Source organism: Pseudomonas sp. FW300-N2F2 (assembly GCF_017351655.1).
GTDB classification, from domain to species: Bacteria; Pseudomonadota; Gammaproteobacteria; order Pseudomonadales; family Pseudomonadaceae; genus Aquipseudomonas; species Aquipseudomonas fluorescens_AA.
This window is the reverse complement of record NZ_JACNDQ010000003.1, coordinates 1-115,343: the sequence shown is the minus strand read 5'-3', so window position 1 is coordinate 115,343 and position 115,343 is coordinate 1. Positions and strand designations below refer to the sequence as shown.

Sequence of the window (115,343 nt, the reverse complement as noted above, 5' to 3'; positions counted from 1 at the left end):
GCCTGCACCGCGACTTTCAGGTTCGGGTTGGTGAACTCCACAGCTTCCTTGCGCTCCGGGGTCACGGTCATGTTGGCCAGGATCAGGTCGACCTTGTCACTTTGCAGGAACGGAATCCGGCTCGCCGGTTCGACCGCGACGAACTCGACCTTGTTTTCATCGCCGAGCAGGTCCTTGGCGAATCGACGACCGATGTCGGTATCGAAGCCGACATAACGCCCCGCCTCATCGACGAAGCCAAACGGTGGCTTGTCGGTGAAGACGCCGACAATCAATTTGTCCCGCGCCTTGATTTTGTCCAGGTAGCTGGTCGACGCGGCGCTTGGGCTGGCAGCGTTCGGCTTCGGCGGTTCTTCGGTTTTATTGCAGCCGGCCAGCAAAGCGGCGGCGAGCAACGGCAGTAGCAGCAGAGAAGATTTGGCAGTTTTCATGACAGTTCCAGTTCCTTTGTTTGAGTCGTTTTGGGTAGTGCGGCGACGTAGGAGAACTTCTCCAGGAACTGCTGCGCTCGTGCGGTTTGCGGGTTCGTAAAGAAAATCTCGGGAGGGTTTTGTTCAAGGATCCGCCCGGCGTCCATGAACACGATGCGGTCAGCCACGGCGCGGGCGAAGGCCATTTCGTGGGTGACGATCAACAGCGTCATGCCTTCGCGGGCCAGGCCCTGGATGACTTCCAGCACTTCCTTGACCATCTCCGGGTCGAGGGCGGCGGTGACCTCATCGAACAACATGACCTTGGGGTTCATGCACAGCGAACGCACGATGGCGATGCGTTGCTGCTGGCCGCCGGAGAGCTGACGTGGAAAGGCATCGCGCTTGTCCAGCAGCCCCACCCGCGCCAGCAAGGCTTCGGCCTGGCCGCGCGCTTCGCGGCGGTCGCGCTTTTGCACTTTGACCGGGCCGAGCAGCAGGTTATCGAGCACGCTCATGTGCGGGAACAGGTGATAGCTCTGGAACACCATGCCGATCTGCTGCCGCACTTCGCGCCAGTCGGTGCCCTTGTCCAGCAACTCGCGACCGGCGAATGCCAAACTGCCGCTGTGGGCCACTTCCAGACCGTTGAGACAACGCAGCAAGGTACTTTTGCCGCAACCACTGGGGCCAAGGATGACGATCACTTCGCCCGATTGCACTTGCAGATCGATGCCATCCAGCACCTGCTGTTCGCCGAAAAACTTGTTGAAACCCTTGAACTCGATCAATGCGCTCATGCTTGCGTCCAGCGCCGCTCCAGCACGCGGGAGGCGGCCGAAAGCGGGTAGCAGATAAAGAAGAAAAACAGGAACAGCGCACCGTAGATCAGCACGGACTCGTAGGTGCGCTCGATGATCTGCTGGCCGACCTTGATCACGTCCACCACGCCGATCAGCACGGCCAGGGAGCTGGTCTTGATGATGCGCGTATAGACGTTGATGGTCGGCGGTGTCATGCGTCTCAACGCTTGCGGCAACAGCACATGGCCGTAGAGTTGCGGACCGTTCAGGCCAATGGACAAGCCCGCCTCGCGCTGGCCGCGCGGCAACGAATGCAATGCACCGCGTACCACTTCACCCACTTCACTGGCGCCCCACAACGACAACACCAGGACCGCACACCAAAAGCTTGGAAGGCTCAGGCCGAAAAAGATCGGCAGGCCGAAGAACAGCAGGTACAACCAGACCAGCACCGGGATCGCCCGGAACAACTCCAGGTAGACCCGCAGAACGACATCCACGCCTTTCACACCCAACGTCCGCAACACCCCATAAAGCACGCCGCCCACGGTGCTGAGGGCGATGCTCAGGAAGGAAATCGACAAGGTTTGCGCGGCGCCCTTGCCCAGTTGCGGCAACGACACCCACAGCAACTCAAGACCCGAACTGGCCATGCTGGAGCCTCCTTTCCAGGCGGCTGAGCAGCAGCGACAGCGGCAAGAACAGCAGCACGCAAATCAGCGTCAGCACGGCGAGCATTTCATAGGTCTTGTAGTAGAGCGCGATGTAGCTTTTGGTGGTGTAGAGAATCTCCGGCACCGCCACGGCCGAGACCACGGTGGTCTCCTTGAGCAGGAAAATGAAGTTGGCGAACAGCGACGGCAGGCTGAGGATCCCGGCCTGCGGCAGGATCACGTAGCGCAGCAACTGCCCGTGGGACAGGCCGATGGAACGGCCGGATTCCAATTGCGCCTGGGGCACCGCGTCCACGCCCGCCCGCAGCACTTCCGTGAGATAGGCGCCACCCAGGAACGTCATGGTGATGATCGCTGCGGCAAACCCCGACACCTTGATGCCCAGCGCCGGCAAGGCGAAGTAGACAAAGAACAACTGAATAAGCAGCGGGGTGTTGCGGGCCAGCTCCACATACAGCCCCACCAGGCGTTGCAGGTAAGGTGTGCGCAACACCAGGATCGTTGCGTTCACGAGCGCCACCAGCAGCGAGGTGGCGATGGCGATAAGGCCGACTTGCAGCGTCACGCCCACGGCCTTGAGAAACGCCGGGAGGGTGCTGAGGATAAAAGCGTAATCGAAGTTCATTGAACATCCTGGACGTCGCTCGGTAAGCGACGGTCGTGCGGTCCATGGGCAGCGGATAGCTACTCGGCAGGCACTGACTTTAATGGCATAAGAACTGTAATTTAAATACCGTTAAAGCATATTGATATCACGCAAAAAACTATCCCCGGATTTGCCGCGAAGAACAAAGACGACTATTTTCCTTGCGCCGCAGGGAGGATCTTTTTCGCCATCCCCCCTCACCATTACAAGGAAGAAAACATGGCTGACGTAAACGTGCCGCAGCGACTGGAACCGCAGGACATATTGAAATTGTTGATGGCGTTGCGCAGGGCGTTGAAGAGCGGGGAGACCTGATCCATCCCCTGTGGAAGCGAGCTTGCTCGCGATAGCGGCCTGTCAGTCACATCAGTGTTTATTGATGAACCGCCATGGCGAGCAAGCCCCCACAATAAAAAACGCCGACGCTGTATCAGCCGTCGGCGTTTGAAACCATGAAAGGGTGTACCGCGCGAATCAGAACGCCGGCAGTACCGCACCGCTGTATTTCTTCTCAATGAACGCCTTCACTTCAGGGCTGGTCAAGGCCTTGGCCAGTTTCTGGATGGCCGGGCTGTCCTTGTTGTCCGGACGGGCCACCAGGAAGTTGACGTAAGGCGAATCCGAACCTTCGATCACCAAGGCATCCTTGGCCGGGTTAAGACCCGCTTCCAGGGCATAGTTGGTGTTGATCAGGTCCAGGTCGACCTGGTCCAGCACCCGCGGCAGCATGGCCGATTCCAGTTCCTTGAACTTGAAGTTGTGCGGGTTCTTGGCGATGTCTTTCGGCGTCGCCAAAGCGTTTTTCGGGTCTTTCAACTCGATCAGGCCAGCCTTCTGCAACAGGAGCAGCGCACGGCCGCTGTTGCTGCCTTCGTTGGGCAGCGCGATGGTCGCGCCGTTTGGCAGGTCAGCCAGCTTCTTGTACTTCTTCGAGTAGCCACCGAACGGTTCGACGTGAACACCGATCACGGTCACCAGGTTCGTGCCTTTGCCTTCGTTGAAGTTCTTCAAGTACGGCAGGGTCTGGAAGTAGTTGGCATCCAGGCGTTTCTGGTCAACTTGCACGTTGGGTTGGACGTAGTCGGTGAAGACCTTGATTTCCAGGTCCACGCCTTCCTTGGCCAGGGCTGGCTTGATCAGCTCGAGGATTTCAGCGTGGGGCACCGGCGTGGCGGCCACGACCAGTTTCTCTGCGGCCTGGGCCAGGCCCGACGTCAGGGCTGCCGCCAATGCGGTGAACAACAGAACCTTTTTCATGCAGTGTCCTTATCGAAAATCACAGTCGTCATGGACGACGGCTAAATGAGGGTGTGCCAGTGAAGTGCTATCGCTGGCGTGATGCGGACGATACCGATATTTTTTATTCCTTAACAATATCTTTTGTTCAAGTTCATATTCATTTTACTCATATAGCTAACACCGCTTTTGTGGCGAGGGAGCTTGCTCCCGCTCGGTTGCGCAGCAACCGCAAGATATTGGGGCCGCTACGCAGCCCAGCGGGAGCAAGCTCCCTCGCCACAAGAGCGGGTCAGCCACGCTTACAGCGCCGAGCCCAAGCGACTGAGCAGCGCCTTGAGTGCGGCACGCTCACCTTCCGATCCCCCTGCGATGACCTGCGCCACTTGCTGCTCGATCAGCTCCGGCACGCCAGGCTGGAGTGGCAAATTCAAATGCTCCGGCAAAATCTCCTCGCCCGTACTCACCAGCAATGCGAAGTGAATGACGTTTTCCAACTCGCGGGTGTTGCCCGGCCAACTGTGCTGTTCGAGGGCATGCTGCGCCGCTTCACTGATCAGCGGCACGGCCAGGCCGAGTCGCTGGCTGTAGATGCCCAGGAAGTATTCGGCCAGGGACAGAATATCGCCCACCCGTTCACGCAGGGCTGGCAGTTCCAGTCGGCCTTCGCCCAGGTAGTGATAGAGCCGTTCGTGGAATTTCCCGGCCGCCACCGCTTGCGCCAGGTCAATGCTGGTGGCCGCGACCAGGCGGACATCCACCGGACTGGGCTGGTGGGCGCCGACACGGGTGACTTCGTGGTTCTCCAGGGCCGCCAGCAACTTGATCTGGATCGGCAGCGGCAAATCGCCGATTTCATCCAGGTAAAGGGTGCCGCCGTTGGCCGAACCGAACCAACCGGCCCGGCTGCTGGCCGAGCCGCTGTAGCTGCCGGCGGCATACCCGAACAGTTCGGCGTCGGCGTAGGTCGGGCTGATAGCGCCGCAGTTGACCGACACAAACAATCCGCCGCGATCGCTTTCGCGATGGATATGCCGGGCCAGCAGTTCCTTGCCGCTACCGGTTTCGCCGCGTATCAGCACCGAGATCGCACGGGGCGCCAGTTGCTCCAACTCCTGGCGCAACTGCCGTGAACGGGGGTCGACGAACACCAGCGCCTTGGCGCGAATGCTCAGGGGGCTTTTTTCCGCATCGGGAAAGGTCAGCAAGGGCTGACCGAAGGTTTCATGCAAACTCATGGCAGGCTCCCGCCCCAGACCGCCGGGAGACGGGGGGCGCTAAAAATTCAGGCGCGACGCAGGGCGTGATGCTCCATGCGGTTTTGCAGACGATAGAGATAAGCGAAACCCTGCTCCCAACGCTGGTGGCCGGACTTCACGTTGATATGCCCCGCCCCGGACAGGATTCCGGCCTCGGCCCCCCAGTTGCGCGCCAACTCCAAGGCTCGCGGGGCGCTCACGGCGGCGTCGTTGTCGGAACTGACCACTTGGCTTGGGAACGGCAACAGGTCGCTGGGAATCGGCGCGAAGTTGCGCAGCGCCGGGACGCAGGCTGGCCGCTCGACATCCGCCGGCGCCACCAGCAACGCCCCACGCACCTGCCGCAAAAACTGCACCGGCGCGGTGGCGGCCCAATGGGCCACCGTGATGCAACCCAGGCTATGGGCAATCAGGATCACCGGGGTGCTGTCGGCGGCCACGGCCTCGGCCAGCGCCGCGACCCAGTCTTCACGCCGGGGCGTCACCCAGTCGGCCTGCTCGACCCTGGCACTGTTGGGCAGGCTGTTCTGCCAGTGGGTTTGCCAATGATTTTCCGGCGATCCTTGCCAGCCCGGCACAATCAGGTAGCGAATCGATTCGTTGCGCATGGGTGCTCTCCTGCGTGTCTGTTCCCGGACGAGTATAGGGAGGAGAGCTATATTATTTAAGGAATAAGAAGCTATTTGTTAATAATTAAAACGAATAACAGGTTAACCCCTGTGGGAGCGAGCTTGCTCGCGATAGCGAACGGTCAGTCGGCATTGATGTAACAGACATACCGCCATCGCGAGCAAGCTCGCTCCCACAGGCCTCTCAGGCAGGGCGCTCGCTACGCCCCTTGCGCATCAACACATCCAACTGGTCTATCACTTCCGCCCAGTCCGCATCCTCGAGGATTTCCTCGCGCAGCATTTGCCGCTGGCCCTCATTCCAGAAAAACGCATCGGCCAAGTGCAACCCGGGCTTGAGGGGTGAATGGGTGGCGATGAACTGATCAATGCCAATGGCGTCATCGGGCAAGCCCAGTTGCTTGAACAATGCGCGAAGGGTGTGGATCGGCGGTTCCATAGGGGGCTCCTGGACATGAATGGATGATGGGGTCGTTCCTAGGCAGTCTAGCCCCTCGCCGACCGCCAGACTGATCAAAATTCAATCAACCCCCGACTCGACTAGACTTTGAATAAACATCCCGACGACGACACGTTGTGGAGGATCCCGTGAACATTCACTGGTTGACGGTTGCGCTGCTGGCGATCAGCGGAGCCGCGTTCGGCGCCGATGGCCTCATGCCGCCAGGCACCGATCCCCTGGGCTTCTGGCTGATCGCCGTTGGCGTGGCCTTGCTGGTCTTCGAGGCAGCCTTGCCCAATTACGGCGTCGCGGGGCTGGGTGGCATTGTCTTGTGTGTGATTGGCGCAGTCATCCTGACCAACGCCGATGTACCGGTTCCGCTGATGCTCGGCCTGGGCCTGATCAGTGCCTTGCTGTTGCTCGCACTGCTGGTCCGTGCATTGAAAACGCGGCCGCGCCAGCCCATCAGCGGCGATGCCAGACTGCTGGGCAGCGTCACGGCGGTGACCGCGTTGCAGGCCGGCAACAATCATCATGGCTGGGTCCAGTTGGAAGGCGAACGCTGGCAGGTGGCAAGCGCGACGCCGCTGCGGCCTGGGCAAGCGGTGCGGGTCATCGCCCGCAAGGGTTTGCTGCTGGAAGTGGCCGCCGCTGACTCCGGAGGGGTATGAGATGGGCATGCAAATCGGTTTTGTGCTGCTGTTGCTGCTGGTGATCGCGCTGGCGGGAGCGACATTCCGGATCCTGCGCGAATACGAGCGCGCGGTGGTGTTCCAGCTAGGACGGTTCTGGCAGGTCAAGGGACCGGGGTTGATCCTGCTGATTCCGGTGGTACAGCAGATGATCCGCGTCGACCTGCGCACCATTGTCCTCGACGTACCGCCCCAGGACGTGATCACCCGGGACAACGTCTCGGTGAAAGTCAATGCGGTGCTGTATTTCCGTGTGCTCGACCCGCAGAAGGCGATCATCCAGGTCGAAAATTTCCTCATGGCCACCAGCCAACTGGCCCAGACCACGTTGCGCGCAGTCCTCGGCAAGCATGACCTGGACCAACTGTTGGCCGAGCGCGAGCAATTGAATGGTGACATCCAGCAAGTGCTCGACGCCCAGACCGACGCCTGGGGCATCAAGGTGGCGAACGTCGAGATCAAGCACGTGGACCTCAACGAATCCATGATCCGCGCCATCGCCCGCCAAGCCGAGGCGGAACGGGAACGCCGGGCCAAAGTGATCCACGCCGAAGGCGAGCTGCAAGCCTCGGAAAAACTCATGCAGGCCGCCGAAATGCTCGGGCGCCAGCCAGGCGCCATGCAACTGCGCTACATGCAGACGCTGGGCTCGATTGCCGGGGATAAAAGCTCCACCATCGTCTTCCCCTTGCCGATCGAATTGCTCAAGGGGATGGCGGAGTTGTCGCCCAACAAGCCGTGATGGGTTAGACAAGGCACAAGCGTGCCCCTGTGGCGAGGGAGCTTGCTCCCGCTCGGTTGCGCAGCAACCGCAAGATCTTGGGGCCGCTACGCAGCCCAGCGGGAGCAAGCTCCCTCGCCACAGGACACTCCTGAATTCAAGACCTTCTCAGACACTCGAGCGCTTCGTAAGGCCCCTGCGCCCAGTGCAGGACCCGCTCCCGCAACAGCGCCGAAGCCTCCCGGCGCTTGTCCTCGCTGTCGCCAACAAACGCCTGCGCCGGCTGCTTGGCATGCTGCCCCACCGTCGCGAACACGTGCCCGCATTGCTCATCATCGAGCCCGAAAAACGCCGCCAACCTGCCCGTCATCGCCTCGGGCAGTTCGGTGTAGTTGACCGCCATCCCAGCCAATGCCCGGCAGTGTTCCAGACCTGCTCCCAACAGCCGCCCCACCCGCCGCGAGATGAAATCTTCCTGGCTGCCGAACGGCAATCCATCGTCCAGGACCGTCGCCCCGATCATCCCCGGCACCATGTGCATGCCGGGACGCCGCAGGTGGGAGACCGAAATTTCCAAGGGGTCGCGGTACACGAACAGCCAGGGTGTGTCGGGAAAGCACTCACGCAGCAGTGGCAGTTCACCGATGTTCCAGGCGTCGAGCTTGACCACCAGGCGTTGCTCCACACCTCGGCGGCGCTGCCCGTAGGCCGACATCAAGCCCTTGAGTGCCACACACCGCTCGGCCGGTGGCAAATCACTGCGCAGCAGCGTATCCAGAGGTGGCGGTTCCGAGATAACGATATGGTCGTCCAACTGGGCGAGCATCTGGCTGATCAATGTCGAACCGCAACGGGAGGCATGGAAAATGAATGCGCTGGGCTCAAGTCCCGGGGTTTGTCGTTGCCACTGACCGAGTGCGCCCAAGGGCGTCCGGCGGCGGAACGCCTGGTTGAAGGGCAGGCGCAGGGCGTCTTCCACCGCATCGCCAAAGAACGGCTGCGACAGTCGCGCGTCGCCGAACCAGCACCAATCGACCCACCACTGCCCGGCCTCTTGCCAGAGGCGGATCGGCAACCAACCGTGCAGGTTCAGGTCTTCCACGGTTTTCTCCACTGCTGGCGACCGTTGCGCATGGCGGCCCGCAATTCTTCCCGGGTGAAATGAAGCCCTCGTTCAGCTCCCAGCGCCAGGCTGGACTCAATGAAAGCGTCGAGGTCGTGCAGGCTCTGCAAGGTACGGGCGAGTTCAGGATCGCTTTCCACGCGCTGCTGAAAACGGGCGAAGTCGCTTTGCCTGACACCAGCGGCGGGGGTGGTGGGCAGCCCATCGGCAATCTGCTGGGCCAGCCACGGCCCGGGGCGACAATCGAGCACCAGATGAACCCGCGAATGAGCACTTCGGTTAACCACCCTGTGAGGCCGCGCCAGGTCGAGAAACCAGCACTCGCCGGCCGTCAGCGGAATGATTTGTCCATCCAGGAAAAAGTCCACGTCAGGTGGGCTGAGCAACGGAACGTGCAGGCGCAGGTCGGCGTCCGGCCCGCCCAGATCATAGTCGCGATGCTCGTGGATGCACCCACCAGGCCCCAGCCGCAGTAGCCGGGCCGAGACGATCTCCAGGGGCCAGTCGCGCAACGCCTCATGCCAGCGACCGTCCGCCAGCCAAGGCGCACGCTGACTTGGCTGACCGCGCCCGGGCGACAGCTCGGTGACGGCATCCGCCGCCGAAATCAGCGCCACCCCGCTCCAGTCGCCGCTGTAATAGGCACTGTTGAAATGCCCTTGCCAGCGCGCGTCTTCAATGGCGGCCAGTGCCTGCAACAGCAACGGCAGGTTCACCGCCACCGGCAGCCGGGAAAACGCCGGGCGCGTCATGCCCAAGGCCCGTTACTGGGGCACGGCGGCCGTTGGCACGTTGATGTTCCCTTGGGCCCAGGCCGCTTCGCGGTTAGCCAGCGCCGTCGCGATCGATTGCACTGCGGTCGATTGCACTTCGTTCGGCATTGGATCGAGGCCGGCGCTGGCGAAGATCTGACCGTAGGCGTTGCGCAGGTCGGCATAGGCCAGGTCTCGGCGCAGATCAGCCTGCAGGGTGTTCAGTTCGCCCTGGATCAGGTCCAGCTCGCCAATGCCGGCAGCCTGGTGACGGCTGCGCAACTGGCCAACGATCTGCCCGTCGATGTCCGACAGTTGCTGGCTGGTCTTGAACTGGCGCAGGGCTTCGCGATAGTTGGCGTTGGCGACGTACAGCTGCGCCAGCACGGCAATCGACATCGCCTGGCGCCGCGCCGACGCGACTTCTTCACCGGCCTTGGCCACGTCGATGGCCGCCGGAGCGGAGATCACGTTGAACAGGTTCCAGGTGACTTTCACACCATAGTCAGCCCAGCCCTGCTCCACCAGGAACGAGTTGCTGTCGTAGTGTCCGCCAGCGGAAAACTCCAGCCCCGGCAGCAGGCGCAACATGGCCTTGCGGGTTTCGGCGGCGGTGATGCGGGTCTGGTAATCCTGCTCGCGCAGTTCCGGGCGGCTGGCCAGGGCTTCCTGTTCGAGACGGGCCAGGTCGACCTTGAGTTCCGGGATGGTGTATTCATCCTGGGTCGCCAGGGTCAGCTCGGTGCCCAAGGGCAAGTTGATCAGGGTCGCCAGCTCAGTCTTGGCCAGGGACAGTGCCCGGCGCTGCTCTTCAAGCTGACGGGTGGCCTGGATCAGCGAGCGCTGGTAACCCAAGGCCTGCACCGGGTCGCCGATGCGCTGTTCGCTCATGCTCTGGCTGTTGCCACGCGCCGCGTCCACCCGGACCATCAGGCTGTCGATCTGCTTGAGCAGGCGCTCGGCGGCCATGGCGCGCCAGTAGGCCGAACGCACGTCCTGGACGATGGTGTTGATCACCTTGCGCCGGCGCTCCTGCACAATCAGGCGCTGGTCCCCAGCCTGCTTGGCACTGATGTAGCTCACACCGAAATCGAGCACGTTCCAGACCATGGTCAGGTCCGCCACTTCACGGTCACGGTCCTGGGAGGTCGACGGTTCCAGGGACTGGGTACCGGTTTCCACGCTCTGGCTGCTGGAGGCATTGACGTTGTTGCGGCCCACATACCCGGCGTCCAGGGCCATGCGTGGCAGCATGTCGAAACTGGCCAGGTCCAACTGACGCTTGGCCAGGGCCTCCTCCATGATCTTCAAGCGACCTTCGAGGTTGTACTTCACCGCCCGGGCCATGGCCTGGTGCAGGGTCAGGGGGCCGCTCAGCGGTTCCTGGTCCTTGTACATGTTCTGCAGGTCGGTTCGAGCGCGCTCTTCGCTGACGCTGCGATCGATCGGCTCGCTGGTGACCGCACACCCGCTGACCACCAACGCCAGCAAACTCATACCGAATAACTTCTGACTTCTATTCATTCCCTGGATTGCCCCTGGCTGCCCCAATATTTTTTAGAATTCAGGCCTGCGCCTGGCTGATGCCGACCTGTCGTAACGCCGTTGCCAGGCTGTCGACCTGACGCTGTTCAGTGTCCTTGAGCTGTTGCAGCTGCTGGCCCAAGGTCGGTGCGCCGAACACTCCGCGCAGCCCTTGGGACACATCGCCGCCCTGCATCGACTGGCTGCCGAAGGCATCCATCGAGTCGCCCTCGGAAGCGGAGTCCTGGGTGAACAGGGTCGAAAGCGTGCTGCTGCCGAACACCCCGCCATCGCCTCCCCCAAAGCCCAGGAACCCCTGGCCAGAACCATCGCCAGCGGCATCGTTGCTGAACACCTGGGCGATATAGCTAGGCGCCAGTTGGCCCCGATTGATGAAAATATCCCCAATCGGCTTGAGGCCACCGCCAACGTCCCGCTGCTCGAACAGCGGCGGGAAGCCCAGCGGCGAACCGAGGTTGCCGGTCGGCGGGGTGAAGACGATCGGCTGCAACGGCACCTCGGACGGCGGGGTAACCGTGACCGGGTCGGACGTCAGGAACTCCGGCGGCGGCTTCACATCGTTGGGTACCACGGTGTTGATCGCATAGTTGTTGGACACCGCCACGCTGGCCCCGGTGTTGCCGGTCAGGTCGCTGACGTTGCTGGTGTCCAGGGCGATGAAATTGCTCGGGTCAGTGAGGTTCACCGTGGGCGTGAACGTCGCGGTCCAGGTCCTGCCGCCGTCGCTGCTGGTCAGGTTGGTCAGCTCGCCATTGGTGACGCTGAGGTCCGACAGATCGAAATTGCTCACCGCCTCGCTGAAGGTGATGGTGACCTGGGTCGTCTCGCCCACGGTCAGGTTCGGATCGGCCACCACGATGGTCGCTGTCGGCCGGGAGGCATCGAGTGCGTAGTTGCTGGAGATCGCAATGCCTGCCCCGACGTTGCCGGCGAGGTCCTGTACGTTGCCGGTGTCCAGCAGGATCAGGTTGGTGGCATCGCTGACGCCTGCAGTGGGCGTCAGGGTCGCCGTCCAGGTCAGGCCGCCGTCGCTGCTGGCGAGGTTGGACAGCACGCCATTGGCCACGCTCAGGTCCGACAAGTCGAAACCGGACACCGCCTCGGTGAAGGTGATGGTCACGGTGGTGCTCTGGCCGATACCCAGGGTGGTATCGCCCAGGGAGATGGTCGCGCCAGGACGGGTCGTGTCGATCGCGTAGTTATTGGAGTTCACCACGCCGACACCGCTGTTGCCTGAGGCGTTGACCACGCCGCTGGTGTCCAGGGTGATCAGGTTACTGGTGTCGGTAATGCTCGCGCTCGGGGTGAACGTCGCCGTCCAGGTTACGCCGCCATCGGAGGACGAGACGTTGCTCAACGTGCCGTTGCTCACGCTCAGGTCGGCATTGTCGAAGCCGCTGACCGCTTCCGAGAAGGTTATGGTGACCTGTGAGGTTTCCCCTATCCGCAGGGCACTGTCAGCCACCACGATCGTGGCAGTCGGTACCTGCGTCTCGACCGCATAATTGGCTGAGTCGGTGGTACCGGTCCCGGTGTTGCCGGCCGCATCGCTTACGCCGGTGTTATCCAGGCTGATCAGGTTGGTGGCGTCGGTCACGCCCAGGGTTGGCGTGAAGGTCGCGGTCCAGGTCAGGCCGCCATCGCTGCTGCTCACGGCGCTCAGGGTGCCGTTGGCCACGCTCAGGTCAGCGTTGCTGAAGCCGGTTACCGCCTCGCTGAAGGTGATGGTCACCTGGGCGGTTTCACCCGGTTTCAACACCGAATCGCTCAGTACGATGGTGGCGGTCGGACGCTGGCTGTCGACGCTGTAGTTGTTCGAATCGGTGGTGCCGCTGCCGACGTTGCCCGCCAGGTCGGCGATGCCGCCATTGGCGAGGGTGATGAGGTTGCTGGTGTCCGTGATGCCAGCGGCAGGCGTGAAGGTCGCGGTCCAGGTAATGCCGCCATCATTGCTGCTCAGCCCGCTGAGGGTCCCGTTGGCGACGGTCAGGTCGGCAGTGGTGAAGCCCGTCACGGCCTCGCTGAAGGTGATGGTCACCAGCGAAGTTTCACCCGCAGCGATGGCGGTGTCGGTGTCGGCAACGATGATAGTCGCCGTTGGGCGCACCGTGTCGATCGCGTAGTTGTTCGAATCGGTGGTGCCGACGCCAGCGTTGCCTGAGACGTTGACGACACCGGTATTGTCCAGGGTGATCAGGTTGCTGGTATCGGCAATGCTCGCACTCGGTGTGAACGTGGCCGTCCACGTGACGCCGCCGTCGGAGGACGACACGTTGCTCAGCGTGCCGTTGCTGACGGTCAGGTCGCTGTTGTCGAAACCGCTCACCGCTTCGTTGAAAGTGATGGTCACCTGGCTGGTTTCACCGATGCTCAGGGACGTATCGGCCACCAGGATGGTCGCCGTCGGCACCTGGGTATCGACGGTGTAGTTGGCGGAGTTGGTGGTGCCGGTACCGGCGTTGCCGGCCGCGTCGCTCACGCCGCTGTTGTTCAGGACGATCAGGTTGGTGGCGTCCCGCGTGCCGGTGGCCGGGGTGAAGATCGCCGTCCAGGTGATGCCGCCATCGCTGCTGCTCACGGCGCTCAGGGTGCCGTTGGCCACGCTCAGGTCTGAATTGTCGAAACCACTGACCGCCTCGCTGAAGGTGATGGTCACCAGTGAGGTTTCGCCGACGCTGAGGTTGCTATCGGCCATCACGATGGTCGCGGTCGGACGCAGGGTATCGACAGCGTAGTTGTTCGAATCCGCCGTGCCGGTGTTGATGTTGCCCGCCACATCGGCGATCGAACCACTGTTGAGGCTGATCAGGTTGGTACTGTCGCTGACTCCCGCACTCGGGGTGAAGGTCGCGGTGAAGGTAATGTTGTCGCTGGTACTCAGCCCGCTCAGGGATCCATTGGCCACGGTCAGGTCAGCCAGGGTGAAGCTCGTCACGGCCTCGCTGAAGATAATGGTCACCAGCGAGGTTTCGCCAATGGCGACGGTTGGATCGGCCACGACGATGGTCGCGGTGGGGCGCACGGTGTCGACCGCGTAGTTGTTCGAATCGGTGGTGCCGACGCCCGCGTTGCCCGCGCCGTTGATCAAGCCGGTATTGTCCAGGGTGATCACGTTGCTGGTATCGGAAATGCTCGCACTCGGCGTGAACGTGGCCGTCCAGGTCACGCCGCCGTCGGAGGACGAAACGTTGCTCAGGGTGCCGTTGCTGACCGTCAGGTCCGAGTTGTCGAAACCGTTCACCGCCTCATTGAAGGTGATGGTCACCAGGGAGGTTTCGCCGATGCTCAGGGACGTATCGGCCACCACGATGGTCGCCGTCGGCACCTGGGTATCGACGGTGTAGTTGGCGGAGTTGCTGGTGCCGGTACCAGCGTTGCCGGCCGCGTCGCTCACGCCGCTGTTGTTCAGGACGATCAGGTTGGTGGCGTCCCGCGTGCCGGTGGCCGGGGTGAAGATCGCCGTCCAGGTGATGCCGCCATCGGTGCTGCTCACGGCGCTCAGGGTGCCGTTGGCCACGCTCAGGTCTGAATTGTCGAAACCACTGACCGCCTCGCTGAAGGTGATGGTCACCAGTGAGGTTTCGCCGACGCTGAGGTTGCTATCGGCCATCACGATGGTCGCGGTCGGACGCAGGGTATCGACAACGTAGTTGTTCGAATCCGCCGTGCCAGTGTTGATGTTGCCCGCCACATCGGCGATCGAACCACTGTTGAGGCTGATCAGGTTGGTACTGTCGCTGACTCCCGCACTCGGGGTGAAAGTCGCGGTAAAGGTAATGTTGTCGCTGGTACTCAGCCCGCTCAGGGAACCATTGGCCACGGTCAGGTCAGCCAGGGTGAAGCTCGTCACGGCCTCGCTGAAGGTAATGGTCACCAGCGAGGTTTCGCCAATGGCGACGGTTGGATCGGCCACGACGATGGTCGCGGTGGGGCGCACGGTGTCGACCGCGTAGTTGTTGGAATCGGTGGTGCCGACGCCCGCGTTGCCCGCGCCGTTGATCAAGCCGGTATTGTCCAGGGTGATCACGTTGCTGGTATCGGAAATGCTCGCACTCGGCGTGAACGTGGCCGTCCAGGTGACGCCGCCGTCGGTGCTGATCATGGTGCTCAGGGTACCGTTGCTGACGGTCAGGTCCGCATTGTCGAACCCACTGACCGCCGAGTTGAAGGTCACGGTAACCACTGAAGTCTCGCCGATGCTCAAGCTGGTATCGGCAATCACGATAGTCGCCGTCGGTACGTTGGTGTCGACCTGGTAGTTGTTGGAGTTGGTCGTGCCGGTGCCGGTATTGCCCGCGGCATCGCTGACGCCGGTGTTGTTCAGGGTGATGACGTTGGAAGTGTCGCTGACCCCCAGGGCCGGGGTGAACGTGGCGGTCCAGGTGATGCCGCCATCGCTGCTGCTGACGGCGCTCAGGGTGCCATTGGCCACGCTCAGGTCCGAATTGTCGAAACCGCTGACCGCCTCGGAGAACGTAATGGTCACCAGCGAGGTTTCGCCGACGCTCAGCGCGTTGTCGGCCACCACGATGGTCGCGGTGGGGCGCAGCGTGTCGACGACGTAGTTGTTGGAGTCGGTGGTGCCGCTGCCAGCGTTGCCCGCCCCATCCACGACGCCCGTGTTGTTCAGCGTGATCAGGTTGGTGGCATCGCTGGTGCCGACGCTCGGGGTAAAGGTCGCGGTGTAGGTAATGTTGTCGCTGGTGCTCAGCCCGCTCAGGCTGCCGTTGGCGACCGTCAGGTCAGCCAGGGTGAAGCCGGTCACCGCCTCGTTGAAGGTGATGGTCACCACCGAGGTTTCGCCCAGGGCGACGGCGGTATCGGCGACGACGACCGTGGCGGTGGGGCGCGCGGTGTCGATGGCGTAGTTGTTGGAGTCGGTGGTACCGCTGCCGGCGTTGCCGGCGGCGTCTGCCACGCCGGTGTTATCCAGGGTGATCAGGTTGGTGGCGTCGCTGATGCTGGCGCTCGGGGTCAGTGTCGCGGTCCAGGTGATACCGCCGTCGCTGGTGCTCAGCCCGGTCAGGGTGCCGTTGGCGACCGTCAGGTCGGCGGTGGTTAAACCGGTCACTGCTTCGTTGAAGGTGATGGTCACCAGCGAGGTTTCGCCGATTCTCAAGGCGTTGTCAGCGACCACAATCGTCGCGGTCGGGCGAGCGGTATCGACGGCATAGTTGTTGGAACTGGTGGTGCCGGTGCCAGCGTTGCCGGCCACGTCCAGTACGCCGGTATTGGCCAGGACAATCAGGTTGGTGGCGTCCGTGGTGCTGGCGCTTGGGGTGAGCGTCGCGGTCCAGGTGATGCCACCGTCGCTGCTGCTTAGTCCGCTCAGAGAACCGTTGGCAACGGTCAGGTCGGCCAGGGTGAAACCCGTCACCGCCTCGCTGAAGGTAATCGTCACCAGGGAGGTTTCACCGATATTCAGGGCGTTGTCGGCCACTACGATCGTCGCGGTCGGGCGCAGGGTGTCGATGGCGTAGTTGTTCGAGTCGGTGGTGCCGGTACCGACGTTGCCGGACAGGTCGGCAACGCCGCTGTTGTTCAGCACCACCAGATTGGTGGTGTCGGTGATAGCGGCGTCGGGTGTCAGGGTTGCGGTCCAGGTGATACCACCGTCGCTGGTGCTCAGCCCGGTAACTACACCGTTGGCCACCGTCAGGTCTGCGACGGTGAAACCGCTCACCGCCTCGTTGAAGGTAATGGTCACCAAGGACGTTTCACCGGCGCTCAGCGCCGTGTCGGCGACCACGATAGTGGCCGTCGGGCGCAGGGTGTCGATAGCGTAGTTGTTGGAGTTGGTGGTGCCGACACCGGCATTGCCACTCAGGTCTGCGACACCGGTATTGTTCAGTACCACCAGATTGGTGGTGTCGGTGACAGCGGCGTCGGGTGTCAGGGTTGCTGTCCAGGTGATACCGCCGTCACTGCTGCTCAGGCCGCTGAGGGTGCCATTGGCCACCGTCAGGTCAGCCGTGGTCAACCCGCTGACCGCCTCGGAGAAGGTGATGGTCACCAGTGAGGTTTCACCGCTCCTGAGGGCCGTGTCAGATACCACGATGGACGCCGTCGGTGCCACGGTGTCGTTGACCACGTAATTGTTCGAATCGGTGGTGCCCACGCCGGCGTTACCGGCGAGGTCCGCCACACCGGTGTTGTTCAAGGTAATGATGTTGGTGGTATCGGCGATATTGCTTGCCGCCGTCAGCGTGCCGGTCCAGGTGATGCCGCCGTCGCCGCTGGTCAGCGTGCCGACGGTGCCGTTCTGCACGGTCAGGTCCGCCGCGGTCAGCCCCGTGACTGCCTCGGAGAAGGTAATGGTCACCTGCGACGTGCCGCCAGAATTCAGGTTGGTGTTGGCTACGACGACGGTCGCGGTGGGCGGCGTTTCGTCCGGCGTGTAGTTGGTATTGATGGTGCCGCCATCGCCATAGACGTTGGCCACCGAACTCGGCGAGACACCTGCCGTGCCGGCACTCGTTCCACCGGTACCGCTGCCGCCGACGTTGCCGGCCAGGGCCGCGAAGTTGGCCGCGGTAATCAGGATCGAACCCTTGTTCCAGATAGCACCGACACCCACGCCACCGGCGCCGCCCGCCTGGGTGTAGCCACCACCGGCACCGCCGCCACCGCCACCGCCGCCCGCCCCGATGTTGTTGGAGATGACCGAGTTACCGATGATCCGCAGGGTTGCGCCCGTGTCGTTGTAGATACCGCCAACCGCGCCACCGCCGGCACCACCGATGTCGTTATAGCCGTCGCCACCACCGCCGCCACCGATGGACAACCCACCGCTGCTGGCCGTGCCACCGGAGGAACCGGTGCTGTAGCCGGCATACACAGCGCCGCCGATACCGCCGGTCGCGGAGCCGCCACGGCCACCGATGTTGAAGAAGCCGCCCCCGGCACCACCCTGGTTGGCCGAGCCGTTGGAACCTGAGGAGTTGAGCGTATCGCCGCCACGCCCGCCGATCCCGCCACCGAGCGCGCCACCACCGCCGCCGCCGCCACCTGCGTATTCCGGCGTCACACCGCCGCCACCGCCACCGCCCGCCGCCACGTTAGCCGTGACCGTGACGTTACGCAGGGTCAAGGTACCCGCGTTGTTGATCCCGCCGCCCTTGGCCACCAGCGCATCGTCACCACCGTTACCGCCGTTGCCCGACACAACGCCGCGGGTAATCACCAAGCCATCGAGGGTGGCCGTGGTGCCGGCCGTCACGTTGATCACCTGGGTGCGGAACTGCCCGTCCAGGGTGACATCGGCGACGTTGTCGTTGTTGAGGTCACCGTCGATCGTGACGTTCTTGTTCACCACCAGCACCTGGGTCAAGGCGACGGTCATGCTGCTGTTGAAGGTGACGATATCGCCGTTCTGGGCGGAAGCCAGGGCGGCGCGCAGGGAGCCCACGCCGGAATTGGCATTGTTGGTGGCGGTCCAGGTGGCCAGGCCCCACTGGTATTCACTCATGGCATTGGCCGACAGCACGTTGGCGCTTTCGATGTTGCCGGTGGCGATTTCCAGGTCCCAGTCACCGCCCAGGCCCGTGCGGTCGTTCGACGCGGCCACGTCACGGCCGGTCAACTGTGCCAATGAATCCACCAGACTCAGGCCACGCTCGCCTTCGGCGGTGTAGCAGCCGTAGATCAGGATATCGCCACCGGCATTCATGTCCTGGCCGATCTGCGCCAGCACTTCGCTGCGGGCCTGGACGTTGTCCGCCGACAGGTAGCTGTTGCCCAGCCACAAATCACCGGCGTTACCGTGGGCGATGATCTGCACCGAGCTGATGCCCTGGTGGGTGTCCAGGTAATCGGCGATCTGTTGCAGGCCGTCCTTGGTGGCATCCAGTTGCACCACCTGGGTCCCGGGTGCCACGCCTTCGAGCAGGCTGGCGGAATCCTTGACCCGGGAATCGACAAACACCACGGATTTGCCCGGAATGGCAGCCTGGGTGGCATCGACCTGGCCTTGCGGCGCATGAGTGTCGGCCGGCTGGTCCGCCGTGGGCGTCTTGGCCGCCTCTGCATTGGGTTGCGCGTCTGCTTGCGCGGCATCGGCCACGGTGGCGGCCACCGCGCCGTCGAACAGCATTCGCGGCTCCAGGGACATGATCATTGGCGATGCCAGGGCCTGTGCGCCCTCGGTTACCCGCGATTTGCCTTTGCTCCACCACATGACGATCACCTGGACTCGAACTTCTTGAACGCAAATGAAAAAAACCGCTGTCAGCTGACAGCGGCGTCGGTTTTCATACGAATGACATTGGCGGCGCTTGCAGACCCATCGCGCCAGAACGACAACTCGGCATACTTTTCAAACAGATCCGGCGGCAACAGGGTGCGCCGGGCTTGCGGCGCAACCTTGGGCTTGACCTTGTGCAGGCCGGCAACGCCCAGGGCCTGGTCGAAGGCCGGTGCGTCGTAGGTCAAGTGATTGAAATCGTGTTCGAACCAGGGCTCGCCGATGAACTCGTACACCAGGCGCATGACCCGCTCGGGGGCCTGGCTCAGTAGATCGTAGTCAACGATCAGCAGCGACTCGGCGTTCTCGCCGTAATAGGCCTCTTTGAGCGCCGTCCAGGCAAGCCCCACCAGGCGATTGCGCTGGGCCAGGGTTTCGCAGCGGCTGTAGACGGTATTGCGCTCGTCATCGTCGTTGAACAGCTTGGTGTTCTCGAACGGATTGGCGCGATAAAGGCGCTCCAGGCTGTCGAGGATCCAGGCGACGTTGCGCACGCAAGCGATGGTCTTGGCCTGGGGGAACAGGTCCTGCAGGGCAGGCAGGCGGGCACACCATTGGCGATTGGTGTCGAAGATGACCGGTTTATCGGCTTTGTCGGCGTAGTAGGAATCGAAGAGGCCACGCAACAGGCGGCGGCGCAGGTCGGTGTCAATCACCGAACCGAACTCGCTGCCGGCGCTGCATTGCTGCAGGACGGTGCTGAACAGCGAACCGACGGGACTGGTCATGCCGGCATGAAAGCGCGGATTCTGCAGCAAAATGGCAGAAAGCAGGGTCGAGCCTGAGCGCGGTAAACCGGAAATAAAGTGAAACTGCGGCAATCCCTTCACCTGTTTTGTAGTCCTTTTGTACCGCCAAGCGTAGCCGATGAAATAATCTTCGCCTAGTAGTACTTTGATATCAGATTCGCCTAGGCTAAAAATAAAGATGGACGGTAGAAACTCTCGTGAACCTGAATCGATTAAGCCGTTTCGCGAGATTTTTCCGCCCGCTTCGCTCGGCAAAATCAAACATCCCGGTCTACGCTCAGCCGTGCGTGACCAGGCCAGGGAATAAAGGAGTCGGGCTGATCGCACTCTTGTCCTTTATGCGCCGGGCATTGCGAAACCCAATCACCTGAAGGATGAGGAATCTATGGAAGTATTCATCGGCACTATCCAGTCATTCGCCTTTAACTTTGCCCCCAGGGACTGGGCCCTGTGCAACGGGCAGACGCTTTCCCTTTCTCAGTACCAGACCTTGTTCGCCTTGATCGGCGTGACGTACGGAGGCAATGGCCAGACCACCTTCATGCTGCCCAACCTGCAAGGCCGCCTGCCCTTGGGCCAAGGCAACGGCCTGGGCCTGACCCCACGCGTCATCGGCGAGATCTCCGGCACCGAAAACGTCACCCCGACGCTGAACAACCTGCCCATCCACACCCACACCCTCTCGGGCGTCACCGCCTCGACCACCCTGCAACTGGCGAACCCGGCCAGCAATCCAGTGAACACTCCCACGGCCACCAACTCATTCATCGGCACCTCGGGCACCGGGCCAGGCTCGGCGGCGATCTACTCCGACCAGATCGGTGCCTCGCCAGTACCGCTGCAAGGTGTCAGCACAACCGTCAGCGGCACGATTTCCCCCGCAGGCAACGGAATGCCATTGGCCGTCATGAACCCCTTCCTGGCCATCAACTTCAGCATCGCCCTTCAAGGCTACTTTCCGTCCCGTAACTGATGAACCGCCGGAGGGCTGCGGTCCTCCGGCCTTTTGGAGTGTCGACATGCTGCAACAGGTTCATAGCCGCCATTTCCAACCGCTGCTGGGCCAGACTGGCAACCTGATCCTGCCCGATGGCAGCTGCCTGCCGGTGCGCTTCGAAACCCTTGAAGAAACACCTCGGGCGAAGATGCCGAGCACCGAGCGCATGCCCTTCAGCGTCGAGTTCAACAGCCTGGAGAGCACCGCGTTCGTGGACGGCCTCTGCGGGCTGGAGGTGCCGGAACTGGGCAAGATCGAGGGGGTGTTCGTGTCACGGATACCGCCCATGGGACGGGATCCGGCGCTGGGATATTTCTACATCGCGTTTAACTAAAGACTGATGATCCCTTGTGGGAGCGAGCTTGCTCGCGATGGCGGAGGGTCAGCTTGCATCCATGTTGGATTTACCGCCCTCATCGCGAGCAAGCTCGCTCCCACATTGAACAGGTGGCAAGTCAGGCACTGTTCAGTTGCCTTTCGGATACCAGACCAACCGCTCCGCCGCCGGGTTGCGCTCTTGCACTTCGAAGCCCAGCGCCAGGTAGTGCCGGCGCGCATGGGGGTTGCTGGCCCAGACCACGGTCGCCACCGGGCAACGGATCTGTTGCGCGGCTTTCTGCACCCCTTGCAACACCGCCCGGCCATACCCCTGCCCACGCGCCTGGGGGATGAACGCCAGGTACAGCACGCGAATTTCATTGGGGCCGAAATCCGTACTCAAGGCACCGATCGCGGTGCCGAGTTTTTCCACGACGTAATGCATGGCGTCGGGGAAGTTCTCGCCCAACCCTTGCTCCTGCACCTGGAACTGCTGGGCAATCACCTGCTGCACCTGTTCGGGGTCACCGTCGATCCATTGCAGGTCCGGCCGCGCCGCCTGGTACAGGCCCTGCAGGAACGGACCATCGCTGACCCGCGATGGACGCACCACCAATCCCTCTGCCGCCACTGAATCCATGCTCGCTCCCTAGGACTAGAACCCGCTTTCCCTTACACCCAACGCCGCCAACCGTCGCCAGGCCGCTCCCAACACCGACTCGCCCTTGCCCTGCAACACCGCCACGCCACGCAGCGGCTGCGCCGGAGCGGACGCGTCGTCCAGCGCACTCAGGCGCACACCGTATTGGGCCTGCACCGGCTCGGCCCGTTGCTGCGAATCGCGGCGCACCGCAATCGGCCCATGGTGGTCGGACGTCAACGCTTGTTGTTCGACCCAGGCCACGCCGTTGGTGTCGATTTCATTCAACTGCACGGCAATCGACGTGTGCATCGGATCGTCCGCGATGAACCGTCCAGTGGCGCCCGGCCCGACCCGCCAAAGCTCGGCTTCGGTGAGGTACCCGCGCAACCGCGAATCGGTCTGCACCACCCGCGCCAGCACCTGCGTCGGTGACAGCCAGCGCCCTACCGACAGTTGCGGCAACACGTCGCGCACCTGGCCGGCATGGGGCGCACGCAACAACAGCCGTTCACGCTGGGCCACCAGGCCCCGGTACTCGGCCACCGCTTCGGCCAGTTGCTGTTCGATGATGCCGGCATCGGCCGCGGTTTCGCTGCGCCCGGCCTGACGGCGCATCTGCAACTGCTGGATCTGGATTTCCCGGCGCACGATGGCCAGGCGCGAGGCCATGTCCGGCGATTCCAGTTCAATCAATACATCGCCCTGGGCCACGGTCTGGCCGTCGTGCACATTCACCTGCTTGACCCGTGCCGCCACGGGCGCATGCAAGGCACTGGCCCGCCCGGCCTCGAGCATGGCCGGCACTTCCACCGCACTGCGCCAGGGCAACAGCAACGCCAACAGCAACGCCAGCAACACCAGGCCGCTCAGGAGCATCCGCCCACCGCGGGCTTGCTCACGGCGACTCCACCATTGCCGCCACTCACTCACGATGGGCATAAAAATGAACCACACCAATTCCACCATCATCAGAAAAATGCCCAGCACCTTGAAGAACAGGTGATAGACCGCCAGGGCAATCCCGAAAAACAACAATGCCCGCCACAGCCAGGAGCCGTATCCCCAGACCAGCAAACGCCGGCGCATCTTCGGCGACCAGGGTTCCGGCGCCGCCGCGCCATAACCGAACAAGGCTTCGCGCAGGCGCCAGCGGCACAGGGCGAACGCCCGCCCCTGCAGGTTATCCACCGCCCAGAAATCACTGAGCAGGAAATACCCGTCAAAACGCATGAAAGGGTTCAAATTGATGATCAGCGTGGTGATCCAGGTGGCGCTGGCGAGCATGAACGCCGCGGTGCGTGCCGGCCCGTCAGGCAGCAGCGACCAGGCCAGCAGCGCGATGCACGCCAGCAGCAATTCGGCCAGGACTCCGCCGGCACCGATCAGCAACCGTGCGCGACGATCGTTGATCCGCCAGGCGTCGCTGACGTCGGTATAGAACATCGGCAACAGCACCATGAACGCCACGCCCATGCTTTGCACACGACAACCGGCGCGCTTGGCCATGAAGGCATGGCCGAACTCATGGCACAGCTTGGCGAAGAGCAACGCCGTCCCGAAGGCCAGCGCACCGCCCAGGCTGAACAGGTGCGGAAACGTCGCGATGAAGCGCTGCCAGTCCCGCGACACCAGGAAGATGCCGAGGCCCAGGGTCAGCGGCAGGCCATAGCGCAGTATCCCGGGGCCGAACCGCGCCAACCAGGGCCAGGCCCGGTTGAGAAAGGCGTCCGGGCGCCACAGCGGTATGCGAAAAAACAGGTATTGATGCAGCAGGATCTGCCACAGGCTCTGGCGTTGTGCGGCGGTCTTGAAGAGGTAACTGTCGCGCTGTTGTGGGTCCATCGCGCTGATCAGGTCATGGCCGCGCAGGAAACCCAGCAGTTGCTCCAGCGACTCGCCATTGAGCGGCAGGCCCGGCTCGCGGTTTGCGGCTTGCAGCACCTGTTCCGGATCGCCCAGGGACCAATGCCGCAACATGCGCATTGCCGCCGCGCCAAGCTTGAAATAGCGCCCGCGCACCGGATCGGCCAAGGTCCACTGCGGCGAACCGTCCGGGTCCGGCGCCGCCGCGGACAATTGCAGGTCCGGCCGCAGGCTCGGCAAGTCCATGCTACAGGCCTACGCTCTGGCGCAGGCCGGCCAATGGCCGCCGCAACAGGTACAACGCCAGCGGCGCGCGGTCGCCAAAGACCTTCGCCGTGCCCCGCAGGCCGATGCGAGGCGCCGTGGCATCGAAACGCGCGTCCAACCGATACGCCAGTTGCCCGGCGGCGGTAGGCTGCGCTTCATAGGCCGAGCGCTCGAGCCAGGCCAGGTGCCGCTGCAACGGGTCGCTGTCGAGAAACAACGCCACTTGCGCACCGGGCTCCAGGGCGATCGCGTCGCCCACCGCTAATTCAATACGCAGCTCGGCCTGGTTCGGGTCGGCGATTTCCATCAGTCGCTCGCCAGTCTGCACGGGCTTACCGAGCCAGCGCTCGGCGTCGGCGAACACCGCAATGCCGTCGCGCTCGGCGCGTACTTCGCTGCGCTTGAGCAATTCAAGCGCGTAGTTGCGCTCGGCGCGTTTCTGTTCGACGCGGGCGGCCAGCAAGTCAATCTTCGAACTGGATTCAGCGTCGGCAAACGAGCGCTGGGAATTGGCCTTGAGTTCGGCCTCAGCCACGCCCAACGCACGCTCGGCCACATCGGCCTGGGCCTTGAGGCTGGTGCTTTCGAAACGCAGCAACAGGTCGCCGTTCTTGACGGTCTGGTTGGGCTTGACCAGGAACTCGGCGATCACCCCATCCAACGGCGCCGCCACCACCTGCCCGCCCAGCGGCACCACTTCGGCCGGGGCCAACACGGACTGGCGCACCGGGATCAGCAAGCCCAACAGCAACACCGCCACCAGGGCGACCTGGCGCTTGCGCGTCCAACGCAGGCGCCACGGCTTGCGCGGTTGCAGCGCCAGCCACGCATGGCTGTAGGTGTCCCCCAGTTGCGACAGCAGCACTTGTTCGGGTGGGGTCCAGGGCAGGTCCCGGGCCAGCCACAAACCGCCGAATACCTGGCCCTGATGATCGACCAACGGCAGCCAGAACACTTGCCCGGCGGACAGGCTTTGCCAGTCCGCCCGGATGGATTCGCTCACCCCATCGGCGGCGATCACCCGAGCCTGATTCAACAGGCCCTGTTTGAATAGCTGCGCCACCGCCTGCTCGACAAATGCCACGAATGGCGCATTCGGCTCCACGGTACTGACGCCGGTCACCGCCTGGACCTTGCCGGCGATCAACAACGCGGCATGACGAAAGCCGAACAGGGCCTGGCCGTCATTGACCAGGCTGTAGCTCAATTGTGCCGGCGTTCGTGCGGCCCGGGTCTGGCGTTCAAGGTCAAGGAAGCGGGCAAACACCTGCTCGGCGCTGCCCGATACCGGCGCGTTCACTTGGGCTCCGCGAAACGCGCCGTGCCACTCATGCCGGACAGCAGGCCGCTGGCGTCCGGCACGCTCGCCACCAGCAACAGGGTCTGGCTACCCTCGTCGATGCGCGCGCCCAGGCGCTTGACCGTCGCTTGCAACGGCTTGCCGGTTTCATCGGGGACGAAGGTAAAGGGCTGGCCAGGCTTGAGCCGGTCCATCCAGCGTGAAGGCACCAACAGGTGGATCTCCAGGGTGCGGTTGTCGACCACATCGAGCAACGGCGCGCCGGCCGCCACACTTTCATAGCGCTGGACCTTGCGCGCCACCACTTGCCCGTCGAAGGGTGCAACGACGCTGCAACGCTTGACCTGAACCTGGTACACCTGGGATTGGGCCTGGGTTTCATTGAGCCGGGCTTCGGCCCGTGACACTTCAAAACGTCCGACCGATTTCAGGGCCGCCAGTTGCCGGTTATGCGCCAGCTCTTCACTGGCCCCCCGGCTTGCCGCCTGGGCCGCGTTGAGCTGGGCCTGATAGGCCGAGCAATCGAACCGCGCCAGGATATCGCCCTTCTTGAACGACTCGCCCTCGCTAAACGGCAACTCGACGATGCGCCCGGCCAACTCGCTGGCCAGCACCGCCTGGTCTCGCGCCCGAAGCACCCCACGTGCCTCGTTGCCACTCGGCGCACTGGCCGTGACACCGCTTTCCAGCAGAGGATCGTCCGCGACAGGCGTTTGCGCCTGCACGCCGCACGTTACAAAGGTCAATCCCACAACCCAACTACTCAAACGTCCCATGCCGTTACTCCCTGACGGATGGGCGGAGTCTACGACAGCGGTGGGGGGCGTCAAGGGAGTAGCGTTGAAGAGATTGTAGATTCCCCATGGCGAGGGGATTTTAGGCGCCACCCAACCTTCAGGCACGCACATCATCCGGTGGCGAGGGAGCTTGCTCCCGCTGGACTGCGCAGCAGTCCCAAACCCTGGCGCCTCGGCGTGTCAGGCAGATCGCATTCAAATTGCTTGGGGTCGCTACGCAACCCAGCGGGAGCAAGCTCCCTCGCCACGGGTTATGTGATTGACAGCCTTCGCGCTGCCTACTCCACCAACGTCAACTCCCCATCCAGATACACCACCTCACGCCCCAGCCACGTCACATCCACCTGCGGCAGCACCGCCGAAGGTTTACGCAACTCACGCAGCAAGGTCGAGCCGTGGGACAAACGCCCACCCATTCGCGCAATCACGGCCCGGGCGCTTTGATAGTGTGCATGGCGACCAGGGTCCAGAGTGTCTTCCAACAAAATGTCCTCGCCCAGAATCCCCTGGGCCTGCCCCGGATAAATCATGAAGCCGCTGGCCTGCTCGGTGCCTTCACGACCGTCCTGCCAGAAGCTGCCATCGCGGGTGCGGATGTCGGGGTGCGGCGCGAACCAATGCGCTCGGTCAGCCGTCGGCATGGCGTGATGCAGGCGGAAGAACATCCGCATCAGGTTGTCGCGATACCATTCGCGCACTTGCAGGTAGTAACCGCGCAAGCCCGGCAGGCCGGTCGAATGAGCCAGGCGAATCGCCAGGGGCCATTGTGGAAAGGCCTGCAAGGGCAACTCGGTTGGTGCTGGGCGTGGCGTTGCCGGGTCGGTTTCCCAGGGCAGGCGATGGGGGCTGTGTTCAAGGTCGTCATAGGCGGTCGGCGGTCGCCCCAACAGGTCGCCGCCACTGCTGGCCAAGGCGCTGGCGATGCACAGGTTGCCTTGCACCACGAACACATAGAAGCGGGTGAACCAGTCGGCCAATTGCTGGCCGTCGACGCCTTGTGTGGTCAGTTCGTGCAGCTCTCGGTCAAAACGTCGCAAGCCGTTTTCCAACGTCAGCAAATGCCCACGGGCGATGCGTTGCATGCGCAGGAACAACGGTAGCGAGCGCAACAGGCGCAGTGGCCGCCAAGGCAGGTGCGGTGTCGCGCCGCCGACCTCGCCGGCATAGCTGCTGGCGCTGATGCCCCAGTCAGCCAGTCGGGCGAGAAACAAATCATTGTTGATGTACGACGCACCGCCAAACACCGCCGTGAACGGCTCGTTGTCCTGCAACACCCGCGAGTCCCAGCGCGCCATGATCGCCGGAATGCTCGCCGCCGCGCGGCGCTGGGCGTACTCCACCAACACGCTGGGTTGCGGCGGAAGGATCTCGGCGATGTTGGCAGCGGTCAGGTGGCGGCGCCAGCCGTAGTCGCTGATCGGCCGGTATTGCAGCAGCCACAGCTGGGTGCCGTCCCAAGCCCATTCGACGTCGCCGGGCACGTAGTGGAAGACCCGCAGCACGCCTTGCAGGAAACGCCACAGCACGTCTTCGGTCAGGCCATGGGCTGGCTTGAATGTGCCGCTGTTCCATGACTCACCGAGGCGGGAAAGGATCGCGCGTTCGGGGCTCACCTGACCATCGGCCAACGACTCAAGGTGACCTTCGACCCACTCCAGCTCGACGGATAGGTGGCGCACGAAGGCGATCCCCGACAACCGCGGCGTGATGAAACGCTGGACCACCACTTCCTCGACACCCGCCGCCGTCAACTCGGCAATGCGCACTGGCACGTTGTGCGTCGGTTCACGCAGGAACGTGGTGCTCAGGCCGGCATTCGCCGCATCGGCCTGATCTTCGCCGTAACTGGAGGAACGCACGGCCCAGATAGCTTCCTGCTGGCTCCTCAGGAAGTTCGGCAAGCGCGGATCATTGCAGTCGTTGAGCGTCAGCGCCGCAGGCACCGGCTGCCCAGCCAGTGCCGCCAGACGCAAACGGCCGCCCTTGGTGTGCGCGACGAAACCACGCTCGCCGGACTCCAGCCATGCGGCGAACTCGGCCGGGGAGTCGATCCACGGGTAGTGACCCCAGCCGGGTTTCAGGCTGATGGTCAGATCGGCACGGGCCAGAATGGCGGACCAGGCCGCCGCTTGGGCGACGCCCAGCACCTTGTCCTGATCGCCCCAGACCAGTTCGACCGGGTCGGTGATCCATTCCAGCAGTGGCAACGCGGTGTCCGCACGCAGTTGATCCCAGAGCGGCACAAAGGCGCGGCAGCGGGCATACCCGGCGCCCATGCGCTGGTATCGCGCGGGCGTCCAGGTCTGGCGGGAGAATTTGTGGGCAAACAACGTCGGCCTATTCGAGAGCAGCCAGTGGATGGTCTTGCGTATCGGCAGCGGCGACATCAACGCCGGCAATCGTCGCTGCCACAAAAACGCGCCCACCGGCGCCAGCAACACGCTGCGGCAAAAGTGTCCCGGCTGACGTTGCAGCGCATGCAGCACCAGCAACGCACTCACCCCCACCGCCATGATCGCGCTGCCCTTGACCGTCACCGCCAGCAACGCCTGGGCGTAGGCCGTCAGGTCCTCGCCAGGGGCTTGGGGGTTGTTGCCGAAGCCGGGCAGTTCCAGCGGCACCACGTCGTGGTGTTGAAAATGCGGCAACGCGTCGTCCCACCAATCGGCGGCGCTACCGTTGCCGGCCAGCAGGTACATCCGGGGCTTGCTCATGGACGGTCCTCAGGCCAGATCGCGCAGGGCAGCGTCGAGGGTCGGGTAACGGAACGTGTAACCGGCCTCGACGAGACGATTGGGCACCACGCGCTGGCCGTCGAAAAACAACTGGGCCATCTCACCCGCCAGGGCACGCACTGGCGCGGCTGGGATGTGGAACCACACCGGACGCTTGAGTACCTTTCCGACTCGCTCGGCGAACAGCGCCTGACTGACGGTTTCTGGCGCCACCAGGTTGTAGGTGCCGCTCAGGTTTTCGTCATCGAACGCACGGGCGATCACTTGGATGACATCGTCGCGGTGCACCCAACTCATGATTTGCCGACCATCGCCCATCCGCCCGCCGAACCCCAGGCGAAACGGAATCAGCAGCGGCAGCAATGCACCACCCGGGCCGAACACCACGCCCAGGCGCATCACCACCTGTCGCACGCCCAGTTCGGTGGCGGGCAGCGCTGAAGCCTCCCAACACGCGCAGAGTTCAGCCATGAAGCCCTCGCCCCGGGTGGCGCTTTCATCGAGGCTTTCGCTGGCGTCGCGCACGCCATAAAAACCGACGGCCGAGGCCTGTATCCACAAGGCTGGTTTGTGTCGGGCGTTTTTCAACCAGGTCATCAAGGTTTCGGTGGTGTTGACCCGACTCGCAATGAGTTGCGCCTGGCGCTTGAGGCTCCAGCGCGGCCCGGCCACCGGCGCGCCCGCCAGGTTGATCACGACGTCGAAGGTTTCATCATGGCCCAGTTTGCCCAACGAACGCAGGCACCGGGCACGGCCGTCAAACAGATAGGCCGCTTTCAAGGGATCGCGGGCCAGCACGCTGACCGTGTGCCCGGCGTCGAGCAATTGGTTGACCAGGGCCTCGCCGATAAACCCGGTGCCCCCCGTCACCAGCACGCGCTTATAGGCACCGCCCGCGAATGGATTGGCCGGTCGGCCTTGACGCTGCATGCGCAATGCCGCTAACCCATCACGAATCCCCGAGGCCGTGACGCCGATGGCGAACAAGGTCAGCAGCCAACCGCGCCAGCCGAAATCGATCGCAACCAAGCCGGTCGGCAAACTCGCCCACTGCGCCAGTTGCACACCGTACAGCGCGAAAAACGCCCCGCCGTTGACCGCCAGCACCGTGTGCATGATGCGCTCGATGGCGGGCAACTTGCGGGTCCGGTCCTCGACCACGAAATCCCAGAGCGTCAGGCCGATCTCCAGCGCGAACAGCAAGCCAATGACAATCGCCCACGTCCCCTGGAAGGCCAGGTGCGCCATGCCCAGGAACAGAATCCCGTAGAAACACGAACGCAGGGCGTGGATCGAGAGCTCCAGGCGAGCACTGTGGCGATAGGGCAAGGCGACGGTGAGTTCGTGGTGATACAGGGTATCCAGCGCGCCCAGGATCGCCTGGGCGATCAACAGCGTGATGGCCCAGTCCAGCAGGGAAAAGTCAGGCATGCGTTGAATCACTCGGCGCGTGGTCAGTCAGGGAAGTGCGGCGGTCGTGGCGATAGAGCCAGAACAGCGGCGGCAGTAATAGCAGCAACGCGAGACTGTCGAGCCACAAGTGCGACCAGACGCGCGCCTGGGCGGAAATCAACATGTCCTGGGGCGCCCAGAGCAGGATGCCGGCGATTATCCAGGCCCAAGGCATGGCGCTTTTCAGTCGATTGCCGATGTGCACGAGGGCGAGCATGTACAGCGCGTAGCTTTGCAACGTGGCGCCGAACAAGGCCAGCCACCAGACCTGCTGTGCGCTGGCCGTCGCGGGCACTGCGGCGGCGCCCCAGAAGGCCTGTTCGATGCTCTGCAGATAGCCATCGAGCAAGCCCGAATGGCCTGCCCAGCTCAGGGTGATGCCGGCAAGCAGATGCATCAGGGCGGCAGCATAAAGCCAAGCGACCAGGGCTTTGCGAAGGGGGCTTTGAGGGACTGGCATTCCGTGTCCTGAAGGCTTGCTGGAGGGTCGCAAGTCTAATGGAAAAGGAGGTGGCTTTACTTGGCTAATTGGATGGGTGTGCGCTCGTACAGCCGAAGCGCCCTCGCCCTGGGCACTCAACGCTTACATAAGCAAACCGATGGAGCGGCTTGAGGCCCGGATGTCAGGCTGATAGGGCTGCGGTGAATTGACGATAGCCATCGCGAGCAAGCTCGCTCCCACATGGTTTTGTCAACACCGTTCAACTGTGGGAGCGAGCTTGCTCGCGATGACGCCAGCCCAGACAACCCTCACTACAGGGTGCATTCACCCCACCGATCAGCGCTGCATCCCCCAACGCTTCACCGTCACCCGCTCCAAACTGTCGAACACCAGGTTCTCCACCAGCAACCCGATCAGGATCACCACCGCCAACCCGGCAAACACCTTGTCGGTGTACAGCTCGTTGCGGTTCTGGAAGATGTACCAGCCCAGGCCGCCCTTGCCGCTGGTGGCGCCGAATACCAGTTCGGCGGCGATCAGGGTGCGCCAGGCGAAGGCCCAGCCGATCTTCAGCCCGGCGAGAATCGACGGCAGCGCCGCCGGGATCAGGATGAACAGCACAAAACGCAGGCCCCGCAGCCCATAGTTGCGCCCAGCCATGCGCAGCGTTTCCGACACACCGAGAAACCCCGAATACATGTTCAACGCCAGCGCCCACAACACCGAATGCACCAGCACAAAAATCAGACTGTTCTGCCCCAGGCCAAACCACAGCAGCGCCAACGGCAACAGGGCGATGGCCGGCAGCGGATTGAACATCGACGTCAACGTGCTGAGCAGGTCGCGGCCCAACTGCGTCGACACTGCCAAGGTGGTCAAGCCAAACGCCAGGATGATGCCCAGTAGATAGCCCTTGAGCAGCACCACCAGGGAAATCCACACCTTGCCCAACAGCTCGCCGCTGAGCAAACCGTCGTACAAGGCGCTGGCGGTCTGCAAGAAGCTCGGCAGCAGCAGGTCGTTGTTCTGATAACGCGCCACGCCCTCCCACACCACCGCCAGCAATAACAGGATCAAACTTTTGCGCAGCCAACCCTGTTGCCAGAGGCGCTGGCCCAAGGGCAACTCGCGCTCTAATGGCACGTGGGTCAAAGGTTGCAGATCGACTTCGTATTCTTCGCGCGCAGGCGATAACTGGCTCATGAAAGGCTCCCCTTAATACGCGATACGGATGTCGGTGAAATCCAGCTCATGCTCGGTTTCAGGCGGCAAACCTTCATTGAACAGCAGCCCATGAATCCGCCGTGCCGTGTGCTGGAACCCCACGCCGCCGAGGCTGTGCAGATCGTATTGATGGCTGTGGATTTCCGCCCGGACCCTTCCTGGATGTGGTGATAAAAGCAGGATGCGATTGCCCACCACCAACGCTTCTTCGATGGAGTGGGTGACGAACAGCAGGGTGAAACGCACCTCTTCCCAGAGCAGCAGCAGTTCTTCCTGCATCTTGCGTCGGGTCAGGGCATCGAGGGCGGCGAAGGGCTCGTCCATCAAGAGGATTTTCGGCTGCATCGCCAGCGCCCGGGCAATCGCGACGCGAGCTTTCATGCCACCGGACAACGTGTGAGGGTAGGCATCGGCAAACGCCGCCAGGCCCACTTTGTCGAGGTAATGCAGCGCCCGCTCCTCGGCCTCGCGACGCTTGAGGGTGCCGGACGCCAGCAGCGCGAACATCACGTTCTGCTTGACGGTTTTCCACGGTGGCAGTTGGTCGAACTCCTGGAACACCACGATCCGGTCCGGTCCCGGCGCGTTGACGGTTTGGCCTTGCAAGCGGATCTCGCCTTCGCACGGCGTGATGAAGCCACCAATGGCCTTGAGCAAGGTGGACTTGCCGCACCCGGACGGGCCAAGCAAAACAAAACGGTCCGCAGGGTCGACCTCGAAACTCACTTGATGGGTGGCCCGCACCACCCGCTGCGGGGTGCGGTATTCCAGGCTGACGTTATCCACCGACAACAATGCCGTGTCGGTGCGGGTGGGGTTGCTGGCCGCGTGGCCTTGCAAAAGCGCGTTCATGACAATCAGCTCCCCTGCAACGGTTTGGCGTCCTGGAAGAAATAATCTTCCCACGACGCCGGCTTGTTCTTGATGGCGCCGACGCGGTAGAGGAATTCCGCCAGCGGGTAGGTGTTTTTCGGGGTGACGGTGAATTCGATCTGCGGGTTGTCGATGATTTTCAACAAGGTCGCCCGGTCGATCTTGGCCTTGGTCACCCGCAGGTAGGTGTCCGCCGCCGCACCTTTGTCCTTCTGGGCGAACTCGGCCGCTTCGGTCAGTGCTTCGACGAATGCCTTGTAGGTCTTCGGGTTTTCATCGCGGAATTTCTCGGTGGCGAACAGCACCGTGGGTGAGTTTGGCCCGAGCACGTCATAGGAGTTGAGCACCACATGGACGTTGGGGTTTTGCAGGGCCTGGTCCTGGAACGGCGGGTTGGAAAAATGCCCGGTCAACTCGGTGCCGCCGGCAATCAACGCCGCCGTAGCGTCCGGGTGCGGGACGGCCAAGGTGTACTTGTCGAGGCGATTGAAGTCCTTGTCGCCCCACTGTTTGGCGGCGGCGTATTGCAGGAAACGCGACTGCACCGAAACACCCACCGCGGGCACCGCGATGCGGTCCTTCTCGGTGAAGTCGGCAATGGTCTTGACGTTGGGGTTATTGCTCAACAGGTAATAGGGAAAGTTGCCCAACGAGGCCACGGCCTTGACGTTCTGCTTGCCACGGGTGCGGTCCCAGACGGTCAGCAACGGCCCGACGCCGGCTCCGGCAATGTCGATGGAACCCGACAGCAATGCATCGTTGACCGCCGCCCCGCCGGACAGTTGGGTCCAATCGACCTTGATGTCGATGCCCTCTTCCTTGCCGTGCTTCTCGATCAATTGCTGGTCGCGGACCACGTTCAGCAACAGGTAAACGATGCCGAACTGCTCGGCGATCCGAATCTCGCCCTCGGCGTGGGCGCTGGCCGGCGCAACCAGGCTGCCGGCCAGCAAACTGAAGCCCAGGCCGATGGCGGCGGCCAGCGGAGCAAAAGCAATGCGTTTGGACATGGTGATTCTCCGGGCTCTTTGCGCGAGGCGCAGCCGATCAGAAAGGGGCGTCGCCCTGGATGGTGGTGCGATACAGCTTGCGGCGCAGATGGCTCGGGCAACCGGCGGCCAGGTGGATCAGCGAGCGGTTGTCCCAGAACACCAAGTCATGGGGCTGCCATTGATGGCGATAGATGTTTTGAGGCAACACGCTGTGGGCATACAGCTCCGTCAGGATGGCTTTGCTTTCATCCTCCGGCAGGCCGACGATGCGGGTGGTGAACCCCTCGCTGACGAACAATGCCTTGCGCCCGGTTTCCGGGTGGGTGCGGACGATGGGGTGCACGACTTCGGCCACCTGGGCCAGTTGCTCCGGCGTCAACGTCGGGCGCCAGTTGCCTTCGAATTTGGTTTCGCTGTAGCGCGCGGTGTAGGAATGCGCCGCCGAACGGCCCTCGACCGCTTTACGCAGCGTTTCGGGCAAACCGTCCCAGGCCTTGTGCATGTCGGCAAACAGCGTGTCGCCGCCTTCGCTTGGCAGTTCCTGGGCGTGGAGCATCGAGCCGAGGCTGGGCAGTTCCTTATAGGAAAGGTCCGAATGCCAGAACTTGCCTGCATCGCCCAGGCCGATGGATTGGCCGTTTTCGATGATGTTGGAAACGATGAGGATTTCCGGATGCCCGGTCAGCAGGAACTGCTTGAGCACATGGATTTGCAGCACGCCAAAACGGCGGCTGAAGGCGATGTGCTGTTCGGGGGTGATGCGCTGGTCGCGGAACACCACGACGTGATAGTCCAGGTGTGCGCGATGGATGCGGGCGAAATCCTGGTCGTTGATGGGCAGGGACAGGTCCAGCCCAACGATCTCGGCGCCGACGGCATCGCGAAACGGGAAGATTGCGAACGACTGCGGCGCGATGGTCGCGGCATTTGAATCTGGAGAAAAAGAGACGGCTGGCATACATCACTCCCACGCACGGCGCGCTTCAATGGGCGCGCAATCGATCAAAACTCACGGGGTCACCGTGTTGGTTTGTGTCGTGCGGCGTGCCGATTGGTCGGCAGGTACGCAGGGGGATGACTTTAAGGGTATAAGAATTGAAATTTAAATACCGTTAATGAATAACGATATGGCGTTTAGCTCAGGTGGCAGAAACTGTGGGAGCGAGCTTGCTCGCGATGGCGGTGTGTCAGCGACAGATAGGTGTCTGACCTGGTGCCATCGCGAGCAAGCTCGCTCCCACAAGGGGGTTCGGCACCACAAAAGCTATCCAGCCACCGATTGGCGGCTGTGGAGGACACAGGCTTGAAAACTAGCGCTCGTGCAACGCCTCGGACCGGGCCTTGATGATCGGTTTGAGCAGGTAGCTGAGCACGGTTTTCTTGCCGGTGATGATGTCCACCGACGCCACCATCCCAGGGATGATCAGCAAGGGTTTTTCAGGCGTGCCCAGGTGGCTGCGTTCGGTGCGCAGCTTGATGATGTAGTAGGTGGTTTTCTTGTCTTCATCGGTGATGGTGTCGGCGCCGATCTGTTCCAGCTTGGCTTTCATCCCGCCGTAGATGGTGTAGTCGTACGCGGTGAATTTCACCGTGGCGTCCTGGCCGGGGTGCAGGAAGGCGATGTCCTGGGGACGGATTTTCGCTTCCACCAGAATGGTGTCGTCCAGCGGCACGATTTCCACCAGGTCGCTGCCGGGCTGGATCACGCCGCCGATGGTGTTCACCAGCAATTTATTGACAATGCCGCGCACCGGCGACGTCACCAGGGTCCGGCTCACCCGGTCTTCCAGGGCCTTGCCGGTGGCCTGGGCCTTGTTCAGGTCGGTGCGGGCTTCGTTGAGCTGGGTCAGGGCTTCGCTGCGGAACTTGCCGCGGGTCTCGTCGATCTTGCGCTGCACTTCCTTGATCGCCGATTCGGCGCGGGGGATCGCCAGCGTCGTGGCGTCCAGTTGTCCACGGGTCTCGACTTCGGCGCGCTTGAGCCGCAGCACTTCTACCGGCGACACCGCGCCCTGGGCCACCAGCGGCTCGGACATGTTGATTTCCTGGCGTTGCAGCGCCAGGCCGGAGCGGTACTGCGCCTGCTTGGACACGAACTCGCGCAGTTCCTGCTGGCGCTGGATCAACTGCTCCTGCAAGCCGCCGATTTCATCGTGCAGCTGCTGGCGGCGACTGATGTACAGCGACTCTTCGCTGGCCGCCTGGCCCGGCACCGCCTTGAGTACATCGGCCGGGAAATTCAGCGGCCGGTCATCGACCTCGGCGCTCAGGCGCTCGACCCGCAACAACATGGACAGCCGATCAGCCTCGGTTTCGCCGACGTTGGAGACAAACCGCGTATCGTCCAGGCGAATCAACGACGCGCCGACGTCGACGATCTGCCCTTCCTTGACGAACAGCTCAGCGACGATGCCGCCTTCCAGGTTCTGGATTTTCTGGATCTTGGACGATGGGATCGCCTTGCCGTCGCCCTTGGTCACTTCGTCGATCTCGGCGAAGTTGGCCCAAAGCATCAGGAATACAAAGAAGCCGATGATGCCCCAGATCGTCAAACGCACCACCCGGGGAGCGTCCTCGATCAGGGCTTTGTTGACCTCGGGCAGCGGTTGGCCGTGCAGCGAGTCGGAACCTTTGAAATAGCGGCCCACCCCGCCCTTTAAACCTGGCTTAAGCAACACTGATCTGCCCCTTCTTCAGCGCTTCCATGACAGCCGCTTTCGGGCCATCGGCGAGGATCTGTCCACGGTCGATCACCAGCAGGCGATCCACCAGCGACAGCAAGGATGCCCGGTGCGTCACCAACAGCACGGTCTTGTTTTCCACCACGGCGGCCAGGCGCTGCTTCAAGCGTTCTTCACCGGTGTTGTCCATGGCGCTGGTGGGTTCGTCCAGCAGCAGGATGGGCGGGTTGAGCAACAGCGCCCGGGCCAGGGCGACGTTCTGGCGCTGGCCGCCGGACAGGTTCTGCCCGCGCTCGCCGACTTGCAGCTCATAGCCTTGCGGATGCAGGCGGGCGAATTCATGCACGCCCGCCAGCTCAGCGGCCTGGAGCACCAGTTCGTCTTCGACGTAACGGGCGCCGGAGGTCAGGTTGTCCCGCAGGGTGCCGGCCAGCAGCTGGATGTCCTGGGGCACGTAGCCAATGTTGTAGCGCAGCTCGCTGACGTCGATCTGGCGGATGTCCACGCCGTCCACCAGCAAGGCACCGTCGTCAGGCTGATACAGGCCCACCAGCAATTTGGCGAGGGAGCTTTTGCCCGAACCGCTGCGACCGATGATGCCGATTTTCTCGCCGGGCTTGATCACCAGGTTGATGTTTTTCAGCGCGGCGTTCTGCTGGTTCGGGTAGGTGAAGTTCAACTGACGGCATTCAATGGCACCCTGCAACACCTTGCGGCTGAGCGGGCGCTCGTCGAAATTGCGCTCCTGGGGCAGCTCCATCATCTGGTCGACCGAGGTCATGGTCACCCGCGCCTGCTGATAGCGGGTCAACAGGCCCGACAGCGACGCCAGTGGGCTGAGGGCACGGCCGCTGAGCATGTAGCAGGCAACCAGCCCACCCATGCTCAGGTTGCCGGCGATGATCAGGTAAACGCCGAAGACGATCATGATCACCCCGGCCAATTGCTGGATCAGCAAGGTGATGTTCATCGCCAGCCCGGACAGCATCTTCACTCGCAGTTCGAGGCGACTGAGGGTGCCGATGGTCTGTTCCCACTGGTATTGACGCTCGCTCTCGGCGTTGTTGACTTTCACCGCGTCCAGGCCGGCCAAGGTCTCGATCAGACTGGACTGGCGCTCGGCGCCCAGGGCCATGGTGCGCTCCATGGTCGCCACCAGGGGCTTCTGCAACGCATAGCCGATCAGCAAGGCAATCGGGAACGCCAGCACCGGAATCCACACCAGGTGCCCGCCGATAATCGCGATGACCATGAAGATCAGCAGGGTGAACGGCAAGTCGATCAGGCTGGTGAGGGTCAGCGAAGCGAGGAAGTCCCGCAGGCTCTGGAACTCATGGATGTTCTGGGCAAAGCTGCCGACCCGCGCCGGGCGGTACTTCATGGACATGCCGACGATGCGTTCGAACAGCGTCGCCGAGATGATCAGGTCGGTTTTCTTGCCCGCCAGGTCCAGGCACAGGCTGCGCAGCATCTTGAGGATCAGGTCGAACACATAGGCGCCGGTGATACCGACAGCCAGCACCCACAGCGTCGACTCGGCCTGGTTCGGCACCACGCGGTCGTAGACGTTCATCACGAACAATGGCGCGGCCATGGCGATGATGTTGATCAGCAGGCTCGCGGCGATGGCATCGGCGTACAGCCAGCGGGACCGTTTGAGGGTGTCGCGAAACCATGAACGCGCCCGGGGAATGAGCGTGCCGTGGTTGACGTCAAATTTATGCTGCGGTTGGGCGAAGAACACCTTGCCGCTGTAGTCATCGGCCAGCAGTTCGCGGCTGACGGTCACCTCACCGCCGTCGCTTTCGCTGAGCAGCAGCCGCGCCTGGTCGTCACCGACCCAGCCCAGCAACACGGCGCTGCGGCCGTCTTTGAGCAGCAACAGCGCCGGCATGGCGATGGTCGGGATCTGCTCGAGCCTGCGTTGCAGCACCCGGCCTTGCAGACCGGCACGGGCCGCCGCGCGCGACAATAATTCGACGCTCAGCCGTTGCTTGGGCAGTGGCAGGCCAGTGGTGAGCATCGCTGCGCTGGCCGGCTTCTGATGCAGCATGCAGAGCGCCAGCAGACCGTCCAGCAGCGGGTCGTCGTGCAGCGTGCGCGGGTCATGAACTAGTTCGACTGGACTGACTTCTGATTCCACGCTCGGCACTCTGACTGATTAAAACGGGTGGTAGGACTCAATTCATCCCAGGCAATTGAACCTTGGGCTTCATGTCGTTCTGCACAACCGATGCCAACGGTGCGACCACCCCCTGGCTTTTCAACAGCTGGCCCATGGTTGCCTTGATCCGGTACTGGGTGAACAGCTGCACATTCTTGATTTCCGCCAGGCGACGGGAAGCGCTGAACAGTTCGTTTTCGCTGTCGAGCAAGTCGAGCAGGGTCCGCTCGCCGAGGCTGAACTGCTTCTGGTAGGCGGTGCGCACATTGGCGCTGCGATCCACGTATTGCTGGGCGACCGGCACCTGGGCGTTAGCATTGTTCAAGGCGTTCCAGGCCAGGCCCAACTCTTCGTTCAACTGGCGCAGCGCGTTGTTGCGGATGTCCAGGGCCTGGTTGGACAGGTACGACTTGGATTCCAGGTCGGCCTTGTTGCTGCCACCGGCATACAGGTTGAAACGCATGCGCAGCATGGCCTGCCACTCGTTGTTGTGGCCGTTCTGACCGTCCAGGTCATTGTCGGCCGTGCGACCCAGCTCAGCGTCGAAGCGTGGGTAGAAGCTCGATTTGGCGGCTTCGTACTGTTGCTCGGCGGCGGCGATGTCGGCTTCGGCCGAACGCAGCACCGGGCTGTTTTCCAGCATCTGGGCGCGGGCTTCGGTCAGGTTGGCCGGCAACAGCGCCAGAAAGTCGGCGGGACGCTCCAGTTGATCGGGCATTTGGCCCACGGCGCTGAGGAAATTGGTCTCGGCGTCGGCCAGGTTGGTTTGTTCGGTGATCAGGTTGTTGCGGGCCTGGGCCATGCGCGCTTCGGCCTGGTCCAGGTCGGCGCCACTGCCCACGCCTCGGGAGGTGCGCAGCTTGATCTGGTCGAAGATGCGTTCATGACTCTTGAGGTTTTCCTCGGCCAGGCGCACGAACTCACGACGGGTCAGCACATCCAGGTAGACCTGGGCCACCGTCAAACCGGTGCGCTCGGAGGCATCCAGCAACGAGTAGGCACGGGCATTGACGGTGGCTTGTTGACGCCCCACTTCGCTGGACGTGGCAAAACCGTCAAAAACCATTTGTGACAGGCGCAGGCTCGATTCACTGCGGTTCAGGGTTTCCCAATGGTTGTTGCTGCCCGACCGAGTGGTGACGCTGTCGGTGCCTTCACGGCCATACCCGGCTGCAAGGTCCACTCTAGGCAGGTAGCCGCCCTTGGCCGCCTTGAGTTGGTAGTCAGCCGCCAACCGGCTGTTCACTCCGGCCTGGATTTCCGGATGGACATCCAAGGCCTGTTGCATGGCTTGCGGCAAGGTTTGTGCTTGTACGAAATTTGCGGCGAGGGCGAAGGGTAAAGCCATGAACAAGTGCGGACGCATGGTGGTTTTTTCCTGAAACTCTTGTCTTGAATCACAGCGAAACGTGGCGCTGCATCGGATGATGGCAACCGGAATGACCGTATGTCGGAAAGTTCGAAACAAGAACTGGATCAAGCACCGAAAGGACAGGTCGCCGCTTAAATATCAATGTGACATTACTGAAGCGATTGTTTAGGATGGCCGACATAAGGTCAATAGTTTGGCATAAACAAATAAATCGGAATTAAGCAGCCAAATTTTTGACACAGTGAACCGTCAAAACAACCTTACTTAGTTAAAGAGAACGTCCAGACCGCCGAGGCCCAGAGGCCCCCGGGTCCATGGAAGTCTACTGAACGTGGCACCCGGAGAGTCTTCAATGAGCAGTGTTATTGCCGTCGTCAAAAGCATTGTTGGTCAGGTTTTCGTCGTATCCCCAGAGGGCATCCGGCGCGTACTCATTGAAGGTGATCGCCTGAACGTAGGCGACCAGTTGGACACCGGCCCTGCCGGCGCCGTCACATTGGAACTGGCCGATGGCCGCACCCTGGACCTGGGTCGCGATACCCAGTGGAGCGCCAGTGCCCCGGACTCGTCCATCGACCTGGCCCAAGCCACTGCCCAGGCCGCGCCGTCGGTAGAAGAGCTGCAACAAGCCATCGCCGCGGGCGCCGACCCGACCACTGCCCTTGAAGCCACGGCCGCCGGTGCCACTGCCGCCGGTACGGGTGGTGCCGCCGGTGGCGGTCACAGCTTTGTGGTGCTGGATGCCACCGCCGGCAGCGTCGACCCTACCGTCGGTTTCCCCACGGAAGGTCTCGCTGCGGCTGCCGCCACCGATAACAACATCCTGGGTGGCGATACCACGGATACGACCGCCAACGCCGTGCTCAATGCGACGATGACCCTGAGCGCCACACCGACCCTGACCGAAGCCGGCGGCGTGCTGGTGTACACCGCGACAGTCACCCAGGCGCCTCAGACCGCGCTGACCGTGACCCTGTCCAACGGCTCGGTGATCGTCATTCCTGCCGGACAAACGACCGGCAGCGTCAACGTACCGCTGGCGCCGAACGACACCGTCTATAACGACGCCACCCAAATCAGCGTGACCGTCACTGGCACCACCGGCGGCACCGGCATCGCCGTGACCGTGCCCACCACGCCAGCCGTGACCCAGATCACCGATACCGTCGACACCACCACCGTCAGCTTGACGGCAGGTAATACCGTCAACGAAGGCGGTCAGATCACCTACACCGCGACCCTGACCAATCCGGCCCAGACGCCAGTGACCGTGACCTTGAGCAATGGCTCGGTCATCACCATTGCCGCCGGCCAGACTAGCGGCACAGTGGCCGTGGATACCCCGGCCAACGACGTCTACAACAACGGCAGCACTGTCAGCACCACCATCACCGGTGCAACAGGTGGCAACTTCGAGAATCTGGTGCCAAGCACCGTACCAGCGGTGACTACGATTACCGATTCGGTGGACACCACTGGCCTGACCCTGTCCGCCAGCAACACCATCACTGAAGGCGGTCAGATCACCTATACCGCGACCCTGACCAACCCAGCCCAGACGCCAGTGACCGTGACCTTGAGCAATGGCTCGGTCATCACCATCGCTGCTGGCCAGACGACCGGCACCGTTAACGTCGAGACGCCAGCCAATGACGTCTATAACAACGGCAGCACTGTCAGCACCACGATTACTGGCGCGACCGGCGGTAACTTCGAGAACCTGGTTCCAAGCACTGCGCCTGCGGTCACCACGATCACCGATTCGGCGGATACCACTGGCCTGACCTTGACGGCCAGCAACACCATCACCGAAGGCGGTTCGATTGTTTACACCGCGACGTTGACCAACCCGGCCCAGACTCCGGTGACCGTGACCTTGAGCAACGGCTCGGTGATCAACATCGCAGCCGGTGCTACCACTGGCACCGTTGCCGTAGAGACCCCGGCCAACGACGTCTACAACAACGGCAGCACTGTCAGCACCACCATCACCGGTGCGACCGGTGGCAACTTCGAGAACCTGGTACCGAGCACCGCACCAGCGGTGACTACGATTACCGATTCGGTGGACACCACTGGCCTGACCCTGTCCGCCAGCAACACCATCACTGAAGGCGGTTCGGTCACCTACACCGCAACCCTGACCAATGCCGCTCAAACCCCAGTGACAGTGACCTTGAGCAATGGCTCGGTCATCACCATCGCTGCGGGCCAGACCACCGGCACCGTCAACGTCGAGACGCCAGCCAACGACGTCTACAACAACGGCAGCACTGTCAGCACCACGATTACTGGCGCGACCGGTGGCAACTTCGAGAACCTGGTGCCGAGCACCACGCCTGCGGTTACCACCATTACCGACTCGGTCGATACCACTGGCCTGACCCTCTCGGCCAGCAACACCGTTACCGAAGGCGGTCAGATCACCTATACCGCGACCCTGACCAACCCAGCCCAGACGCCAGTGACCGTGGCCTTGAGCAATGGCTCGGTCATCACCATTGCCGCCGGCCAGACTACCGGCACAGTGGCTGTGGACACCCCGGCCAACGACGTCTACAACAACGGCAGCACTGTCAGCACCACGATTACTGGCGCGACCGGTGGCAACTTCGAGAGCCTGGTGCCGAGCACCACGCCTGCGGTTACCACCATTACCGATTCGGTCGATACCACTGGCCTGACCCTGTCCGCCAGCAACACCATCACCGAAGGCGGTTCGATCACCTACACCGCGACCCTGACCAATGCCGCTCAAACCCCAGTGACAGTGACCTTGAGCAATGGCTCGGTCATCACCATCGCTGCAGGCCAGACCACCGGCACCGTCAACGTCGAGACGCCAGCCAACGACGTCTACAACAACGGCAGCACTGTCAGCACCACGATTACTGGCGCGACCGGTGGCAACTTCGAGAGCCTGGTGCCGAGCACCACGCCTGCGGTTACCACCATTACCGATTCGGTCGATACCACTGGCCTGACCCTGACGGCCAGCAACACCATCACCGAAGGCGGCCAGATTACCTACACCGCCACCTTGACCAATGCCGCTCAAACCCCAGTGACCGTGACCTTGAGCAATGGCGCGGTGATCAACATCGCCGCCGGTGCTACTACCGGCACCGTTGCCGTGGACACCCCGGCCAACGACGTCTACAACAACGGCAGCACTGTCAGCACCACCATCACCGGTGCGACAGGTGGCAACTTTGAGAATCTGGTGCCGAGCACCGCGCCTGCGGTCACTACGATCACCGATTCGATAGACGCTACTACCGTGACGTTGACCTCTACGCCGACCGTAAACGAAAACGGCACCATCACCTACACCGCCACCCTGACCGGCGCCGACGGTAAACCCGTCACCGCGCAGAACGGTCCGGTCACTGTGACCTTGGACAGCGGCAAGACCATCACCATCGCCGCCGGCGCAAGCTCGGGCGTGTTGGACGTAGCGGTTGGCAATGACGTTTATCAAGGCCCGACCACCGTCACCGAGTCGATCAAAGATGCATCCGGTGGCAACCTCGAAGCCATCGCTCCAAACACCGCGCCTGTCAGCACCGTGGTCAGTGACGTCAACGACACCACCACCGTGACGCTGACCGCCACACCAACCGTGAATGAAAACGGCACCATCACCTACACCGCGACCCTGACCGGTGCCGATGGCAAACCGGTCACCGCGCAAAACGGTCCGGTCACCGTCACCCTCGACAGCGGCAAAACGATCACCATCGCAGCCGGCGCAAGCTCCGGCGTGCTCGATGTCGCTGTAGGTAACGATGTTTACCAAGGTCCAACGACAGTGACTGAGTCGATTGCTTCGGCATCCGGTGGCAACCTTGAGGCCATCGCTCCAAACACCGCGCCAGTCAGCACCATCGTCAGCGACGTCAATGACACCACCACCGTGACCTTGACTGCTACGCCGACCGTGAACGAAAACGGCACGATTACCTACACCGCCACCCTGACCGGTGCCGATGGCAAACCCGTCACCGCGCAAAATGGTCCAGTGACCGTCACGCTCGACAGCGGCAAAACGATTACCATCGCCGCCGGCGCAAGCTCGGGTGTGCTCGATGTCGCTGTGGGTAACGACGTCTACCAAGGCCCGACGACGGTAACTGAATCGATTGCTTCCGCATCTGGCGGCAACCTCGAAGCCATTGCACCAAACACCGCGCCAGTCAGCACCATCGTCAGTGACGTCAACGACACCACCACGGTGACATTGACTGCTACGCCGACCGTGAACGAAAACGGCACCATCACTTACACCGCCACCTTGACCGGTGCCGATGGCAAACCCGTCACCGCGCAAAATGGTCCTGTGACCGTCACGCTCGACAGCGGCAAGACCATCACCATCGCAGCCGGCGCAAGCTCCGGCGTGCTCGATGTCGCTGTGGGCAACGACGTCTACCAGGGCCCAACCACCGTCACCGAAAGCATCAGTACCGCCACGGGCGGTAACCTGGAAGCCATCGCACCGAACACCGCGCCAGTCAGCACCATCGTCAGCGACGTCAATGACACCACCACCGTGACCTTGACTGCTACGCCGACCGTGAACGAAAACGGCACCATCACTTACACCGCCACCCTGACCGGTGCCGACGGCAAACCCGTCACCGCGCAAAATGGTCCAGTGACCGTCACGCTCGACAGCGGCAAAACGATCACCATCGCTGCGGGCGCAAGCTCGGGCGTATTGGACGTAGCCGTCGGCAATGACGTGTACCAGGGCCCAACGACGGTGACTGAATCGATTGCCTCCGCATCGGGCGGCAACCTCGAAGCCATTGCACCGAACACCGCTCCAGTCAGCACCATCGTTAGCGATGTCAACGACACCACTACCGTGACGCTGACCGCTACGCCGACCGTGAACGAAAACGGCACGATTACCTACACCGCCACCCTGACCGGTGCCGATGGCAAACCCGTCACCGCGCAAAATGGTCCAGTGACCGTCACGCTCGACAGCGGCAAAACGATCACCATCGCAGCCGGCGCAAGCTCCGGCGTGCTCGATGTCGCTGTGGGTAACGATGTTTACCAAGGTCCAACGACGGTTACTGAGTCGATTGCTTCCGCCTCCGGTGGCAACCTGGAAGCCATTGCACCGAACACCGCTCCAGTCAGCACCATCGTTAGCGATGTCAACGACACCACTACCGTGACGCTGACCGCTACGCCGACCGTGAACGAAAACGGCACGATTACCTACACCGCCACCCTGACCGGTGCCGATGGCAAACCCGTCACCGCGCAAAATGGTCCAGTGACCGTCACCCTCGACAGCGGCAAAACGATCACCATCGCAGCCGGCGCAAGCTCCGGCGTGCTCGATGTCGCTGTGGGTAACGATGTTTACCAAGGTCCAACGACGGTTACTGAGTCGATTGCTTCCGCCTCCGGTGGCAACCTGGAAGCCATTGCACCGAACACCGCGCCTGTCAGCACCGTGGTCAGCGACGTCAATGACACCACTACCGTGACGTTGACTGCTACGCCGACCGTGAACGAAAACGGCACCATCACTTACACCGCAACCCTGACCGGTGCTGACGGTAAACCGGTCACCGCACAAAACGGTCCGGTCACTGTGACCTTGGAAAGCGGCAAAACCATCACCATCGCCGCGGGCGCAAGCTCGGGCGTATTGGATGTGGCGGTAGGCAACGACGTCTACCAAGGCCCAACCACGGTAACTGAATCGATTGCCTCGGCATCGGGCGGCAACCTCGAAGCCATTGCACCGAACACGACTCCAGTCAGCACCATCGTCAGCGACGTCAACGACACCACTACCGTGACATTGACCGCTACGCCGACCGTGAACGAAAACGGCACCATCACTTACACCGCAACCCTGACCGGTGCTGACGGTAAACCGGTCACCGCGCAAAACGGTCCGGTCACCGTCACCCTCGACAGCGGCAAGACCATCACCATCGCCGCCGGCGCAAGCTCGGGCGTGCTCGATGTCGCTGTAGGCAACGATGTTTACCAAGGTCCAACGACGGTGACTGAGTCGATTGCTTCCGCCTCCGGTGGCAATCTGGAAGCCATCGCACCGAACACGGCTCCAGTCAGCACCATCGTTAGCGATGTCAACGACACCACCACGGTGACCTTGACCGCCACACCAACCGTGAATGAAAACGGCACCATCACCTACACCGCCACCCTGACCGGTGCTGACGGTAAACCGGTCACCGCGCAAAACGGTCCGGTCACCGTCACCCTCGACAGCGGCAAAACGATTACCATCGCCGCCGGCGCAAGCTCGGGTGTGCTCGATGTCGCTGTGGGTAACGACGTCTACCAAGGCCCGACGACGGTAACTGAATCGATTGCTTCCGCCTCCGGTGGCAACCTCGAAGCCATCGCGCCAAACACCGCGCCTGTCAGCACTGTGGTCAGCGACGTCAACGACACCACCACGGTGACCTTGACCGCCACACCAACCGTAAACGAAAACGGCACCATCACTTACACCGCCACGCTGACCGGTGCCGATGGCAAGCCCGTCACCGCGCAGAACGGTCCGGTCACCGTGACGTTGGAAAGCGGTAAAACGATCACCATCGCCGCAGGTGCCAGCTCGGGCGTGTTGGACGTAGCAGTTGGCAATGACGTTTACCAAGGTCCAACGACGGTTACTGAATCGATTGCCTCGGCATCCGGCGGCAACCTCGAAGCCATCGCGCCAAACACCGCTCCAGTCAGCACCATCGTCAGCGATGTCAATGACACCACCACGGTAACGTTGACCGCCACACCAACCGTGAACGAAAACGGCACCATCACTTACACCGCCACCCTGACCGGTGCCGACGGCAAGCCCGTCACCGCGCAAAACGGTCCGGTCACTGTGACCTTGGAAAGCGGCAAAACCATCACCATCGCTGCGGGCGCAAGCTCGGGCGTCTTGGATGTGGCTGTCGGCAATGATGTTTATCAAGGCCCGACCACCGTCACCGAGTCGATCAAAGATGCATCCGGTGGCAACCTCGAAGCCATCGCGCCGAACACCGCTCCAGTCAACACCGTGGTCAGCGATGTCAACGACACCACCACCGTGACGTTGACCGCTACGCCGACCGTGAACGAAAACGGCACCATCACTTACACCGCCACCCTGACCGGTGCTGACGGTAAACCTGTCACCGCGCAAAACGGCCCGGTCACCGTCACCCTCGACAGTGGCAAAACCATCACCATCGCCGCGGGCGCAAGCTCGGGCGTATTGGACGTGGCCGTCGGCAACGACGTGTACCAAGGCCCAACGACAGTGACTGAGTCGATTGCTTCCGCCTCCGGTGGCAACCTGGAAGCCATCGCACCGAACACCGCGCCTGTCAGCACCATCGTTAGCGACGTCAACGACACCACTACCGTGACCTTGAACGCTACGCCGACCGTGAACGAAAACGGCACGATTACCTACACCGCCACCCTGACCGGTGCCGACGGCAAACCGGTCACCGCGCAAAACGGTCCTGTGACCGTCACCCTCGACAGCGGCAAAACGATCACCATCGCTGCCGGTGCAAGTTCCGGCGTCTTGGACGTAGCGGTAGGCAACGACGTCTACCAAGGTCCAACGACGGTGACTGAATCGATTGCTTCGGCATCGGGCGGCAATCTGGAAGCCATTGCACCGAATACCGCTCCAGTCAGCACCGTGGTCAGCGATGTCAACGACACCACCACGGTGACCTTGACCGCGACACCAACCGTGAACGAAAACGGCACCATCACCTACACCGCCACCCTGACCGGTGCTGACGGTAAACCGGTCACTGCGCAGAACGGTCCTGTGACCGTGACGTTGGAAAGCGGCAAAACGATCACCATCGCCGCTGGCGCAAGCTCGGGTGTATTGGACGTAGCCGTCGGCAATGACGTGTACCAGGGCCCAACGACGGTGACTGAATCGATTGCCTCCGCCACGGGCGGCAACCTGGAAGCCATTGCACCGAACACCGCGCCTGTCAGCACCGTGGTCAGCGACGTTAACGACACCACCACCGTGACCTTGACCGCGACACCAACCGTGAACGAAAACGGCACGATCACCTACACCGCCACCCTGACCGGCGCCGACGGCAAACCCGTCACCGCGCAAAACGGCCCGGTCACCGTGACGTTGGAAAGCGGCAAGACCATCACCATCGCTGCTGGCGCAAGCTCAGGCGTGCTCGATGTCGCTGTGGGCAACGACGTGTACCAGGGCCCAACCACCGTGACCGAGTCGATTGCCTCCGCATCCGGCGGCAACCTCGAAGCTATTGCACCGAACACCGCGCCAGTCAGCACTGTGGTCAGCGACGTCAACGACACCACCACAGTGACCTTGACCGCCACACCAACCGTGAATGAAAACGGCACCATCACCTACACCGCCACCCTGACCGGTGCCGATGGCAAGCCCGTCACCGCGCAAAATGGTCCTGTGACCGTCACCCTCGACAGCGGCAAAACGATCACCATCGCCGCCGGCGCAAGCTCGGGCGTGTTGGACGTAGCGGTTGGCAACGACGTCTACCAAGGCCCGACTACCGTCACCGAAAGCATCAGTACCGCCACAGGCGGTAATCTGGAAGCAATTGCTCCAAACACCGCGCCAGTCAGCACTGTGGTCAGCGATGTCAATGACACCACCACGGTAACGTTGACCGCCACACCGACTGTGAATGAAAACGGCACCATCACTTACACCGCCACATTAACCGGTGCCGACGGTAAACCCGTCACCGCGCAGAACGGTCCGGTCACTGTGACCTTGGACAGCGGCAAGACCATCACCATCGCCGCCGGCGCAAGCTCGGGCGTGTTGGACGTAGCGGTTGGCAATGACGTTTATCAAGGCCCGACCACCGTCACCGAAAGCATCAGTACCGCCACGGGCGGTAACCTGGAAGCCATCGCGCCAAATACCGCGCCAGTCAGCACCATCGTCAGCGACGTCAATGACACCACCACGGTAACGCTGACCGCTACGCCGACCGTGAACGAAAACGGCACCATCACTTACACCGCCACATTGACCGGTGCCGATGGCAAACCCGTCACTGCGCAGAACGGTCCGGTCACCGTAACTTTGGAAAGCGGCAAGACCATTACCATCGCCGCCGGCGCAAGCTCGGGTGTGCTCGATGTCGCTGTGGGTAATGACGTCTACCAAGGCCCAACCACCGTCACCGAAAGCATCAGTACCGCCACAGGCGGTAATCTGGAAGCCATTGCTCCAAACACGGCTCCAGTCAGCACCATCGTCAGCGATGTCAACGACACCACCACGGTGACCTTGACCGCCACACCAACCGTGAATGAAAACGGCACCATCACCTACACCGCCACCTTGACCGGTGCCGATGGCAAACCGGTCACCGCGCAAAACGGTCCGGTCACCGTCACCCTCGACAGCGGCAAAACGATCATCATCGCCGCTGGCGCGAGTTCGGGCGTGCTCGATGTCGCTGTGGGCAACGATGTTTACCAAGGTCCAACGACGGTTACTGAGTCGATTGCCTCGGCATCCGGTGGCAACCTTGAGGCCATTGCACCGAACACTTCGCCAGTCAGCACTGTGGTCAGCGACGTCAACGACACCACCACGGTGACATTGACTGCTACGCCGACCGTGAACGAAAACGGCACCATCACTTACACCGCCACCCTGACCGGTGCCGACGGCAAACCCGTCACCGCGCAGAACGGTCCGGTCACCGTGACGTTGGAAAGCGGCAAGACCATCACCATCGCTGCTGGCGCGAGCTCGGGCGTGCTCGATGTCGCTGTGGGCAACGATGTTTACCAAGGTCCAACGACGGTGACTGAGTCGATTGCTTCCGCATCCGGCGGCAACCTCGAAGCCATCGCTCCGAACACCGCGCCTGTCAGCACCGTGGTGAGTGATGTCAACGACACCACCACCGTGACTTTGACCGCCACACCAACCGTGAATGAAAACGGCACCATCACCTACACCGCCACGCTGACCGGTGCCGATGGCAAGCCCGTCACCGCGCAAAATGGTCCAGTGACCGTCACGCTCGACAGCGGCAAGACCATTACCATCGCAGCGGGCGCAAGCTCGGGTGTGTTGGACGTAGCGGTAGGCAACGACGTCTACCAGGGCCCAACCACCGTCACCGAAAGCATCAGTACCGCCACGGGCGGTAACCTGGAAGCCATCGCGCCAAATACCGCGCCAGTCAGCACCGTGGTCAGCGACGTCAACGACACCACCACGGTAACGTTGACCGCCACACCAACCGTGAATGAAAACGGCACCATCACTTACACCGCCACCCTGACCGGTGCCGACGGCAAACCCGTCACCGCACAAAACGGTCCGGTCACCGTGACTTTGGAAAGCGGCAAAACGATCACCATCGCCGCCGGCGCAAGCTCGGGCGTATTGGACGTAGCCGTCGGCAACGACGTCTATCAAGGCCCGACCACCGTCACCGAGTCGATCAAAGGTGCATCCGGTGGCAATCTGGAAGCCATCGCGCCAAACACCGCGCCAGTCAGCACCATCGTTAGCGATGTCAACGACACCACCACCGTGACGTTGACCGCTACGCCGACCGTGAACGAAAACGGCACCATCACCTACACCGCCACGTTGACCGGCGCCGACGGCAAACCCGTCACCGCACAGAACGGTCCTGTGACGGTTACCTTGGACAGCGGTAAAACCATCACCATCGCCGCCGGCGCAAGCTCGGGCGTATTGGATGTGGCTGCTGGCAACGATGTCTACACCGGTGCTCCGTCCATCACCGAAACGATCAATTCGGCTTCCGGCGGCAACCTCGAAGCCATCGCTGTCGACAAGACCGGCGCGTCGACGGCGGTGGGCGATACCGTCGACAACACCACCGTCAGCATCAGCGGCAGCACGTCCGTCACCGAAGGCCAGACCGCGACGTACACCGTCAGCCTGACCAACCCGGCGCAGACGGAAGTGACCGTCAAGATCGTCTACAGCGGCACCGCCGCCGACGGCACGGACTTCACCGGTGTCTACACCGTGAAGATCCCGGCCAACGCCACCAGCGCTACCTTCAACGTGGCGACGCTGGACGACAAGATCACCGAAGGCACCGAAAACTTCGTGGTCAAGATCGACTCGGCCACCGGGGGCAATTTCGAACACCTGGGCGTCAGCGGCACCAACGGCAGCGTCAGCACCTCGATCATCGACAACGATGCGCCGCCGGTACTCGACCTGGACGCCAACAACTCCAGCGGCAAGACGGGTGCCGATTACCAGGTGACCTTCACCGAAGGCACCACTGGCCCGGGCGTGTCCATCGCCGACACCGACCTGAAGATCACCGACCCGGACAGCACCCTGCTGACCGGCGCCACCATCGTGCTGACCAACCGTCAGCCTGGCGATGCGCTGAACCTGGGCAACAGCGTCAACGGCATCAGCATCAACGCCAACAGCACCGACGGCAAGGTCGTGCTGACGCTGTCGGGCAATGCGACGCTGGCCGACTACATGCAGCAGATCAAGAACATCAGCTTCATCAACAACAGCGAAGATCCGAGCACCGTACCGCGCATCATCACCGTGACGGTGACCGACGGCAGTAACTACTCGAACACCGCGACCACTACCGTGAACGTGGTCGGGGTTAACGACGCGCCAGTAGCCACCGGTGGCGCGGTGACCGGTACCGAAGACACTTCGCTGGTGCTCGGCTGGTCGACGTTCGGTATCAGTGACGTGGACAGTGCCGCCGCCAGCCAGGGTGTGAAAATCACCGGGCTGCCGGGTGACGGCAAGCTGCAGTACCTGGACGGTGCAACCTGGAAGGACGTGGCCAACAACCAGACGTTCACCAAGGCCGACATCGACGTCGGCAAGCTGCGCTTCACCCCCGATGCCAACGAATCCGGCGCCAACGGCAACCCGACCGGCGTGGGCGATCAAAAGGCCGATTACGCGCAAATCAGCTTCCAACCAACCGACGGCCAGGCGCTGGGCAATACCAGCACCGTGAAGATCGATATCACGCCGGTCGCCGACGCACCGAGCCTCAACGTGGCTGGCAACAGCGTGACCTCCACCGGTCTGATCAAGGAAGTCTGGACCGGCCTGTCGGGCCTGGGCACTGATGGCAGCGGCGCGCCGTCCGGCACGCTCAAATCGGTGATCGATGCCGCCGGCACGCCAAACAGCAGCACCAACGTGACCAACGTACAGTCCGACAGCAACGTCAACCCGGGCACCGCGTCGAAAACCTCGGGCCTGATCTTCCTCGAAGCCGGCAAGACCTACACCTTCAGCGGCACGGGGGATGACAGCCTGCTGGTGACCATTGGCGGCAAGGATGTGGCGGGCATTACCTGGGGCGCAGGCGGCAAGCTGAACGGTTCGTTCACGCCGACCACCAGCGGCTACTACACCCTGGACATCTACCACCACAACCAGACCGGCCCGGGCAGCTACGACGTGAACCTGTCGGTCAACGGCAGCACACCCGTGGACCTGAGCAGTGCCGGCGTGCCGCTCTACACCGGCGTGACCGACCTGGCGAACGCTGGCGTGACCGTCTCCGACCTGCACGGCAGCAACGGCGAAGGCTACTACGACGGCTTCAAGCTCAACGAAGGCGCCGAAGGCACCAGCGTGCACCTGTCGAAGATCACCACCGCCCTGACCGACACCGACGGCTCCGAAAGCCTGAGCGTGAAGATCGGCGGCATTCCGGAAGGCAGCGTACTGAGCGACGGCGCGGGCCATACCGCGACCGTGGGCAGCAACGGCGAGGCCTCGGTCACCGGCTGGAACCTGGGCAGCCTGACCCTGACGCCACCGACCTACTACAACGGCCAGTTCAACCTGACCGTGACGTCGACCTCTACCGAAGCCCTCGGCGGTTCGGCGGTCAGTACGGCGCAGATCCCGGTCACCGTCTACCCGGCGACCTACAACGCGGTCACCGCCACGTCTGGCAGCGACAACGTCACCGGCACCGACGGCAACGACATCGTGGTCGCCGACATCGGCGGGCTGACCGTGGTGCCGGGGGTCAACTACAACATCGCCTTCATGGTCGACAGCTCTGGCAGCATGAGCGACTCGTCCATCGCAGCGGCCAAGGCCTCGCTGACCTCGGTGTTCAACACCCTCAAGCAAAGCTTGGGCAGCAACTCCGGCACGGTGAACATCTTCCTGGCGGACTTCGACAGCCAGGTGAACAACACGGTCTCGGTCAACCTCAACAACCCGAACGCCTTGACCCTGCTCAAGGGCGTACTCGACTCGATGGTGTCCGGCGGCGGTACCAACTATGAAGACGTGTTCAAGACCACGGCGAACTTCTTCAAGAGCACCGACGCCCTGAACAATACCGGGGCGAAGAACCTGACGTATTTCATTACCGACGGCAAGCCGACTTACTACCAGACCGGCGAACAGACCAATCCGACGCTTTACGGCACCGTCAAGCTCGATGATGTCTTGAGCGCAGCCAATTACAGCGTCGGCAAGTATTACACCCAGACGATCGACAGCACGCACAAGTACACCATCTACGAAAACGGCGAGATGTACCTGTCGACCAAAAGCGGCAAGAAATGGACCGACAGTTATGTGGGCACGGTGCATGCCGAGGGCAATGGCACCTTTGAACTGTCGAACCAGGGCGGCACCGGCTATGGCGAATACTGGAACTATGTCGATTCAGCAGCGGGCTCGACCGACAGCTTCACGCTGCTCAAAGGCTTGAGCAGCGTGGAAGCCATTGGCCTGAACAGTGATGTGACCCTGAACGACCTCAAGCCTTACGATTCGGACTCGACACCACAGACCAACATCGACCCGAACAACCTGGCCAACTCGATCATCGGCCACACCGAAGCGACCCTGCCGGGCGCCGATACGGTCAACGGTGGCGACGGCAATGACATCCTGTTCGGCGACCTGGTGAGCTTCAACGGCGTTGCCGGCGAGGGCTACCAGGCCATCCAGGCGTTCGTCGCCCAGCAGAACGGCGTGGACGTCAGCAAGGTCACCACCAGCAACGTGCACCAGTACATCACCGAGCACTACACCGCGTTCGATGTGTCCGGTGCCCACGATGGCAACGACACCCTGCTGGGCGGCGCCGGCAACGACATCATTTTCGGCCAGGGCGGCAACGACACGCTCAACGGTGGCAAGGGCAATGACATCCTGCTGGGTGGCACGGGCAACGACACACTGATCGGCGGCCAGGGCAATGACACCCTGATCGGCGGCCTGGGGGGCGATACCTTTGTCTGGAAGTCCGGCGACACCGGCACCGACGTGATCAAGAACTTCAACGCCGGCGAAGGCGACCGGATCGACCTGCGGGATCTGTTGCAGGGCGAAACCGGCAGCACCATCGACCACTTCCTGAAGATCAGCACGGTCGATGGCGTGTCGTCGCTGCAGGTCAGTACCTCTGGCCAGTTCAATGGGGCCAACGGTGCCGCAGCGGCGCCGGACGTGACGATCAAGCTCGAAGGCAACAACTGGTCGAACGTGAACCTGAACTCGTTGATCGCCGGCAGTGACCCGACCATCAAGGTCGATCACAACAACAGCTGAACCTGACACAAAACCCGTGGCGAGGGAGCAAGCTCCCTCGCCACGGGATAAGTGTTCATACTCCCCCACAGTTGGCCTATGCTGCCCAGCATGACGCCGCTTCATACATGAGGGATGCCCGATGTTTTATGTGCAACGCGATGCACAAGGCCTGCTGGTGCGCGTAGAAGCCACCGCTTATGCCGAAGCCACCGAGACCTTGCCGGCCGACAGCCACGAGATCCAGGACTGGTTCGCCAACCAGGCGGTGGAAAACAGCCTCAAGCAACTCAAGCAGAGCGACCTGGAGATGATCCGGGTACTCGATGACTTGATCCAGGTGCTGACCAGCAAAGGCGTCATCCGCGTCACCGACCTGCCAGCAGCGGCCCAGGCCAAGCTGATGGACCGCACCCAGGCCCGGGAAGCACTGGGCGGGTTGAGCCGGTTGATCGACGATGATGAGAAGGGGTTGATCTAGCCTCAAATGACACAACCCGATCCCTGTGGCGAGGGAGCTTGCTCCCGCTCGGCTGCGCAGCAGTCGCAAAACCAGGCAACGCGGTCTGCCTGAAGAGCTGCTGGGGGCCTGCTTCGCAGGCCAGCGGGAGCAAGCTCCCTCGCCACAGGGGGTCGTGTTGTCTGGGCTGACGCTATCGCGAGCAAGCTCGCTCCCACACAGGTTTTTGGTCGTTTATAGGATGTGTGTCCACCGCCGAGCCCTGTGGGAGCCGAGCTTGCTCGCGATGGCGGTGGGTCTGCTTGCATCAATGCTGAATGTGCCGCCTTCGCGAGCAAGCTCGCTCCCACAGATCTGACGGGTGTACGACCGTGAGAACCAGGTCGGCTATAAGGCCGCCTCGTCCTGGCTTTTGATCTGGGGGCCCCGTTAACCACGCTGGCCGAACGCAGGCATTGCGCAGTGGGCATCCCGGCATGGATGCCGGGATAGCCGCGCTGGGCCATGGATGGCCCTTCGCGGCGGGCCCACGGAGCAATGCCGGAGTGAGGGCACACCGAGCCTAGGCGAGGTGCCGAGTGGTGGGGCAAAGACCTTTTGGTTACTTTTGGGGCGTTTGCCAAAAGTGACACGCCGTAAGGGCGTAACCGCCAGCCGCCGTTACCGCAGCAATGGATATACACTCGGCCAACAAACATCCAGGCCGGCTACCAGGCCGCCTCGTCAACAAGCCTCACCCCCAACGCCGAGGCTCCCCAACCAACTGCCCCTGCACCCCAAACAACCCCATCTCCCGAATCACCGCCAACTCCCCCTCCGTCTCCACCCGCTCGGCAATCAACGGCAAATCGATACTGTGAGCAGCACGCTGAATAGCCTCGATGAACAAACGCTTGTCACTTTCCTGATCAATGGCGCGGATATAACTGCCATCGATTTTCAAGTAAGCCAACCCCAGCCGCGACAAGTTGCCGATCATGCTGAAGCGCCCACCAAAACGCTGCAAGCTCAGGGAAAAGCCCAGCTCACGCAATTGCCGGGTCAACTGCTCCAGCACGGCCTGCTCCGGCAATTGCTCTTCACCAATCTCCAGGGTCAAGCGCGACCCAAGGTTGGAATGGGCCCGCAGGATCTCAAAGATCTTGTTCAGCGCCTGAGGATCGGCCAAGGTCGCCGAAGACAGGTTCAACGCCAGGGACTGTTCATGCCCGGCCATTTGCCTGAGCACTTGCTCGAGCATCAAACGGTCCAGGCGCGCGGTCCAGCCGAAGCGCTCCAACCAGGGCAGGAAACGCCCGGCGGGGATGGTCTGGCCCTGCTCGTCCAACAACCGCGACAACACTTTGTAATGCAACACCACCTGGGTGTCCTGGGCGGCCACCACCGGCTGGAAGTACAGCTCGAAGCGCTGATGACTCAAAGCCTGGTCGAGCAAGGTGTGCCAGGCATGGTGATCGTCGCCAACACTGGCCGACGCGCTGTGGTCCAGACACGCCCAACCCGGCTCACCCTGGCTCTCGGCCTGGGCCAGGGCCTGGTCGGCAAGCTGGAGCACCGCTTGGGGCGAGTCGCCGTGGACAAACGGCGCCAACCCGATAGAGGCCACCGAAGCCACGTCCGTCGCGCCAGTGGCATGCAGGCTCGTCAGGGCTGCTTCGAGGTTCTGCGCCAGTTGCAGCGCCTCCTCGCGCACCAGCCCGGGAGCCAGCACCGCGAACTCGCCGCCGCGAATACGCGTGACCAGGTTGAGGGTTTCCGGGTAGCGGGCGCACTCACGCTGCAATTGCTCACCCACCGCTATCAACAGCTGGTCAGTGCGCTGCCCGCCCAACCGCTGGTTCAAACCGGCCAGGTCCTTGACCCGCAGCAACAGCAGATAACCGGAACTGGCCTGCTCCGGGTTACTCACCCGGGCGTTGAGCTGCATTTCGAAGTAGCGCCGGTTGGCCAGGCCCGTGAGGGTGTCCTGGTAGGACTCGACCCGCAGTTTCTCGCTGCGCTCGGCCTGCTCCTGAAACAGCGCCTTGAGCTTCTCGACCATCTGGTTCATCGCCTGCACCACCCGCCGCAACTCAGGCGTACGGGGCAACTCCGGCAGGCTCAGGAACTCACGTCGGGCAATGGCATGGGACTGATGCACCATGTAGTCCAGCGGCTTGAGCTGGCGACGCAGCAGCAAGGCCCCCAGCACCGCGCTCACGGCGCCACACAGCAACAGCCAACCCAGGCTGCCCAACGCGCTTTGCCACAGCTTGGCGAGGGCGAACATCGGGTGGCTGATCACTTCGACCCGCGCCGCCTGCTCCCAGCCGCGACTGACGATGGCGTCGCCACCGGCTGGTTCCAGGCCGATCAGCTTGACGAACCATTGCGGCACGCTGCCGGCGTCCGGCGTGCCGGTGCGCTCGACCAGGGTCTTGTCGGTGGCCACGTCGACCACGCGGATGCTGGCGTAGTAGCCGCTGTCGAAGATCGAACTGACCATCAGTTCCACCATCGCCGGGTCGTCGATGTTCGGCGTCAGCGAGAGCGCCAGCGCCGTGGCCGCGTCCTGGGCGTGGGAGCGCAACTGGTTGACGTACTGGGCCCGCGAGCTCTCCAGGCTGACCATGAAGCTGCCGCTGAAGGCAACCACCAGGAACAGACAGATAGCGATCAACAGCTGTTTGAACAAGGACATCTGAGCGCGCGCTCCTAGTTAGTCGTCTCGACCGGAAAACCTTCGGCCTGCATTTTCTTCAACACATCCTGCCACCGGGACAGGCGCTTGGTGTCACCCACTTTCTTGTTGCCCTTGGCGCCCGGCAGCCACAGCCCTTCGGCATTGAAAGAGTAGACCGGGAGCAAGTCGGTTCGCTGGCTGGCCGGCAGGATCCCGTCGATCAGGCTGTCGAGTACCAGCGGCATCGCCTCGGGCGTGGCGTAATAGGTGAGCACCATGTGGGCACGGTTCTGCCGCAAGGCCTTGACGTAGGTGATGCGCAGCTTGTCACTGGACACCCCGAGATGGCGCAGGCTGAAATACTTGGCGATGGCGTAGTCTTCACAATCGCCGGCGCCCTTCCACAGGGCCTGGATCGGCGTTTCCCAATAGTCGACTTCACGCCACAGGTCGATGTCTTCCACGTAGCGCACCTGTTTGTTGAAAAACAGGTTCACCACCTTGAGCTGTTCCAGTTCCGGGATCTGTTTCTGGGTCGCCAGCAATTGCTGCCACGCGTCGATCCGTTGCTGTCCTTCCCCCAGCGGACCATATAACGCTTGCGCCCGCCGGCTGATCTGCGCAAAGTCCCAGTCGGCCTGCAGGCCGCCCAGCATCAGGCCGGCCAGCAACAATGCCGAACACAGCCAGCGCAAGGACCTGAGGACAGGGAACGATGCAGCCAAGGGAAATACGTCCGAAAAGGGTCGTTGGAAATTCGTTGGATGGTGACGCCTGGCCCACTAAAAGACAATGGCAAGGTGCAATCACCACAGGCAGACTAAACTTTAGTTCAGGAACCTCCAGACGAGAGACTTTGACGGCTCGCCAACCTGTGACTAACGTGAGCCTGGATCCAATTTTTACTACCAATCAGGGTGCGTTGTCGTGACACAGAAGCCCAAACCGCTCAGCACTATCCAGATCAACGGTCCCATTCCCGCTGACCAGGCACGCTCGATCATCGAAGAGTCTCTGCGCGAGGCCATCCTCGATGGACGCTTGCCTTGCGGTACCGCCCTGCGCCAGCAGGAACTGGCCGACCTGTTCGGCGTGAGCCGCATGCCGGTGCGCGAGGCGTTGCGCCAGCTCGAAGCGCAGTCGCTGCTCAATGTGGTTCAGCACAAGGGCGCCGTCGTGGCGCCGTTGATCACCAACAATGCGGTAGAAACCTACGCCCTGCGTTCGGTCCTGGAGTCTTTCGCCTTGCGCCTGTCCATCCCCTTGCTCGATGACAGCGACCTGGAACTGGCCGCCCAATACATCGAACAACTGGAAACGGAAACCGAGCACGCCGAGATCGGCAAGCTCAACCGGCTGTTCCACATGTCGCTTTATCACAAGGCACCCAACGGCAAGCTGCTGGACCTGATCGAGCGCGAGCTCAATGAAGAAGAGCGCTTTCTGCGCTTTCATCTGTCGTCCATGGGCCTGGGCAAGTTGAGCCAGGACGATCATCGCGCGCTGCTCGAGGCCGCACGGGCCAAAGACATCGATAACGCGATCGTATTGCTGGAACTGCACCTGGAAAAAGCCTCTGTCACCATGCGCCGGTACTTGGAACAGCCGTCGAAGCTGTGATCCCACGTCGGCGCTCCGTCCGGCGTAAAAATTTCTTACATATCCTTCCGACTCACTTGTCGCCAGCACGGCGCGGCCTGGCCGTGGCCGCGTCTCGTCGCCCCATCAGTTCAATGGCACTGCCATCGATTTGGGCTCACTCTTGCGCTTGTCGATTCAAAACAGACCTGAAGAAGTCAACGCCTGGCTGAGGCCAGGCGAATCGAAGCCAATACGCAAGGAGCGTCGTCCAACCGGCGGGATGATCGGATGTCCGACCGACGTCCTGCCCATAAAAATAAAACTTCCTTATTCCCCGATCCCTGAAGTGCTCCGAGTGAGGCATTCACTCGAACTATTCGATTCTGATACTCCTAAATCGGAAGGAGCTTCTTCGCCCCAATAAAACTTATATTAAAAGTTTTAAAAGCCCTCTTCGCGCCCAATAAAACAGCCACTTTAAATAATTAAAAAAGTACTTGCCGCCTACTTGTTCCGTGTATTAGTTTTTTATTCGCCGCGTTAACAGCGGCCCTTCCGATTTGCGAAAACCCAAGCAAACAAGGGCATCGCAAGCCGAAAGCACGATTAAAAGAGAATACTTAAGCCACTTTGGCAATTCATGGATTTCGGTTCAGGCACCCGCTCGCCCTCACTAACTAACGAGCCGCCTTCCGGACAAAACATCATTGATGAGGACGTTCCAATGCAGCCATCCAAAGAACAACTATCTCTAAAAAAACACGAACTTGGCCAACACCCGGTTTTTTCCGAGATTACATCAATCGATCTGTTGCGCCGCTTTATGGAAAGCCATGTCTTTGCCGTCTGGGACTTCATGTCGCTGACCAAGCGACTGCAACGCGAGCTCACCTGTGTCCACCTGCCCTGGCTACCGCCGGCCGACCCCCACGCGGCCCGCTTGATCAATGAGATCGTGCTGGGGGAAGAGTCGGATGACCGCCCTGGCGCCGGCTATTGCAGCCATTTCGAACTGTACCTGGACGCCATGCGGGAAATCGGTGCCGATACCCGCGCCATCGAGCAGTTCATCACCCTGCAGCAAGAAGGCGTCAGCCCCGAGACCGCGCTGGACAGTGTCGAGGTCGAACCGGCGGCGGCACGGTTCGTCCGCCAGACCTTGCACACCGCCCTGCACGCCCCGGCCCACAGCGTGGCCGCCGCCTTCGTGCACGGTCGCGAGAGTGTCATCCCGCAGATGTTCCAGCGCATGTTGGACGCCTGGGGCATTGGCCTGGATCAGGCACCGACCTTTCGTTACTACCTGCAACGGCACATCGAAGTCGATTCCGAAGACCACGGGCCGGCGGCAGAAAAACTGTTGGCACGGCTGATCGATGGCGACCCGCAGCGCGAAACCGAAGTCCTGGCCGCCGCACTCGCCGCCGTCCACAGCCGCGCCGCCCTGTGGGACGGCCTGCGCCAAAGCATGACCCAACCGGTTGCGCAGGTGATGCCATGAACGCCATCCCCTACCAATCCTTCGCCGACGCCTGGGAGAGCCGCGCCACGATCCGTACTCGGCCACGGCGCCGGGTCGAAGACGACGACAAGCTGATCTTCCCCATGAGCCGCCAACCGCTGGTGCACAGCCAGACCTTCCTCAGCCACTGTGCGCAACTGCGCGACTTTGTGCTGGTGCAGAGCCTCTACAAGTTCATCAACGACGTGGTGATTTTCGAGACCGAACTGGTGGACCACACCGCCCGGCGCATCGCCAAGAACCGCTTCGGCATCGAATTCCCGTTCGCCTGCCGCTACGACGCGATGACCGTGGTGGTGGACGAGGATTACCACGCGCTGGTGGCGATGGACTTCATGCAGCAGACCATCGACATGACCGGCATCGATCCCATCCCGTTGCCGGGGCAGATCGAACTCAGCCGCGCCATACCGGCGACCCTGGCCCGAGCGCCGGAGCATTTGCTCAGCGCCGTGGAGCTGATCTGCATCGCCATTGCCGAGAACACCGTGACCAACGAAGTGGCCGCCTTCGCCCGGGACGATTCGGTCAAGGCCTCGATCAAGGGGTTGATGGCCGACCACTTGCTCGACGAGGGCCGGCACTCCGGTTTCTGGACGCGACTGGTACAGATCTACTGGCGCACCGCACCCGAAGAGGATCGCGCGGCGATCGCACACTTGATGCCCGGTTTCATCGCCCAGTACCTGGCGAGCGACCTGCAACAAGCGTTCGACTTCGAGCTGATCGCGCACCTGCCCGTCGACGAATCGGTACGCCAATCGCTGCGTGAAGACGCCAGTGCGCTGGCGTACCCCATCAATCGCTTTCACCCGTTGGTGGGCAACATCACGCGCTTTTTCCGCGGCAGCTCGATGCTCGCGTCCCCCTGCGTACGCGACGCCCTTGCCGATTACCTGACCCCATGAGGACCTTTCGATGAGACGCCTCGACATTGCAGTGCCTGGCATCAGCCAGGCCATGGCCGAACTGGCCCGGGAACTGGAACTGCACGGCCACGCAGTGGTTCGGCACTCGCCGGCCGGCCACGACGCGGTCGACCTGTTGATCGACGACGGGACGACACCGCGAGCCATTGAAGCCCGTTCATGCCTCCAGATCCGCGTGGCCCTGTGCACGCTGCCCGGTGAGGCACTGCCGCAACCGGTGCTGGTTTTCCACGACGGTGCGCAGCGGCTGTTGTGCCAGGAAGTGATCGCGCCGCAACGCGATGGCAATGGCCAGTCCTTGCGCCTGCGTACGCTGGCGACGCTGGTCGAGACCGGCGCACGGCTGGTCAGCCAGTTATCCCGGGACGAAACCTGTTTCAATCACTGGCCAACGGTCCACGCTGACGCGGTCGACCCGCCCCTGCTCGGGCTCGATGCGCTGGAGCCGCTGGCCTTCGAGCACGGCCTCAATCGGCCGGCGGTGCCCTGGCTGCTGGCTGCCGCCGACGTGCCGGTGATGCACAGCATCGAACAGCGCCTGCTCGATGACGCCACGCAACCGGCCTTGTGGGTCGATGAGCAATTCATCGACTACAAATCCTTGCGCCGCCTGGCGCTGGGGATGCAACAGCCGATGCTGGAAACACTGCAAAGCGCCGGACCTATAGGAGCAGGGAGAGCTGAACCTGTGGGGGCAGAGAGCACTGAACCTGTGGGAGCAAGGCTTGCCCGCGATGAAGACACCGAGGTTCTCAACCAAACCGCGTCATCGTTCATCGGGGGCAAGCCTTCCTCCCACAGGTCTTCCTCCCACAAGGTGATCGGTGTGTGCCTGCCCAAGTCCGCACACCTGTACGCGGCGATCCTCGCAGTGCTGGGTTGCGGCGCGGTGTACCTGCCGCTGGACCCGCAACACCCGGCGCAACGTCGACGCTTTATCCTGGAGAATGCTCGGGCGGACCTGCTGCTGCACGACGGCAACAGCGACCTCGGCGACCTCTCGCTGCCAACGCTGAATGTCCATCAACTGCCAGCGCCCAAGCCCGGCATCCCGGTTTCGCTGATCCGGCGCACGGTGAACATCGACGAACCGGCCGTGGCGATCTACACCTCCGGCACCACCGGCCAACCCAAAGGCGTATTGCTCAGCCACCGCAACCTCAGCCATTTCTGTGCCTGGTACGGCGACTACGTCGGGTTGCAGCGCGACAGCCGGGCGTTGCAGTTTTCCACCATCAACTTTGACGCGTCGCTGCTGGATATCCTGCCGACCTTCATCCACGGCGCCCTGCTGGTGGTGCCCAGCGAAGACCAGCGCCGCGACCCGCAGCAATTGGTCGCGTTGATTCACCAGCAGCATGTCAGCCACGCCTTTCTACCGCCTGCGCTGCTGAGCGTCATGCCCCTCGATGCGCAGCTGGGCCTGACGCACCTGATCACCGGTGGCGATGTCTGCGAGCCTTTCGTGATCGAACAACTCGCGCCCCAATGCCGGTTCCACAACATCTACGGCCCGACCGAAACCACGGTGCTGGCGACCACACGCCAGTTCGGTGTCGGCGACAACAACCGCAACCTCGGCGTGCCCATCGCCAATGGCCGGGTCCTGATCCTGGACGAACAGTTGCAACCGGTTCCCCAAGGTGCCCCCGGCGAGTTGTACATCGCCGGCCCGGGCGTCGGCCTCGGCTATCTGAACGACCCGGCGCTGACCGCGACGCGTTACCTCGACCTGGCGCTGCCCACCGGGCAAGCGCTGCGGGTCTATCGCACCGGCGATATCGGCCAGTGGACCGACAACGGCATCGAACTGTGCGGCCGCCGCGATAACCAGGTAAAGATCCGCGGCTTTCGGGTCGAGCCCGAGGAAATCGAGCACTGCCTGCGCGACAGCCAGCTGTTTCGCCAGGTAGCGGTGGGGGTCGATGAAAAGCGGCGGATCCTGGCGTTCCTGGTTCACTCCGAACAGACGCCCCCCGGCGCAGCCCTCCAGGCGCTGCGCGAGCACGTGCAGAACAGCTTGCCCAGCTACATGCACCCGGCGGCCTACGTCGAATTGCCCAGCCTGCCCTACACCAGCAACGGCAAGGTCGATCGCCGGGCATTGCTCGCCATGGCGGTGCAGGTGCACGTCGACGGCCAACGGCGCCAACCGCAGAACGCCCTGGAAACACAACTGCAGCAACTGTGGGCCGAGCTGCTTGAATTGCCGGTCGACGACATCGCCACCGACGAGAGCTTCTTCAACCTTGGCGGGCACTCGATCCTGCTGTCGCGCCTGCTGCTGAGCATCCGCCAGGTGTTCGGCCGCAGCCTGTCGATCAACCGCTTCATCGAGGCGCCGACGCTGATGACCTTGGCGAAGTTGCTGGACGACCCGGAGCACAGCAGCGCATCGACCCTCAGCCCCCAGGCCTTCATCGATGCCGAGGCCGAGCTCAACCTCGATCCGCTGCCCATCAGCCAATGCGGCGATGTGCACAAGGTGGTGGTGACCGGCGCCAACAGCTTTCTCGGCGTGCACATCGTCGAAGCGCTGCTGGCCTGGGGCGCCACGGAAGTCGCGTGCCTGGTGCGCGGGAGCGCCGAACACAGCGCGGCCGAACGTTTCTCCCAGGCCTTGCGGGACAATCACCTGACCCACCTGGACCTGGACCGCGTCAGCGTGTATGCCGCCGACATCACCCAACCGCAATTGGGTTTGCCGGACGACGTCTACGCCCGCATCGATAGCACTTTCGGCGCGCTGGTGCACAACGCCGCCCACGTCAACCATGTACTCGACTACGCGTCGTTGGCACGGGACAACGTCGAGCCGATTTTCGAGTGCCTGCGCCTGTGTGAAGGGCGCAGCAAGAAAATCTTCAATTTCGTCTCCACGCTGTCCGCCTCCAGTGCTTTGGATGCCGATGGCCAGGTGCTGGAACAGCCTGCCGCCGAGACGCCGCCGATCTACATCAAGAACGGCTACAACCTGTCCAAATGGGTCGGCGAACGGATCCTGCAACGGGCCCGCGATCGCGGGGTGTGGGTCAACCTGTTCCGCCCCGGCAACATCAGCTTCAACAGCCTGACCGGGGTCTGCCAGCCCCACAAGAATCGCTTGATGCTGATGCTCAAGGGCTCGATCCAGCTCGGCCAGGTGCCAGACCTGTCACTCAATTTCGACCTGATGCCGGTGGATTTCCTGGCCCGCTTCATCGCCTTCCACGCCAGCCGCTACCAGCCCACCCAAGCGGTGTTCAACCTGCACAACCCGCAGCCTTTGAGCTGGGACGCTTACGTCGCGTCGTTCCGCGACAGCGGCCGGGAATTTTCGCTGGTGAGCGTCGCCGAGTGGCAACGGCAACTGGCGCGGGTCGATGCCGACAATGCGTTGTTTGGCGTGCTGGGTTTCTACCTCAACGGCTTCGAGGAAGACATCGGCGACATCTCACTGATCAGCCACGACAACGCCCGCGCCGGCGTGCGGCAGATGGGCGCCAGCTATCCGGAAAAGTCCCCGGCCCTGCTACGTCGCGGCGCCGACTACCTCAAGGCCATCGACTTCATTTGAAACACCCTCAACCCAAAGCAAGGAGCAAGACCATGAGTGCATTGCAACCCGACACCCTGATCAAAAACCCCCACGCCTGCCAGGTCGAAACCTCGGTGGAGGTCACGGCCGACGCGGCGCGCGTCTGGGACGTGGTGGGTGATTTTGGCGGATTCAACCGCTTCATCCCGGCGCTGGAGCACATCGAAATGACCGGCGAAGGCGTGAGGTCCCTGCGCAAGAAATTCTTCCGCGATGGGCAGAACCTGGTGGTGGAACAGCTCAACAGCCGTGACGACCAGGCCATGCACATGACCTGGACGCTGATCTACAACACCCTGGGCATCGACAACCTGTGGGCGGCCATGCGCGTCGACCCCCTGGCGGACAACCGCTGCCGCGCCACCTGGACCATCATCGCCGACCACACCGACGCCCACACCCCGTCGGGCTTCAGGGATTTCCTCCAGGGCTTCGCCGATGAGGCGGTGGGGAATGTGCAGGAGATGTTCAAGTAAGCACCAGCCCCCTGTGGGAGCGGGCTTGCTCGCGAAAGCGGCGGGTCAGTTGGCGGTGATGTTGGCTGGGCTGCCGCCATCGCGAGCAAGCTCGCTCCCACAAGGGTTCTCGGGTGGAGACAGGGTTTGTGTCCACCACTCATTCCAGTGTGGGAGCGAGCTTGCTCGCGAAAGCGGCGGGTCTGTTGGCGGTGATGGTGGCTGTACCGACGCCATCGCGAGCAAGCTCGCTCCCACATTGAGTTGGCGTGAACCCAAGACCCAGGCTCACCGCCAATCCCCTGTGGGAGCGAGCTTGCTCGCGATGGCGGTGGCTCGGCTTGCGGCTGGGGTCAGATCTTGAAGCTGTCCACCAGTTGCTTCAGTCGATTGGCCTGTTGGGACAAGGCATCGCAATCCTTCAGGGTTTCATTGAGGTTGGCCACGCTTTGCTGGTTCAGCAGGTTGATGTGGCTGACATCCATGTTGAGGGTTTCGACCACGGCGGTCTGTTCTTCGGTCGCGGCGGCCACCGACTGGTTCATGCCGTCGATCTCACCAATGCGCTGCGTCACGCTGACCAACCGCAGACCGGCCTGGTTGGCCACTTCCACGCTTTCTTCGCTGGAGGTCTGGCTGGCGTTCATCGTGGTGACCGCTTCACGGGAGCCGACTTGCAGCGAGGTGATCATCTTGTGGATTTCTTCCGCTGACTCCTGGGTACGGTGCGCCAGGTTGCGCACTTCATCGGCCACCACCGCAAAACCGCGGCCGGCTTCACCGGCACGGGCCGCTTCGATGGCAGCGTTCAAGGCCAGCAGGTTGGTTTGCTGGGAGATGCCCTTGATCACGTCCAGGATGTGCCCGATGTTGTCGGTACTGGCGTTCAGGGTTTCGATCTGGGTGCACGAGAGGCTGATCTTCTGCGACAGCTCGGTCATGGCCTGGATGGTTTTTTCCACCACCTGGCGACCGTCATCGGCCTGTTCGCTGGCACCGCTGGCATGCTGCGAGGCATCGGCGGCATTGCGCGCGATTTCCTGGGTCGCGGCGCCCAACTGGTTGATGGCCGCGGCCACGCTGTTGGTGCGCGCACTCTGCTCATCCGAGCCGACGAGCGAAGCGTTGGACGAAGTCATCACCCGCTGCGACAGGTCATGCACCTGGCGGGTAGCGGAAGACACTTCCGAGATCGACGCATGAATCCGCTCCACGAACTGGTTGAACGAACCACCCAGCACCGCGAACTCATCCTTGCCCTGCACCACCAGGCGTCGGGTCAGATCGCCTTCGCCCTGGGCGATGTCCTGCATGGCGCGACCCATGGTGGTCAACGGACGCATCAATACCTGGATCAGCATGCTCAGCAGCAACGCAATGGCCGCCACCGCGACGAACATCGCGATCAACGCCGACGTACGGAACTGGCTCAACGGCGCATAGGCCTTGGCCTTGTCGATCGACAGGCCGATGTACCACTCGGCGTTCGGCAGGCCCGCCACCTGGGTGAACGAAAGAATGCGGTCCTTCCCATTCAGCTCAACCTCCTGGATACCCTTGCCAATGCGCACCGGGGTGCCGGGGTAGATGTCCTTGAGGTTTTTCATCACTTGGTCTTTATCCGGGCTGACGATCACCTGACCGTCGCCGCTCACCAGGAACGCATGGCCAATACCACCGAAGTCCACGGAATTGATGATTTTCACCAGGGTTTCCAGGCTCAAGTCGCCGCCCACCACGCCGAGCAGTTCGCCGTTGTGCTTCACCGGCAGGGCAACGGTCACCACCAGGCCACCCACCGCCGCCAGATAAGGCGGGGTCAGCATGGTTTTATCGGCGGTCACCGCCTGTTTGTACCAAGGGCGCTGACGCGGGTCGTAGCCGTCAGGCATTTTCGCGTCAGGCCGTTGGGTGAAGACACCGTTGGCCTGGCCCACATAAGTGAACTGGAAGTTGGACGTCAGCGCCGGTTGGTCGACCAGCCCCGGCAAATCGGCAGCCGCCCCCTGATGCGCGATGTTTTGCGCCAGGTTTTCCAATACCAGTATCCGGCCACTCATCCAGTTCTGGATGCTGCTGGCCGTCAGGTCGCCGGATTGCTCGATGGACGACTCAAGGCTGCTACCAATGGTGTTGCGCTGCAAATAATCGTTGTAGAGCGTGAACAGGGCAAAAGCCAGAACCACCACACCAGAGGCGGCGAGAAGGATTTTGTGGCTGAACTTTAGATTCATCGAGGGGGCTTCTTATGCAAGGAGTGGGGGTGCATTCCAGATTGCAACGTTCCATATAACAGCGCGGGCGGTTGTCACTTCGCTCCACTTTGGTGCACGCATATCAGTCTGTCGGCAAGCCTGTACAAATAATTAGAGATTCGAAGAAATAGGCGACGGGAGGACAAGGCGGGCGAACGGTGGTTGCAAATTCGCCGGGCGATGATGACAATGCGACCTATTATCATTTGTAACATCCAGGCTGTTGCGTCCATGTCATCTCCCGAGTTTGCAGTACAGGCGCTCTACAGCCGGCATCACGGCTGGCTCAATACGTGGCTGCGCACCCGGTTGGGCAATGCCGCCGACGCGGCGGACCTGGCCCAGGACACCTTCGTGCGCCTGTTGCAGCGTAGCGAACGCCTGGAGCTTAGGACGCCACGTGCCTTTTTGCGCACCATCGCCCAAGGCCTGGTGATCGACCATTGGCGGCGAGCGGAAATCGAACGCGCCTACCTGGAAACCATCGCTCACCTGCCGCCAGCCCAAACCCCTGGCGCTGAAGCCCAGGCCTTGATCCTGGAACTGCTCGAAGCCATTGCCCGGATGCTCGAAGGCCTCAAGCCGAAAGTGCGCAGGGCCTTTCTGTTGGCCCAGTGCGAAGGCCTGACGTACAAGCAGATCGCCGAACAGATGGGCATCTCGCTGCGCTCGGTGGAGCGCTACGTCGCCGATGCGCTGTACCACTGCTATGTGTTGCGCTATGAAAGCTGAGCCGGCGGATCACTTGCAGAGCCGCCGCAACGGCCCGTCGCAACAGGTGGTCAGGCAGGCGATCAACTGGCTGCTGCGCCTGCGCAATCACACCGCTCACCCGACCCTGCGCCAACAGTGCGACACCTGGCGCGCCGCCCACCCTGAACACGAACTGGCCTGGCAACGGGTGCAATCGCTGCACAGCGAATTGACCTCGAACCTGCGGGCGGTGCCCGGTGCCCATGTCGCCCTGGATACCCTGGAAAACAGTGCCCAGCGCCTCAGTCGTCGCCAGGCCCTGAAGTTGCTGTCGGGCATCGCCGTGGTGAGCGGCGCGGCATGGCTGGGCAAGGACCTGGGCTGGCAAGCGTGGAATGCCGATTTCGCCACCGCCACGGGTGAACGCCGAGGTTTCCAGTTGCCGGACGGCACGCGGCTCGAACTCAATACCCACAGCGCCGCCAACCTGGACTTCAGCGCCCGGCAGCGCCTGATTACCCTGGCCCGCGGCGAAATCATGGTCACCTGTGGCCGCGACCCGGGGCGGCCGCTGCTGGTGAAAAGCCGGCATGGCCTGTTCGAAGGGCTGGAGGGGCGCTTCGTCGTGCGCCAGGACAGCGACTGCACGCGCTTGAGCGTCACCAGCGGACCAGTCGTCATCCGTTCGCACCCCAGCAGCGCTGGTACGCCCATCCAGGTCGAGGCCGGGCAAAGCTATCTGATCACTGCATCGACAGCGGCCCTGGCGCCGCCGCTGGACATGGACGCAGGCGCCTGGGCTGACGGCTTGATCGTCACGCGCAACATGCGCCTGGAAGACTTCCTCAATGAAGTAGGACGCTACCGCCCGGGCTATCTGCACTGCGCGGCGTCGATTGCCGACCTGCGCCTGTCGGGGGTGTTCCGCTTGGAGGACACCGACAAATTGCTGGCCGTCCTGCCCCGCACGCTCCCGGTACAGCTGCGCTATCGAACCCGTTGGTGGATCACGGTGGAACGCCTGGCTTGATTTTTTTGGCGGGTTTCAGGCCGGCGTCCGGCTAGGACAGTAAGCACCCCTTATCTGCCTTCAGCGACTCCTACGGAACCTACAATGACTGAGCGCGTACCTCTCAAGAACCCCTTCGGCTTCTCTTCGCAACCTGGCCTGTTGCGCCAGGCGATTCACGCCGCGCTGTTCTCCACGGCGCTGGGGGTCAGCGTCGTGCCGATGCTCGCGGTGGCCGCACAAAACGGCGTCACCGCCAGCCGTCAGAGCTACAACATTGCCCCCGGCCCATTGAGCGATGTGCTGAACCAGTTCGCCCGCCAGGCCGGGATCACCCTGGCAAGCACCCCGGCGCAAACCGGCGGCGTCCACTCCCCGGGGCTCAAGGGCGAGTATTCGCCCGACCAGGCCCTGAGCCAGTTGCTCAGCGGCTCAGGACTGGTTGCCGTCAGCCAGGATGGCAGCAGCTACGTGCTGCAAACCGAGACCGCTGGCAGCACACTGGAATTGCCGACCACCGACATCAAGGGCTTCGCCCTGGGTAACGCCTTGGGCAGCATGGAAGGCTACAACGCCACCCATAGCCAGGTCGCCACCAAGACCAGTACCGCCCTGCGGGAAACCTCCCAGAGCGTGTCGGTGGTCACCCGCGAACAAATGGATGACCAGGGCGCGCAAACCGTATCCCAGGCCATGCGCTACACCCCCGGCGTGCTGACCAACCCCTACGGCGCCACCCACCGCTACGACTATGTGGCGATGCGCGGCTTCAACGACGGCTCGGTGGATAACATCTACCTCGACGGCCTCAAGTCCATGGGCGACAGCGGCACCTACAGCTCCATGCAGGTCGATCCGTACTTCCTCGAGCGGGTCGACATTCTCAAGGGCCCGTCCTCAGTGCTCTACGGCCGCAGTTCGCCGGGCGGCCTGGTGGCGCTGACCAGCAAGAAGCCGCTGTACGAGGCCTATCACCAGATCCAGGCCACGGTCGGCACCCAGGGCCAGCGCGGCATGGGCTTCGACTTCAGCGGCCCGGTGGATGACGAAAAACGCATCACCTATCGCCTGATCGGCCTGGCGGACAGCTCCGACACCCAGTTCGACCACAACAAGGAAAAACGCTTCGCCCTCGCCCCCACGGTGAACATCGACTTCAGCGAGGACACCTCGCTGACCCTGCAAGCCTACCTGCAGCATGACCCCGACGGCGGCTACCACGGTGGCATGCCGGCCGACGGCACCTTGCATCAGCGCAACGGTCGACGGATTTCCGAGCACTTCTTCGAAGGCGAACCCGGCATCGACCGCTATGAGCGTGACCAGCAGTCGTTCGGCTACCAATTCGAACACCGCTTCAACGATGTCTTCACCGCCCGGCAGAACTTCCGTTACCTGGATTCCGAGGTCAAGAACGATCAGGTCTATGCCTACGACTGGACCACGCCCACCAGCAACGAGCTGAACCGCTACTACACCGGCGCCGAAGAAAAGCTCCATTCGTTCATCGTCGACAACATGCTGCAGGCTGAATTCTTCACTGGCGCGACCAAGCACACCGTACTGATGGGCGCCGACTACCAGCGACGCAAAACCGTGGTCGACTGGACCAGCGGCAGCCTGGCGCCGATCAACGCCTTCGACCCGGTCTACGGCAACTCGGCCATCACCTACTTCAGCCCCACCAGCTACCTGCGGCGCCTGGAGCAGACCGGCGTCTACCTGCAAGACCTGATCGAAATGGACAAGTGGCGCTTCTCCCTCGGCCTGCGCCAGGACTGGGTGCAAACCTCGGATGAGAACCGCATCGCTGAGTTCGGTCGTCCGAAAGGCACCGAGATCAACGACAAACGCACCAAGCTCACTGGCCGTGCCGGGGCGCTGTACCTGTTCGACAACGGCCTGGCGCCGTACATCAGCTACTCCGAGTCGTTCAACCCGAACTCCTATGCCGACAGCGCCGGCAACCCGCTGCCGCCGACCGATGGCAAGCAGTGGGAACTGGGGTTGAAGTACCAGCCGCCGGGCACGGATGATTTGTACACCGCCTCGCTGTTCCGTATCGACCAGGAAAACCTGGCGACCAAACTGCCCCAGGACAACTTCTACCGCGCCATCGGTGCCGTGCGCTCCCAGGGCCTGGAGCTGGAAGCGCACCTGCAGTTGACCGAACAATTCAAAGTGCTGGGCAGCTACACCTTCACCGACATCGAATATTCGAAATCGATGGTCAGCACCCTCAGCACGCCCACCAACATCATCGAAAACAAGGGCAACTCACCGACCCAGGCCCCTCGCCACATGGCCTCGGTCTGGGCGGACTACAAGTTCGACAGCGGCACCCTCGATGGCCTGCGCCTGGGTGGCGGCGTGCGCTATGTCGGCTATAGCTGGGCCGATGCGGAGAACACCATGAAGGTGCCGTCCTACACGTTGTTCGATGCCTCGATGGGGTATGACCTGGGCAAGGTCGGCTTGAAGGGCGTGGACGTGCGCCTGAACGCGAACAACCTGACGAACGAAAGCTACGTCGCCTCGTGCGCGAGCCTGAGCTATTGCTACATGGGCGAAGAGCGCAACGTGGCGGCGACGGTGAGTTACCAGTTCTAAGCGTCACCCGTTCCCCGTGGCGAGGGAGCTTGCTCCCGCTGGACGCGAAGCGGCCCGTTTTTTGGGGCTGCTGCGCAGCCCAGCGGGAGCAAGCTCCCTCGCCACAGGTTCTGTTCTGGCCCTTCGGATGGGTTAACTTCAAACCCGAACCGTATCCCCTTCCTCCCGCACCACACCTTCCTGGCGCACAAACCGATTCGCCCGCCCGAACGTGCCGAAGTCATTGAACCGCACGCCCATCTCCCGCATCACCTTGTGAGCCACCGGCACCGTCAGTTGGCGAATGTAGAACGGTTCCTTCACCACGAAATGATGAATGCCATGACTGCTGCCGAAGTTGAAGCAGAACGCCTGCAACGGCCACAACCACCAGGGATTGAGCACCTGGGTTTGCTGGATGACATTGCCCGGCTCGATGTCGCCGTAGTAATGCATGTTCGAACTGACGAAATGCAGGCAGAAGGTGCGCAACACGTTCGGCCCGATGATCACCACCGCCGCGATGTCGATCACCCGCATCGTCGCCAGCGTGGTGGCCGACCAGTCAATTGAAGTCCCCAGCAGACTGGCGACACCGTTGGCCCCGTGGAAACCGAGGAACACATACCAGGCGCCCCAGTGCAGCAACGCCAGCGGGAAATAAACCTTCAGCGTGCGCTTGAGGATGCTGCGCTTGTGCACCCAGGTCTTGGCCCGCAGCAGGCGGATGAAGGCCGACATCACGTTGTCACCCACCATCAGCAACCGCGCCAGCCCCCAGGGTTCGCCGTTGGTGATCGCCCGCTCCTCCATGTCGGCCTCGCTGCCGGACACCTTGTGATGGTTGAGGTGCAGGTGGCGGCGGATCCACGGGTTGATCGTGCTCGGCCGCGCCAGCCACACCAGACCCATCATCAGGTTGTGGGGCAGGCGCTGCTTGCGGAAATACATGCTGTGGATCAGGTCGTGTTCCAGCTCGTGGGTCAGGGACGCGAAAAACCCGTTGAGCAACAGGCACGCCCACCCGGCCAGGTAACCGTTGATGTAGAGCAGCGCCGAACCGATCATCCCAGCCAGGGCCAGTGCCAGGATGCCCGCGCCCAACGCATCCTGGTGGCGCAGGATCGGATAACGCTGGCGCAGTTCATCGCCCCGGGCCAGGACCACCTGGCGAATATGGGCCGCTCGTTGTTGTGCATTCAATCGCTCGGGGCTTGCGCAAGTGCCGTGCATGGCTTACATCCTCTATTAGAGATGTGCTCATCCTGCCGGGCGTTGTCCCATGGGGTGGTAGCCGTAAACGCCAACCTGTTGACCGCAAGCGCCAATCGTCATGACGGAACCGACCTCCCTCGCCAGTTGGACCCGCGCCCTGCGCAAGCAGCTCGATGCATTGGGCCTGGACAGCCATGCCCTGTGCGTCGAGGCGGGTCTCGACCCGCAATGGATGGACGACCCGAACGCCCGTTATCCGCTCTCGGCCACCACGCGCCTGTGGGCCTTGGCGGTGCAGGCCAGCGGCGACCCGGCCATCGGCCTGCGGGTGTCGCGCTTCGTCAGCCCCACCACGTTTCACGCACTGGGTTATGCCCTGGTGGCCAGCGGCAGCCTGCGGGAAGTGTTCGAGCGGATCGTGCGCTATCACCCGGTGGTCAGCGATGCACTGACCCTGCAACTGAGCCGCGGCGAAGACCGCTACCGCTTCAATCTCGATGTGCCCCAGGGCAGTCCGGCACCGGCCTTTGAAGCCATCGATGCGTTCGCGGCGATTTACGTGCGCACCTGTCGCAACCGCCTCGGCCGTGATTACGCACCACTGGCGGTGTACCTGCGCCGCCCGGAACCGGCGGACCCCAGCCCATGGCACAAGGTGTTTCGCTCGCCGGTGCATTTCGGCGCCGCCCTGGATTGCCTGGAGTTCAACCTCAGCGACTTCGACAGCCACCTGGACGACGCCAACCCCGAACTGGCCGAGCACAATGAAACGGTGCTCGAACGCACCCTCGCACAGCTCAAGCCTCTGACCTGGGAACGCAAGGTACGCGCAGCCATCGAGGCCCAACTGCCCGAAGGCGAACCCAGCGCCGAACGCATCGCCCAGGCCATGCACCTGAGCCTGCGCAGCCTGCAACGACATCTGGCTGACGAAGGCTGCCGTTTCGACGCACTGCTCAACGAATGCCGGGAAAACCTCGCACTGCTGCACCTGCGTGATCCCCAATGTTCGCTGAGCGAAGTCAGCTACCTGCTGGGCTTTGCCGATACCAGCAGCTTCAGCCGCGCGTTCAAGCGCTGGACCGGGATGACGCCGGGGCAGTTTCGGGATGGGTTGCGCTAGGGATTTGCGTTGGCTGGGCTGGCCCTATCGCGAGCAAGCTCGCTCCCACATTGGGAACGGTGTGACCGCAATATCTGCGACAACACAACCCCCCTGTGGGAGCGAGCTTGCTCGCGATGGCGGTATATCAGTCCATATTGATGTCGACTGACCTGTCGCCTTCGCGAGCAAGCTCGCTCCCACAGGGTCCAGGGCAGGTTCAGATTGTGGTCAACCCGCGCAATCGCTCGATGTCGAGGATTTCGATCTCGCCATACCCCAAGTGGAGAATGCCTTGGGCCTGCAAGTCCTTGAGGATCTGGTTGGTGGTCTGGCGGGACAGCGAGAGCATCAGCGCCAGTTGCTCCTGAGGCAGTTGCAAGACCCGGCGCGGCGGTTCGATTTCGCCGTAGCCTTCGGCGATCAGCAGCAGGCGGTGGGCCACGCGGGCCGGGGCGGACATCAGGCTCAGGTGTTCGAGGTTGATGAAGGTCAGGCGCAGTTTGTGACTCATCAACAATGCCAGATGCCGCCAATAGATCGGTTGCGCTTGCAGGAAGGCCAGCAATGGCGCCTGGGGCACGTGCAGCAGCGTACATTGACCCACTACGATCGCATCATGGGTCCGTGGCTGGCCATCGAACAGGCAGATTTCACCGAACCAGTGAGGTGCCTCCACCACGCTCAGCAACGCCTCCTTACCCTGCTCGTTCACCGCACCGACGCGCACCGCGCCTTCCAGCACGGCATACAGCCCACAGGGTGGATCGCCGCGCTGGAACAGCCGATGCCCCGCTGGCAGGCGGCGCACTCGCGCCATGCCCAGCAGACTATTCTGTAACTCATCAGGCAGATGGCTGTACCAGTGGCCGGCCATCAGGTGTGAGTGCCAGGGATGCGAATTCATGGAAACTCCGGGACAAGTGTCGGCTAACTGACAGAACGCCTCGTGGTACCCGGGCATCATGCAGGCATCACCTCAGGAGGAACAACAATGAAAAGCCTCGTCGATCATCTCAGTCAATACGCTGCTTATCACCGAGACCCGCGCAACATCGCCAGTCATTTCATCGGGATTCCGCTGATCTTCGTCGCCGTCGCCGTGCTGCTGTCACGACCTGGTTGGCCGCTGGGCGCGATCCTGATATCTCCGGCATTGCTGGTGGCCGTGGCCAGTGCCTGGTTCTATCTACGCCTGGAAGTGCGACTGGGTGTGCTGATGACGGTGCTGCTGGGCCTGGCGGTATGGCTGGGTCAGACACTGGCCGCACAAAGCACAGCGGTGTGGTTGAGCAGTGGCCTGGGGATGTTCGTGGTGGGCTGGGTGATCCAGTTCGTCGGCCACTATTACGAAGGCCGCAAGCCGGCGTTCGTCGACGACCTCACCGGGCTGATTGTCGGGCCGTTGTTCGTGGTGGTGGAAGCAGGCTTCCTGCTGGGGCTTCGCGGCGAACTGAAGCGGGCCATCGAAGAGCGCGCCGGGCCGGTTGCCGTGCGCAACCAGCGTTCGGCGGCGTGAAAAAACCATGCCCCTCTGTGGGAGCGAGCTTGCTCGCGATAGCGCTCGGCCAGACACATCCGTGTCGACTGATCCACCGCTATCGCGAGCAAGCTCGCTCCCACAAGAGTCAAGCCTTACCGCTCAAGCGTTACAGGGCTCCGAATTCGATCCGTATCGTCAGCGCACCGGTGTTATCTTTCAAGCCAGATCCGTACTGCCCGGTCAGGTCATCGTTGATGCACAGTTGCAGCTCCCCTTGCTGATTGCCCGGAACCTGCGCCAGATCACCCACCAGGAACGGCTTGCCACCGTTGCCCACGCGACCGATCAAGGCGCCTTCGGCGGCACCGGGCAAGGCATAACTGCTGTAGTCGATGTGCCGCGAACCGCCATTTCCATCGACATTGCCGCCCTGCGGACTGGCACACCATAGCCCACTGACGTAGCGGACCAAACGCGGTACCAACCCGTTGACCTGCACGCCAGTGCCCTGCCAGGCGATGTTGGATTGGACCTGCATCGTCACCGCCTTCAGGTCGTTGGCTATGGTGTCCCCGGCCTGGAACGACAACGCCGCAATCGTCAGGCTCGGGTTCGAGGTGCCGGTGCTGGGGAAGACGCCATCGCCCACCAGGAACAGGTTCTTGTGGTCCCAACTGCGCTGGTACTTGTCCACCACCGACTTGGTCGAATCATCACCCATGCGGTAGGTGCCCATCAGGTGCCCGGCGCCCTGGAAGGTGTAATCCTCTTCTTTGTACCTGAACTTCCCTTGGCCAATGGGTGCCGTCAGCTCCACGGCGCCGAGCAGGTTCTGGATGATATGGCTCGCCAATGCCTTCGCCTGCCTGAAGCCTTCCTTGGTGTAATCGGACAGGTCGTAGTGGATTTCCGGCCGAAGAATGCCGAGCCCGTCCGTGAGCTTGTCCGTCGAGGGCACGATGTAGCTCTTGGCCTTGTCGGGCTCCTTCTCCACCTGCTCCACCAAAAAGCCGATCCGGAACTGGCGGATGAACAGGTCGTTGAGCCGTTGAATCAGGGCCGTGCCGTAAAGCGCTTCAGTGGGCGGCGACGGGTTCTTTTTCGATGGCAACGGGTTGGTGCAGCTTTTGTTCTTGCCGTCGATAAAATCGGCCACGGTGACGTAAGGGTCGCCCACCGGCCAGTTCCAACCCTCGTTGCCGATTTCGATGCGCCACGCCGCTCGCTGGCTGCGAAAGTCGCCGTCACGCAGGCTCTCGATGCCCGCCGTGGACACCGGCCCCCGGTACGGGAACACCGTCTTGCCTTCCGGCATCAGCCCCCACGCCAGGTAAATCGGATGGTCGGACAGGCTGCGCCCGACCTGGCCGCTGCTGTTGGCCACGCCATCGGGCCAGGCCGGGGTCTTGGAGTTGAGCAGCAATTTAGGGGTCTCGATGGCATGGGCCGCGATCACGTAACGCTGCCCGATGGCCACGCCGGTGCCCGTCTTCGGTCCCTCGCCAAGCTGGTATTGAATGAATTCGACGCCATTGATGTTCTTGTCCGGGCCCACGGTCACTTTGCTGGCCACGGTCCGGTACATGACCCGGACCTTGCCGGTGGCCAGGGCCTTGTTCAGGGTCACGGTGGCGTCGTACTTGGCCTGGATCGGGCAGATCGGCGTGCAGTTGGTATTGCCGGCACACACCCGGCGCCCGGCATAGGGCTGGGAGTTGCGCCCGGCCGGGGTCGGACTGACCACCAGCGGCAACCCGTCGAAGCTCTTGCCGGTCACGGCCGTGACAAAACTGCCATCGACCAACGACAACGGAATGCTGTGCATCGGGAATGAATAGCCCTCGGGGAATGTCATGCCCAGGTAGGCCTGGTCGGCGACATTGGCCGACACCCCGATTTCCGCCTCCGCCCGGCAATAGGCGCTTTGCAGGTCGTCGTAGCCGATCGGCCAATCCACCCCGACGCCGTACTTGCTCTTCAGGCGGAAATCGTTCGGCACCATGCGCAGGCACGTCCCGACCCAGTGCCAGGTCGTACCGCCGCCCACCCGTTCATAAGTGCTGTTGAAGGGCAGCGGGCCCTTCTGCACCAGGTAGCTGGTTTCCGGCTTGTTCCAGCCAAGGATCAGGTCGGCGATGGTCGCTCGAGGCGCATTTTCCTTGCTCGGGTCACGCGGCGAGTCCAGGGTCGACACTGGCGGATAGGGCGACTCCGGGGTCTTCAGGGTGGCGGTGTAGAAACGCTCCAGGTATTGCGCACGGTTGGCCGGGACCTCCGGACCCGATTCGAGCACCAGCACATCCACGCCAGCCATGCCCAACTGATAAGCGATGATGCTGCCGGCCAGCCCCGCGCCAACGATGATCACCTCGGCTTGTTCGGTACTCATGACGAGGCTCCTTGCGTGTTGGCAGGCACGCCGGTGTAGTCCTCAAGGCTCGGTGGCGTGGTGTTCCAATAACCGAAAAACATCTCGCTGTAGCCCATGGGATGGGCCTGGGCAATTTTCCAGGCCCAGCTCTGGATGTAGGCCTGGTCGGACACCACCGTCGAATCGGTCGAGGCGTAGTTACCGGTGGCATAGGGCTGATACCAGACGCCCAACAACCACAGCTTCATGATCGAACGCGCGGCGCGGGCCGCTTGCGTGACAGCCGGGTTCGATCCGTTCATCAGCACCGCTTGGGCGATCTGGTCAGGGGGCACATTGTCCGCCGCCAGCGTGGCGTACTGAGTCAGCAAGGCGTTGAGTACATCAGGGGTGATACGCGGGGTGATGAACGCGAGAAAAGTTGGCGGCAGCCCCACCTGGTCGATCGCCGGTGCCAGCCGATCCACGGGAATGCCAGTCAGGGCCGAAGACAGGCCTACGAAATTGTCCAGATCACTGCTCATGGTTGACTCCTTGTCCGCCAGTGGACTGTGCACGTTCGAGTAAATAGGTGAAATCCGCGAAGCTGGTGCGCGCAGACTCGGTGACATGGGTGGCCGCGTTGCCGTGACAGGCCATGCAACTGGAGGACGCCTGGGGCACGGTGCCCTGGATATAGGTTTCCAGCGTGGCGTTGGCCAGGAACAACGGCGCGGGGCTGCCCAGCGGGTTGGCGGCCGATACCTGGCAGTTCTTGGGCGGGTCTGACGGCCACTGGGTACTGATCAGTTGATAGTTCGCCCAGACACTCTGCTTGTTCACCGTACGCAACAGCGTTTGATAGGTGGTATTGAGGTTTTTGGTGGCTTCGGTCAGCGGCACTTCCCGCACGATCTGCGAGGGTGTCGCCTTGACTGCCGGGTTCCACGGCCGTGGCGGCGGCTGGTTGATGTCGCTTTTGCTGGCCGCGTTGTAGAACAGATAAGGCCCCGTGCGCTGGGCCACAGGCGTGGTTTTTTCCGGCACGTTTTTCACATGCTCGAAGGTTGACCAGACCCATTGCGCCGCGCTGGTAGTCTTATGAACCATATGCAATCCCACCAACCCGACCGGCTCGGACACGCATGACTCCGCGACGATCGGCCCATGGCTCGGGTCGTTGTTGCCCGGGGTGTAGACCAGTGCATCGACGGTATGGAAATCCTGGCGGTTGTCGTTGGGGCCCAGCACTTTCCACGATGCCTTCACCATCACCGCGCCGACCTGTTTGGTCTGGGTGGAACCACAGCTGAACGCCACGGTGTTGTTCGGATTGGCGGCGAAGAATTTCTGCTGGCCTTCGATGCTGTACAGGCCGTTGTCGACGATGCCGTCGAACATCGATTGGTTGACCACGATTTCGTTGCGCGTATAGGTACCGTTCTGGTCCACCAGCGGGCCGCTCTCGAAGGGCTGGATAAACTCATCCAGCACATCGGGCACCTTGCCCATCTGCTGCAACAGGCGACCGGGCTTGAGCGACTTGCACGCTTCAGGGAGAGTCGCCGATGCGTTCCAGGGCAGCGGCGTCTGGCCCTTGGCGCGGAAAATCTGGTAGCTCTCTTTCCAGCTCTCCCACACGGTGGCGCCATCCTGCTTGCCGATAGGCGTGCCGGTATTCGGATCACCGTTATCCAGCGCCGGCCAGTTCAGGGCGATGAAGGTCTGCCACGACAGCTCATCGAAATCGGCTTGCAGGCTGACCAGTGAAACGGGGTGGGTCACCGTGACATCGAAGGGTATCTGGGGGGACAACGCAGGGGCGGCGCTGGCGGCCGGGACCAGCAAGACGCTTAATAATGCATAGCCAAACGGGCCATGCCGACTGACTTCCATTCTCATACTCATCTCCTTGGCATCAGGGTGCCAGGAGATAACACCGGTCCGTCGTTGGACTCTCTCTCGCCTCCTGGCAAGTCAGAGTCTAGGTAGGGTTTGAGATGGGAAAAGGCGTTGAAGTAGAACCAATCGAAGCAAGGCTGGGTAGAGTTATTCAGATTCTGATCGGGGGCAGTGAGGACGCCATCGCGAGCAAGCTCGCTCCCACAATCGATCTCCATAGGTACACAAATAGTGTGTTCACTGAAGTTCTACTGTGGGAGCGAGCTTGCTCGCGATGCTTTTAGAGGTTGGAAACCTTCTGCCAGACCTTCGGCTTGAAGAACAGCGTCTCGCCCTTCGCCAGGCCCACCAGGCTGTCATGGTCCTTCACCACTTCCGCCTCGATCAGTTCGCTCTGGCCTTCCACCTTCAACGTCACCCGAGTGGTCGCGCCCAGCGGGCGAATGTCGCGCACTTCGGCGGCGTGGTGGTCTTCCAGCTCCGAGCGCGACAGCGAGACTTCGTGAGGACGGAACAGCACATGCTGGTCCTCCCCCAAGTGCAGGCGGTTCGAGTCACCGAGGAAGTGGTACACAAAATCACTGGCCGGGTTTTCGTAGACATCGCCCGGCGAGCCGATCTGCTCGATCACGCCCTTGTTCATCACCACGATCCGGTCGGCGACTTCCATGGCCTCTTCCTGGTCGTGGGTCACGAACACCGAGGTCAGGTTGATGTCCTCGTGCAGGCGCGCCAGCCAGCGGCGCAGTTCCTTGCGGACCTTGGCGTCGAGGGCGCCGAACGGTTCGTCCAGCAACAGTACCTTGGGTTCCACAGCCAGGGCGCGGGCCAGGGCGATCCGCTGACGCTGGCCGCCGGACAGCTGCTCCGGGTAGCGGTCGGCGAGCCAGTCCAGTTGCACCATGTTCAGCAGTTCGTGGACCTTGGTCGCGATCTGGCTTTCGTTCGGGCGCTGGTTCTTGGGCTTCATGCGCAGGCCGAAGGCGACGTTGTCGAACACCGTCATGTGACGGAACAAGGCGTAGTGCTGGAATACGAAACCGACGTTGCGATCACGCACGTCGTGGCCGGACACGTCCTCGCCGTGGAACACGATGTTGCCATGGTCCGGGGTTTCGAGGCCGGCGATGATCCGCAGCAACGTGGTCTTGCCGCAACCCGACGGCCCCAGCAGCGCGACCAATTCACCGCTCTGGATGTCCAGACTGATGTCGTCCAGGGCCCTGAAGGCGTTGAAATTCTTGCTGACGTTACGGACTTCGATCGACATGACTTATTCCTCCGCGGCGCTGGCGCGCAGGCGGTTGATTCGGTTTTCGCTCCACTGCTTGAGCAGCAGGATGAAGAGCGCCAGGATCAGCAACAGGCTCGCCACAGCGAACGCGGCCACGTGGTTGTATTCGTTGTAGAGGATCTCGACGTGCAGCGGCAGGGTGTTGGTCACCCCACGAATGTGCCCGGACACCACCGACACCGCGCCGAACTCGCCCATGGCCCGGGCGGTACACAGCACCACGCCATAGATCAGCCCCCACTTGATGTTCGGCACGGTGACATGCCAGAACATCTGCCAGCCATTGGCGCCCAGCAGGCGCGCGGCCTCTTCTTCCTGGGTGCCTTGTTCCTGCATCAGTGGGATCAGCTCACGGGCCACGAACGGCACCGTGACGAAGATGGTCGCCAGGACGATGCCCGGCAGCGCGAACACGATCTGGATGTCGTGATCCGACAGCCACGGCCCGAACAGGCCCTGGGCGCCGAACATCAGCACGTAGACCAGGCCCGCGATCACCGGCGACACCGAGAACGGCAGGTCGATCAGCGTTACCAGCATGCTCTTGCCGCGGAATGAATATTTGCTCACGCACCACGCGGCACTGACGCCGAACACCAGGTTCAGTGGCACCGAGATCAGCACGGCGATCACCGTGAGCTTCAAAGCCGACAATGCGTCGGGTTCGAAGATCGCGGTAAAGAATGCCCCCAGGCCGGACTTCAGCCCTTGGGACACCACGATGAACAGCGGCAACAGCAAAAACAGCGCGAAAATCAGCCAGCCAAGGCCGATCAGCACGCGCCGCGACGTCGCACTGCCGCGACGGGCGGCGTTGGTGGAGGCTGCGGAAATAGACGATTGGGACATGTTCGCGCCTCCTTATGGGGTTTCGATGCGCCGCTGCAGCAGGTTGATCAGCAGCAACAGGACGAAGGAAACCACCAGCATCAGCACGCCGATGGAGGTGGCGCCGGTGTAGTCGTATTGGTCGAGCTTGACCATGATCAACAGCGGCAGGATCTCGGTTTTCATCGGCATGTTGCCGGCGATGAAAATCACCGAACCGTACTCGCCCACGCCACGGGCAAAGGCCAGGGCGAAGCCAGTCAACCAGGCCGGCAACAACGCCGGCACGAGGATGTGGCGGAACACCTGCCACGGCTTGGCACCCAGGCAGGCGGCGGCTTCTTCGACTTCACGGGGAATATCGGCCAGCACCGGCTGCACCGTGCGCACCACGAACGGCAACGTCACGAAGGTCAGCGCCAGGGTGATACCCAACGGGGTGTAGGCGATCTTGAAGCCCAGGTCGGTGGCGAACTGGCCAACCAGGCCGGTCGGCGCATACAACGCCGTCAACGCAATACCGGCCACGGCGGTGGGCAGGGCGAACGGCAGATCGATCATCGCGTCGATGATCTTGCGGCCGGGGAAGGTGTAGCGCACCAGCACCCAGGCCAGCAGCGTACCGATCACGCCATTGATGATCGCGGCGTACAGCGCGGTACCGAAACTGAGTTTCAAGGCCGCCAGCACCCGCGGCGCCGAGATGATCGCCCAGAACTGTTCCCAGGTGAGTTGGGCGGCATGCACGAACATCGCCGCCAGGGGTATGAGCACAATCAGACTGAGGTACACCAGGGTGTAGCCCAGCGTCAGCCCGAAGCCGGGTATGACGGGGGATATGCGACGCGACATAGAAGTCCTTGATTTACTGTGGGAGCGAGCTTGCTCGCGATAGCGGCGCATCAGTCAACATCAATGCAAACTGAACCGACACCATCGCGAGCAAGCTCACTCCCACAGGTTTGTGGCTTAACTGGCAGGCACTAAGACAAAACCCAGCTTACTGCGCCTGATAGATCTGGTCGAACACGCCGCCATCGTTGAAGAATTTCGGTTGGGCCGTTTTCCAGCCGCCGAAGTCCTTGTCAATGGTCACCAGCTCCAGTTTCGGGAATTGGCGGGAGTACTTGGCGGCCACGTCCTTGTCACGTGGACGATAGAAGTTTTTCGCGGCGATTTCCTGGCCGGCCGGGCTGTACAGGTGCTTGAGGTATGCCTCGGCGATCTCGGCATTGCCCTTTTTCTCGGCGTTCTTGTCCACCACCGCCACCGGCGGTTCGGCGAGGATCGACAACGACGGCACAACGATGTCGAACTTGTCGGCGCCACCGTCTTCCTTCAGCGCCAGGAAGGCTTCGTTTTCCCAGGCCAGCAACACGTCGCCCTGACCGTTGTTGACGAAAGTAATGGTCGAGCCACGGGCGCCGGTGTCGAGGATCGGCACGTGCTTGAACAGCGCCTGCACGTATTCCTTGGCCTTGGCTTCGTCACCCCCGTTGGCCTTCAGGCCGTAGGCCCAGGCAGCGAGGAAGTTCCAGCGCGCACCGCCGGAGGTCTTCGGGTTCGGGGTGATGACCGACACGTCGTTCTTGATCAGGTCGCCCCAATCCTTGATGCCCTTGGGGTTGCCCTTGCGCACCAGGAACACGATGGTGGACGTGTAAGGCGTGCTGGCATCCGGCAGGCGTGTTTGCCAGTCCGCTGGCAGGGACTTGCCCAGCTTGGCGATTTCATCGATGTCGCCGGCCAGGGCCAGGGTCACCACGTCGGCCCGCAGACCGTCGATCACCGCCCGACCTTGCTTGCCCGAACCACCGTGGGACTGCTGGATCTTCACGCTGTCGTCCGGGTGCGCTTTCTTCCAGAAATTGACGAATTCGGCGTTGTAATCCTGGTAAAGCTCGCGCGTCGGGTCGTAGGACACGTTGAGCAGCTCGTAATCCTTGGCGACGGCGGAACCTGCAAAAACAGCACTGGCCAGGGCGGCCAGGGCATAACGACGAATGGACGACATGGTGAAAGCTCCTGGAATTCTGGTTTTCTTATGGCTTATAAATCGTGAGACCTGAACAAATCGAACCGCTGTGTGAGCAAAGCTTGCTCGCGATGAAGGCACCACAGTTCCCCAGAAATCGAGGCGCCTGTTTCGCGAGCAAGCTTTGCTCCCACAACCAGACTGTTTCAGCCCGGTTTATGGCTCGGCTGCTGCAAGCGGAATTTTTCCTTGCGTTCGATCTGGACCACCTGGGCGTTGTGCACAGTGATTTCCACTGCCCCAAAGCGTAGATCGCGCAACGCGCTCTGGATCTCGCGCAAGATGGTTGCTTCGTCCTGGCCGTCAACACTACGTAGAGATGCGCTCATGCTGCTGCTCCTTTAAATGAATGCCTGGCAGTGGGCGGCACTGCTTGCGGCGTGGGAGCAATACTAGATAAGTGCGGATATTCTTAAAAAGACTATTTAAGAATTTTTATATAACCAAAATGATATTGAGCTTTCCGCCCCCCTACGGCGGCTGTGATTGCGCCATCGCGAGCAAGCTCGCTCCCACAGGGGAAGCGGGTTAGCGCGCATATCACAGGCAACACAAAACAACGGTGGGAGCGAGCTCGCGATAGCCGAGTGTCAGTCAACATCAATGCCACTGACGATCAAGCAATGACCGGCGCGCAGTCCCAATCCAACTGCGCAGCCGCCACCGGCCGACCAAACCAGTAGCCCTGCCCCAGCTCACACGCCTGCCCAAGCAAAAAGGCCGCTTGCTCGCGCTGCTCAATACCCTCGGCATGCACTTGCATGCCCATGCTGTGGGCCAGGGCGATGATCACCCGGACGATCGCCGCGTCATCTTCATCCCACGGCAACCCCGCGACAAAGCCCTGATCAATCTTGAGCTTCTGCACCGGCAAGCGTTTGAGCCGCAGCAGCGACGAATAACCCGTGCCGAAATCGTCGATGGCCAGGCGCACGCCCAATTCCCGCAGGCGGTGCATCTGCTCCAGCGCCACCTCCGGGTCTTCCATCACCGCGCTTTCCGTCACTTCCAGTTCCAGGCAGGCCGGATCCAGGCCCGTGTCGTGCAACACCTGGGCAACCTGCTCGTACAATTCGCGATGGGCAAACAACCGACTCGAGACGTTGACGGCGACGAACGACAACGCCACGCCCGCCTGCTGCCACCGGCACATCTGCCGACAAGCCTGGTCCATGACCCAGGCATCGACCTGGGCAATCAGGCCGGTACGCTCGGCGATGGGAATGAACTCGGCCGGCGACACCAGCCCCCGCGTGGGATGCTCCCAGCGCACCAGCGCCTCGACACCGATCAGACGGCTGCTCGCCAAGTCGTGTACTGGCTGGTAATAAACGCGCAACTCCTGCTGCTGCAGCGCGCGACGCAGTTCGAAGGCAATTTCGACCCGTTGCTGCGCATGGGCGGTAAGTTCTTCGGTATACAGGGCGTAGCCATCGCGTCCGGCGCTCTTGGCCTTGAACAACGCCGAATCGGCATTGCGCAACAGTTGCCCGGCGTTCAGGGCATCACCGGGGAACAGGCTGATGCCGATGCTGGCGTTGATGAACAACGCGTGCTCATCGAACCGCAGCGGTTCTTTCAAGGCGTCGAGGATGCGCCGGGCCAACGCCGCGGCCTGGCCAGGCTGGGAGCAGTTTTCCACCAACACCGCAAATTCGTCACCCCCCAGCCGGGCCAGGGTCACGCCCGGGGCAAACAGCCCGCGAAATCGCTCGGCCACGCCTTTGAGCAACTCGTCGCCGACGTTGTGGCCGAGGCTGTCATTGATGTTCTTGAAGTGATCCAGGTCCACCAGCAACAGGGCACAGCCACGCTTGTGCAACTGCGCCGACGCCAGGGCCTGCTCGGTGCGGTCGGAAAACAGCAGGCGGTTGGGCAAGCCTGTCAGCGGGTCGTGATGGGCCAGGTAGGCCAGTTCGTGCTCGGAATCCTTGATGGCGCTGATGTCCGAAAACACCGCGACATAGTGGCTGACTTGGCCGTTGTCATCATGAATGACGCGGATCGTCTGCCATTGCGGGTAGATCTCACCACTTTTACGCCGATTCCAGATCTCGCCACTCCACTCGCCCAGGCTGGCCAGGGCGGCAAATATGTCGCGATAGAAATCCGGCCCATGGCGACCGGACTTGAACAGATTGGGACGCTGGCCCAGCACTTCGTCCCGGGCATAACCGGTGATCGCCATGAAAGCCCGGTTCACATGCACGATCAAGCCGTTGCGGTCGGTCACCAACACCCCTTCGCGGGTGCAATCGAAGACGGCGGCGGCCTGGCGCAAGCGCTCGCGATCGACACCGTGCTCGCCCTTGGCGAAAAACCGCGAGATCCGCGCCCGGGCCAAGAAGATCAGCCCGGCGCTAAACAGGATCCAGGCATACCCGTTGATCAGGAGCCAGCGCTGCCTGTCGGCGAATTGATCGAAGAAACTGCTCAATAAATAACCAATCAGCTGCAGCCAGACGACTGACAACACGAGGTAAAGCAGCGCTACGCGCATGGCACTGCGTTGATAAGCAGGCATTCGGCCATCCATGTCCCTACAAAGAGGTGGATTATAGAGGAAGAAACATTCAGCCACTCTTATCTGAAAGGCCGACTGGTTTTATCTGTGGGGCTGGTGATAATGCAACGGCGGTTTCTATCTTTATCGAGGGCCCTACAGCCTATGTGGTACGAAGGTTTTCTTGGCTTGTCGGCCTGGTCACTGGTGGCAGTCACCCTGCTGATGACCCACGTCACGATCATTGCCGTCACGGTCTATCTGCACCGTTATTCGGCCCATCGCTCCCTGGAGCTCAACGCCGGTCTCAAACACTTCTTCCGTTTCTGGCTGTGGCTGACCACGGCGCAGAACACCCGCGAGTGGACTGCCATCCACCGCAAGCACCACGCCAAATGCGAAACCGAGGATGACCCTCACAGTCCGGTCATCAAGGGCTTGTCCACCGTGCTGCGCAAAGGCGCCGAGCTGTATCGCGCCGAAGCGGAAAACCCGGAAACCCTGCGCATCTACGGCAAGAACTGCCCCGACGACTGGATCGAGCGCAACCTCTACAGCCGCTTCCCGCTGCTGGGCGTGGCGATCATGGGCGTCATCGACCTGCTGCTGTTCGGCACCATCGGCATCACCATCTGGGCCATCCAGATGATGTGGATTCCCGTCTGGGCCGCTGGCGTGGTCAACGGCCTGGGCCATGCCGTGGGCTACCGCAACTTCGAATGCCGCGACGCGGCGACCAACCTGGTGCCCTGGGGCATCCTGATCGGCGGCGAAGAACTGCACAACAACCACCACACCTACCCCAACTCGGCCAAGCTGTCGGTACGCAAATGGGAGTTCGACCTGGGCTGGGCCTGGATCCGGGTGTTCAGTTTCCTGCGCCTGGCCAAGGTCCAGCGCGTTGCGCCGATCGCCCACCGGGTCGAAGGCAAGGGTCACCTGGACATGGACACGGCCATGGCGATCCTCAACAACCGCTTCCAGATCATGGCGCAGTACCGCCGGCTGGTCATCGCGCCGCTGGTCAAGCAGGAACTGGAAAAAGTCGATCACTCGGTGCGTCACCAGTTCCACCGGGCCAAGCGGCTGCTGTCGCGGGAAACCAGCCTGCTGGACGACCGTCACCACGTGCGAATCCAGAACATGCTCGAACACAGCCAGGCACTGAAGGTAATCTACGAGAAACGCCTGGCCTTGCAGCAGATCTGGGTCAAGACCAGCAGCAACGGCCACGACATGCTCGCCGCCATCAAGGAATGGGTCAACGAGGCCGAAGCCAGCGGCATCCAGTCCCTGCGGGACTTCGCCGACCAGCTCAAGACCTACTCGCTACGGCCTGCCACGGCCTGACCAGGCAACTCCACCACTGTGGATGAGGGCTTTTTTGTGGCGAGGGAGCTCGCTCCCGCTGGGCTGCGCAGCAGCCCTTCTTTTCTTGTGAGCGCTTCGCGCTCAAGCGGGAGCAAGCTCCCTCGCCACAGGTCCAACACTTGGCATCTGACTCGCTAAATCCCCACGCCCTTCGTCGCCTGAAAAGGAACTTCGCCCCGAATCCCCTATCTCAAAGAGCACTTCGCCATCCAGGCGGGATTTGGAGAAAAGTGCGTGCAAAACAACAGCAGTGCACGCTCTTTGAGATTTGTGCCGATGGTCGACAAGAACCTACAGGATTACTCCCTACCTCATTGGCCCGAAGCGGCCCAGACGCTCATGGCGCTGATGCACGCCCAGGGCGAAGTGGCGCGCCTGAGCGAACGTGAGCAACTGTTCAGCTCGCTGCTGGTCAGCGTCAATGCCGTGCTGTGGGCGTTCAACTGGGAAACCCGACAAGTGCTGTATGTCAGCCCCGCCTACGAACGGATCTTCGGCCGCCCCGCCGGCCTGGTCCTGGCTGACTACAACGAATGGCGCGACGCAATCTACCCCGACGACCTGGAGTACGCCGAACGCAGCCTGGCCGAAGTGCTGGTCAAGGGGGCCGTCGAAGACCGTGAATACCGCATCATCGCCGGCGACGGCCAGGTTCGCTGGCTGAGCGACAAATGCTTCATCAACCGCCAGGCCGAGCCCGGGCAACCGGTGATCGTGGTCGGCATCGCCGAGGACATCACCGAAAAGAAGCTCTTGGAAAGTGAGCTGCAGCGATTGGCAACCACCGATGTGCTGACCCAGAGCAGCAATCGCCGGCACTTTTTCGAATGCGCCCACCGTGAATTCGAGCAGGCGCGACTACAAGGGACGCCTATGGCATTCCTGTTGCTGGACATCGATGACTTCAAGGTGATCAACGACACCTACGGTCATCAGGAAGGCGATACCGTGTTGCAGAAAATCGCCGAAAGCGGCCGGTCCGTGCTGCGACGCGGCGACCTGTTCGGGCGGATCGGTGGCGAAGAGTTCGCTGCGGTGTTCCCTGGCTGCCCCCCCGACATGGCATTGCAAGTGGCTGAGCGGTTGCAGCGGGAAATCCAGCGCCTGATGTTCCGCTGCGGCGAACAGACCTTCGGCATTACTGTCAGCCAGGGCCTGACCGCCATCACCCCCGAAGACCAGTCCCTCGACAGCCTGTTCTCCCGCGCCGACGCGGCCATGTACGAGGCCAAGCGCAAGGGGAAGAACCGCATCATCGCGGCCTGACGCCAATCGCCGTGAATTGAACCCAGTCATGCCACGGATCCTGTGGGAGCGAGCTTGCTCGCGATGAGGGCCTGACATTCAATGATGGAGTGACCGTCATGCCGCCATCGCGAGCAAGCTCGCTCCCACAGTTTTGGTTTCGAGGCGGATGCGAAATGCCGAGCCACCGCCAATCCCCTGTGGCGAGGGAGCTTGCTCCCGCTCGGCTGCGCAGCAGTCGCAAAACCGAACAGCGCGTTCTGCCTGTAAGCATGCTGGGGGCCTGCTGCGCAGGCCAGCGGGAGCAAGCTCCCTCGCCACAGGTTCTGGCCTGTCTGGGCTGACGCCATCGCGAGCAAGCTCGCTCCCACAGGGGTTGGGTGGCGGTGCTACTTGCGGCGCAACCGCATCAGTTCCGGCAGTCCGATCTTCAGCAACCGCGCCGTGCGCCCCTGGGCCAGTTCTTCAAGCCCTTCATGCTCGGTCAGATGGGCCATCTGCGCCGCCATGTTCATCACCAGCGCCTCGCGGGAATAAACCCCACCACCCAGGCTATAGGCTGCCGCGATCAACTCACGCAACTCCAGCGGCAGGCGCCAGCGAGTGCGCAGCGCCGAGCCGAAGCCGGCGCCGTATTGATCGAGGGCGTTCCCGACTTCTTCCAACTCATCCAGTTCGCCCCCCGCCTGCGTCCATTCTTCCAGGCAACGCAGTAGCGCCAGGTCGCCCAAACGATGCAACAGCCCCGCGCAGTAACAACGCTCCGGTTCCAGATCCAGCAACCGTGCCAGGATCCGGGCGTACTCGGCGGTGTGCAGTGACAATTCCCAGTAACGCTTGGCATAGTCCGCCAGACAGGGAACGGTGAGCCGGGCGCAGCGCTTGAGGGTCAGGCCGAGGATCAGGTTCATGCTCTGCCCGGTGCCGAGCTGGTGCAGCGCCTGGGCCACAGTCTGCACCGGGCCGCCACCCTGATGCTGGGCAGCGCTATTGGCCGCCGCAATCAGCACCCCGGTGATTTGCGGGTCGGTGCGGACCTCTTCTTCCAGCAGTTTCAGATCCAGGCCCGTGGGGTTGAGGCAGCGCTTGACCGCCACCTGCACATCGGTCATCAGCGGTGCGCCTTCGGACAGATCACGCCGTCGTTCCAGAAAAGCTATCAGGGTCAGCCCCGGGCCGGGGACCGGCACATCGCCGACGGTTTCTTCCGTGCCACTCAACAGCAACCCTTGCAGACGCAGGGTCAGGCTTTCCCGGTTCAACGGCTTGGTCAAATACGCCGTCGGCGCCAGTGGAACGACCTCACGCACACTGGCGCTGTCGTTACGCCGACTCATCAGAATGAACGGCAACGGCGTAGCTCGATGTTGTTGGCGAAGACCACGCAGGATCGTCAGGCCATCGACACCCGGCAGCTCCCAATCGGCGATGACCAGGTCGTACGCGTTATGCGCCAGCAAATCCAGGGCCTGTTGCCCCTCGCCGCAGGTATCCACTCGGGCATCGCAGCGCACGCCCGACAGCACTTGCTCAAGCATCTCCCGGGACGCAGGGTCGGCCTCGGCGATCAACACACGCGGTACAGCGGGTAAAACCACAGCAGTCATGCAACATCGCTCCCTTGCCATACATGCACCTTAGACAATGAAGGCCGTTCCAGACAGCTCAAACCTGCGGGATATGCCCGCGGACATGAAAAAACCCGCCGAAGCGGGTTTTTTTGTGGATCAGTGCACAGTCAGCGTTCGTCAGATCAGAGCTCGGAGAAACACTCTTCGATGATCGCCAGGCCTTTGTCCAGTTGCTCGTCCGGCGAGGTCAGCGGCACCAGCACCCGCAGAACGTTGCCGTAGGTGCCGCAGGACAGCAGGATCAGGCCCTTGTCACGTGCCTTGGCCACCACCTGGGCCACTGCCGCTGCGTTCGGCTTGTGGGTGTCGCCGTTTTCGAACAGCTCCACGGCGATCATCGCACCCAAGGCACGGACTTCACCGATGACCGGGTACTTCTTCTGGATGGCCTTGAGGCCCGTGACCAGACGCTCGCCCACGGCCTTGCAGCGGTCCAGCAGGTGCTCTTCCTCGAAGACTTCCATCACCGCCAACGCCGCCGCGCAAGCAATCGGGCTGCCAGCGTAGGTGCCGCCCAGGCCACCTGGGGCGATGGCATCCATGTACTCGGCCTTGCCGCAGACACCGGCCAACGGGAAACCGCCGGCAATGGATTTGGCGAAGGTGGTCAGGTCAGCAGCAACACCCATCTGCTCCATGGCGAAGAAGGTGCCGGTACGGCCAGCGCCCGTCTGGACTTCGTCAGCGATCAACAGAATGCCGTGCTGGTCGCACAGGGCGCGCAGGCGCTTCATGAACTCCTTGGGCGCCACATAGAAACCACCCTCGCCCTGCACCGGCTCGATGATGATTGCAGCGATGTCACGGGGCTCGGCGTCGTTCTTGAAGATGCGTTCGATGCTGGCGATGGAATCGTCGATGCTCACACCGTGCAGTTCGTTCGGGTACAGCGCGCGGAAGATACCGCCGGGCATCAGGCCCATGCCGGCCGAGTACGGCACGACTTTACCGGTCAGGCCCAGGGTCATCATGGTGCGACCGTGGTACGCGCCGGTGAAGGCGATCACACCGGCACGGCCAGTGGCGGCACGGGCAATTTTCACGGCGTTTTCCACCGCTTCGGAACCGGTGGTGACCAGCAGGGTTTTCTTGGCGAAATCACCGGGCACCTTGGCGTTGATTTTTTCGCACACTTCCACGTACGGCTCGTAGGCCAGGACCTGGAAGCAGGTGTGGGTCAGCTTGTTCAACTGCGCGGTCACGGCGGCGATGATTTTCGGGTGCACGTGGCCGGTGTTCAGCACGGCGATACCACCGGCGAAGTCGATGAATTCACGACCTTCAACGTCGGTCACCGTGGCGTTCTTCGCCGACTCGGCAAAGATCGGGTGAATCTGGCCGACGCCGCGTGGAACAGCGGCGGTGCGGCGGGCCATCAGGTCTGCGTTGGTCTTGCTCATTAAAATGTCCTCATTCGCCGCTCATCGGTCGGCGTAGTTCAAGGAATACATGGCGGGAAGGCAACTGCGACAGCATGCGATGATCGACTGCCACAGCGTTCCCGGCCACAAGAAACAGAACGGGTGAAACACGCAAAGGGACAGCGCTCTCGTGCCCTTTGCGCTTGAAGCGGATCAGATACCCAAGCAGAGGTATTTGATTTCCAGGTAGTCCTCGATGCCGTACTTGGAGCCTTCACGGCCCAGGCCCGACGCCTTGATACCGCCGAACGGCGCGACTTCGTTGGAGATCAAACCAGTGTTGACGCCGACCATGCCGTATTCCAGGGCCTCGGCCACACGGAACACACGGCCCAGGTCGCGGGCATAGAAGTACGAAGCCAGGCCGAACTCGGTGTCGTTGGACATCGCAATCACTTCGGCTTCGTCTTTGAAGCGGAACAGCGGCGCCAGCGGGCCGAAGGTTTCTTCCTTGGCCACGGCGGCATTGTTCGGCACATTGGTCAGGATGGTCGGTTCGAAGAAGTTGCCTTCCATCGCCTTGCCGCCCGACAGCACGGTCGCGCCTTTGCTGACCGCATCGGCAATGTGCTCTTGCACCTTGGCGACCGCTTTCTCGTCGATCAACGGACCGGTGGTGGTGCCGTCTTCCAGACCGTTGCCGATCTTGAGCTTGGCCACCGCCACTTTCAGTTTCTCAGCGAAGGCGTCGTACACCGAATCCTGGATATACAGGCGGTTGGCGCAGACGCAGGTCTGACCGTTGTTGCGGTATTTGGAAATGATCGCGCCTTCGACGGCCTTATCCAGGTCCGCGTCGTCGAACACGATGAACGGCGCGTTGCCGCCCAGTTCCAGGGAGACTTTCTTGATGTCCTTGGCGCATTCGGCCATCAGCTGGCGACCGATCTCAGTCGAGCCGGTGAAGGACAGCTTGCGCACGATCGGGTTGCTGGTCAGCTCGCCACCGATGTCGCCGGCGCTGCCGGTGACCACGCTCAACACGCCTTGCGGAATGCCGGCACGGTGCGCCAGCTCCACCAGGGCCAGGGCCGAGAACGGGGTTTGCGAAGCAGGCTTGATGACCATGGTGCAGCCGGCAGCCAGGGCTGGGCCGGCCTTGCGGGTGATCATCGCCGCCGGGAAGTTCCACGGGGTGATGGCCGCGGTCACGCCGATCGGCTGCTTGATCACGATCAGGCGCTTGTCGGGCTGGTGGCCGGGAATCACGTCACCGTAGATGCGCTTGGCTTCCTCGGCGAACCACTCGATGAACGAGGCGGCGTAGACGATCTCGCCCTTGGCCTCGGCCAGCGGTTTGCCTTGTTCCAGGGTCATCAGGCGACCGAGGTCGTCCTGGTTTTCGATCAGCAATTCGTACCAGCGGCGCAGCTTGTTGGCGCGCTCCTTGGCGGTCAGGGCACGCCAGGCCGGCAGTGCCTTGTCGGCGGCTTCAATCGCCCGGCGGGTTTCGGCGGCGCCCATCTTCGGCACCGTGCCCAACACTTCGCCCGTCGCCGGGTTGGTGACCTTGATCGTCTGACCATTGTCCGCATCGACCCAAGCGCCATCGATAAAGGCTTGCTGGCGGAACAACTGGGTGTCTTTAAGCTGCATGTCGGCTTTCCTTAACAGCACCGCGCGCACGCGGAGCGAATTAGATTTGTAGAAAGGCGCCTCGGGGGCTGCCGTCAGGGAAATCATTCACCGGGCTGAAGCACAGAAATAACGCACATAAGCACAGACGTGCGGTTCAGCACCCAGACAAGAGCGTTTGAAATCTCAAACGAATCCTAGGGCCGATGGGGGTGAAGGACAATAGCCTGTTCGAAAAAAAGAACGAAAAAACCGAATTTGCCCGTTTTTTCTGATCAGCGTAGCCGATGCCCACCTAGGCTTATGAAAACACCGGCAAATCAGCAGCATGGACGCCCGCATTGCATATGAGTATCATGGCGCCCGCGTCGCACCAGTAGCTCAGCTGGATAGAGTACTGCCCTCCGAAGGCAGGGGTCGTGGGTTCGAATCCCGCCTGGTGCACCATATAGCAGTCTAGACCTGTCTCAGACAGTCTACGAAACACCCCAAGAAGCCCGCCCTGTGCGGGCTTTCTTGTTTCTGGCTATATCATGTGTTCAATACCTGATGCATCGAGTGAATCGCTGAGGTTTCCAGCACTTTCTTCATGACCTCGAACTGTAGACCCGGTCGGATGGGAACCCCAAACCTGTCGTCGTCATAAGGAAAAGGTTCGGTTTCACCTGTTTTGCAATAGCCCCGACGCTCATACCACTTTATCAACGTGTCCCGCGCTTCAAGCACCGTCATATGAATACACTCAGCGCCGCGTGATTGGCACCATTGCTCCGCGGCGGCGAGCAAGCGCCGTCCACACTGAGCATTCTGTTTTTTTGGATCGATTGCCAATGACCCGAGATACCAAGTCCCCGCCTGCACTGGCTCAACCCATACACACCCGAGGATGTTTTCTCGCTTCTTCCATACCAATAACGAAGCGAGCGGTTTCTGTGCAATCTCAGTCCTGAGCGTTGTTTCCGAAATACGGTCTCCGCTAATCAGACCCGTTTCTGTCGTCCAACTTGCTCCTTCCCCTTCGCCGCGATATGCCCGATTGAGTAATAAAACGACTCCAGCAACATCTGCATCACAAGCGGGTCGCAAGCTGACAGGGTTAAGACGATCAACGCGCTCAGCTAGAGACTCCTCGGCCAAGCGATTTTCCAGAGTATCCAGCTGTTCCAGAAAAGAACCCGACATCCCGGCTAATAAGTCGCGAACCACGATATCAATAAGTGGCCATACGACTTGGCGGCCTTGATCGACGGCAGCCCTCCCCGCCTCCGTCAGTTCGACGAGGGACTGCCGCTTGTCTTTCTCCCCCCGGCTCGAGACAACGAGCCCTTCGTCCGTCAGCCGGTTTACACTTTTTGTCATTGCAGGCTGGCTCACCCGGATGGCTCGGGCGAGATCCCCAACAGTGCAGCCTTTGGAACCATCGAGCAGCACGAGAACCGGAAACAGCCCTGGTGGGACTAATGTACCCACATCGCTAGCCAACAGACTCGCATCTGCTTGCATCTGCTCGGCAAGTCGCTTGAGACGGCTGCCTAAAAAGACATGGGGCATTTCTCGTAAAATATCCATAACACCTCCGGGATTTGTATAACTAGTTATACAAACTCCCTGGAGCTTGTCAAATCAGGTGGCTGTAGAGATGGTCTGAATGGGCACAGAAGCCGCCAAGCCCGGCTGCGCCCCGATGGTCGTAGCCGCCAGGACGCCAGACGCGATTCTCAATGGATCATCAGCCCGTCGGTTTAACTCAACGCTTGCGCAACGCCTCCAACCGCGCCGGCAGGTCTTCCTCGGGAAAGCGCTTGTGCAGCGCCAGCAGCTTCTCATCAGCGGCCTTGCTCTCACCCGCCTCGCGCAAGCGCAGGATTTCCATCAGGCCTTGCTCCAGCGATGGCAATGCTGCCGGCGCGGATTTGCTCATTTTCGCCGCGGGCTTTTCCGCCAAGGATTGCACAGGGCTTGCCGGGGCCCGGGCCAGTTCGCCCTGGGGCGCCATTCGGGTGATCGGGGCCGGGGCGGGCATGGCCGGTGGTGGTGCGGCGGCAACGGCAGGCGCTTGCCGATCGGCGGAAAACTCCATCGAGGCGGGTGAGGCCAGTTCCTCGTGGGGCACGGGTGAGCGCAATACCAGGCCGATCATTAGCGCCACGCCGGCGACCGTGGCGAATGCCATTTGCCAGCGCGGCCGTTGGCAGGCTTGCAGCCAGCGTTGCCACAGGCTTGGCGTGGGTGTCGGTGCTTCGCGACGGGCGGTGGCCAGGATGAAGGCGTCCAGGGAAGCCGGCGGCTCGCCGCTGGTGTGTTGGCGGAAATGCTCGATCAGCACTTCGTCGTTGGGTTCCGGGATATGTTTGGCGTCGATCATGCGGGTACCTCCTCGGCCAGCAGTCGCTGCAATTTCTGCTGGGCGTAACGCAAGCGGCTTTTGACCGTTTCCAGCGGGGCACCGGTCAGGGCGGCAATCTGTGACAGCTCCAGGTCGCCATGCAGGCGCAGCAGGAAGACCTCTCGCTGATCCTCGGGCAAGGCCTGCAACGCGGCGTCGAGACGCGCCTGGTCGCGGCTCAGGCTCAGCTGTTGCTCGGGGCTGCTGGTGTCGTCGGGCTGGACGTGCAATTGCTCGTCATAACTGTCGTGCAACGGGTTGTGGACACCCTGTTTGCGCCAGTGGTCGATCAAGCGGTTGCGGGCAATCTGGAACAACCAGGTACGAAAACTCGCCCGGCCTTGTGGCTGGGTGGCACTGCGAATCAGGCTGAGCCAGGTGTCCTGGAAAACTTCCTCGGCCAGCTCGGCCTTGTTGCTCAAGGACAGCAGGAAACGGTAAAGCCCTTGCCGATGGCGGGCGTACAGGACTTCGAAAGAAGCCCCGTCGCCATTGCGGTAGCGGGCCAGCAGCGATTCGTCGCTGGGAGAGTCAAGCGCAGCGGGCATGTGGGGGGCGAACTCCTTTCCGGTCATTGCAACACAGTCCTGGCAGACAACAAGGGAAGCCTGTGGGAGCGAGCTTGCTCGCGATGGCGTCGGATCAGTCAATGACGAACATGATCGGTCTACTGCTATCGCGAGCAAGCTCGCTCCCACATGTGATCCTTGCTGTGCCCGGGCTCAGCGCTTGGCCGCAGGCTCCAGGCTCTGGGCCAGTTCCACCAACTGCACAAACTCCGAGCGCAGCCCAAACGGATCATCACCGCGGGCCGAGCGCGCCAATTGCGCAGTGTCCTTCAAGGTCATCGTCCCAGTGTAGCGTCCATCACCCTTGAGCTGTTGGGCGAAGGCGGCAACAGCGGCCGAGAAACGCAGGTCATCGCTGGGCTTGCGGTCGTTCTGCACGCTGGCAATGGGGTGTTCGATCAGTCGACTGCTTCCGCCCTCGGCCGGCTTGTAGCGTACGCGCAACATCGCCAATTCACCTGACGTGCTCTGCGACTTGGGCGTGCTTGCATAGCGCAGCGGTTCCAACCAGCCCGGCGCGCCCTTCGGCACGATTTCATACAAGGCCGTCACCGTATGCCCGGCGCCGATCTCGCCTGCGTCGACCTTGTCGTTGTTGAAATCTTCACGCTTCAACGCGCGGTTCTCATAACCCAGCAGTCGATACTCACTGACCTGGGCGGGGTTGAACTCCACCTGCAACTTCACGTCCCGGGCGACCACCGCCAGGGTGGAACTGAGCTGGTCCACCAGGACCTTGCGCGCTTCGAGCAGGTTGTCGATGTAGGCGTAGTTACCGTCACCGGCGTCAGCCAATTGCTCCATCAGGTGCTCGTTGTAGTTATCCACACCGAAGCCCAGTGTCGTCAGGGAGACGCTGCTTTTACGCTGGTCCACCGCCATCTGCTTGAGGCTGTCGAAATCACTGACGCCGACGTTGAAGTCGCCATCGGTGGCCAGCAGGATGCGGTTGATGCCTTTGTCGATGAAGCTCTCCCGCGCCATCTGATAGGCCAACTCGATACCCGAGGCACCTGCGGTGGAACCACCGGCGTCGAGTTGATCGATGGCATTGCGGATTGCCACCTTGTCGCGACCCGAGGTGGGCTTGAGCACCACCCGGGATTCACCGGCATAGACCACCAGGGACACCCGGTCCTGATCGCGCAATTGGTCCACCAGCAGTTTCAGCGTGCTCTTGACCAGCGGCAGGCCTTCGCGACGGTCCATGGAGCCGGAAACGTCCACCAGGAAGACCAGGTTGGCCGGCGCCAGGTCCGCCACGGCGCGGTCGCTGGCCTTGATGCCGATGCGCAGCAAGCGGGTGTGGGGGTTCCACGGTGATGGGGCGACTTCGGTGGTCACACCAAAGGGTGAACCGTCGGTGGGCAGGGCGTAGCTGTACGGGAAATAATTGACCATTTCCTCCAGCCGCACCGCCCCTTCGGGCGGCAGGCTGCCTTGATTGAGCAAACGTCGCACATTGGCATAGCTGCCGGTATCGACATCCACGCTGAAGGTCGACACCGGCGTTTCGGCCACGCTGTGAATCGGGTTATCCGGAAGCTTTTCGTACTGTTCACGCGGTTCGGCACGGTAACCCGCGGCAATGGCATCGTTCGCCACGCTGGGAGCGGGCATCGATGCCGGCTTCATGAGCATGCGCTTGACCGTCGACTGGGGCCCTTGGGCGATCTCGCCTTGTGGCACCACGCTGGGCGCCACAGGTACCGGCTCGGACGGCTGGGCAGCCTCTCGGGAGGAAGACAATCCACAACCGGCCAGCGCCACCAGCAAAGTCACGGCGAAGCCCTGGGCAGCAGGACGCATAAAGGGAAATGGACGGGACATGGGCTGAACCTCGTGAATGAATGATCCGTTCACAGAGTCAGACGCAGGGCGCAAGGGGTTCGGGTTAACGACCAAAAATTTTTTTTGAAGCGCCGCAAAGACAGGGCTGGCCACCCCGAAGTGGCCAGGCCGTTACCGCGATTGGAGCCATCGCCTGCACGCTGCAGCAGGCATGGCTAGCGGGACGGAATGCCCCGCAGATCATCGGCGATGAAGCGGCTCAACTGGCCGGTGTAATAGTCTTCGACATCGGCGTTGCCTCTGTTCGTCAGGGCGCCTGCCATGCCTCGCATGACCTCCAGTTGCCCAATCGCCCCACCTGGCATCAGCCCCTCGCGGGCCTGGGCAAAGTGCAACACCTCGACACCGGCCTTCTTCACCTTGACCTGATAATTGAAATCGACACTGGCCAGATACGTACCGTCGGCAACGATATGGCTCATGAAGCCACCTTGGGTATCTTGAATACGGCGGGCATAGACGGCGTTGACATCCAACAGATAGTCAGCGGTTTCCTTGCTGGAGGCATAGCGATCGCCGTCAAGCAGGCGGACGATCAGGTCAGTGTGCAACCGGTCACGGACTTTTTCGTCGGGCAGAAAGCGTTCGTTTTTACCTACGACTTCAACGTTGAACGTGTCGATCCAATAGGTGGCGGTCTCGGGGATCGCCACCGGCGCAGGAGAAATGTAGTAATCGGGCTTGGAAGCGCAACCTGCCATAAGGCAGAGGGCCAGAAAGAGGGTAAAAATGCGCATGGTTGAATTCGTCCCTGAGCGGTAGCGGCATAATCGCGCCTGCATTCTACGGGGTTTGAACGAGCGCTCAAGTCAATCGGCCCTTACGGAGCACGGTTCCATCCTGTTCACCCCCCGATGTCCACCACCGTTTTCCCCGCCCCGCGCCCCTCGGCTACCTGGGCAAACGCCTCATTGACGTTCCCCAGGCCAAACCGGCGCGGATCCACCTTGATCCGCAGCTGTCCTGATTCAACCAGCCTCACGGCCTCCCGCAAGATCCACCCATGATGCTCGCGTCCCTTTCCGGTCAGCAGCGGCAGCAACGTAAACACTCCGGAATAGCTTGCGCCCCGGAACGACAATGGCGCGAGGCTGTGCTGGCCCCAACCGAGGCAGCTGAGCACATGGCCGGTGTAGGTTTTTACCGCGTTGAATGAAGCATCCAGGGTCGAGCCACCAACGGTGTCGTAAACGATGTCGAAGCCTTCGCCATCGGTGTACAGGCGCACGTAGCTGTCAGTGTCCTGGGTCCGATAGTCGATGGCTGAGGCGCCCAGTTCGCGGATGAAATCCAGGCTGCTGGCCGAACCCGTGGCGTAGACCTCGGCGCCCCGGGCCTTGGCGATTTGCACAGCCATTTGACCGACTCCCCCCGCGCCGCCATGAATCAGCACCTGTTGCCCGGCCCGGACGTTGGCGCGGTCTACCAATCCTTCCCAGGCCGTGATGAATGCCAGTGGCAAGGCGGCCGCATCGCGCATGCTCAATGAGCGGGGCTTGGGCGCGATCAGGCGGGCATCGACCGCGATGTACTCGGCCAGCGCGCCTTGCGCCCCGCCGATTCCGCCGGCCATGCCGAACACCTCGTCGCCAGGTGCGAAGTCATCCACGCCTTCGCCCCGCTCAACCACCGTCCCGGCCAGGTCGATCCCCAATACGGCGGGCAACGGCTGGCGTGCATGGGCACCGCCTCCCGCCGCGATCTTGGTATCCAGCGGGTTGATTCCGGCGGCATGTACCTTGATCAATACCTGGCCTTTGCCGGGAACGGGCCGGGCGATGGAACGGACAATCAGCGGCGCCTGAGCGGTTTCGGCAACGGCGGCGAACATGGTGTTGTTCATGACGGTAAACCTCCAATAAGTGGGCAGGTTCATCATGCGAGCGAAGACGCATTCCGATAAGTGAGCAACAATGGATAGGATTTATTCCAGACAGAGGCCAAATCCTGATGGATCTGCTCGATGCAATGCAGGTGTTCGTGCGCGTGGTGGAGCGCGGCTCGTTCTCGGCGGTCGCCAGGGAGCTGAACCTGGGCCAACCGGCGGTGAGCAAACAGATCCGCGCATTGGAGCAACATCTGGGCGGGGCGCTGTTCGCCCGCAGCACTCGCCATCTGGCGCTGACCGACCAGGGGCAGCGCTTCTACACCGAGAGCAAGGACATACTCGCCAGCGTGGACGCCGCACGGCTCAGTTTCGCCAGTGGCCAGGAACAGATCGCCGGCCTTCTGCGTGTGGCGGCGCCCGTCAGTTTCGGCCGGTTGTGTATCGCGCCCCTGGTGGGCGAGTTCCTGGCGCGTCACCCACAGCTTCGTATCGATTTGAGGCTGAGCGACCAGAACGAAGATGTATTGAAGGAAAACATCGACCTTGCCATTCGCATCGGCGTGGTGAAAAACGAAGGGCTGGTGGCGATTTCCCTCGGTGATAGCCCGCGCCGGGTGTACGCATCTCCTGCTTATCTGCAACAGCACGGCACGCCCCTCGAACCGGCCGACCTGGCCGGCCATAACTGTTTGGCGTTCACGCTGCTGGAGCATTACGACGTCTGGCGATTCGAGCAGGATGGCCTACAGCACAGCGTAACGATCAAAGGCAACGTCACCTGCAACAGCAGCGAGGCGATCCGGGAAATGGTACTGTCGGGCCTGGGCGTTTCGCTTTCACCGCAGTGGTTGTTCGCAGCCGATGTCCGCCAGGGAACCGTCTGCCCCCTGCTTGCCGACTACCAACCGCTGGCGCTGCCCATCAGCGCCGTGTTCAGTCACGACCGACGTCGCTCGGCACGGACTCGAGCTTTTGTGGATTTTCTGCGCGAGCGTCTTTGAACCGCCGGGCTAGGATTCACAGGCCAATGACGGCTGCGCAGCCTTGCCATGCCGTCCCGGGAAATACGCCGCCGCAGCCACGCCCACCGCCCCCATCACCACGCAATACCCCACGCACACCCACGGGCTCCACGGCACCAGGGCGATCAGCATCAACGGTGTCATGCTGGCCCATAGCGCATAGGCGATGTTGTAGGTGAGCGAGATGCCCGACACGCGGATCTTCGGCGGAAACAGGCTGACCATCACCGACGGCACCGCGCCGACCACACCGCAACCCAGGCCGGCCACGGCGTAGGCCAGGCCCAGCCAGGCGCTGCCGCTGATCAGGCTGGCGTAGAGCACGGCAATGCCCAGGGGCAGCAGCAGGCTGTAGAGCATGACGGTGCGCCAGGCGCCGATGCGGTCGACGATGAGGCCGGCCAGGACGCAGCCGATGTTCAGGAAGACGATGCCCAGGCTGCTCAGGGCGAAGGTGTGGCTGGGCGTCATGCCAAAGCTTTTCTGCATCACGGTCGGGGTGATGACCACGAACACCACCACGGCAGAGGTCAGCACACAGGTCAGGATGGCGGCGGGCAGCAAAGCCTGGCGGTGGTCGCGCAGGACCGTGCGCAACGGCAGTTCCGCAGCGCCTTCGCGATCGGCTTGCAAGGCCATGAAGATCGGCGTTTCGCTCAGCCAGCGGCGCAGCCAGACGCCGATCACACCGAAGACGCCCCCCAGCAGGAACGGCAGGCGCCAGGCGTAATCGAGTATCTCCGCCGGCGTGTAGATCCGCGCCAGCGCCGTTGCGGTCAGGGCGCCCAGCAGGTAGCCGAAGGTCAGGCCGGCCTGGAGGAAACCCAGGGCATAACCGCGATGATGCAGCGGCGCGTGTTCGGCCACGAATACCCAGGCGCTTGGCACCTCACCGCCCACGGCCGCGCCCTGCAGGATACGCAGCGCCAGTAGCAGCAACGGGGCGAAATAGCCGATTTGCGCGTAGGTGGGCATCACCCCGATGAGCAGGCATGGCAAGGCCATCATCAGGATGCTCAAGCTGAACACTCGCTTGCGCCCCAGGCGATCGGCAAAGTGCGCCATGAGAATGCCGCCCAAGGGGCGAGCCAGGTAGCCGGTGGCAAAAATCCCGAAGCTTTGCAGCAGGCGCAGCCAATCGGGCATTTCCGGCGGGAAGAACAACTGGCTGAGGGTCAGGGCGAAGAACACGAAGATGATGAAATCGTAGATCTCCAGCGCACCGCCCAAGGCGGCCAGGCCCAGGGTTTTGTAATCGGATCGGCTGAATCGGTCACCGGGTAGAACAGGGGTGGCAGTCATAGGCGGATTTGAACGATAAGTTGAAAGAGGGCGACGGCTCAGTCGTCGCGATCAGTGTCCACCGGTTGAACCGGTGGCTGGCCTGGCTCGGCGTCTTCGGCCTCGTCGGCAGGCAGGAAATCCTTGCGGCTCTGGGCTATGGCCCGGCGTATTTCGTCGCCCTTGGTGGGGCAGTTCAGGAGGCGGGCGATGCCGTCGGGTTTCTGCGTCATCGCCATCCTCCGGCATGAGTGAACAGGGGCTCGATAGTGCTCGCTTTTGGCGCGCGATGCCAATTTTGTGTCTGAGGGGCGCCATTGTGGCGGGGGCTGCTTTGCAGCCCAGCGGGGATAAATCCCCTCACCACAGAGGTTTGCGTTGTTCGGGTCAGCGGTGGTAGCGGCGCACTACGCTGCTGTTGCGCAGGACGTGACCTTTGATTTTTTCCATCAGTTGGGCCCGGGTGAGGCCGGCGGGGAAGGCTTCCGGCGGCAGGTCCAGGGCGAAGAGCTGGATCAGGTAATGGTGAGCGCTGTCGCCGATGGGCGGGCAAGGGCCGATGTAGCCGTGGGTATTCTTGCTGTTGATGCCGCTCATGCCTTCCAACGAAGACTTGGTACCGGCGCCCACTGGAATTTGCCGGGTGGTGGCCTTGATGCCGTAGTGGATCCAGTGGTCGACACCCTGGCCCCTCTGGCCGTCCGGGTCCAACATGACGATGGCGTAGCTGAGGGTGCCCGGTGGGCCGGCGTTCCAGCTCAAGGCCGGGGAAATGTTCTTGCCACCACAGGTATTGGCGTCACTGGCCGCCGCCGCGGTGAAGAGGCGGTCGTCCGACACGCCAGGGATACTGAGGGTAAAACGCTCCTCCGCCTGGGCTGCCCCTTGTGCGCACAGCACCAGGGCGACGGCCGCCAGCCAAGGGGTGAGAATGTTCAATCGAGTCATACCGGGGCACCTTGTGCGTGTCTGGCCATGGACGGCTTGCGAACTATAGCCGCAGCTTCGCCAAGGGTGCAGTGACAATTATGCTGAACCTCGTTCCGGCCCTCGACTCCAAAGGGAAACGCCTGCCGGAGAACACTCATGTCTCTGCATCAAGTCGCCCGTTTCGCCGATGTTCGCGAAGACCGCGGCCTCGAAGTCAAAATCCACGACACGTCCATCCTGTTGCTGCGTTCAGGCGATCAGGTGCGCGCCTTCCAAGGTAAGTGCCCCCATGCAGGCGCACCACTGGTCAAGGGCGCGGTGTGTCATGGACGGCTGATTTGCCCGTGGCACAAGGCGGCGTTCCGGGCTGAGGACGGCGCCCTGTGCGAGCCGCCAGCCCTCGACAGCCTGGCGCGCTATCACGTCGAAGTGCGCGGCGCTGACGTCTGGGTCGATGACCAACCGCTGCCGGCCGATAAAATTCCGCCGGCCGATGACGCGCGCACCTTTGTCATCATCGGCGCCGGAGCGGCGGGCACGGCTTGCGCGGCGGCGTTGCGGGAGAAGGGGTTTGGCGGCCGGATCCTGTTGATCGACCGCGAAGCCGAAGCCGGCTACGACCGTACGGTGCTGAGCAAGTATGTATTGGCCGGCGACATGCCGGTCAACGAGACGGCGCCGCTGCGCGATGAAACTTATTTCACCCAGCAACGCATCGAAAGGCTCCACGGCGAGGTCACGCATTTGGACCCCAGTGCCCGGCAAATCCAGCTCGCCGATGGCCGGCGCCTGGACTACGACGCCGCGCTCATTGCCACCGGCGGGGAGCCGAAGAAGCCAGCGCTGCCCGGCATCGATTTGCCGCAAGTCTTCGTGCTGCGTTCGATCGCCCATGCCCGGCAGATTCTCGACACTGTGCGACCAGGTCAACGGGCGGTGATCATTGGCGACAGTTTCATCGCCATGGAGGTGGCCTCATCCCTGCGCAAGCGCGAGCTGAGCGTCACCGTCTTGGCCCGGCACCCGGTGCCATTCGCCGCGCAATTGGGCGAGAGCGTCGGTCAGGCCATCCTGGCCCGGCACCGGGCCAACGGCGTGGAGTACCGCACCGACGGCGAAGCGGCACGGATCGAGGGCGCGCACAAGGTCGAAGCCGTGGTGCTGGATAACGGCCAGCGTTTGGCTGCGGACCTGGTGATCGTCGGTATCGGCGTGCATCCGGCCACCGAGCCGTTTGCCCAGTTGCCACGGGAACAGGACCAGTCGCTGTCCGTTGACGCAGGCATGCGTGTGGCTGATGGCTTATGGGCCGTGGGTGATATCGCGACATTTCCCCTCAACGGCACGCCTGTGCGCATCGAGCATTGGCGCCTGGCCCAGCAACAGGCGCGCATCGCCGCCGCGAACATGCTCGGCGGCGACGAGCACTATCTGGACGTGCCGTTTTTCTGGACCTATCACTTTGGCAAACGCTACGACTACCTCGGGCACGCTGAACATTGGGACGAGGTGGAATTCAAGGGCACGCCCGAGCATCCGCCCTTTATCGCCCTGTTGGGCAAAGACGGCCTCGTTGCCGCCGCCGTGGCCTGCGATGAAGGCCGGGCCATGGCAGCGCTGGCCCAGCGCATGAAGCAGCCGTTGCCGGTGGACGAGGCATGGCGGCTGGTTCGGGATTTCTCGTCGTAGATCTGTCCCACCCAATCCCCTGTGGGGGCGAGCTTGCTCGCGATAGCGGTGGATCAGTCACTTCAATGTGGCTTACACGACGCCATCGCGAGCAAGCTCGCTCCCACAGTTTTGTCTTGTGTTGACCGAAATATCCGCCACACCCCCAATCCCTCTGTGGGAGCGAGCTTGCTCGCGATGGCGGCGGGTCAGCTTGCATCAATGCACAGACTGATCGGCCGGCAAGTGGATAACCCGTGGCCGCTCCAATGGCGCCAGGGGCGGTGGCTGCAAGTCCGGGCTGAGCAAATGGAAATGCGGCACGACGTGGCTGATGTCGCCGTCCTGGTTGTTGTGGATGATCTTCGAGCCGGGCTGGCGCAGCGTGTCCAGGCGCTCGCCGGTCAACTTGAAACTGGCGCTCAAGCCCTGGTCATCCACCACTGGCGCCGGCAGCCGGCGCTGGGCGAAGCTGCGGCTTTTGCGCTGTTGATAACGCGCCCAGGTAATCAGCAGCACCGCGTTGACCAACGCGATCCACCCATAGACCTGCAAAGTCCCCAGTGTGTCGAACAGCGACCCTCCCAGGCGCGGGCCGGCTTGGCTGTCGAGCAGCGGCCACAGTCCGTTGACCAGCAAATACAACAGCCCCACCCACGCCAGCACGGTGAAAAGCGCATCGATGACCACCAGAAAAGGCCGTTGCCGGGTCCTGACAATTTTCATCGGATCACTTCCTCTTCCTGATCATCGAACGGTTTGATACCGCGATCCGGACTGATCCAGCGCGCACGCTTCTGATGCTGCCCGAACAGCACTTTGGGAAAGCTCACCAGGGTGGTGAAGAGGCTGATCAACCAGAACACCAGCGGGTACCAGACCACCCAGAACATGATGTGCCACAGACCTTTTTCGTAACGCCGATCGATCAGGATGCTCACCGCGAACTGCAGCAGGCACACCACGGCCAGCAACAGGCCGGTGAAGGCTGGCGGCATCAGGTGATCCACGGCGATGGCCGCTGGCATTTCGACGAATTTGCCGGCGCCCCAGAAGATCACCGACAGCAGGAAGGTAAACGCCCAGCCGGTGGACAGGCAGTATTCGAACAGCAGCGGCCACAGGTAGCGATGGCGGTATTGCCAGATGCCACGGATGTTCTTGAACAGCACCTCGGCGCCCCCCTGGGCCCAGCGCAGGCGTTGCCGCCACAGGCCGCGCAAGGTTTCGGGCATGAGGATCCAGCACAGCGCGCGCGGCTCGTAGAAGATGCTCCAGTGATCCAGTTGCAGCTTCCAACTGATGTCGATGTCTTCGGTGATCATGTCCGGGCTCCAGTAGCCGACCCGGTGCAGGGCGGTGCGACGGAACGCAACGATCACGCCGGACACGGTGAAGATCCGCCCGAAGACCCGCTGGGTCCGCTTGATCAGGCCGATGATCGAGGAAAACTCGCCGACCTGGACCCGGCCTATCAAGGTCGAACGGGTGCGGATGCGCGGGTTGCCGGTCACCGCGCCGAGGCGGGCGTTGTCCAGCATCGGCGCCACCAGGTAAGCACAGGTGTTCGGCGCCAGCAGCGCGTCACCGTCGATGCACACCAGGTATTCGCTGCGCGCCGCGATGGCCCCCATACGCAGGGCCACGGCCTTGCCCTGGTTTTCCGCCAGGTGCAAGACGCGCAAGCGCGGGTCCTCGGCTGCCAGTTGGTCGAGCATCTGGGCGGTGTTGTCCTTGGAGCCGTCGTTGATGGCGATGACTTCGATGTTCGGATAATGCTGGCCCAGCGCCGCGTGAATGGTGTCGGCAACGTTGTCGCCTTCGTTGAAGCACGGGATCAGGATGCTGATCAGCGGCTCACCTGCCAGGGACGGTGGCAAGGTGTCGTCCTTCCACGGCCAGTGGCGTTCCCAGTGCAGCCAGAAATACAGGCCGCCGGCGATCCACAGCCCGGACATGAACAGCGGGTAAAAGAACACGAAGTCCATCAGGAATTGCCCGGTGACCAGGAAGATCAGGCCCAGGGGCACCCCAAGGACGATCGCCAGCACCAGCAGGGCGAGCAGTCTGTCGAGCATGTCAAGGATTCCACTTGTTGGAGAGCGCCGGCCGCACGGTTTTCACGGCGGGCTGGTCTTCGATGAAGTTGTCCGGGTAGTAGCCGAAGCTGGTCACTCCCTGGCGCTTGAGGCGCCCCATCCAGTCGGCCAGGAGTTCGCCGTCGATGTCGGTCACCGGTTGGCTGTCCCAATCTCGCGCCTGCAATTCGAACACCGTGCGCTTGAGTGCACCGGGCCGGCTTTTGACGGTCTGGACCAGACGTTCCAACCACGGGCCGGACTGCGCACGGGTCTGCTTTTCCATCAGCGGCATGGCCATCGGTGCCGTCCAGTCATAGGCGCCGAGGAAATCGTCGAGGTTCTGGGCGAACCAGGCTTCGCTTTGCGGGTTGAGCATCGGTTCGGCAAAGATATTGCGCGCCGTCAGCACCTGCGGACCACGAATCGCCCGGACCTTGGCGGTCAGCTCATGGGTGAAGTCGATCAGGTAGCGGCTCTTGAAGCGGGTCCAGCGTTGCATCGCCGCAGGATCGTCCCGCAGGGCGGCGATGGACGTCGGCAAGCCGTGGGCGGCATAGACTTTCAGGGCCGCGGGGCTGGCATCCTCGAAGTCGGAAAACACCGCGTCGTCATGGTACAGAACGCCATCCAACGAACTCATCCGCGCCAGGTCCTCGTAGATCTCGCCGATGACCTTGCGCACCTTCGGGTCGAACGGCGACAGGCGCACGTATTGGTCCGGGGCGACGCCGGTCTTGCCGGTTTCCGGGTCCCAGCGTTGTACCCGTGGCAGCTTCGCGTCCAAGGCGAAACTGAGCACTGGCATCCAGGCATAGACCTTGGCGTTGGCCCGAGTGCGCAGTTGCCAGGCGACCCGGTCGAACAGGTCGGCGCGTACCGGCAGGTGGCGGTTGGGGAAGTACAACGAGTGCACCAGGCCGTCGCCTTTGGGATCGGCAAAGGCTTGCAGGAACACCGTATTGGCGCCCAGGTCGGAAATGCGCTGGACCAGCTTGCCAACGTTGGCCTCTTGCTGCACCGGGTCCGGGTCGTAGACGTAATCCAGATCGACATGCACCACCCGCATCGGGTCAATCGTCTGTACGGACACGATGCTTTCGGCGAAATGGGCACCATCCGGATCGGACGACACCAGGAAGCGTGGGCCGCTCATCAGGTTATCCAGGCTGTCGAGGCCGTCCTCCAGGGTCAGGGCCATTTGATAGCCCTCGCTGCCAATCACCTGCAACGCAGTACCGTCGGCTTCACCGTAAGGCCAGACCCAAACGCGCGGGCTATAACCGGCGACCTTGCGGATTTTCTCGGAAATAGCCGCCACGTCCTTGCGCAAGCGCGCCTGGAAATCGGCCTCGGTCTCGTAACGACCGGTGGCAGGGTCGTAGCGCCGGGTCGTCGCCGCAGGTTGCTGGTTGCCCTGCGGGTTGGCGAGCACGCCTTTGTGATTGGCATCGGTGTGGGCGGCGATTTCCACCAGGCCCGATTTCGACACCTCGCGAATCTGCTCCCAGGTCAGGAACTCGGAACGCTTGCGCGGCACCCCGGCAAAATCCACCGTCTGGTTCAGCGGCGTATCCACCCAGCTACCGACCGGAGCCAGGATAGCCGGCCAGTTATAGGCACGCAGGATGGGCATGACGCGGGTATAGAAGCTCGAGTAGCCGTCGTCGAAACTCAGCAGCACCGCACGGGGCGGCAGTTCCGGGCCGCCATTGCGGGCCGTGATGATCTGGTCCACCGTGACCGGCTGGTAGTTGTTTTCCCGCAGCCACGCCAATTGCTCGATCAGCCGCTCGGTGCGCACAGCCACCAGCGCCTGGTCCGGGTCTCGGTCGTCGACATCGTGGTAGGCGATGCCGAGCACATGGTTCTTCGGCCACGGGGCGTCGTTGGCCGCCAGCGGACGCTGCGAAGGCGGCGTGAACGCCGGGGCTTGCTGGGCACAAGCGCTGATCAGCAAGACCCCCAGCAGAAGGATGAATCGCGAAATAACAGGCATCTTCAAACTCTTCTAGAAGCGATAGGTGAGGTCGACAAGCAGGCGCAAATCGCTTTCGCGATCGCCGTCGTAGGGGCGGTTGAGCCAACTCAGCGCGGCACCTGCCTCTAGCACGTCGTTCCAGATGAAACGCTGGCCGTAGCCGAGCAATCCCATGGCCCCGGTGTTGTAGTCACGCTGGCTGTAGGTACCGGCACCGACCTGGAATTGCTGGCTCCACGTGGTTTCGTAGCGGCGATACAACACGTGGTTGGCGCTCACGGTCGGCATGACGCTGAAATCCGCTTTCGGGTTGAAATAAGGCACTTCGTTGGAACCGCTGTTGCGGCTGGCGCCGACTTCCAAACCCAGCTCCACTTGCAGGCGCGGGGTGCTGTAGATGCCCTCGCGGCCGGTCAGCTGGGTTTCGAGGCGGTTGTTGCCGTCACTGAAATGGGACGGGCTCAGCGCCAGTCGCCACTCGCGGCTTTCATTGGCCCGCCAACGGACGAAACCACTCCCGCCGTTGGCGCGGATGCCGCTGTTGAGCGCCCGCAGCGGGGTATTGGCCGAGAGGTAATCCAGGCTGCCGCCGTACTGCCAATGGTCGTCGATGTCTCGGGCCACGGCCACGCGCGCACCTTGCTTGTCGCCGGAACCATAGGCGTGATTGGAGACCTCGGCCTCCAGCGTCATGTCCCGGGTGCGACGCTCCACGCCCAGGCGCTGCCAACGGTGGTGGCCAGTGCCTTCCTCGAAATCACCGGTGGCGTAGCCGGCACCGCCGAACAACCGCCAGTCTTCATCGATAGGCGGGCTGTAGAGCAGCGTTTCGATACCAAAGTCCCGGCTACCAGTGACTGCACCGGCGTCACCGTTACCCCCGCCATAGCTCTTGCCGGTGTAGGCCTCGATGCGCAGCTCGGCCATGTCGTGTACCTCGCGCTGGCGCTGCAGACGTTTGACATGGGCGTTTTCCGGGTAGCGGGCGACCACGTCGTCGGTCAGTGCATCCAGCTGCCGCCACTCCTGCAAATCCATGGCAGCGCGAGCCTGGGCGATTTCCAGGTCGCGGTTGCGCGGAATCGTCGCCTCGACTTCTTTGAGCAGGTTTTCCGAACGGCGCGGCCAGTCGCGGGCCTGGTACAGATCGGCCTGGGCCAGGCGCATGCCAGTATTGCCGGGGCCCTGGCTGACCAAGGTTTCCAGGCGCGTTTCGGCAGAGGGCAAGTCGGCGCCGTACGTGCCGGCCTGGGCGGCGAGTTGCTGAGCGTCCATCCATTCATCGTTGGGGTTGCCGATCGGCAGGCCCTTGAGCTCGATGCGCGGAGGCTGGGCTTTCGCCATGTCTTCGGCCAGTGCACGGGCGTCTTCGGATTTTTCACTTTCCAGCAACGCATAGTAGAGCGCGGTGCTGTCTTCAAAACGCTCCGCAGGATCGGCATCTGGCGCGGTCAGGACCCGGCGGTACAGATCGACGGCAATCTCCGGCTCACGCTGTTCCAGATAGGAAGAGGCCACCCAGCGCAGGGCATAAGTGGGAATGCTCACGCCCTCGGCGATCAGCTTCTGGTATTCGGCAATCACTTCTGCTCGACGGGCGCGGGCATTGAGCGCGCCCATGCGATCGATGCGCCAACGGAGTACGTCGTCATGGGCCTCGGTCACCGGGGTCCAGGTGGCGAGCAACTTGTCGTAGTCGGCCAGGGCGCGGTCGGCAATGACGAAGCGCTCCTGTTCGCTGCGACTGGCCATGTCCGCCAGGCGCACCCGTTCGGCGGCGACGTCACCCTCCAGGCGTCGTTGCACGCCACGGTCGATCAGCCCCGGCTGCAGACGCGCCAGGCGCAGCGCCGGCTCTGGCAGCCGTGCGCGTTGCAGGGCGTAGATGTATTCGCGCGCTACCTCTGGGCTGTTGCCGGCGCGCGTGAAGGCCTGGTCGTATTCGAACAGCGCTTCGTGGGGGCTGTCGGCGCGGGTCAAGGCATAACCCAGTGCCAGTCGACGCATCGGATCTGTCGGCTTGGCAGCGACCAGGGCCTTGGCGCGGGTGACGGCTTCGTCGGGCTGCCCCGCATCGGCCTGGGTCAAGGCCAGGCCGAGTTGCAGGTCGGGGTTCTGGGGGGCGATCACCAAAGCCTGGCGGTACAGCTCGGCCGCCGAATCCCAACGCTTGAGGTTGCGATAGGCTCGAGCCGTCGCAGTCAGCGCCTGGACGGGCAGCGCTCGATTGCGGCCCTGGGTCTCATAGACCGACACCACCTCGCTATCGAGGCCGGCCCAGCTGGCGATCTGCAGGTGGTCACTGATCTGCGCGGCGCTGGCCTGGCCGGCCGGCACCTGGCGCAACGCAGTCAGCGCAGGGGTGTAATGGCCGGCACGGGCGTCGAGCACCATTTGGTCATAGGCGGTATCGGCAAACGCCAGCATCGGCCAGCACAATTGGCTGCACAGCGCGACGCGAAACAACGGGCGCAAACCACGTTGAATAAAAGGACCCACAGTACGCGGCATTCGTCAGCATCCTTACATGGCCAGCCGGGTCGCAGTGCCCCCTTGCCCATCAAACAGGAAGCCGGATCAAAGGAATCCAGCCAAGCTCTAATGGGCCTAGTCTTGCACTCTCAGGCGGGTCATCTTCAGGAACGCCACAATTCTTCAGAATCGATACAGATTTCGGCCCAGGGTGATCCGTGGGCATAAAAAAACCCGGCCGTGCGTCATGCACGGGCCGGGTCTTGGGTGTGACTTGAACGGCTTACTGGATGGCGACGCCGCCGCCCAGTTTGCTCATCACAAATGCCGAGAATTGTTCAACGGTCATTTTCTGGCCATTGAAATCGACCTGGTTGTTGGCGTAGTGCAACTTGGTGACAACGTCGTTGCCTTCAAGGGTCGCCAATTGAGTGCCGACGGCCATGGCGCTAAACATATCGCTGGTAGCGGTGGCTTGATCGGCGATCAGCTTGGCATCCGTCTGGCCTTCCATTTGTGCCTGCACGGTCATCAGGTCGACCAGCATCGGCTTGGAAACCTTGAGATTGAAATCCAGCAGGGCGAGCAACTGACGTCCCAATTCATCCGGCGGCAGGTCCATGGACTGCGGCTTGGTCAGATCAACGATCAGGCTGGCACGGCTTTCACCGTTGGCAGTGTTGAACGACAGATTTTCCAAGGCCACCTGCGGGGCACCGGCCAAGAGTTTTTCCAGATCGGCTTTGACCTGTGCTTCCTCAGCTTCGGTCAGGCTCAACTCTGGCGCCGGTTCACCGGCTGCAGCGGCTTCGGCGGCCGCTCTTTCGTAGGGCTGCAGCTTGGTCTGGTAGATCTGCATCAGCGACATGGTGGCCGGGATGTCCAGATTCTTCAGACTGACCGCCATCTGCGCCGAACCAATGGTCTTGTCGTTGAACGACAACTCACCGATCTTGTAATCGGCACGCCCCGAAGCACTGGTGCCGTTCTCACTGCTGCTGTTCTTCATTTCGAAGTTCTTCAGGCCCAGCACCGACTTCGGCTCACCAAACGTGGCCTTGGTGCTGCTCATCAGCAGGGTGTTGTCACCCATGTAGTAACCGTATGAGCTTTTGCTCAGGTTACTGGCCAATGTCAGGCCGTTCAGCTCGACCTGCACCGGCGTCTGGTCTTCGGCAACGGTGGTCAACTTGAAGCTGTCCATGTAGCCGTCAGCCTTGACCTTCTGGCCTTGGGCGCTGGCGGCCAGATCGATCTTGAGACCGGAGAAGGTGAGCTGGGACTGCTCATCCAACTTGGTGTCCAACGGCAGCAGCTCGTAGGTGCCGTTGATGGATTCGTCGTAACCCAGGTTGACCACACCTTTGAGCGGCGACTGGTCCTTGGTTGCAGCGAACCACTTGTCAGTCAGTGGATTGCGCTCAAGAGCGGTGTGACTGGTGGCCATGACCGGCAGCCACTTGAGCGTAATCAAGCGCGAGAATGGCAGTGGGCCGTGCTCGATCCGGTCGACGAAGAGCAGCTCGACCGACTCACCACCGAACATCTCGCCTTCGCCTTTGAGACGGTAGTGGGCGGTGCTGCTGAATGTGCCACGGTCCATGGAAACCAGCTCCAGGGCGGCAGTGCTGTTGGACCCGGACAAGGCTGTCTGCATCTGCTTATTGCTATCGGCAATAGCATTTTTCAACACGCCTTCGAGTTTGGTCCCGGTGTACCAGGCGCCGCCCGCGCTGATAGCACCGACAGCCACAACGATTCCCAGAAGTACGCTTGCTGATTTATTCATGAGTGACCCGATCGATATCCATGGTTGAAGAAAGCCGTCGTCTTCCCTGACCCGCCAAAGGGGTGGCTCGACGCCGCAAAGGAGGGGAGATTACCACCAGGCACCCCTGCGGGCCCAATGTTTATAGGGGTAAAAGCGTTTTCTTGAGAGGTGGTCTACGAATATTGGACTTCGATCTCGTCGAGCTGATGGTCGAAAGTCTTGAGGCGGGCCGTCCAGGTGTACACCAGCACTTCGAAATCGCGATTGATCACCGCCGCCCCCGATGACTCTGCGCGCGAATCGCAAAAGTCCAGTTGATAGCGCTCCCGGGCCATGGCGTTAGCCACGTCGCACAATTCACGGGCGTTGTTGAGCCAGTGCCAGCCGTCCTGGGTGACCTGCTTGTCCAGGGCCGCGCACTGGACTTTCAGGGCTTCCAGGCTTTTTTCCAACGGGGTACCGGTGAGCTCGCCCATGACTTCCTGGAATGTGCGGCCAGGTTGCCAATAACTGCCCCAGAAATAACGGTCAAACACCGTTTCGACGCGGCGCAACGCTACCTTGGTGTCCCAAATCAGCACCAGGGTCTTGCCTTGCTCAAGGTGTTTTTTCTTGATGCGTTGGCCCTGAAGCGAAGCCCAGGCCACGATTGCGATGGATATCACGCCAATCAACGCTGCCGCGCTATCGAGGAACAGTAGCGCCTTGTCGATTTGATGAGTGAGCATGACGCCATAGAAATAAGTGGCCGAAAGCAGCAGCAATGCTGCGGTGGCGCACCAAAAGCCGGGAGCATAAGGGTTTTTCATTATTGGAATCCCCATGACCAGTGACGTCGTGGGCCCTCTTGGTCGCCAGAGCCCGACTCTCACAGCATAGCAACGGCATGGGGGGTTTGCCGGAGCATCAGAGGCTCGATCCGATTACCGGCCCAAAACGACAAAACCCCTGTCTGCTGAGGCAGACAGGGGTTCTGGAAATTCAATCTTGACGATGACCTACTCTCACATGGGGAAACCCCACACTACCATCGGCGATGCATCGTTTCACTGCTGAGTTCGGGATGGGATCAGGTGGTTCCAATGCTCTATGGTCGTCAAGAAATTCTGTGTCCGACCCGTTCAACAACAACGTGTCGGTAAAATCGATGATCTCTACTAAAAACAAAACCCCTACC

The 115,343-nt window shown here is 62.2% G+C and carries 79 protein-coding genes, 1 tRNA gene and 1 rRNA gene (1 of these 81 running past the window's edge); 21 read left to right on the top strand and 60 right to left on the bottom strand.

Features of this window, described 5'->3' with window-relative positions:
* The 8 genes from J4E63_RS21365 to J4E63_RS21330 form a co-directional block, all read right to left on the bottom strand.
* On the bottom strand, positions 1–431 hold the 5' end (the start) of the coding sequence (locus J4E63_RS21365) for a transporter substrate-binding domain-containing protein (RefSeq protein WP_207283288.1). It extends 451 nt beyond the left edge of the window; 431 of the gene's 882 nt are visible here — the first part of the coding sequence; the start codon lies at positions 429–431; the stop codon falls past the left edge of the window.
* Positions 428–1,210: an amino acid ABC transporter ATP-binding protein gene (locus tag J4E63_RS21360; protein ID WP_207283287.1), complete on the bottom strand. Its 783-nt coding sequence runs from the start codon at positions 1,208–1,210 to the stop codon at positions 428–430. The genes J4E63_RS21365 and J4E63_RS21360 overlap by 4 nt, the downstream gene beginning before the upstream one ends.
* Positions 1,207–1,866 carry an amino acid ABC transporter permease gene (locus tag J4E63_RS21355; RefSeq protein ID WP_092446074.1) on the bottom strand — a complete coding sequence of 220 codons (660 nt, stop codon included), beginning with the start codon at positions 1,864–1,866 and terminating at the stop codon, positions 1,207–1,209. Before J4E63_RS21355 ends, J4E63_RS21360 begins: the two co-directional genes overlap by 4 nt.
* Positions 1,847–2,512: an amino acid ABC transporter permease gene (locus J4E63_RS21350; protein ID WP_060739714.1), complete on the bottom strand. Its 666-nt coding sequence runs from the start codon at positions 2,510–2,512 to the stop codon at positions 1,847–1,849. The genes J4E63_RS21355 and J4E63_RS21350 overlap by 20 nt, the downstream gene beginning before the upstream one ends.
* A 495-nt stretch (positions 2,513–3,007) precedes the next feature.
* Positions 3,008–3,790 (bottom strand): MetQ/NlpA family ABC transporter substrate-binding protein, encoded by a 783-nt coding sequence (locus J4E63_RS21345; protein ID WP_192262010.1) that lies wholly within the window; start codon positions 3,788–3,790, stop codon positions 3,008–3,010.
* Positions 3,791–4,071: 281 nt separating this feature from the next.
* The gene (locus J4E63_RS21340) at positions 4,072–5,007 is read right to left on the bottom strand and encodes a sigma 54-interacting transcriptional regulator (RefSeq protein ID WP_207283286.1); all 936 of its coding nucleotides are present in this window, start codon (positions 5,005–5,007) and stop codon (positions 4,072–4,074) included.
* A 47-nt stretch (positions 5,008–5,054) separates the two neighbouring features.
* Positions 5,055–5,636 (bottom strand): alpha/beta hydrolase, encoded by a 582-nt coding sequence (locus J4E63_RS21335; protein WP_207283285.1) that lies wholly within the window; start codon positions 5,634–5,636, stop codon positions 5,055–5,057.
* Positions 5,637–5,841: 205 nt separating this feature from the next.
* Positions 5,842–6,096, bottom strand: coding sequence for a DUF2789 domain-containing protein (locus J4E63_RS21330; RefSeq protein WP_060739718.1), 255 nt, complete (start codon positions 6,094–6,096; stop codon positions 5,842–5,844).
* Between the two features lie 149 nt (positions 6,097–6,245).
* Here J4E63_RS21330 and J4E63_RS21325 point away from each other — a divergent pair, with 149 nt between their 5' ends.
* Positions 6,246–6,770 (top strand): NfeD family protein, encoded by a 525-nt coding sequence (locus tag J4E63_RS21325; RefSeq protein ID WP_207283284.1) that lies wholly within the window; start codon positions 6,246–6,248, stop codon positions 6,768–6,770.
* A 7-nt stretch (positions 6,771–6,777) separates the two neighbouring features.
* A complete protein-coding gene (locus J4E63_RS21320; RefSeq protein ID WP_371919238.1) occupies positions 6,778–7,533 on the top strand; it encodes a slipin family protein in 756 nt (251 codons plus the stop codon).
* Positions 7,534–7,669: 136 nt separating this feature from the next.
* Here J4E63_RS21320 and J4E63_RS21315 read toward each other — a convergent pair whose 3' ends face one another.
* Genes J4E63_RS21315 through J4E63_RS21295 form a run of 5 tightly spaced genes read right to left on the bottom strand, consistent with a single transcriptional unit; the run spans position 7,670 to position 20,004 of the window.
* Entirely contained in the window at positions 7,670–8,614 is a 945-nt protein-coding gene (locus tag J4E63_RS21315) for a sulfotransferase family protein (protein ID WP_207283283.1), read from the bottom strand.
* On the bottom strand, positions 8,602–9,387 hold the full coding sequence (locus J4E63_RS21310; protein WP_207283282.1) for an aspartyl/asparaginyl beta-hydroxylase domain-containing protein: 786 nt from the start codon (positions 9,385–9,387) through the stop codon (positions 8,602–8,604). Before J4E63_RS21310 ends, J4E63_RS21315 begins: the two co-directional genes overlap by 13 nt.
* A 12-nt stretch (positions 9,388–9,399) precedes the next feature.
* Positions 9,400–10,911, bottom strand: coding sequence for a TolC family protein (locus J4E63_RS21305; protein WP_192262005.1), 1,512 nt, complete (start codon positions 10,909–10,911; stop codon positions 9,400–9,402).
* Between the two features lie 40 nt (positions 10,912–10,951).
* Positions 10,952–19,108 carry an Ig-like domain-containing protein gene (locus J4E63_RS21300; protein ID WP_259334059.1) on the bottom strand — a complete coding sequence of 2,719 codons (8,157 nt, stop codon included), beginning with the start codon at positions 19,106–19,108 and terminating at the stop codon, positions 10,952–10,954.
* 50 nt (positions 19,109–19,158) lie between these two features.
* Positions 19,159–20,004: a sulfotransferase gene (locus J4E63_RS21295; protein ID WP_092201368.1), complete on the bottom strand. Its 846-nt coding sequence runs from the start codon at positions 20,002–20,004 to the stop codon at positions 19,159–19,161.
* Positions 20,005–20,308: 304 nt separating this feature from the next.
* Between J4E63_RS21295 and J4E63_RS21290 the strand changes: the two genes are divergently transcribed.
* Both J4E63_RS21290 and J4E63_RS21285 read left to right on the top strand, forming a co-directional pair.
* Positions 20,309–20,896: a phage tail protein gene (locus J4E63_RS21290; protein WP_092169364.1), complete on the top strand. Its 588-nt coding sequence runs from the start codon at positions 20,309–20,311 to the stop codon at positions 20,894–20,896.
* Positions 20,897–20,942: 46 nt separating this feature from the next.
* Complete coding sequence (locus tag J4E63_RS21285; RefSeq protein WP_192262002.1) at positions 20,943–21,254, top strand: DUF6916 family protein; 312 nt, start codon at positions 20,943–20,945, stop codon at positions 21,252–21,254.
* Positions 21,255–21,386: 132 nt separating this feature from the next.
* On the opposite strand, the gene J4E63_RS21280 is transcribed toward J4E63_RS21285, so the two are convergent.
* The 14 genes from J4E63_RS21280 to J4E63_RS21215 form a co-directional block, all read right to left on the bottom strand.
* Positions 21,387–21,878, bottom strand: a complete 492-nt coding sequence (locus J4E63_RS21280; RefSeq protein WP_092169367.1) for a GNAT family N-acetyltransferase — start codon at positions 21,876–21,878, stop codon at positions 21,387–21,389.
* Between the two features lie 15 nt (positions 21,879–21,893).
* Complete coding sequence (locus J4E63_RS21275) at positions 21,894–23,990, bottom strand: efflux RND transporter periplasmic adaptor subunit (protein WP_207283281.1); 2,097 nt, start codon at positions 23,988–23,990, stop codon at positions 21,894–21,896.
* 1 nt (position 23,991) lies between these two features.
* Positions 23,992–25,311 carry an efflux RND transporter periplasmic adaptor subunit gene (locus J4E63_RS21270; RefSeq protein ID WP_192262000.1) on the bottom strand — a complete coding sequence of 440 codons (1,320 nt, stop codon included), beginning with the start codon at positions 25,309–25,311 and terminating at the stop codon, positions 23,992–23,994.
* Positions 25,308–26,087, bottom strand: a complete 780-nt coding sequence (locus tag J4E63_RS21265) for an efflux RND transporter periplasmic adaptor subunit (RefSeq protein WP_207283280.1) — start codon at positions 26,085–26,087, stop codon at positions 25,308–25,310. The genes J4E63_RS21270 and J4E63_RS21265 overlap by 4 nt, the downstream gene beginning before the upstream one ends.
* Positions 26,088–26,386: 299 nt before the next feature.
* Positions 26,387–28,822, bottom strand: a complete 2,436-nt coding sequence (locus J4E63_RS21260) for a PEP-utilizing enzyme (RefSeq protein WP_207283279.1) — start codon at positions 28,820–28,822, stop codon at positions 26,387–26,389.
* Positions 28,823–28,831: 9 nt separating this feature from the next.
* Positions 28,832–30,274, bottom strand: a complete 1,443-nt coding sequence (locus J4E63_RS21255) for a TIGR01777 family oxidoreductase (RefSeq protein WP_207283278.1) — start codon at positions 30,272–30,274, stop codon at positions 28,832–28,834.
* Positions 30,267–30,755 carry a cell division protein gene (locus tag J4E63_RS21250; protein WP_207283277.1) on the bottom strand — a complete coding sequence of 163 codons (489 nt, stop codon included), beginning with the start codon at positions 30,753–30,755 and terminating at the stop codon, positions 30,267–30,269. Before J4E63_RS21250 ends, J4E63_RS21255 begins: the two co-directional genes overlap by 8 nt.
* 318 nt (positions 30,756–31,073) lie before the next feature.
* Positions 31,074–31,940: an ABC transporter permease gene (locus J4E63_RS21245; protein WP_060739737.1), complete on the bottom strand. Its 867-nt coding sequence runs from the start codon at positions 31,938–31,940 to the stop codon at positions 31,074–31,076.
* Between the two features lie 12 nt (positions 31,941–31,952).
* The gene (locus J4E63_RS21240; RefSeq protein ID WP_207283276.1) at positions 31,953–32,813 is read right to left on the bottom strand and encodes an ABC transporter ATP-binding protein; all 861 of its coding nucleotides are present in this window, start codon (positions 32,811–32,813) and stop codon (positions 31,953–31,955) included.
* Positions 32,814–32,818: 5 nt separating this feature from the next.
* Complete coding sequence (locus tag J4E63_RS21235; protein WP_060739739.1) at positions 32,819–33,844, bottom strand: ABC transporter substrate-binding protein; 1,026 nt, start codon at positions 33,842–33,844, stop codon at positions 32,819–32,821.
* A 37-nt stretch (positions 33,845–33,881) separates the two neighbouring features.
* On the bottom strand, positions 33,882–34,784 hold the full coding sequence (locus J4E63_RS21230) for a TauD/TfdA family dioxygenase (protein ID WP_207283275.1): 903 nt from the start codon (positions 34,782–34,784) through the stop codon (positions 33,882–33,884).
* A 352-nt stretch (positions 34,785–35,136) separates the two neighbouring features.
* The gene (locus tag J4E63_RS21225; RefSeq protein ID WP_060739741.1) at positions 35,137–36,504 is read right to left on the bottom strand and encodes an HlyD family type I secretion periplasmic adaptor subunit; all 1,368 of its coding nucleotides are present in this window, start codon (positions 36,502–36,504) and stop codon (positions 35,137–35,139) included.
* Complete coding sequence (locus tag J4E63_RS21220; RefSeq protein ID WP_060743097.1) at positions 36,494–38,650, bottom strand: type I secretion system permease/ATPase; 2,157 nt, start codon at positions 38,648–38,650, stop codon at positions 36,494–36,496. The genes J4E63_RS21225 and J4E63_RS21220 overlap by 11 nt, the downstream gene beginning before the upstream one ends.
* Before the next feature lie 37 nt (positions 38,651–38,687).
* Positions 38,688–40,037: a TolC family outer membrane protein gene (locus tag J4E63_RS21215; protein ID WP_192261992.1), complete on the bottom strand. Its 1,350-nt coding sequence runs from the start codon at positions 40,035–40,037 to the stop codon at positions 38,688–38,690.
* Between the two features lie 358 nt (positions 40,038–40,395).
* Between J4E63_RS21215 and J4E63_RS21210 the strand changes: the two genes are divergently transcribed.
* Entirely contained in the window at positions 40,396–54,663 is a 14,268-nt protein-coding gene (locus J4E63_RS21210) for an immunoglobulin-like domain-containing protein (RefSeq protein WP_207283274.1), read from the top strand.
* A 121-nt stretch (positions 54,664–54,784) separates the two neighbouring features.
* Complete coding sequence (locus J4E63_RS21205) at positions 54,785–55,123, top strand: hypothetical protein (RefSeq protein ID WP_060739744.1); 339 nt, start codon at positions 54,785–54,787, stop codon at positions 55,121–55,123.
* Positions 55,124–55,835: 712 nt separating this feature from the next.
* Here the strand turns inward: J4E63_RS21205 and lapD are convergent.
* Together lapD and lapG are read right to left on the bottom strand one after the other, a co-directional pair.
* Positions 55,836–57,782, bottom strand: a complete 1,947-nt coding sequence (lapD, locus tag J4E63_RS21200) for a cyclic di-GMP receptor LapD (protein ID WP_207283273.1) — start codon at positions 57,780–57,782, stop codon at positions 55,836–55,838.
* 14 nt (positions 57,783–57,796) lie between these two features.
* Positions 57,797–58,420, bottom strand: a complete 624-nt coding sequence (gene lapG, locus J4E63_RS21195; RefSeq protein WP_371856198.1) for a cysteine protease LapG — start codon at positions 58,418–58,420, stop codon at positions 57,797–57,799.
* Between the two features lie 271 nt (positions 58,421–58,691).
* On the opposite strand from lapG, the gene J4E63_RS21190 reads away from it, so the two are divergent.
* The 5 genes from J4E63_RS21190 (at position 58,692) to J4E63_RS21170 (ending at position 65,849) form a co-directional block, all read left to right on the top strand.
* Positions 58,692–59,384, top strand: a complete 693-nt coding sequence (locus tag J4E63_RS21190) for a GntR family transcriptional regulator (protein WP_207283271.1) — start codon at positions 58,692–58,694, stop codon at positions 59,382–59,384.
* A 685-nt stretch (positions 59,385–60,069) separates the two neighbouring features.
* Positions 60,070–60,846, top strand: a complete 777-nt coding sequence (locus J4E63_RS21185; RefSeq protein ID WP_092204952.1) for a DUF3050 domain-containing protein — start codon at positions 60,070–60,072, stop codon at positions 60,844–60,846.
* On the top strand, positions 60,843–61,775 hold the full coding sequence (locus J4E63_RS21180; protein ID WP_060739748.1) for a diiron oxygenase: 933 nt from the start codon (positions 60,843–60,845) through the stop codon (positions 61,773–61,775). The genes J4E63_RS21185 and J4E63_RS21180 overlap by 4 nt, the downstream gene beginning before the upstream one ends.
* Before the next feature lie 10 nt (positions 61,776–61,785).
* Complete coding sequence (locus J4E63_RS21175; protein WP_207283270.1) at positions 61,786–65,352, top strand: non-ribosomal peptide synthetase; 3,567 nt, start codon at positions 61,786–61,788, stop codon at positions 65,350–65,352.
* Between the two features lie 32 nt (positions 65,353–65,384).
* The gene (locus tag J4E63_RS21170; protein WP_207283269.1) at positions 65,385–65,849 is read left to right on the top strand and encodes an SRPBCC family protein; all 465 of its coding nucleotides are present in this window, start codon (positions 65,385–65,387) and stop codon (positions 65,847–65,849) included.
* A 332-nt stretch (positions 65,850–66,181) separates the two neighbouring features.
* On the opposite strand, the gene J4E63_RS21165 is transcribed toward J4E63_RS21170, so the two are convergent.
* The gene (locus tag J4E63_RS21165; RefSeq protein WP_207283268.1) at positions 66,182–68,062 is read right to left on the bottom strand and encodes a methyl-accepting chemotaxis protein; all 1,881 of its coding nucleotides are present in this window, start codon (positions 68,060–68,062) and stop codon (positions 66,182–66,184) included.
* 252 nt (positions 68,063–68,314) lie between these two features.
* Between J4E63_RS21165 and J4E63_RS21160 the strand changes: the two genes are divergently transcribed.
* The 3 genes from J4E63_RS21160 to J4E63_RS21150 all read left to right on the top strand — a co-directional run bounded on the left by J4E63_RS21160 (position 68,315) and on the right by J4E63_RS21150 (position 72,395).
* Positions 68,315–68,815 (top strand): sigma-70 family RNA polymerase sigma factor, encoded by a 501-nt coding sequence (locus J4E63_RS21160; protein ID WP_092176834.1) that lies wholly within the window; start codon positions 68,315–68,317, stop codon positions 68,813–68,815.
* The gene (locus J4E63_RS21155) at positions 68,805–69,806 is read left to right on the top strand and encodes a FecR domain-containing protein (RefSeq protein ID WP_207283267.1); all 1,002 of its coding nucleotides are present in this window, start codon (positions 68,805–68,807) and stop codon (positions 69,804–69,806) included. Before J4E63_RS21160 ends, J4E63_RS21155 begins: the two co-directional genes overlap by 11 nt.
* An 84-nt stretch (positions 69,807–69,890) precedes the next feature.
* On the top strand, positions 69,891–72,395 hold the full coding sequence (locus J4E63_RS21150) for a TonB-dependent siderophore receptor (RefSeq protein ID WP_207283266.1): 2,505 nt from the start codon (positions 69,891–69,893) through the stop codon (positions 72,393–72,395).
* Between the two features lie 138 nt (positions 72,396–72,533).
* Here the strand turns inward: J4E63_RS21150 and J4E63_RS21145 are convergent, their stop codons facing one another.
* Entirely contained in the window at positions 72,534–73,607 is a 1,074-nt protein-coding gene (locus J4E63_RS21145; protein WP_207283265.1) for a fatty acid desaturase, read from the bottom strand.
* Positions 73,608–73,707: 100 nt separating this feature from the next.
* Between J4E63_RS21145 and J4E63_RS21140 the strand changes: the two genes are divergently transcribed.
* On the top strand, positions 73,708–74,712 hold the full coding sequence (locus J4E63_RS21140; RefSeq protein ID WP_207283264.1) for an AraC family transcriptional regulator: 1,005 nt from the start codon (positions 73,708–73,710) through the stop codon (positions 74,710–74,712).
* Between the two features lie 199 nt (positions 74,713–74,911).
* Here J4E63_RS21140 and J4E63_RS21135 read toward each other — a convergent pair whose 3' ends face one another.
* On the bottom strand, positions 74,912–75,598 hold the full coding sequence (locus J4E63_RS21135) for a Crp/Fnr family transcriptional regulator (protein WP_207283263.1): 687 nt from the start codon (positions 75,596–75,598) through the stop codon (positions 74,912–74,914).
* A gap of 87 nt (positions 75,599–75,685) precedes the next feature.
* On the opposite strand from J4E63_RS21135, the gene J4E63_RS21130 reads away from it, so the two are divergent.
* The gene (locus J4E63_RS21130) at positions 75,686–76,210 is read left to right on the top strand and encodes a DUF962 domain-containing protein (protein ID WP_207283262.1); all 525 of its coding nucleotides are present in this window, start codon (positions 75,686–75,688) and stop codon (positions 76,208–76,210) included.
* 130 nt (positions 76,211–76,340) lie between these two features.
* Here J4E63_RS21130 and J4E63_RS21125 read toward each other — a convergent pair whose 3' ends face one another.
* The 9 genes from J4E63_RS21125 to dibA form a co-directional block, all read right to left on the bottom strand.
* Positions 76,341–78,563 carry a GMC oxidoreductase gene (locus J4E63_RS21125; RefSeq protein ID WP_207283261.1) on the bottom strand — a complete coding sequence of 741 codons (2,223 nt, stop codon included), beginning with the start codon at positions 78,561–78,563 and terminating at the stop codon, positions 76,341–76,343.
* Positions 78,560–79,069, bottom strand: coding sequence for a sorbitol dehydrogenase (locus tag J4E63_RS21120; protein WP_207283260.1), 510 nt, complete (start codon positions 79,067–79,069; stop codon positions 78,560–78,562). Before J4E63_RS21120 ends, J4E63_RS21125 begins: the two co-directional genes overlap by 4 nt.
* On the bottom strand, positions 79,059–80,426 hold the full coding sequence (locus J4E63_RS21115; protein ID WP_207283259.1) for a cytochrome C: 1,368 nt from the start codon (positions 80,424–80,426) through the stop codon (positions 79,059–79,061). The genes J4E63_RS21120 and J4E63_RS21115 overlap by 11 nt, the downstream gene beginning before the upstream one ends.
* Before the next feature lie 280 nt (positions 80,427–80,706).
* Positions 80,707–81,696 (bottom strand): sulfate/molybdate ABC transporter ATP-binding protein, encoded by a 990-nt coding sequence (locus J4E63_RS21110; protein WP_060739762.1) that lies wholly within the window; start codon positions 81,694–81,696, stop codon positions 80,707–80,709.
* A 3-nt stretch (positions 81,697–81,699) separates the two neighbouring features.
* On the bottom strand, positions 81,700–82,569 hold the full coding sequence (gene cysW / locus J4E63_RS21105; RefSeq protein ID WP_192264286.1) for a sulfate ABC transporter permease subunit CysW: 870 nt from the start codon (positions 82,567–82,569) through the stop codon (positions 81,700–81,702).
* A 12-nt stretch (positions 82,570–82,581) separates the two neighbouring features.
* Positions 82,582–83,400, bottom strand: coding sequence for a sulfate ABC transporter permease subunit CysT (cysT, locus tag J4E63_RS21100; protein WP_013692011.1), 819 nt, complete (start codon positions 83,398–83,400; stop codon positions 82,582–82,584).
* Positions 83,401–83,548: 148 nt separating this feature from the next.
* Positions 83,549–84,562, bottom strand: a complete 1,014-nt coding sequence (locus J4E63_RS21095) for a sulfate ABC transporter substrate-binding protein (protein WP_192264283.1) — start codon at positions 84,560–84,562, stop codon at positions 83,549–83,551.
* Positions 84,563–84,729: 167 nt separating this feature from the next.
* The gene (gene oscA / locus J4E63_RS21090) at positions 84,730–84,912 is read right to left on the bottom strand and encodes a sulfur starvation response protein OscA (RefSeq protein WP_042732574.1); all 183 of its coding nucleotides are present in this window, start codon (positions 84,910–84,912) and stop codon (positions 84,730–84,732) included.
* 287 nt (positions 84,913–85,199) lie between these two features.
* Positions 85,200–87,107 (bottom strand): phosphodiesterase DibA, encoded by a 1,908-nt coding sequence (gene dibA, locus J4E63_RS21085; protein ID WP_207283258.1) that lies wholly within the window; start codon positions 87,105–87,107, stop codon positions 85,200–85,202.
* Between the two features lie 144 nt (positions 87,108–87,251).
* Between dibA and desA the strand changes: the two genes are divergently transcribed.
* Both desA and J4E63_RS21075 read left to right on the top strand, forming a co-directional pair.
* Positions 87,252–88,436: a delta-9 fatty acid desaturase DesA gene (desA, locus tag J4E63_RS21080; protein ID WP_060739765.1), complete on the top strand. Its 1,185-nt coding sequence runs from the start codon at positions 87,252–87,254 to the stop codon at positions 88,434–88,436.
* Between the two features lie 297 nt (positions 88,437–88,733).
* Positions 88,734–89,723 (top strand): sensor domain-containing diguanylate cyclase, encoded by a 990-nt coding sequence (locus tag J4E63_RS21075; RefSeq protein WP_207283257.1) that lies wholly within the window; start codon positions 88,734–88,736, stop codon positions 89,721–89,723.
* A 368-nt stretch (positions 89,724–90,091) separates the two neighbouring features.
* On the opposite strand, the gene J4E63_RS21070 is transcribed toward J4E63_RS21075, so the two are convergent.
* The 3 genes from J4E63_RS21070 to gabD form a co-directional block, all read right to left on the bottom strand.
* Entirely contained in the window at positions 90,092–91,309 is a 1,218-nt protein-coding gene (locus tag J4E63_RS21070; protein WP_207283256.1) for an HDOD domain-containing protein, read from the bottom strand.
* A gap of 146 nt (positions 91,310–91,455) precedes the next feature.
* The gene (gene gabT / locus J4E63_RS21065) at positions 91,456–92,733 is read right to left on the bottom strand and encodes a 4-aminobutyrate--2-oxoglutarate transaminase (protein WP_060739768.1); all 1,278 of its coding nucleotides are present in this window, start codon (positions 92,731–92,733) and stop codon (positions 91,456–91,458) included.
* Positions 92,734–92,907: 174 nt separating this feature from the next.
* Positions 92,908–94,350, bottom strand: coding sequence for an NADP-dependent succinate-semialdehyde dehydrogenase (gene gabD / locus J4E63_RS21060; RefSeq protein ID WP_123344672.1), 1,443 nt, complete (start codon positions 94,348–94,350; stop codon positions 92,908–92,910).
* Positions 94,351–94,699: 349 nt separating this feature from the next.
* Here gabD and J4E63_RS21055 point away from each other — a divergent pair.
* A tRNA-Arg gene (locus tag J4E63_RS21055) sits at positions 94,700–94,776 on the top strand.
* An 84-nt stretch (positions 94,777–94,860) separates the two neighbouring features.
* Here J4E63_RS21055 and J4E63_RS21050 read toward each other — a convergent pair.
* The 6 genes from J4E63_RS21050 to J4E63_RS21025 all read right to left on the bottom strand — a co-directional run bounded on the left by J4E63_RS21050 (position 94,861) and on the right by J4E63_RS21025 (position 100,978).
* Positions 94,861–95,898 carry a helix-turn-helix domain-containing GNAT family N-acetyltransferase gene (locus J4E63_RS21050; RefSeq protein WP_207283255.1) on the bottom strand — a complete coding sequence of 346 codons (1,038 nt, stop codon included), beginning with the start codon at positions 95,896–95,898 and terminating at the stop codon, positions 94,861–94,863.
* 178 nt (positions 95,899–96,076) lie between these two features.
* The gene (locus J4E63_RS21045) at positions 96,077–96,694 is read right to left on the bottom strand and encodes a hypothetical protein (RefSeq protein ID WP_207283254.1); all 618 of its coding nucleotides are present in this window, start codon (positions 96,692–96,694) and stop codon (positions 96,077–96,079) included.
* Positions 96,691–97,263: an RNA polymerase sigma factor gene (locus J4E63_RS21040; RefSeq protein WP_207283253.1), complete on the bottom strand. Its 573-nt coding sequence runs from the start codon at positions 97,261–97,263 to the stop codon at positions 96,691–96,693. Before J4E63_RS21040 ends, J4E63_RS21045 begins: the two co-directional genes overlap by 4 nt.
* A gap of 174 nt (positions 97,264–97,437) precedes the next feature.
* Positions 97,438–99,114, bottom strand: coding sequence for a VWA domain-containing protein (locus tag J4E63_RS21035; protein WP_207283252.1), 1,677 nt, complete (start codon positions 99,112–99,114; stop codon positions 97,438–97,440).
* A 176-nt stretch (positions 99,115–99,290) separates the two neighbouring features.
* Complete coding sequence (locus J4E63_RS21030; RefSeq protein ID WP_207283251.1) at positions 99,291–99,872, bottom strand: hypothetical protein; 582 nt, start codon at positions 99,870–99,872, stop codon at positions 99,291–99,293.
* A gap of 107 nt (positions 99,873–99,979) precedes the next feature.
* Complete coding sequence (locus J4E63_RS21025; RefSeq protein ID WP_207283250.1) at positions 99,980–100,978, bottom strand: zinc-dependent alcohol dehydrogenase family protein; 999 nt, start codon at positions 100,976–100,978, stop codon at positions 99,980–99,982.
* A gap of 107 nt (positions 100,979–101,085) precedes the next feature.
* Between J4E63_RS21025 and J4E63_RS21020 the strand changes: the two genes are divergently transcribed.
* A complete protein-coding gene (locus J4E63_RS21020) occupies positions 101,086–101,964 on the top strand; it encodes a LysR family transcriptional regulator (RefSeq protein ID WP_207283249.1) in 879 nt (292 codons plus the stop codon).
* Positions 101,965–101,973: 9 nt separating this feature from the next.
* On the opposite strand, the gene J4E63_RS21015 is transcribed toward J4E63_RS21020, so the two are convergent.
* From J4E63_RS21015 to J4E63_RS21005, 3 genes are all read right to left on the bottom strand, one after another.
* On the bottom strand, positions 101,974–103,287 hold the full coding sequence (locus tag J4E63_RS21015; protein WP_207283248.1) for an MFS transporter: 1,314 nt from the start codon (positions 103,285–103,287) through the stop codon (positions 101,974–101,976).
* A gap of 38 nt (positions 103,288–103,325) precedes the next feature.
* Entirely contained in the window at positions 103,326–103,499 is a 174-nt protein-coding gene (locus tag J4E63_RS21010; protein WP_163006770.1) for a hypothetical protein, read from the bottom strand.
* Between the two features lie 154 nt (positions 103,500–103,653).
* Entirely contained in the window at positions 103,654–104,214 is a 561-nt protein-coding gene (locus J4E63_RS21005; protein ID WP_207283247.1) for a YbhB/YbcL family Raf kinase inhibitor-like protein, read from the bottom strand.
* A gap of 138 nt (positions 104,215–104,352) precedes the next feature.
* Here J4E63_RS21005 and J4E63_RS21000 point away from each other — a divergent pair, with 138 nt between their 5' ends.
* Positions 104,353–105,885, top strand: a complete 1,533-nt coding sequence (locus J4E63_RS21000) for an apoptosis inducing factor family protein (RefSeq protein ID WP_207283246.1) — start codon at positions 104,353–104,355, stop codon at positions 105,883–105,885.
* Positions 105,886–106,083: 198 nt separating this feature from the next.
* On the opposite strand, the gene pgaD is transcribed toward J4E63_RS21000, so the two are convergent.
* The 7 genes from pgaD to rrf all read right to left on the bottom strand — a co-directional run bounded on the left by pgaD (position 106,084) and on the right by rrf (position 115,267).
* Positions 106,084–106,590 (bottom strand): poly-beta-1,6-N-acetyl-D-glucosamine biosynthesis protein PgaD, encoded by a 507-nt coding sequence (gene pgaD, locus J4E63_RS20995; protein ID WP_060739780.1) that lies wholly within the window; start codon positions 106,588–106,590, stop codon positions 106,084–106,086.
* The gene (pgaC, locus tag J4E63_RS20990) at positions 106,587–107,942 is read right to left on the bottom strand and encodes a poly-beta-1,6-N-acetyl-D-glucosamine synthase (protein WP_092204979.1); all 1,356 of its coding nucleotides are present in this window, start codon (positions 107,940–107,942) and stop codon (positions 106,587–106,589) included. Before pgaC ends, pgaD begins: the two co-directional genes overlap by 4 nt.
* A 1-nt stretch (position 107,943) precedes the next feature.
* Positions 107,944–109,941: a poly-beta-1,6-N-acetyl-D-glucosamine N-deacetylase PgaB gene (gene pgaB, locus J4E63_RS20985; RefSeq protein WP_207283245.1), complete on the bottom strand. Its 1,998-nt coding sequence runs from the start codon at positions 109,939–109,941 to the stop codon at positions 107,944–107,946.
* A gap of 12 nt (positions 109,942–109,953) precedes the next feature.
* Entirely contained in the window at positions 109,954–112,434 is a 2,481-nt protein-coding gene (gene pgaA / locus J4E63_RS20980) for a poly-beta-1,6 N-acetyl-D-glucosamine export porin PgaA (protein ID WP_207283244.1), read from the bottom strand.
* A gap of 244 nt (positions 112,435–112,678) precedes the next feature.
* Positions 112,679–114,184, bottom strand: coding sequence for a YdgA family protein (locus tag J4E63_RS20975; protein ID WP_207283243.1), 1,506 nt, complete (start codon positions 114,182–114,184; stop codon positions 112,679–112,681).
* 155 nt (positions 114,185–114,339) lie between these two features.
* Positions 114,340–114,975 (bottom strand): hypothetical protein, encoded by a 636-nt coding sequence (locus J4E63_RS20970; protein WP_060739785.1) that lies wholly within the window; start codon positions 114,973–114,975, stop codon positions 114,340–114,342.
* Between the two features lie 176 nt (positions 114,976–115,151).
* Positions 115,152–115,267, bottom strand: a 5S ribosomal RNA gene (rrf, locus tag J4E63_RS20965).
* Between the last annotated feature and the right edge of the window lie 76 nt (positions 115,268–115,343).

Bases quoted from the DNA above. Each gene is read 5' to 3' on its own strand.
- J4E63_RS21360 (WP_207283287.1), bottom strand. From the start codon at position 1,210: ATGAGCGCATTGATCGAGTTCAAGGGTTTCAACAAGTTTTTCGGCGAA.
- J4E63_RS21355 (WP_092446074.1), bottom strand. From the start codon at position 1,866: ATGGCCAGTTCGGGTCTTGAGTTGCTGTGGGTGTCGTTGCCGCAACTG.
- J4E63_RS21350 (WP_060739714.1), bottom strand. From the start codon at position 2,512: ATGAACTTCGATTACGCTTTTATCCTCAGCACCCTCCCGGCGTTTCTC.
- J4E63_RS21345 (WP_192262010.1), bottom strand. From the start codon at position 3,790: ATGAAAAAGGTTCTGTTGTTCACCGCATTGGCGGCAGCCCTGACGTCG.
- J4E63_RS21340 (WP_207283286.1), bottom strand. From the start codon at position 5,007: ATGAGTTTGCATGAAACCTTCGGTCAGCCCTTGCTGACCTTTCCCGAT.
- J4E63_RS21335 (WP_207283285.1), bottom strand. From the start codon at position 5,636: ATGCGCAACGAATCGATTCGCTACCTGATTGTGCCGGGCTGGCAAGGA.
- J4E63_RS21330 (WP_060739718.1), bottom strand. From the start codon at position 6,096: ATGGAACCGCCGATCCACACCCTTCGCGCATTGTTCAAGCAACTGGGC.
- J4E63_RS21320 (WP_371919238.1), top strand. From the start codon at position 6,778: ATGCAAATCGGTTTTGTGCTGCTGTTGCTGCTGGTGATCGCGCTGGCG.
- J4E63_RS21310 (WP_207283282.1), bottom strand. From the start codon at position 9,387: ATGACGCGCCCGGCGTTTTCCCGGCTGCCGGTGGCGGTGAACCTGCCG.
- J4E63_RS21305 (WP_192262005.1), bottom strand. From the start codon at position 10,911: ATGAATAGAAGTCAGAAGTTATTCGGTATGAGTTTGCTGGCGTTGGTG.
- J4E63_RS21300 (WP_259334059.1), bottom strand. From the start codon at position 19,108: ATGTGGTGGAGCAAAGGCAAATCGCGGGTAACCGAGGGCGCACAGGCC.
- J4E63_RS21290 (WP_092169364.1), top strand. From the start codon at position 20,309: ATGGAAGTATTCATCGGCACTATCCAGTCATTCGCCTTTAACTTTGCC.
- J4E63_RS21285 (WP_192262002.1), top strand. From the start codon at position 20,943: ATGCTGCAACAGGTTCATAGCCGCCATTTCCAACCGCTGCTGGGCCAG.
- J4E63_RS21280 (WP_092169367.1), bottom strand. From the start codon at position 21,878: ATGGATTCAGTGGCGGCAGAGGGATTGGTGGTGCGTCCATCGCGGGTC.
- J4E63_RS21275 (WP_207283281.1), bottom strand. From the start codon at position 23,990: ATGGACTTGCCGAGCCTGCGGCCGGACCTGCAATTGTCCGCGGCGGCG.
- J4E63_RS21265 (WP_207283280.1), bottom strand. From the start codon at position 26,087: ATGGGACGTTTGAGTAGTTGGGTTGTGGGATTGACCTTTGTAACGTGC.
- J4E63_RS21260 (WP_207283279.1), bottom strand. From the start codon at position 28,822: ATGAGCAAGCCCCGGATGTACCTGCTGGCCGGCAACGGTAGCGCCGCC.
- J4E63_RS21255 (WP_207283278.1), bottom strand. From the start codon at position 30,274: ATGCCTGACTTTTCCCTGCTGGACTGGGCCATCACGCTGTTGATCGCC.
- J4E63_RS21250 (WP_207283277.1), bottom strand. From the start codon at position 30,755: ATGCCAGTCCCTCAAAGCCCCCTTCGCAAAGCCCTGGTCGCTTGGCTT.
- J4E63_RS21245 (WP_060739737.1), bottom strand. From the start codon at position 31,940: ATGAGCCAGTTATCGCCTGCGCGCGAAGAATACGAAGTCGATCTGCAA.
- J4E63_RS21240 (WP_207283276.1), bottom strand. From the start codon at position 32,813: ATGAACGCGCTTTTGCAAGGCCACGCGGCCAGCAACCCCACCCGCACC.
- J4E63_RS21235 (WP_060739739.1), bottom strand. From the start codon at position 33,844: ATGTCCAAACGCATTGCTTTTGCTCCGCTGGCCGCCGCCATCGGCCTG.
- J4E63_RS21230 (WP_207283275.1), bottom strand. From the start codon at position 34,784: ATGCCAGCCGTCTCTTTTTCTCCAGATTCAAATGCCGCGACCATCGCG.
- J4E63_RS21215 (WP_192261992.1), bottom strand. From the start codon at position 40,037: ATGCGTCCGCACTTGTTCATGGCTTTACCCTTCGCCCTCGCCGCAAAT.
- J4E63_RS21210 (WP_207283274.1), top strand. From the start codon at position 40,396: ATGAGCAGTGTTATTGCCGTCGTCAAAAGCATTGTTGGTCAGGTTTTC.
- J4E63_RS21205 (WP_060739744.1), top strand. From the start codon at position 54,785: ATGTTTTATGTGCAACGCGATGCACAAGGCCTGCTGGTGCGCGTAGAA.
- lapD (WP_207283273.1), bottom strand. From the start codon at position 57,782: ATGTCCTTGTTCAAACAGCTGTTGATCGCTATCTGTCTGTTCCTGGTG.
- lapG (WP_371856198.1), bottom strand. From the start codon at position 58,420: ATGCTGGGCGGCCTGCAGGCCGACTGGGACTTTGCGCAGATCAGCCGG.
- J4E63_RS21185 (WP_092204952.1), top strand. From the start codon at position 60,070: ATGCAGCCATCCAAAGAACAACTATCTCTAAAAAAACACGAACTTGGC.
- J4E63_RS21180 (WP_060739748.1), top strand. From the start codon at position 60,843: ATGAACGCCATCCCCTACCAATCCTTCGCCGACGCCTGGGAGAGCCGC.
- J4E63_RS21175 (WP_207283270.1), top strand. From the start codon at position 61,786: ATGAGACGCCTCGACATTGCAGTGCCTGGCATCAGCCAGGCCATGGCC.
- J4E63_RS21170 (WP_207283269.1), top strand. From the start codon at position 65,385: ATGAGTGCATTGCAACCCGACACCCTGATCAAAAACCCCCACGCCTGC.
- J4E63_RS21165 (WP_207283268.1), bottom strand. From the start codon at position 68,062: ATGAATCTAAAGTTCAGCCACAAAATCCTTCTCGCCGCCTCTGGTGTG.
- J4E63_RS21160 (WP_092176834.1), top strand. From the start codon at position 68,315: ATGTCATCTCCCGAGTTTGCAGTACAGGCGCTCTACAGCCGGCATCAC.
- J4E63_RS21155 (WP_207283267.1), top strand. From the start codon at position 68,805: ATGAAAGCTGAGCCGGCGGATCACTTGCAGAGCCGCCGCAACGGCCCG.
- J4E63_RS21150 (WP_207283266.1), top strand. From the start codon at position 69,891: ATGACTGAGCGCGTACCTCTCAAGAACCCCTTCGGCTTCTCTTCGCAA.
- J4E63_RS21145 (WP_207283265.1), bottom strand. From the start codon at position 73,607: ATGCACGGCACTTGCGCAAGCCCCGAGCGATTGAATGCACAACAACGA.
- J4E63_RS21140 (WP_207283264.1), top strand. From the start codon at position 73,708: ATGACGGAACCGACCTCCCTCGCCAGTTGGACCCGCGCCCTGCGCAAG.
- J4E63_RS21135 (WP_207283263.1), bottom strand. From the start codon at position 75,598: ATGAATTCGCATCCCTGGCACTCACACCTGATGGCCGGCCACTGGTAC.
- J4E63_RS21130 (WP_207283262.1), top strand. From the start codon at position 75,686: ATGAAAAGCCTCGTCGATCATCTCAGTCAATACGCTGCTTATCACCGA.
- J4E63_RS21125 (WP_207283261.1), bottom strand. From the start codon at position 78,563: ATGAGTACCGAACAAGCCGAGGTGATCATCGTTGGCGCGGGGCTGGCC.
- J4E63_RS21120 (WP_207283260.1), bottom strand. From the start codon at position 79,069: ATGAGCAGTGATCTGGACAATTTCGTAGGCCTGTCTTCGGCCCTGACT.
- J4E63_RS21115 (WP_207283259.1), bottom strand. From the start codon at position 80,426: ATGAGAATGGAAGTCAGTCGGCATGGCCCGTTTGGCTATGCATTATTA.
- J4E63_RS21110 (WP_060739762.1), bottom strand. From the start codon at position 81,696: ATGTCGATCGAAGTCCGTAACGTCAGCAAGAATTTCAACGCCTTCAGG.
- cysW (WP_192264286.1), bottom strand. From the start codon at position 82,569: ATGTCCCAATCGTCTATTTCCGCAGCCTCCACCAACGCCGCCCGTCGC.
- cysT (WP_013692011.1), bottom strand. From the start codon at position 83,400: ATGTCGCGTCGCATATCCCCCGTCATACCCGGCTTCGGGCTGACGCTG.
- J4E63_RS21095 (WP_192264283.1), bottom strand. From the start codon at position 84,562: ATGTCGTCCATTCGTCGTTATGCCCTGGCCGCCCTGGCCAGTGCTGTT.
- oscA (WP_042732574.1), bottom strand. From the start codon at position 84,912: ATGAGCGCATCTCTACGTAGTGTTGACGGCCAGGACGAAGCAACCATC.
- dibA (WP_207283258.1), bottom strand. From the start codon at position 87,107: ATGCCTGCTTATCAACGCAGTGCCATGCGCGTAGCGCTGCTTTACCTC.
- desA (WP_060739765.1), top strand. From the start codon at position 87,252: ATGTGGTACGAAGGTTTTCTTGGCTTGTCGGCCTGGTCACTGGTGGCA.
- J4E63_RS21075 (WP_207283257.1), top strand. From the start codon at position 88,734: ATGGTCGACAAGAACCTACAGGATTACTCCCTACCTCATTGGCCCGAA.
- J4E63_RS21070 (WP_207283256.1), bottom strand. From the start codon at position 91,309: ATGACTGCTGTGGTTTTACCCGCTGTACCGCGTGTGTTGATCGCCGAG.
- gabT (WP_060739768.1), bottom strand. From the start codon at position 92,733: ATGAGCAAGACCAACGCAGACCTGATGGCCCGCCGCACCGCCGCTGTT.
- gabD (WP_123344672.1), bottom strand. From the start codon at position 94,350: ATGCAGCTTAAAGACACCCAGTTGTTCCGCCAGCAAGCCTTTATCGAT.
- J4E63_RS21050 (WP_207283255.1), bottom strand. From the start codon at position 95,898: ATGGATATTTTACGAGAAATGCCCCATGTCTTTTTAGGCAGCCGTCTC.
- J4E63_RS21045 (WP_207283254.1), bottom strand. From the start codon at position 96,694: ATGATCGACGCCAAACATATCCCGGAACCCAACGACGAAGTGCTGATC.
- J4E63_RS21040 (WP_207283253.1), bottom strand. From the start codon at position 97,263: ATGCCCGCTGCGCTTGACTCTCCCAGCGACGAATCGCTGCTGGCCCGC.
- J4E63_RS21035 (WP_207283252.1), bottom strand. From the start codon at position 99,114: ATGTCCCGTCCATTTCCCTTTATGCGTCCTGCTGCCCAGGGCTTCGCC.
- J4E63_RS21030 (WP_207283251.1), bottom strand. From the start codon at position 99,872: ATGCGCATTTTTACCCTCTTTCTGGCCCTCTGCCTTATGGCAGGTTGC.
- J4E63_RS21025 (WP_207283250.1), bottom strand. From the start codon at position 100,978: ATGAACAACACCATGTTCGCCGCCGTTGCCGAAACCGCTCAGGCGCCG.
- J4E63_RS21020 (WP_207283249.1), top strand. From the start codon at position 101,086: ATGGATCTGCTCGATGCAATGCAGGTGTTCGTGCGCGTGGTGGAGCGC.
- J4E63_RS21015 (WP_207283248.1), bottom strand. From the start codon at position 103,287: ATGACTGCCACCCCTGTTCTACCCGGTGACCGATTCAGCCGATCCGAT.
- J4E63_RS21010 (WP_163006770.1), bottom strand. From the start codon at position 103,499: ATGACGCAGAAACCCGACGGCATCGCCCGCCTCCTGAACTGCCCCACC.
- J4E63_RS21005 (WP_207283247.1), bottom strand. From the start codon at position 104,214: ATGACTCGATTGAACATTCTCACCCCTTGGCTGGCGGCCGTCGCCCTG.
- J4E63_RS21000 (WP_207283246.1), top strand. From the start codon at position 104,353: ATGTCTCTGCATCAAGTCGCCCGTTTCGCCGATGTTCGCGAAGACCGC.
- pgaD (WP_060739780.1), bottom strand. From the start codon at position 106,590: ATGAAAATTGTCAGGACCCGGCAACGGCCTTTTCTGGTGGTCATCGAT.
- pgaC (WP_092204979.1), bottom strand. From the start codon at position 107,942: ATGCTCGACAGACTGCTCGCCCTGCTGGTGCTGGCGATCGTCCTTGGG.
- pgaB (WP_207283245.1), bottom strand. From the start codon at position 109,941: ATGCCTGTTATTTCGCGATTCATCCTTCTGCTGGGGGTCTTGCTGATC.
- pgaA (WP_207283244.1), bottom strand. From the start codon at position 112,434: ATGCCGCGTACTGTGGGTCCTTTTATTCAACGTGGTTTGCGCCCGTTG.
- J4E63_RS20975 (WP_207283243.1), bottom strand. From the start codon at position 114,184: ATGAATAAATCAGCAAGCGTACTTCTGGGAATCGTTGTGGCTGTCGGT.
- J4E63_RS20970 (WP_060739785.1), bottom strand. From the start codon at position 114,975: ATGAAAAACCCTTATGCTCCCGGCTTTTGGTGCGCCACCGCAGCATTG.